The following is a 112,482-nucleotide window of genomic DNA, read 5'->3' as shown; positions in this document are numbered from 1 at the left end:
GCGGATGCCAGGGTTCCTCCTAGGCCGCGTCCGCGGCGTGCCAGGCGGAGAGAATCTCTTCCGTGTCAGCCACTTCCACCTGCATCGAGAGGCGCTGTGACAGCATGGCCAACACCGCATCGTGCCCGGCATCGGAAGAGGAGCAGACGGCATCCCGCGCCACCACCACGCGGTAGCCATAGTCCACCGCATCGAACAGGGTGGCGAGGATGCAGACATCCGTCTCCGCGCCCGACAGCACCAGCGTGTCCGCACCGAGATGGGCCAGCGTCGGCAGAAGAGTCGGGGAAGAAAAGGCGGAGTAGCGCGTCTTGTCGATGAGCCGCCCGGGCGGGGTGAACCGCCTCAGCTCCGGTACCAATTCCAGAAGCTCCGGCGCCAGCTCCTGCCGCGTCACCTCGCGCCACTTGCTGTAGAGATGGCGCCAGCTTCCGGGCAGCGCTTCCGGGGCATGAGGCGGGATGAAGCGGGAGAAGAGCGTGCGCTCGGGCGCCCGCGCCGCCAGTTCCACGATCCCCGGGAGGATTCGCGGCGCCCAGGGCGTCGGCCACGGCCCGCCGGGGGCGAACAGTTGCTGCATATCCACGCACAGGTGCACCGCGCGCGGACCGATGGCACGTCTCAGTCCCTGTCCCATTCATTCCTCCGGCGGCGGGCCGCTTTGGCCGGCCCTGCCCGTGGGTTGGTCCGCTCCGCGCTTGCCGATGCCGACGATGGCGGCTTCCCGGGTGGGGTAGGGTCCCGCGGCGGGCGTGCCGTCCGGGGCGACCGCCCACCAGCCCGGCATGACGCCGAGGCGGGCGGCGTCGGCCTCGGAAATGAGTCGCGGTTCGAGCGTCATGGCGCCTCCTCGCCGCCCGCAACCGGCGGGCGTGTCCGGCTCAACGGCCCGGCGCGGGGGCGGGTTCCGGCACCGGACGCCGCGACAGGTGGACAGCCCCGGTGCTGCTGTGCATTTTAGCCCCTCCCGGAGGGGGTGACGGCGGCGCCGCCGCCGTGGACCGGGTACGGAGAAGTTGCGTGGCGGAATTCAGCGGACGCAGGGCCGAAATCCTCGCGGTCATCGCAGAAGAGGCATCCATCGATCCGGCCATCGTCGACGCCGAGACCAGCGTCGCGGACCTCGGGATCGGGTCGCTCGATATGGTGGAGCTGATCTTCAAGATCGAGGAGCGCTTCGGTATCGAGGTGCCGTCCCAAGGTGTGCTCGAAAGCAATGACGTGAAGGTCTTCGCCTTGCTCGAAGCCGTCGAGCAGCTCATCGACGCAAGGGCCGCCAAGGTTTCCACGGCGCAGCCGGCCCGATGAGCCGCAGGGTCGCCATCACCGGCATCGGTGCCGTTTCCGCCCTCGGCCTCGGCATTCCCGCCCATCTCGCAGCCCTGCAGGAGGGGCGCGGCGGCATCGGCCCGCTCACGTTGGTGCCGCAGGAGCAGGTCAAGACGCGGGTGGTCGGGGAAGTCCCGGGCTATTCGGCCGAAGCGCACTTCACCCCGCGACAGATTTCCACCGTGGACCGTTCCGGCCAGTTCGCTCTTCTGGCGGCGGCGGAGGCGATGACCGAGGCGGCGGGCGCCACCGAGGGCGTATCGCCGCAGAAGGCCGGCGTCATCTTCGGCGCGGCGGTGGGCTGCCAGACGCTGGAAGAGGGCTATGTGCGCATCCTGCGGGATGGCACGCGCCCGCTGCCCTTCACGGTGCCGCGCGTCATGCCCTCGTCGGCGGCCAGCCAGATTTCCATGGCCTACCGCATCACCGGGCCAAGCTTCAGCACCGCCTCGGCCTGCTCCTCCGCCTCCCACGCCATTGGACTGGCGTTCCAGATGATCCGCGGCGGGATGCTGGACATGGCCGTCACCGGCGGTTGCGAGGCCCCGCTGACGCTGGGCATGGTGAAGAGCTGGGAGGCGCTGCGCGTGCTCGCTTCCGACACCTGCAGGCCCTTCTCCAAGGACCGCAGCGGGCTGGTGTTAGGCGAAGGCGCTGCCGTGCTGGTGCTGGAGGAGATGGAGCGGGCCAAGGCCCGCGGCGCCACCATCCTCGGCGAGGTGCTCGGCTTCGGCATGACGGCCGATGGCGCGGACCTGACCGCGCCGGACGCCTCGAGCACCGCCCGCGCCATTTCCTCGGCGCTGGACGATGCCGGGCTCGATGCGGGCGCGGTGGACTATGTTGCCGCCCACGGCACCGGAACGGTGCTGAACGACAAGACCGAGACGACCTCGCTGCGCACGGTGCTGGGCGATCGGCTGGCCAAGGTGCCGGTCTCCTCGCTCAAATCCATGACCGGCCACTGCTTCGGCGCCTCGGGGGCGCTGGGCGTGACGGCGGCGCTGCTCGGCATGCGCAACGGCTTCCTGCCGCCCACGCTGAATTTCCGCGAGCATGATCCCGAATGCGACGTGGATTGCGTGCCCAACGCGCCCCGGGCGGCCTCGGCGGAGGTCGCCCTGGTGAACGCCTTTGCCTTCGGCGGCCTGAACGCTGTGCTCGCGATCAGGGCCGCCTGAAGGGGTTTCAATCCACCGTCAGGCGGATCTCGCCGACGCCCTCGATGCCGCCTTCCAGCACGTCACCCTTGTGCACGGGGCCGACGCCCGCCGGGGTGCCGGCGAAGATGAGGTCGCCGGGGGCGAGGCGGAACAGGGTGGAGAGGGTGGCGATCATCTCCGGCACCTTCCAGATCATCTGGTTGAGGTTGCCTTCCTGCTTCATCCGGTCGTTGATCTTCAGGAAGATACGGCCGGCGCCGGGGTGCCCGGCGGTCGCCACCGGAAGGATCGCCGAGCAGGGGGCGGACTCCTCGAAGGCCTTGCCGGTTTCCCACGGGCGGCCGAGCTTCTTTGCCTCGCCCTGGAGGTCGCGCCGCGTCAGGTCGAGGCCGACGCCGTAGCCGAACACATGGTCGAGCGCCCGCTCCACCGGGATGTCCTCGCCGCCTTCCTTTAGCGCCACCACCAGTTCCACCTCGTGGTGCAGGTCCTTGGTGAGCTTGGGATAGGAGATGGTCGAGCCCGAGCGCACCAGCGTGTCCGGATTCTTCTGGAAGAAGAAGGGCGGCTCCTTGTTAGGGTCGTGGCCCATCTCCACCGCATGGTCGGCGAAGTTGCGGCCAACGCAATAAATGCGGTGCACCGGGAAGACCGCGTCGCTGCCGACGATGGGCAGATGCGGATGGGGCTGGGGCTGGAAGACGTAGCTGGCCATGGGGCGCTCCGGATGTTCGGCGTCCTGCATAGGGCGCCGCCGCCGAGGAGAAAAGGGCGAAACGTCGCAGCGCGGATGGGCGGGGCCGGGCCATGGCGCCAAAGCTATATTCAAACTAACATAGCGTGATTTCACGCGCGGGTGCCGGCCACTGCCGGGCGCCCTCCCGTTCCGCTCCGGGGATTACCATGCGACTGGGCCTCTTCTGCACCTATGAAAACCCCCGGCAGGACTATGCCTCCGCCTATGCGGAGCAGACCACGCTCGTACAGCGGGTGGAGAATCTCGGCTTCGAGGAAGCGTGGATCGCCGAGCATCATTTCAATCCGCAGGCGGCGAGCCCCTCCTGCCTCGCCATCCTTGCGTATCTCGCCGGCCAAACCACCCGCATCCGGCTCGGCACGGCGGCCGTGCTGCTGCCCCTGCACCATCCCGTGAGTGTGGCGGAGGCCGCGGCCACCGTGGACATCCTTTCCGCTGGCCGGCTCGAACTCGGCGTTGCCCGCGGCGGGCCATTTCCCTTGCATGAGCAGCATTTCGGCGTGGTCAGGGAGGAAAGCCGCGGCCGGATGCTGGAGGCGCTCGATCTCGTCGCCGCACTGCTGGAAGGCGGCTCCGTGTCCCGCGACGGGGTCTTCTTCAAGGTGAGCGATCTGGAACTGGTGCCGCGTCCGGTTCAGGCGCCCGTGCCCATCCACATCGCCTCGGCGACGGCCGAGACGGTCGCCCTCGCCGCCCGGCGCGGTTACGGTATCATGGCGGCACCGCCCTTTCCCCTCGCCGGCATCGCAGAGAGCGTCCGGCAGTATCGCGCCGCCGCTCCCGATGCGGGACGGTGCCTCACCCTGCTGCGCTTCCTCCACTTGGCCGACAGCCGGGAGCGGGCGCAGGACGAGGCGCGCGCCTTCCTCGCACCATTCGTCGAGCGCATGAAGGCGACCACGGAAAAGGTGCGTCCCGACTGGGCGCCGTGGTTCGATCTCGACCGGATGATCGTCGATTCGCTGATCGGCACCGAGGCGGACGTAGTGGAGCAGGTGGTGGGGCTGGACCGCGGGCTGGCGCCGCGTGCGCTTGTCCTGAAGCCGCTGGCGCCCGCCTTCGAGAAGCGCATGGCGGACCTGGAGGCGTTCGCAGCCCGAATCCGCCCGCAGGTCTCGGTCGCCTAAGCCCGGCGCGCTTCCACGATGGCGAGGGCCGCCGCGAAGGCGGCTTCGATGCCGAGGTCGGAGGTGTCGAGCAGCACGGCGTCGTCCGCCTTGAGGAGGGGCGCGCTGGAGCGGCCCGAATCGCGCTCGTCGCGCTTCAGGATGTCGGCCAGCACGGCCTCATAGGCGAGCGTCTCCCCCCGCCCGATCAATTCCCGAAACCGCCGGTCCGCCCGCACCTCCGGCCGCGCGGTGACGAACAGTTTGGCCGGCGCGTCCGGGCAGATGACCGTCCCGATGTCGCGCCCGTCCAGCACCGCCCCGCCCGCCTGTGCGGCGAAGCGGCGTTGCAGGTCCAGAAGAGCGGCGCGAACGCCCGGTCGGGCGGCGACGACGGATGCCGCCTCGCCCAACTCCGCGGTGCGCAGCGCGTCCGGGTCCAGCGCCGACACGTCGAGTTTGAGGGCGGCCTGCACCGATGCCTCTTCATCGCCGAGGCGGCCGTCGGCGAGGCAGCGCGCCCCGACCGCCCGGTAGAGCAGGCCGGTGTCGAGATGTGGCAGGCCGTAATGCGCGGCGAGCCGCCGGGCCAGCGTGCCCTTGCCGGATGCGGCCGGCCCGTCGATGGCGATGACCATGGCCGCCCCGTCAGTCGATGACGGCGCCGAGGCCGCGCATCATGGGCATGAAGGTGGGGAAGGAGGTGGCGATGAAGGCCACGTCGTCCACGCTCACCCCCTCGTCGCTGGCGAGGCCCAGCACCAGGAAGGACATGGCGATGCGGTGATCCATGTGGGTCTCCACCGGCCCGCCGCCCCTGACCATCGCGGCGCCGGTGACAAGGAGGTCGTCGCCCTTCACCTCATGGGCGATGCCGCAGGCGGCAAGGCCGGCCGCGACGGCGGCGAGGCGGTCGCTTTCCTTCACCCGCAGCTCGGACAGGCCGCGCATGGCCGTCGTGCCCTCGGCAAAGGCCGCGGCGACGGCGAGGACGGGATATTCGTCGATCATGGCCGGCGCCCGCTCGGGCGGCACCTCCACGCCCTTCAGGCGGGAATGGCGCACGCGCAGGTCCGCCACCCGCTCGCCGCCCTCGGTGCGCTCGGCGACGATCGTGATGTCGGCGCCCATCTCGAGGAGGGTGGTGATGAGGCCGGTGCGCAGCGGGTTCATCATCACATCTGTGAGGATGATGTCCGACCCGGGCACGATCAGCGCCGCCACCAGCGGGAAGGCAGCGGAGGAGGGATCGGCCGGCACGTCCACCGCTGCGGCGACGAGGTGGGGCCGGCCCTTGAGGGCGATGCGGCGGCCATGGGCGCCGTGGGGCTCGACCGAAATCTCCGCGCCGAAATGCTCCAGCATCCGCTCGGTATGGTCTCGGGTGGCCTCGCGCTCGATCACCACCGTCTCACCCTCGGCACCGAGGGCGGCGAGCAGCACGGCGGATTTCACCTGCGCGGAGGGGACCGGGGTCTCGTAGGTGATGGCTTTCGTCGCGCTGCTGCCCTTCAGGGTGAGCGGCAGGCGACCGCCCTCGGCCGAGGACACCACCTCGACGCCCATCTCGCCGAGCGGATCGAGCACGCGCTTCATGGGCCTGCGGCGCAGGCTGGCATCCCCGTCGAAGCCGGCAATGACGTGCTGGCCCGCCACCGCGCCCATCATCAGCCGCACGCCGGTGCCGGAATTGCCGAAATCCAGCGGGGCGGCGGGGGAGGCAAGGCCCCGGCCGCCGGTGCCCGTCACCTCCCAGGCGCCTTCGCCGGTGCGGGTGACGCAGGCGCCCAGGGCCGCGCAGGCCTTGGCAGTATTCAGCACGTCCTCGCCTTCGAGCAGGCCAGTGATGTGGGTGGTGCCCTCCGCGAACAGCCCGAAAATCAGCGCGCGGTGCGAGACGGACTTGTCGCCCGGCACCCGGACCCGGCCGGACAGAGCGGGAGAGCGGCGCCCGGTGGCGGGGTGGGCCTCGCCCGTGCCGTGGCCGTGAGCTTCGGGAGCGCTTGCGGTTGCGGGTTCGGGATGGGCCATTCCTGCCTCGCTCGGGCGGTCTGCCGCCGGCCTCGGCCGGGGCGATCGCCGCATGTTCTGTGCCGGCCGTCGTCTAGCACGCCGTCGCTTGCGGCGTCACGCTGTTGCGAGGCCATGATGATCTGCCCTTGACAGGGGGCGGGCGAAACGCCAATGGAGCACGCTCCTTATACAGCTCCGAGGAACTTTGCCGTGGCGAAGCCCGAACTCGGCACCAAGCGCATCTGTCCGGTTACGGGGCGCAAGTTTTACGACCTCAACAAGGACCCCATCGTGTCGCCGTTCACGGGGGAATCCTATCCGAGGTCTTATTTTGAACCCGCAGCCCGCGGCGCCAGCCGCGCCGAGCCGCGCGCAGCCGTTGCTGCCGAAGAGGCGGACGGCGAGGAGACCGAGGCCGAGGTCATCAGCCTCGAGGAAGCCGACGAGGAAGCTGCGGCCCCCTCCAAGGTGGCGGTCGGCGACGACGTGGATGTGGACGACGACATCGAGGCCGGTGACGACGACACGTTCCTCGAAGAAGACGAAGATGATGGGGACGACGTCTCCGATCTGATCGGTGAGGGCCTCGAAGACGACGAAGAGGCTTGATACCCGACGCGGCCTGTGCTTTAAGGCCGCTCTCGCTCGGCGGACGTGAGTCGCCGGGCACCCCGCCGCGGGACTTCCCGGCGCGCTAACTGGCTCTCCTGCCGAGGTTTTTCGACCTTGGTGTTCGAGCGGAAAGTGCGCAGCCCGCGGCCCGGTGGGGCCATAGCTCAGTTGGGAGAGCGCTTGAATGGCATTCAAGAGGTCGGCGGTTCGATTCCGCCTGGCTCCACCAAATTTCCACCCGGCATGAACCACAAAATCGATTTTGCCGGGTGATTCCACCCAGGTTGCCGGGTGCGGTTCACCACCAGAATCCGTTGGTTCAGGCGCGATTCGGTTCGAATCAGTCAGCAACGTCCGCGGCGTCGGCTCCGGGTCCCTGACGGACCACCAGGTCGTCCCCGCTTCCGCCGGCGCCCGGCAACCGCCAGCCACCTCCTCCCCCGAACGTCTCTTCCGATCATCCCCCCAGGGCGCGAAGCCATCTTCAGCGTTGCAATCGTGGTACCCGTCCCGGTTGTGGTGCTGCCGCCGTGCCGCCCTTACGCCGGTTGCGGCCCGATTGCCGGCCTGCCAGCCTGCCGGAAAGTTATCCCCACCTTCGCCGCCGACCGGTTCCGCCCGCCCAGCGCCATCGATCGAGGTTCCGCCCGTGTGGACGCCCCCCGCCGCCCCAGCCAACGAGGCCGAGCGCCTCAGCGTCCTTGCGACGTGTGGTCTCATGGATTCCGCGCCCGACGAGCGATTCGACCGTCTCACTCGGCTGGCGCGCCGGCTCTACGGGGCGGAGGTCGCCTTCCTCGGCTTCATCGACGCGACGCACCAGTGGCAGAAATCGCGCACGTCGGATCTCGTTCCGGAGAGCGTGCCCCGGCGCGAGACCATCTGCAACGTGATCGTGGAGAGCGGCGCGCCGCTGGTGATCGGTGACATGCGGAGCGATTCGCGCCTGGCCGGCCATCCCATCGTGCCGCAGCTGCCCCTGCGCTTCTATGCGGGGGCGCCGCTGGTGGTGGCGCCGGAGCTGGTCATCGGCTCGCTGTGCGTGATGGCGCGCGAGGCACGGGACCAGGCGGCGTTCGACATCGGCCCGCTGCTCGATCTGGCGGCGGTGGCGGCGGACGAGGTGGAATTGCTGCGCCTCAACCTCGACCTTGCGCGCCAGTCGCAGGTGGATTCGCTCACCGGCCTGCCCAACCGGCGCAGCTTCGATGAGGCGATGGAGCGCGCGGTGCGGCGGGCGCAGCGCATCGCCGGCCCGCTGTCGCTGCTGGTGATCGACATCGATCACTTCAAGGTGGTGAACGACCTGTGGGGCCATCAGGCGGGGGATGCGGTGCTGGCCGCCATCGGCGGCGTGCTGTCGCGGCTGCCCGGCCGGGCTCAGGATCTGGCCGCGCGCTACGGCGGCGAGGAGTTCGCGGTGGTTCTGCCGGATACCGACGAGGCCGGCTGCGACGGGGTGGCCGAGGCGCTGCGGGCGGCGCTCAGGGCGGAGAACATTCCCCATCCCTCCGGCGCCCGCCTCACGGCGAGCATCGGCGGTGCCACTGCGCGGGGCGATGGGCTGGCCGGCCTGTTCGCGGCGGCCGATGCCGCGCTCTATGCGGCGAAGGCCGGCGGCCGCGACCTCTACCGTCGCGGCGCCGCCCGCGGACTGGCGTGAACGCCCGTCGGCCTCAGTCGACCGCGGCTTCGGCGCCGAGGTTCTCGAACACCGCGTCGATCTTGCCCTTGAGCGTCTGCGCGTTGAACGGCTTGACGATGTAGTTGCTGACGCCGGCCTTCTTGGCGGCGATCACGTTCTCGGACTTGGCTTCCGCCGTCACCATGATGAACGGGATCTGGCCGAGCGCGCCGTCGGCGCGCACCTGCTTCAGCAGCTCGTAGCCGGTCATGGGCTCCATGTTCCAGTCAGAGATGACGAGGCCGTAGCTGCGCTCGCGCAGCTTGGCCAGCGCCTCCGTGCCATCGGCCGCCTCGTCCACGTCCTCGAAGCCGATCTGCTTCAACAGGTTTCGGATGATGCGCACCATGGTCTTGTAGTCGTCGACCACAAGGACGGGCATCCCAAGATCAACTCCCATGACACACTCCGGGAACGGGGACGATGAACACGCTCCATCCAGGATCGGCGAGCGCAACGATGAGAAATGTTCTGATGTTCCGGGCTTGTGCGAGGCTTGCATCAAGAAAAGACCCCGTCTTTCGCAATCAAGATCGACGATCTATAGGATGGTGCAAAGCATAGTGCGTTTCAGGAGGCCCACATGTCGGCTGCCCGGCGACCCTTCAGGATAGAGACCCCGAGTTCGGCCGGCGCCGCCGTCGACCTGTTCGCGGTGGACGGCCTCGACGACCAGCTCCACCGCATCTTCGGCGAGCTTGCCGGGGTGCGCGAGGAGATCGCGCGCTTCAAGGCCCGGGATCCTGCCGTCGATCGCGAGCGCGATCGCAATGTGCTGTGGGCCGGCATCGAGACCATTCAGGACGCGATCCAGCACACCAAGCACGAGATCGCGAGCCTGCATGCGGAGGGCGCGCGGGGCGAGAAGCTGCTGCGCGCCACCAGCGAGCTGGAGGCCGTGGTGACCGACACGGAGGAGGCCACCGAGGCCATCCTCACCTCGGCCGAGCGCGTCGACGCCCTGATGCTCCAGATGCACGCGCTGGTCACCGGCGATGCGGCGGACCTCGCGTCCGAGATCCAGAACGAGACCACGAAGATCTTCGAGGCTTGCAATTTTCAGGACATCACCGGCCAGCGCATCCGCAAGGTGGTGAAGCTGCTGCTCTTCATCGAGGAGCGGGTGGCGCGGATGACCGACATCTGGGGCGGCGCCGACGTGGTGGCCCAGGGCGCCCGCATCATCCCCCGCGAAGGCGACGAAGCCCTGCTCAATGGCCCGGCGCTGGCCGACGACGTGGGCGTGGTCTCCCAGGACGACATCGACAGCCTCTTCGCCTGAGGGGCGCGGCTTTATCCCCCTTCGGGTGCCGACATGGCCGGGCGTGTCCCGGCCATCCACGTCGGGCCGCCGGAGCATACGCGCGGGAGAACGGTCCCGCCCCCAGCACCCTCACCGCCCGGCTGGTCCGGGCGATCCACGGCTCCGCTTGCCCCGCTGCAACAGACAGACATCCCTCTCGCCGTACGGTGGATCGCCCGCTCAAGGCGGGCGATGACCGGGGAGAGAGCCAGCCGAGGCCCATGCGGCCGAACGGCCTCACTCTTCGCGCGCGGCCTCCGGCGGCGCCGGCGCCACCGGCGGGGCGGCGCAGAAGGCCTGCGAGGTGGCGGTCCACTCGCCCACTCCGGCGGCCACCAGATTCTTCATCACCCGGCAGACATAGCGATGCTGCCCCTGCGTATTGGCGGGGCCGGCGTTGTAGCGGGCGACCGCCATGGTCCAGCTGCCGTGCCGCTGGCGCAGCTCCTTGAGGAAGCGCGCGCCCTGCTCGACATTGAGGCGGGGATCGAAGATCTCCTCCAGGGTCCGGAATTCCTCCCGGTGCCAGTACCAGTTCACCTGCATGCAGCCGATGTCGATCAGCTTCACGCCGCGCGCGTTGGCGGCCCGGAACATCTCCAGGGCCGCGGGCAGCGAGGGGGGGAGATGATCCTTGCCCTCGATGTGCAGCATCAGCGGCTGGAGACCGCTGCCGGTGCCGCTCTCGGTGAGGGCGACGGCATAGAGAATCTGCAGCGGAATCTGGTACTTCGCCGCCGCGCGGGCCAGTTCGCGCTCGCAGATGCCTTGCGGCGCGGGTTTTCGCACGACCTCCCCGGACGGACCGGGCGCCGCCTTCAGGGCTGGCGCCGGTGGTGCGGGCGCAGCGAACGGGCGCGGGTCCGGCGGGGCCGGAAGGGGCGCGGACGCGCGGCGCTCGCCCCAGATGGGACGCGAGCGCGCGGCAGCGTCGTCGCCGCAGCGCGCCTCAACCGGCGCCAGCGCGAGGCTCGTCAGGATAAGAAGGCGCAGCGTCTTCATCCCATGTCCTGTCCTGCCGGCCGTTGCGACCCTGCCGGCCGGGATCGGCGCCGCCGCGGCTTCCGCCCTGCGGGTGGTCGGGGGTTTCCTGGCGGGGTGCGGCCTCCATCTCGGCTCGGCTGCGCACCGGCGCATCGAGCAGCGACAGGCCGGGACCGCCCACCTCCAGATCGACGTCCGGGAGACCGGCCGATGTGAGGAGGGCGGAGAGATGCTCCTTGTCATTCGCCAGAAGCTCTGCGGTTGCCGGATTGTCGGCCTTGAGCCGCACCGCGAGGCCGTGCGGCGTGAGGCGCATGTGAACCACCACCCGCCCCAGCGTTTCCGGCGAAAGCGCGATGTCGAGCACGCGAACCGGACCGGCCGGGGTGGGGCTGCCCGGAGCCTCGCTTGTCCCACCGGCGGCAATAACGGGCGTGGAGGGATCGATCTGCGCGACTTCCGCCGCTATGGCCCGGCCGACCTGAGCGAGGCTGGCGAAGGGCAGCGCGGGGGAGGCTTCCGCCTTGGCGGGGGGCTGGGGTTTCGGCGCCTGGGCGACGGGCGCCTCGGCGACGGCCGGGGCTGCGGCACGCTCCGGCGCGGCGTTGGCCGAGAAGGCGGCGTAGCGGGTCCGGGGCTCCGGGGCGTCGTCGGCGGCTGCGCGCTGCGGGGCGGGACGCTGGGGCGCGCGGATCTCGGGAAGGGCGCGGGGCGGCGACGGGGCGTCCGCTTCAAGCGGGCCTGTCGGTTCGCCCATGGCCGTATCGTGCTGCGGGCCGGTCGGCGTCACCGGCAGGGAGGGCGAGGCAGGCGGAGGGGAGAAGCGCACCGGCGCGAAATGAGTCTCCCGCCGCAGCACCGCGATCCGCATCGGCTCCGGCGCATCCGCGGGCTCGGTCTGGGGCCCGGCGGAGACGGGCATCGGGCGCGCACGCTCGCGCGGCGCCATATCCGCCCTCGGCATGTCCCCGGTTTGCGCCGCCGGCGGTGCGGCGACGAGGGGCACCGGCTGCGGCGGGGGAAACGTGTCGGCTCCGGGCAACTCGCAAACGGGTGCGTCGGAGTCCGGATCGGCCTCGGTGTCCGCCGCCGCGACGGGCTCCGCATCCGGCAGCGCCGGGGTGTCGCCGTCCGCGTTCTCGGGGTGACCATGTGCGCAATGCGCCAGCAGCCGGTCGAGGCTCGCCGCCGGGAGGCCGGGCACAGGTCCGGTGGCACGGGGCTCTGTTACAGGGGGCTCCGGCGTTTCGGGCAGGAGGGTGTCCGGGCGCGCCGCACCGCCCTGGCGCAGCGCCGGTGCGGCGCGGTCCATGAGGCTGAGCAGGTCACCGAAGGGGGGGCCGTCCTGCGCCAGCGGCTCGCGGCCGGCGCCCGGATCCGGGTTCAGCAAGAAGGCGGCGAGCGCGATGTCGGCGGTCTTCATCGCGGCGCATCCTTGAGCAGGGTGTCGATCTCGCCCAGCTTCGCCTGCGCCTTCGCGAGGGCCGCGGGAGGCTTCTCGTCACCTGCCGCACGCGACGGCTGGGCGCTGGCGACCATCGCAGCGGCGGGGGCCGGCGCGGCGGCCTGGGCCGGGGAGGGGGCTTCGTCGGCGCGCCGGATCATCTCGGCGGTGCGGCTCGCGGCCTCCAGCAGGGCCTGGTCCGAGGGGTCGAGGCGGGCGCGGTCGATGGCCTTCAGCGCCTCCTCCGCCGCCTTGTAGCGGTCCGGCGTCGCCGCCTGCGCGGCGCCGAGATAGACGCGGGCGCGCTCGGCATCGCGGCTCGCCGCCGGCGCGAGCGCCATGGCCCGCTCGGCCGCGGTGGTGGCGAGCGCGGTCTTGCCCTCCACGATGGCCGCGCGCGACACCATGAGGAACACCTCGCGCCGCGCCTCCTCGTCGAGGGGCGCCAGCAGGGCGTCGAGGCGCGCGAGGCCGTCCGGCGTCGCCAGCACGTTCATGCGGCTCAAGGCGGCGGCGAAGCGCTGGCGGAAGTTGCCGGCATAGGCGGAATGGCGGAAGCGGCTGAAATATTGGCCGGACAGCCGCTCGAATTGGTCGAGGTCGCCGGCCTGGGCGGCCACCAGAACAGCGCGGCGCAGCGCCGCCTCGTCCACCAGCGTGCCGGGCATCAGAAGGCGCGCCACCTCCAGCAGCCGGGCGGCCTTCGCGGGATCGGTGCGCACGGTGAGCGCGGCCTGGGCGAGGGCGATCTGCCCGCCGATGCCGTTGGGCAGTTTCCGCGCGTCGATCTCGCCGAGCTGGCGCAGAGCCGGCTCCTCGCGGCCTTCGAGATAAAGGAGGCTGCCGGTGAGCAGCTTCTCGTCGATGTTCGGCTTCGGCTCGCGCTGGATGATGGTGCGCAGCACCGCCGGATTGCCGCCGCCGAGGAAGTACATCACCAGCGCACGGGCGTTGGCCGGGTCCTGCCAGACGGAGGGATCGGCGGCGCCGAAGGCCGCATCCATCTCGGTGATCATGGCCCGCTGCTGGGCGATGCCCGCGGTGGAGCCGGCGGCGATGAGATCCTGCAGCCGCTGGAGGCGGCGCACCAAAGTGACGGGATAGATGTCGGTGCGTCCCGTCGGCGCGGCCTCGGCCGGCGCGCCGTGCGCGGCGGCATCCCCATGGGCGGGCGAGGGGGCGGCCGGCTGAGCGGGCGCGGGGACGGGAGGGGCGTCGTGGGTCGGCCCGGCCGCAGCATGGGCGGACGGTGCGGTCGGGGCGGTGGGCTCCGCTGGGGGTGTCGAAGGGTCGGCAGCCGCTGGCGGATTGACCTCCGTCGCTTCAGCGGGGGACGAGGCATCCGCAGCGACCATTCCGCTCGCGACGGCCGGAGCATTGGCCGGCGTGAGAGCAAGTGCCGACCCGGTGGCCGAAACAGCGGCCGGGAACGGAAAAGCAGCCGGCGCGATGGGTGCCGCCGGTTCCGGTGGCAGCGGACGGCGCGGCGGCAGAGGCATGGGCGCGGAGGTGGCGTAGGCAGAGGCCGCCGCTGCGGGGGCGGTCGGCCCGGGCGTCGCGACAGCCGGCGGAGGCGCGGGGACGGCCGCGGGCGGCGGCGTGGGTGCGGGCTTGGGCATCGCTGCGGGATTGGATGTGGCCGCAGGCTGGGGAACGGGCGCAGGGGCCGGCGCCGCCGCGGGCCTCGGCGCTGCGGAGGGCCTGGGTGTCGGCGCGGGCACAGGTTGGCCGGATGCGGCTGTTGCCGGTGCCGGATTGGCAAGAGGCGTCGCGCCCGCCGGTCGCCCAACGGGTCCGGGGGCCGGAGAGGCCACGGGCTTCGGCGGCGCCGCGGATTTCGCGGCGGCGGAGGCGTCCTGCCGGGTGTCGGCGGTGAGGGCGGATGCGGCTCCGGCCGTGGCCGGGGGCTTTTGAGCGAGGGCAGGCTTGGGTTGGGCGCCTGGGGCAGGAGCCGGCGTCGCGGGGGCGGCCGCCGCCGTCGGGGTGGGCTTGGGCGCGGATGTTCCGGCCGAGGGCGCTGGCTTCGCAGCGTTGGGCGCCACTGGCGGGGTCGTCCCGGAAGCGGCGACAGGAGCGCTGGCGGGCGCAGCGTTCGGGCTAGCGGCGCTCGGCGTCGTCGGGTTGGCGGTCGCAGCGCCCGCGTTTGCCGTCGCGGGTTTGGGCACGGCGGGTTTTGGCGCCGCAGGCTTGGGCGCCGCAGGCTTGGGCGTCGCAGGCTTGGGCGCCGCCGGCTTGGCCGAAGGGGCGCGCATGGGCGCAGCGGCCTCCTCGCGCAGGCCGTCCCACGGGTCCGCGTCGTCCTCGGCGCGGGCGGCGCCGGGCAGCAGCAGCGATCCGGCCAGAAGAAGGTGGAGAAGGCCCGGCCGGGTCATGAGGGCGCCTTCAGCAGGATCTCGATGCGCCGGTTCTGAGGCGCGTTGGGATCGGCGGTGTTCTTGAGGTTGCGGTCGGCGAGGCCCTCGATGGCGGTGACGCGCTTTTCGTCCAGCCCGCCGCGCACCAGCATGTAGAGCGCCATGTGCGCCCGCGCGCTGGAGAGCCGCCAGTTGTCGTAGGTGTCGGAGCGGAACGGCCGCGCATCGGTGTGGCCGCGAATGACGATCTCGCCCTGCCGCGCGCCGAGCTTCCTGGCGATCTCGCCCATGGCCCGCACGAAGCGGGCATCCGGCACCGCCGAGCCCACCGGGAACATGGTGAAGTCGAGATCGTCCGTGAGATCGACGATGAGGCCTTCCTTCGTCGCGCGAACGTCCACGCGCGGGGCCGCGCCGGCGGGCCCCACGGTGGCGGCGACCACCTGCTTCAGCTCGCCTTCCAGATCGCGCGCCGCCTTGCCGGCCGCTGCGGCCTGTGCGGCAGCCTGGTTGGCGGCGGCCTGCGCCTTGTCCGCCTCCGCCGGCTTCGCTGCGGCGGTGGTGGCATCGGGGCGGCCGGAGGGCTGGTCCACCTTGGAGGGCTTCGCCTGCGGGTTGCGCGCCTGCCGTCCGCTGGACATCTGCCAGTAGGTGGGATCGAACGGATCGCGGTTCACGTCGCCCGCCCCGGTGCCCGGAGAGCCGGTATCGCCGAGGGCGGCATCGGGCGTCCCGCCCGCGCGCGCCTCGGCATCGCCCGCGAGCTTGTTCAGCACCGCATAGGGATCGCGGAAGGCAGCGCGTTCCTTGTCGCCCTGCTGCCGGTCGTCACCCGCGCCGGTCTCCGGCCCCGTGGTGTTCTTCAGGCTGGACTGCTTGTCGCCGTCGGAAGAGGTGCCCTTGGCCTTGGTGTCCTCGGGGTCGTTCAGTCCGCGCACGTCGGTGATGCTGGAGGCGAGATCCACCGGATTGAAGTAATTGGCGATGGCTTTCCGCGTATCCTTGTCGGTGACGTTGATGAGCCACATGATGAGGAAGAAGGCCATCATCGCCGTCATGAAGTCGGCGTGCGCCACCTTCCAGGCGCTCGAATGGTGCTCATGCTCCTCGTCGTCGTGGCGCTTGACGATGATGAGTTCGCCATGGCCTTCCTTGCCGGACATGCCGTGCTCCCCCTCAATTGCCGTGGGCGGCGGCTACCGCCCAGCCGGAGAGCTGCGTCTCCAGCAGGCTGTCGTCGCAGGTGATCTTGAGGTCGCTCGCCGGCCCTTCCGCGAGGACGATGCCCGGGACGTCCGCGAGCCGCGCGGATAGCGCCGCCGCGAGGTCGCCCGAGCCGGTGATGGTAATGGACGGCCCAGCCGCCCCGCCGCGCAGCAGCTCCCGCACGCGCCGGGCCAGCTCGTCCAGCGCGCGGGCGCGGGCGGCGCCGCTCACGAAGGGGCGCAGCACGGCGGCGAGCGCTTCGCAGATGCGTCCCTCCACCGCGTCGAGGCCCGTGCCGATGAGGCCGGCGAGCCGTTCGCTTTCCTCGGCGCACCAGCGGACGCGGGCCTCTGCGATCTCCTCCTCGAGGCGCGCGGCGAAGGCGGCCTCGGCATCGGCGAGCTGCTGCTCGCAGGCGGCCAGCGCGATGGCCGCCTCCTCCAGCGCGAGGCGCCGGGCCTCCTCGGCCGCCGTGCGGATGGCCTCCGCTCCGGGCGGCTCATGCGGGCGCAGGGCGGGGGTCGGCGTGAGCCCCGGCACGGGCGGCACGGCGGTCACCGGAGCGGAGCCCCGGACCGCCCCCCGCGGCGCGACGCCGAAATGCGGCAGATGATGGAGAAGCGCGGTGGTGCTCATGCGCGGGCGTCCTGATGGAGCCACTGACGCAGGATCGCGGCGGCCTGCTCCTCATCGAACTCGACGATCTGCTCCAGCCGCTTCTGCGGCGAGCGGTTGATCCGGCTGGTGAGATCCTCGATGAGGCTCACGGCGCCCGGCGTCTCATCGCCGCCAGCGGCATCGCCCGGCACCACGGAGGGGCCGGCGACGGCGGCGAGCGGCGCGCCGCCCGCCAGCATGGCGGCCTCGATGGCGTCCGCATCCTCCACCTCGTCGCGCTCCGGCCGGGCAAGAATGGCGCGCACGGCGGGCCGGAGGCCGAACCAGATCACGAGCCCGGCGACGATGAGGATGGTGGCGGCGTTGATCATGGTGCCGGCCTGCCGCAGCAGCAGCTCGGACCACGGCAGCGGCGGCACCGGCTCCAGCCCCGCCCCGCCATTGGCGAAGGAGACGGCCGCGACCTTCAGCTTGTCGCCGCGCTCCTTGTCGAAACCGGCGGCGGAGGCGACGAGCTGCTCCACCTCGTAGAGCTGCTGCTCCACGGGAATGGCATCGGCCCCGCCCGCCGCGCCCACGAGGCGCTCCTTGCTCACCAGCACGGCGATGGAGAGGCCGCGCACCACGAAGGCTTCCCGCACGGTCTGCACGGTGCGGGTGGAGACCTCAAAATTGGTCAATTCCTCGCGGCGGGAGGAGTTCTCGTTGGAATCCGTGCCGCCGTCGCCCTGCTGCTGCTGGCCGGGGATGTTTTGCTGGACGGACGTGTTGGGCTGTTTGGTCTTGTTCTGGCTCTGGCCCAGCTCCTTCACCACCCGCACCGAGCGCTCCACCTTGGAGGCGGGATCGAACGTGGTCTCGGAGGTGGTGACGCGATCCGTATCGAGGCGGGCGGAGACCTGCACCTCGAAATTGCCGAGGCCGAGATAGGGCGCGAGCGTGCGGCGGACCTTCTCCTCGGTTTCGCGTCCCACCTGCTGCTGGAGCATGGATTTCTTGCCGGCGGCGGCGCTGGCGCCGTCCTCGCTGGAAGAGAGCACCGCGCCCTCGGTGCTGAGCACCGTCACCTGGTCCATCTTCAGGCCCGGAATGGCGGCGGCGACGAGATGGCGGATGGCCTGCGCGGTGGAGGAATCCTCCGCCGTCTCGGTGCGGATGACGACGGAGGCGGAGGCGGTCTGCTGGTCGCGGCGGAAAGATCCGCGCTCGGGCAGGACGATGTGGACGCGCGCCGCCTTGATGCCCTTCATGGTCTGGATGGTGCGGGCAAGCTCGCCTTCCAGCGCGCGCACCCGCGTCACCTCCTGCATGAAGGAGGTGAGGCCGAAGGCACGGACGTCGTTGAACAATTCGTAGCCGGTGTTGCCGCTCTGCGGCAGGCCCTTCACCGCCAGCAGCATCCGGGCGCGGGCGGTGTCGGAGTGGGAGACGAGGACGGTGGTGCCGTCCGAATTCACGTCGAAGGGGATGCCCGCATCTTTCAGCGCGCCGCCGATGCGGTTCACGTCCTCGCGGGTGAGGTTGGCATAGAGCGGCTCGCGCTCGGGCTGGCCGAGATACCAGGCGCCGAGCGCCACGGCGGCCACCGCCGTGAGGGCGATCAGCGCCAGCGCGATCAGGCGCCGGGCGCCGAGGTCGCGCAGATTGCGCCAGAGTTGCTCCAACTGCTCTTTGCCGATCATCGGCGGATCTCGTCTGATTGCGGCGCGCGGACGCGCACCTCAGGGACCGGGCACGCGCGGGGGACGGGACCCGTCGCGCTCATGTGCCTCGGGCGGCAATCTCGACGGTCAAACTTGCCTGAGCGTTGCTCTCTGCGCGGTCATCGCCCGGCTCGTCCGGGCGATCCACGGTGAGGCCGGGGAGGGGCTTCGGACATGGGACATGCGGTTGGGTGGATCCCCCGGACGAGCCGGGGGATGACAGCTCCGGGACGGGAGGGGAGAGGGCAAAAAAATGGCCACGCTCCGGGGGCGGAGGTGGCCGAGGGGGGCGTCGGGGGAACGCAGAAACTCAGGGCACGCCGGAACGCCGCCGGAGGGAGCGGCGCCCGCGCGCTAATCGCCGCGCCCGGAGGCGCGGCGGGGGACGCGATCAACGGAACAGGGTCATCACGTTCTGCGAAGAGCTGTTCGCGATGGACAGGGACTGCACCGCGAGCTGCTGCTGCGTCTGCAGGGCCTTCAGCTTGGTCGACTCCTCTTCCATGTTGGCATCCACGAGGGTGCCGATGGACGAGGTGTTGAGGTCGATCAGGCTCTGGGCGAAGGTCTGCTGCGAGTCGAGCCGGGTCGAGGTGGTGCCGAGCGTGGTGGCGCCGTTCTGCAGCTGCTGCATGGTGGCGTCCACGACCTTCACATAGGCCTGGATCTTCGCGAGGTCCGCGTCGGTGTTGCCGAGGCCGGACACGTCGAAGTCCGTGATGGACTCGGTGCCCGCCGTGGCGGTGCCGCCGATGACGTACTTGGTATCCATGAAGCCCTTGAGGCTGCCCGCGGTCGTGTCCACGGTCACGGTGGCGCCGCCGGTGACGTTCGCGGCCGTCGCCACGGCCGTGACGGCCTTGTCGAGGGTGGTGGACGTGCCGGTGGAGGTGCCCGTGGTGGAGGCGTCGTAGACCGTGAACGAGCCCGTATCGATGGAGGTGGACCCCACCGTCACGGTCGAGCCGGTGCGCGAGAAGGACGACAGCAGGTTCTTGGTGCCGTTGAAGCCCGAGGCGCTGGTGTCGACCGACAGCCAGTTGCTGCCGTTCATCACGGTGTTGTCGGCGGTGGTCTTGATTTCGCTGACGTAGGACGAGATTTCCGTCTGCAGCTTGGCCCGGTCGACGTTCGGCGACAGAGCGGCCGTCAGGTTGTTCTTGATCTTCGCCAGCGAGGCGACCACCGCGTTGACGCCGCTGGAGGCCGCGTCCACCGAGTTCTTGTCGAGGCTCATGGCATCCTTCACCGCGCCCAGCGCCCCGTTGTCGGAGGTCAGGGTGGTGGCGATGGACCAGTAGGCCGCGCCGTCGTTCGCGGAGTTGATCCGCTTGCCGGTGGAGACGTGGGCGTTGGTGGTGTCGAGGTTGGAGTTGATCGTCCGCAGGGTCTGCAGGGCGACCATCGCCGAGTTGTTGGTGATCAGGCTGGTCATGGGAATGTCCCTCTGTGACTGGAAATGAAGGGGGACATGCCGGGCTTGCACCGGCATGGCAGGGCGGCGTCATGCCTTTGGATGGCCGGACTTTGTGGAGATCCGGCGCCCGGGCCTTTCGGACCGGTCAACCTGCCATGGAAGAGACGTTAGACGCGCAAGCTTGCGCGAGGCTTGCGGGGGAGGAGGGGCGAGGGCGACGGCGGTGCCAGCCGCCATGCGCCGGCCCACGCCGCTGTCATGGCCGGGCTTGTCCCGGAAGTCGGCTGTTGCCGACTTCCGCCTTCGAGAACGGAACCCGCAAACATGCGGGTTCCGGCCATCTACGTGCTTCGATCGGGAATGGTCTTTTGGCTGTTGGCTCAAGTGCTTCGACGTGGATGCCCGGGACAAGCCCGGGCATGTCGAGGGTGAATGCGGTGGTGGCGCTCGATTGTTCAAACAGACTCTGAGGGAGTTCAGAAGAACGAGCGTATCAGGCCGCCCACGAGCAGGTTCCAGCCGTCGATGAGGATGAAGAACAGGATCTTGAACGGCAAGGAGATGACCGCCGGCGGCATCATCATCATGCCCATGGACATGACCAGCGTCGCCACGATCATGTCGATGATGAGGAAGGGCAGGACGATGAGAAATCCGATCTCGAAGCCGCGCCGCAGCTCCGAGATCATGAAGGCGGGGATGAGCACCCGCATGGGCACCTTCTCCTCGCCGGCCTTCGCTTGCCCGGCCCGCTCCGGCGCGGGGGCATTCGCCGCATCCTCCACCGGCTTGTCGCGGGAGGCGATGTCGGTGAACAGCTGCAGGTCCTTGCCGCGCACGTGGGTCAGCATGAAGTCGCGGAAGGGATCGGCGATGCGTTGCAGCGCCTCCTCCTCGCCGATGCGGTTCTCGGTGAGGGGCTTCACGCCGTCCTGCCAGGCGCGGTCGAAGGTCGGCCCCATCACGTAGAAGGTCATGAACAGGGAGAGCGACACCAGCACCAGATTGGCCGGCGTCGAGGGCAGGCCGAGGCCCGAGCGCAGGAAGGAGAAGGCGATGACGAAGCGGGTGAAGCTCGTCACCATGATGAGCAGCCCCGGCGCCACGGACAGCACCGTGAGCAGGGCCACCATCTGGATGAGCCGCCCCGCCGTGCTGCCGCCGCCCTCGGGCAGAAGCTGATCCAGCGAAGGCATCTGCGATGTCGCTTGCGCCAGAGCCGGGGTTGCGGAGAGGAGCAAGGTGGCCGCGAGGAGCGCGGACACCAGCGCCGGCAGATGTGCCGGCAAGCGTGCCGCCTTCACTGCACCACCAGCGTCGAGACGATCAGTTCGTCCACCTTGCCGTCGGAGCGGGCACGGGCCCGCTCGTTCAGGTCCTCGCGCAGATGCTGGAGCGCGCTCGGGCCTTCGAGCTGGCTCAGCGCCAGCGTGCGCATGTAGGCCATGATGTCCTCGCGCAGCTCGGCGGCGGTCACGTCCGGATTCACCAGCGCGCCGTTCTTGAACACGATGGCCGTCTCGACACGGATGAAGGTGGAGGAGGGGGCGGCGAGGTTCACCACCACCGGCTTCAGATCCTTCAGCACCAGGTCGCCGGAATGGCGCAGCGGTGGTGCCGGCTTCTTCTCCGGCTCGGCCGCCACTTTCTTCGTCACCGCCTGCTCCACCGTACCGGCGAGCTGGAGCCCGAGCCCCGCGCCGGCGGCGAGGGCCAGCAGCGTGACGATGAGGAGCGGCAGGAGAAGGCCGGGCTTCTTCTCCGGCGACGGGGCGCCGGCGCGGGCGGGAGCTGCGGTCGCCATCACGTCACCAGGGGGTCACGACGTCGTAGATGCGCTGGCCCCAGGCGGGCTGCTGCACGTCCGTGAGCCGGCCGCGTCCGCCGTAGGAGATGCGCGCCTCGGCGATCTTGTCGTAGGGGATGATGTTGGTGGCCGACACGTCCAGCGGGTTGACGATGCCGGCGATGGTCAGCTCGCGCACCTCGTAATTGACGAGGATTTCCTGCGAGCCGCGGATGACGAAATTGCCGTCGGGCAGGATCTCGGTCACCACCACGGCCACGGAGAGGCGCAGCTTCTCCGAGCGGTCGATATTGCCCTTGCCCTTGGTCTTGGTGTCGCCGTTGATGTCGAGATTGCCGGAGCCCGCGCCCGCGTTCGCCCCCTTGCCGAAGCCGGAGAGGTTGAGCGCGGCGTCGAAGCCGAGATTGCTCTTGGATTCCCGCGAGCGGTCGGTGGCGTTGTCGAACTGCGCCTTGTCGTCGATGGCGATGGCCACGCGGATCACGTCGCCCACCTTGGCGGCGCGCAGGTCGCGATACATGCTGGACGAGCGGTTGAGGTCCCAGGTGGAGCGGAAGGTGGTCTTCTGCGGCTGCTGGAAGGTCATGGGCAGCGGCTCGCGCTGGGCGGTGTCGAGGCCGTAGCCCACGGGCGTCAGCGTCGGGCCGGTGGCGAGGTTGTCGTAGGTGCTCTTGCAGCCGCCGAGGGCGAGGCAAGGAGCGGCGAGGCAGGCGAGGGCCGCGAGGGCGCCGCGAGGGGGGAGCAGGGCGCGCATCAGCCCGGCCGTCCGGCGGTGCGGGGGGCGTCGGGGCGGGCATCCTGCGCGCGGCGGGCCATGCCCACCATGGTGGAGGTGAGGCGCGCGGCGCGGGCCGGCTCGCTCTCGTTGAGGATGGCACTGGCGACGCGGGGCGAGAGCCGCGCCAGCACGGCGGCGGCCATGTCCTCGTTCATGGCCGCGAGCTGGGCGGCGGCGGCGTCCGGGCGCATCTGCGAGACGACCGCGATGAGGCTGTCGTCGGCCTTCTTCAGGAACGCCTCGCGGCGGGCCAGCCACTCCTGATATTCGGCGCGCTTGGCCTCGAGCTGGGCGAGGCGGGCCTCGATCTCCTTCTCCATGGCGGCGAGCGCGGCCTGCTGGCGGGTAAACCGGGCGTCGGCGGCGGCGTCGGCGATGTTGCGGCAGTAGAGGGCCGCATTCTCTCCGGCGGCGGCATCGGGGGCGGCGGCCGGCTCGGCGCGGGCGGGCGGCGGGGTCATCAAAGCGGTGCCGCAGACCACGGCGAGGGCCAAGGTGGCACCGGCGCCGCGACCGCTCCTGGATCTCGCCCGGGCCGCCCTGCGGCGCCGCGCGGTGACGAAGACGGCATGAAGCCGCGTGCAGGAGACGCGCCGGAGCGCGATCACGCCCACGAACAGCGAGCACGAGACCGCGGCGATCGCATAGACGAATGCGGCGTCCAGCAGGACCGTCGACACGGGCATTGGAACCTCCTCCTCTTCCCCGAGGGGCGCCGGCAAGGCGCCTTGGATGGTTCCGGTCTAGGCGGAGAGACTTGCGTGACGCTTGCGGGGGCTGTCTGCGCCCCCGCCGGTTCACTGGAACACGAGTTCCGCCTGCAGCGCGCCGGACGTCTTCACCGCCTGGAGGATGGAGATGATGTCCGAAGGCTTCAGCCCGAAGCGGTTGAGGCCGTTCACCAATTGCTGGAGGTTGGTGCCGCGGACGATGCCGATGGGCCCGCCGCTCTCGTCCGCCTGGATGTTGGTGCGCGGCACCACCACCGTCTCGCCGAAGGTGTAGGGCTCCGGCTGGGACACCTCGGGCGTCTCTGTCACCTGCACGGTGAGATTGCCCTGGGTGACCGCGAAGGTGGAGACCTGCACGTTGCGGCCGATGACCACCGTGCCGGTGCGCTGGTCCACCACCACCTTGGCCGGCGTGTCGGGCGTGATGCGCAATTCGCCGATCTCGGCGATGAAGCGGGCGGTGCCGGAATTGGGCGGGCGCTGCACCACCACGGTGCGCAGATCGCGCTCGCGCGCGAGGCGCTTGCCGTAGCGAGCGTGGGTGTAGGCGTTGATGACGTCGGCCATCAAGGCGGCGGTGCGGAAATCCGGATTGGTGAGGTCGATGAGGATTTCCGGCAGCTCGGAGAGCTGGCCGGGGATCTGCCGCTCCACCAAGGCACCGTTGGCGATGCGCCCGGCGGTGGGCACGCCCTGGCTCAGCGTCTCCGCCTGTCCGGTGATCTGGATGCCGGACACGATCTGGCCCTGCGCCACCGCATAGGTCACCCCGTCCGCGCCGTTGAGGGGGGTCACGAGCAGCGTGCCGCCCCGCAGGGACGTCGCATCGCCCAGCGACGCGATGGTCACGTCGATGCGCGTGCCGAGGCCGGCGAAGGCGGGCAGGTTCGCCGTCACCGCCACCGCCGCCACGTTCTTGGCGCGCAGCGACAGGCCCTGCACGTTGATGCCCATGCGGTCCAGCATGGATTGCATCGCCTGCTCGGTGAAGGGCGAGTTCCGCAGCGTGTCGCCCGTGCCCTGCAGGCCGATGATGAGGCCGTAGCCCACGAGCTGGTTGTCGCGCACGCCCTGGATGGAGGAAATGTCCTTGATGCGCGTCGTCGCCTGCGCGGCCGCGGGGCCGGCGAACGCGGGGAGGGCGGCGAGGAGCGCGGCGAACACCGCAAGCGCGCGGCGGATCATCGGGTCTTCACCCACACGGTGCCGTCGCCGGCCACCTCGCCGACGATGATCTGGCCGGAATCCATGTTCTTGAGCCGGATGGTCGCGCCCGCCGCGCCCGAATCCAGCGGCATGCCGTAGCCGGAGATGGCGAGACCGCCGTCCTTGAGCTGAATGCGGGTGGCGACGCCCTTGGTGACGAGGGTCACGTCGGCGAGCGCGTTGAGCGGCACCGGCTGGCCGGCGGCGATGACCCGCCGGGCCGACTTGCCCACCACGGCTGAGGCCTGCAGCGCGATGCCGCCGCGATCGAGAACGGCGTCGGACACCTCGTGCTGCGCCAGCATGCCGGCGGAAATGACATCGCCCGGATAGAGGGTGACGGCGGCGACCGGAATGCGGGCCGTGAGCGCAGGCTCCGCCGCCGGGCGCGCTGGCGCGGTGCGCTGGGGCTCCACGTCCTCGCGGCCGGCGGCGGCCTGCTGGGCCAAGGAAGAGATGCTCTGCGCCATGGCAGGGGCGGCACCGGCGCAGAGCACGGACATCGCGCCGGCGAGGAAGCCGGCGCGCATCCGTAAACTCCTACGCGCGCGGCGCCGCGCCGGATGGGTCATCACCGGATTCCCTTCGACACGACCCCGGCCATGTCGTCGGCGGCCTGGATGACCTTGGAGTTCATCTCATACGCCCGCTGGGCCTGGATGAGCTGGGTGATCTCCTTGATGGGGTCCACGTTCGAGCCTTCCAGATACCCCTGCACCACGGCGCCGAAGCCGGTGGTGCCGGCGACGCCCGTCACCGGCTGGCCGGAGGCGGAGGTCTCCCGATAGAGGTTGTCGCCAAGGGGCTCGAGGCCGGAATCGTTGGCGAAGGTGGCGAGGGTGAGCTGGCCCACCAGCGTCGGCGACGTCTGGTTGGCGATCTGCGCATAGACCTGCCCGCTCTCGTTGATGACGATGCTGCTGGCATCCTGCGGCAGGGTCAGCGCCGGGTTCAGCGCATAGCCGTCGGCGGTCACGAGCTGGCCGGTCGGACCCTTGTTGAAGGAGCCGGCGCGGGTATAGAGCGTGTCGCCGGACGGGCTGGTGATCTGGAACCAGCCGCGCCCGTTGAGCGCGAGGTCCAGCGGGTTGCCGGTCTGCGCCAGCGGGCCCTGAAGATGCAGGTTGCGGATGCCGATGGTGCGCACGCCGAGGCCGACGAGGGCGCCCTCCGGCACCGGCTCGGCGCCGTCCTGGTTGGGCACGCCCTGGGCGCGCTCGGCCTGATAGAGCAGGTCCGTGAACTCGGCGCGGGCGCGCTTGAAGCCGGTGGTGTTGATGTTCGCGATGTTGTTCGCGATCACCTCCACATTGGTCTGCTGCGCCGACATGCCGGTCGCGGCGATGGCCAAAGCTCTCATGTCACTCTCCTCAGATGGCCATCCGGCTGATTTCCTGATAGGCGGCGACCACCTTGTCGCGCACCGCGATGGCGGTCTGGAGCGTCTGCTCGGCCGACATCACCGCCTCCACCACCTGCTGCACCGACACCTTGCCGTGGATGCCGGAGATGGCGCTCACTTCGGCGGTCTTCACCTGGTCCACCGCGTCCGACGACATGCGGGCGAGCATGGTGGAGAAATCGGAGATGCTGCCCGCGCTCTGGGTGGCGCTCGCGGCCTCGGTGGCGCGGACGGCGGTGGTGGCGCTCGCGGCGGTGGTGCGGCTCAGGGCATTGAGGGAAACGGCGTCGATCATCACGGCGTCCTCAGAAGATCGATGGTCATGGCGACCATGGAGCGCGCCTGCTTGATCATCTGGAGGTTGGCCTGGTAGCTGCGGCCGGCCTCCCGAAGATCCGCCATCTCGGCGAGCGGATTGACGTTCGGCACCTTCACCCGTCCCTCGGCATCGGCGGCGGGGTTGCCGGGGTCGAACTCCACGGAAAAGGCGCTGCGATCGACGCTGGTGGCCTTCACCTTCACCCGCGAGGCGCCGAGGGTGCGGTCCGGCTCCTGGGCGAACTGAACCGTCTTGCGACGATAGGGATCGGCGCCCGGCGTGGTGCCGGTGGAGCGTGCGTTGGCGATGTTTTCGGCGACGACGCGCATGCGCTGCGTCTGCGCGGCGAGGCCGCTCGATGCGATGCCGGTGATGGTCTTGAAGGGATCGCCGATCATGATTTCACGCTCGCGAGGATCATGCGGTGGAAGGAGCGGACGATGGAGGTGTTGAGCGAATAGGCGCGGTTCACCTCGTCGGCCTTCAGCATCTCCTGCTCAAGGCTCACGCTGTTGCCACTGTGGGACGTGTCCCAGCCGTCTCGCGGGGCGACCTTGGCAGCGTCGATGCCGCCGGCGGCGACGTCCATGTGGCTCTGCGAGGTCCGGGCGACGGAAAGCCGCGTGCGGTCGAGGATGGCGCTGAACGGCTCGGCGTCCACCGCCTTGTAGCCCGGGGTGTTGGCGTTGGCGATGTTGCCGGCGATCGCCGTCTGCCGCACCGTCGCCCACTGGGCGTGCCGGGAGGCAAGATTGAACAGGAACAGGGGCTCCATGGCACATTCCCCGGATGAACCGCGATGGTCTCGCGCGCCTTCGGAAGGGGCGAGGGATGAGAAGTGCTAGCGCGCCAACCTTGCCCGAGGCTGGGTCGGCGGGGCTCTCCGCGTCGTGAAGCCGACTCCCTCCTTTGGGGTCATCGCCAGGCTTGTCCGGACGATGACGGTGCTCAGTGGGCGGACGCGTGGTGGCCGCCGGCGGCTGGCCCGGTCAACCGCCTATCGCTCACGCGCTCAGCCGCACGCCCTCCAGCGTCGCCGCGAGGTGGGCGAGGAGCCCATCCGCCTCCGGTTCGGCACAGTGGTAGAGAATGCTGTCCATCTCCACGCCCACGGTGCCCGCATCAAAGATGATGCGGAAGTAGAGCGAGCAGTCAGCGCAGCCGAGCTCCATGTCCATGGAGACGGTGGGGGCGACCCCCCAGTCGGCCTGGATCACCGCCTGCCCGCCGTAGCGCAGGGCCCCCGGCTTCAGCGAGCGCTCGGCGCAGGAGGCGACGATGTCGTCGATGATGTTGGTCTGCCCGGCGTGGATATAGGCCATGAGCAGGCCGGCATTGGTGAAGAACAGTTCGGTCATCACCTCGCGCAGCGCACCGGCCAGGGCTCGCTCGCAGGCGAGTTTCTCGCCCTTCGGACGGGTGGCGAGACGCTGGAGGCGAAGGAACTCATTTCGCGCCATGGCCGGGCCTCGCATAGATGTAGTGAAGTATTTTCGCCACCGGCCGGTAGAAATCCTGCGGAATCCACTGGTCCACCTCCACCGCCGCGAACAGGGCGCGGGCGAGCGGGCGGTCTTCGATCACCGGCACGCCGTGGCGCTCGGCGATCTCGCGGATCTTGAGGGCGATGAGGTCGACGCCCTTGGCCACCACCAGCGGCGCGCCGCCGGTCTGCCGGTCGTATTGCAGGGCGACGGCGAAATGGGTTGGGTTGGCGATGACCACGGTGGCCTTCGGCACGGCGTTCATCATGCGCTGGCGCGCCCGCTCCCGGGCCACGGCGCGGATGCGCGCCTTCACCATGGGGTCGCCTTCGGCCTGCTTGAACTCGTCCTTCACCTCCTGCTTGGTCATGCGCAGGTTGGTCTTCCAGCTCACCCGCGACCACACGATGTCGGCGGCCACCAGCCCGATGGTGACGACGCACACGGTGGCGACGAGCCGCATGGCGAGGGCGAGGAGCACGGCTGGCAGGCGCAGCGGATCGGTGAACATGGCGTTCACCACCTCGTGCTCCTGCGCATAGAGCACGAGGGCCGCGACGATGCCGATGGCGAAGAGCTTGAACAGCGCCTTGCCGAACTCGATGTGTCCCTGCGTGCCGAAGATGCGCTTGAAGCCGGCCGAGGGCGACACCCGCGACCATTGCGGCCGGATGCGCTCCGCCACCAGCGACGGCACGTTCTGGAAGCCGGAGGCGACGAGGCCGGCAAGCATCAGCACGATCACCATGGGCATGAGGAAGCGTCCCGCCCCCGCCAGCGCCCCCCACAGGATGGAGACCGCATCGTTGCCGGTGGAGATGGGAAAGCCCGCCGGGTCATCGATGAGGCGGGAGAGGTCGGCGGTGAGAAGGCGCACCGGCGACGCGACGAAGAAGGCGAGGATGGCGAGGATGCCGAGGAGCGAGGCGAACAGCGTCGCCTCCCGCGAGAAGGGCACGTTGCCCTTCTCCACGGCGTCGGAAATCTTCTTCTCGCTCGCCTCTTCTGTCTTGCTCTCCTTGTCCTGTTCCTCAGACATGGCGCCCCCGCGGCGGCGGGGTCAGATGGGCGCGCAAAAGGGCGCGGACCTCAGCGCACATAGGCGTCCTCCTCCGTGCCGGAGGAAATCTCGATCTCGCCGCGCCCGGCCATGTCGAGGGCGAGGTCGGTGACGGTGCGGCGCGCCTCCATCACGTCCTTGGCGGGGGCGGGCTCGCTGCCGGCCATCTCCTGCTCCACCATGCGGCGCACGCGGGCGCCGAGCGATTGCAGGATGATCTCGCGGAACTCGGGGTCGGTGCCCTTCAGCGCCAGCACCAGCTTGTCGGTGGGCACCTGGTCGAACAGCGCGGTGCGGGCGCGGGGCGTCAGCTTCACGATGTCGTCGAAGGTGAAGAGCAGGCCCTTCAGGATCTCGGCGGATTTCGGCCGCGTGTTGGCGAGGCTCGCGAGCACCGTCTCCATGGCGTCCCGGTCCATCTTGTTGATGATGTCCGCCATGCGCGCGTGCGGGTCGGCGCCGGCGTTGCGCGAGAAGTTCATCATGAAGTCCTCGTGGACCGTGCGCTCGATGACCTGCATGGTGGCGTCCACGATGGGCTTGAAGGTGAGCATGCGGCGCATGATGCCGTTGCGCTTCTCCTCGGGGATGAAGCTCAGCACCTTGGCGGCGCAGGCCGGCTTCACCTTGGAGAGCATCAGCGCGGCGGTCTGCGGGTGCTCCTTGGCCACATAGGTGGCGAGCACGTTCTCGTTGACGGTGGAGATGCGGTCCCAGATGGACTGGTTCGCCGCGCCCATGATGTCGTTCATGATGTCGGCGATCTGCTCGGGCGGCAGCACGCCCTGCAGCAGCCGCTCCACGTCGGCCACCGTGCCGACGAGGTTCGCCCCGCCGGCGAAATTGCTGGCGAAGTCCTCGACGAGGCTCTCGATCTGCGCGGTGGTGACGGGCTTCAGCGCCGCGATGGAGCGGGTGATGAGGCGGATTTCGTCCGCCTCGAAATGCTTCATCACGCGATTGGCCATGGGCGTGCCCATTGCCATCAGCAGCGCCGCCACGCGGTCGATGCCCTGGAGGGGACGCGGCTTCGCCGCGGTCGCAGCCGCCACGGCCGCCTCAGCCGGCGTCGGCGTCGTTGGGGCCGACGATCTCGGTGAGGGAGACGCCGAAGCGGGAGTTATCGTCCTCCACCACCATGACCTCGCCGCGGGCGATGACGCGGCCGTTCACCACCACGTCCACCGGCTCGCCCACCCGGTGGTCGAGGGGCACGACGGTGCCGCGATTGAGCTTCAGCAGGCTCGACACCGGCATGGAGGCGGAGCCGAGGACCACCTGCAGCAGCACCGGGATGCGCTTGACGGTCTCGAGGCCTCCGCCGGAGCCCAGCGTCTCGCCGGACTTGGCGAGCAGCGCCTCGTCGAGCGCGCTGGAGGGGGTCATGGTTTCGATGTCGGGAGAGGGCATGGCGTTGATCCGGATTGCAGGGGGCGATCAGCGATGGCTGAGTTCAGGCGCGCGCCGCGCGTCGATCTCGGCGATCAGCTCGTGAGCGGTGTCGATGCGGCCGGCGAGTTGCACCAGCACCTCGCGCCCGTCGCGGCCGAAGGTGTCGAGCGCGTCGCGGGCGCAGACGAGGGCGGCGGAGGCCTCCGCCAGCGCGCGCCCGTAATCGGCATTCAGCCGGTCCACCGCCTTGAGCCGGCGGTTGAGCAAGGCGACGGAGGCGGTGGTGACGACCAGCGCCGCAAGCAGGACGAGATCAGCGGGGAAGGATGTCATCGAGAAAGTCCTGATGCTGGTTGATCTGCTCGTCGAGGCGCACCACGTAGCCGCCGTCCGACTGGCCGAGGTGGCACCAGAACAGCGGCTGGGCGGCGCTCTCCAGCTTCACCCGGCTCGCCGGGGTGGCGGCGAGCTTGAGGATCTGGCCCACCTTGAGGGCGGCGATGTCGCCGAGAGTCACCTCGTGCTCGTCGAGCACGGCGCGCAGTTCCACCTCGGTGCGGTTCACCTCGTCGCGGATCTTCTGCGCCCATTTGGGGTCGCGCCCGCCGGTCTCCGCCTGGCTGGTGCTGGAGAGCGCGCGCCTCAGCGGGGTGAGGGCGGACTGCGGGATGGTCACGAACATCTCGCCGCCCCGGTTCAGCGCCTGGAGCAGGAATTTCGCGGTGACGGCCAGATTGTTGCGCCGGCCGATCACGGCGAAGTCCATGCGGGTTTCCTGCCGCTCGAACTGGAAGGTGGTGTCGCTGACGAGGGCGAAGGCGGCCTTCAGCGCCTTCGCCATCTGCTCGAACAGGAGCTGCGCCACCCGCCCCTCGATGTTCGAGAAGGAGCGCTCGTCCTCCACCGGCGGCTCGGAGCCGTCGGCGCCGAACAGCACCTCGATCATGGTGAAGATGAAGTCGCGGTCGAAGCCGACGATGAGCTGGCTGTCCCACGACGGCGCGTTGAAGATGCCGGCGATGGCCATGCCCTCATAGGCTTCGAGCACGTCGCCGATGCGCCCGCTCTCGACGCTGGAGAGCGAGTAATAGGCCTGCGAGGCGGCCACCTGCCTGAGACCGTCGGCGCAGAAGGTGGCCATGCGGTCGAACAGCACGTGCAGCATGGGCAGCCGGTCCAGCGAAAGGCCGGCGGCATCCAGCAGCATGTCGCGAATGTCGTGGTGCTTGGACGCGGATTTGGAGGCAGCCATGGCTCAGGCCGCCTGCTGCTGGACGGTGCCGTTGGCGGACGGCGCGGCCTGGATGGCCTCGCTCTCCACCTCGTCGATGGTGGGACGCTCGCCGGCGGAGATGGTCTTGCGGCCGTGCTCCAGCGCGATGGGCGGCAGCGCGCCGTTCATGAAGGCGATGAGCGCCTGCTTGGTGATGATGAAGGGCTGGCACTGCTTCTCGCGGGTGCTCTTCACCTTGGCGGCGAGCGGCGAGATGATGGCGTAGGACGAATAGATGCCGACGAAGGTGCCGATGAGCGCCGAGCCGATGTAGTGGCCGAGGATTTCCGGCGACTGGTCGATGGCGCCCATGGCCTTCACGATGCCGAGCACGGCCGCGCAGATGCCGAGCGCCGGCAGCGCCTCGGCCACGGTGCCAAGGGCGCCGGCGGCCTTGGTCTTGTGCTTCTTGATGGTGGAGATCTCCTGCTCCATCAGCGCCTCGATCTCGTGCGACTTGGCGTTGCCGATGAGGATGAGGCGGGCGTAGTCGCAGATGTACTGCGTCAGTTCCTTGTCCTTGAGCAGGCTCGGGAAATGGCCGAACAGCGCGGAGCTCGCGGGATCGTCGATGTGGGCCTCGATCTCGTTGCGCGGCTTCTGCCGCATGTCGCGCATCAGCGCGTAGAGGAGGCTGAGGAGGGCGAGGAAATCCTTGCGCTTCGGCCCGGTGCCCATCGCCGCCTGCATGATGCCGGAGCCCGTGTCCTTGATGACGGAGAACGGGTTGGCGATGATGAAGGTGGAGAAGGCGATGCCGCCGATGATGAGATATTCAAACGGCTGCCACACCACTTCCGGGTGCCCGCCCATGGCCATGAAGCCACCGAAGGTAGCAGCCAACCCCAAGATGATTCCGATGATGACGGCCACGGCTTCCCCCGTTCTGTCCGGTGTCCGGTGGTAGGGGGCGAGGATTGTGCGAGGCTGTGCTCCGTCGAGCTTTGCAATAGGGCCGTTTTCACTCCATAATCACCGCCAAAATGGAGCGGATTCTTCTGCCATCCATGGGTTGTGCATGCTACACAACTCGCGTCTTGGCTCGCAGGCCTTTCTGGTTGCACGTTCGGCCGTTGCGAAGCCTTCGATATCCCGTGCCAAGCCCTGACCGGCACGGGGTGGCCGGACCGGGAGGTGTCAGAGATGACGTCTTCCGGTCCGCGCTGGGCTGATGCGGAAAATCCCCACATTTCGAGACCCTTGAGCCCGCAAGGCTCACGCAAGGCCGTTGCGGCGGAATGAGCCGGCCGCCGGCGTCCCGCTGCGCGCGCCCCTGCTCCCTGCGGATGCCCATATGGACAGCACGCTCCTCACCTACCGCCTGCTGACGCGCGACATGACGCGCTCCTTGTCCACCAAGGCGGCCGAGAAGCCGGTGGCGCTGGAATCGGCCTACTACCTCAAGCATATCGGCAAGGTCGCGGGCATCGACGATTTCCTGAAGGATACCCGGCTCTTCACCTATGCCATGAAGGCGTTCGGCCTTGAGGACATGGCCTATGCCAAGGGCTACATGCGCAAGGTGCTGAAGGAAGGCGTGAGCGATCCCAAGAGCTTCGCCAACAAGCTCAATGATGATCGCTTCAAGGCCTTCGCCAAGGTCTTCGACTTCAAGACCCTCGGCGCCGCCGCGACCCAGTCGGCCGACGCCGGGCAGAAGGTGGTGGACCGCTACGTGCGCCAGGCGCTGGAGGCGGACCAGGGCGCCAGCAACGAGGGCGTGCAGCTCGCGCTCTATTTCCAGCGGCAGGCGCCCACCGTGAAATCCGTCTACGGCCTGCTGGCCGATCCCGCTTTGTGGAAGGTGGTGAAGACCATCTACGACTTCCCCGACGCCATGGCGGCCGCGCCCATCGAGAAGCAGGCCAAGGCTGTCAAGGCGCAGTTCAACGTGGCCGATCTCAAGGAGCCGGCGAAGCTCGACAGCCTGCTGCGCCGCTTCAGCGCCAAGTGGGACGTGGCGCAGGGCACGGCTGCGGCGCCGGTGCTGGATCTCTTCCCGGTGCGCGCGTCCGGCGCGGCCTCCTTCTCCATCCTCAATCTGAAATACGGGGGCTGAGATGGCCTCGGGTCTCTATGTCTCGCTCTCGGCGCAGCTCGCCGCCGACAAGCGCCTCACCACCATTGCCAACAACGTGGCCAACCTCAACACAGCCGGCTACCGGGCGGAAGAGGTGCGGTTCGAGGAGATGGTCTCCAAGGCCGGAGGCCGGGACGTCTCCTTCACCTCGACGGGGGAAACCTACACCTCGCGCAAATCGGGGCCGATCAACCCCACCGGCAATCCGCTGGACATCGCGGTGGAGGGCAAGGGCTGGTTCGCGGTGCGCGACGGCGCGACCACCGCCTATACCCGCGACGGGCGCATGAGCATGAGCCCGGAGGGCGAATTGCGCACCCTCTCCGGCCGGCCGATCCTCGATGCGTCCGGGGCGCCGGTGGTCATCGATCCCACCGGCGGCACGGTGCGCATCGGCACCGACGGGTCCATCTCCCAGAACCGCCGGCCCATCGGCCGCATCGGCCTCTTCCTCATTCCGGACGATGCCAAACTCACCCGCCGCGACGGCGCGCTGGTGGTGCCGGACAAGCCCGCCGCGCTGGTGCAGAACTACAACCGCAACGTGGTGCGCCAGGGCTTCGTGGAAGGCGCGAACGTGGATGCCGTCACCGAGATGACGCGCCTGATCGCCCTGCAGCGCGCCTTCGAGATGGCCGCCTCCGCCGTATCGCAGACCGAGGATGCGACCTCCCAGACCATCCGCGAGCTTGGGCCCGGATGACCGCGCCTCCGGTCAACGCCCTCCAGCGCCTGCGCCAGGCCGTGGAAAGCGGCCTTGAGGACCATCCCCTCGTCCGCGTGGGCGGCATCGTGCGGGAGGTGGCGCCGACCCATCTGCGGGTCTGCGGCCTCTCCAGCTTTGTCACGCTGGGCGAGCGTGTGGGGTTCGAGCAGGCCTCCGGCACCAGCATCGGCGAGGTGGTGCGCATCGATCCAGCGGGCGCGGTGGTGAAGCCGTTCGACGAGCGGGTGGCGGTGGGCATCGGCACGCCGGCCTTCCGCATCGGCCCCCTTGCGTTGAGCCCTGACCGCTCCTGGAAGGGCCGCGTCATCGACGCTCTCGGCCGCCCGCTGGACCGCGCGGAACCCCTCGCCCACGGCCCGCGCCGCATGCCGCTGGATGCCGAGCCGCCCCCCGCCATGGCGCGCGGGCGGGTGCATCGGCCCCTCGTCACCGGGGTGAAGGCGGTGGATATCTTCACGCCGCTGTGCGAGGGCCAGCGCATCGGCATCTTCGCCGGCTCGGGCGTGGGCAAGTCCACGCTGCTCTCTATGTTCGCGCGTTCCGCCGGCTTCGACACGGTGGTGGTGGCGCTGGTGGGCGAGCGCGGGCGCGAGGTGCGCGAGTTCCTCGAAGGCCCGCTCGCCGCCAGCCGCGACCGTGCGGTGGTCATCGTCTCCACCTCCGACCAGAGCCCCATGATGCGCCGCCTCGCCCCCCAGGCGGCGCTGGCGGTGGCGGAGTATTTCCGCGATGCGGGCGAGAGCGTGCTGCTCATCGTCGATTCCGTCACACGCTACGCCCATGCCGCGCGCGACGTGGCGCTGGCGGCGGGCGAACCGGCGGTGGCGCGGGGCTATGCGCCGAGCGTTTTCTCCACGCTGCCGAAGCTCCTGGAGCGGGCCGGGCCGGGACTGGACGGGGAGGGGGCCATCACCGGCATCTTCTCGGTGCTGGTGGATGGCGACGACCACAACGATCCCGTCGCCGACGCCATCCGCGGCACGCTGGACGGGCACATCGTGCTGGACCGCGCCATCGCCGATCAGGGGCGCTTTCCGGCCATCAACCTGCTCGGCTCCATCTCGCGCCTCGCCGGCGAAGTGTGGAGCGAGCCGGAGCGCGATCTGGTGCGGCGGCTCAAGGCCATGATCGCCCGCTTCGAGGACACCCGCGACCTGCGCCTGATGGGCGGCTACCAGCCCGGCGCCGACGGCGAGCTGGACCAGGCGGTGGCCATCGTGCCGCGCATCTACGATGCCCTGCGTCAGGACCCCGGCGACCCGCCCAGCCTCGCCGCCTTCTCCGACCTCGCCGCCGCGCTGAAGGCCTGAGCCGAGGTCGCCCATCGGCGCCGCGTCCAAAATCCCTTGCTGGTGTCATGGCCGGGCGTGTCCCGGCCATTCACGTGGACCGGCGTTGATGCCTTTCAATCCTTCAGGTCGACCTTGGCTGAAGGGGCATCGCGCCCGGTGCCACTGACTCCAGCCCCGCGCAAGCCATCGGCCCTCTGATGCGGCGGTGACACTGGCGCTGGCTCCGTCTTCCGGCGCCCCGCACGCCCCATATCCAGACCGCGACGAGGACGAAGCCATGAGCCTTTACGGAATGCTGCGCACCAGCGTGTCGGGCATGACCGCGCAATCCAACCTGCTCGGCACGGTCTCCGACAACATCGCCAATGCCGGCACCGCGGGCTACAAGCGCGCCGACACCCAATTCTCCTCGCTGCTGCTGGAGACCGGCGGCACGGAATATCAGTCCGGCTCGGTCAATACGGATGTGCGCTACGCCATCAGCCCGCAGGGCGCGCTGAACTACACCTCCTCCTCCACCGATCTCGCGGTGCAGGGCTCGGGCTTCTTTCTCGTCAACGATCCCTCCGGCCAGACGCAGCTGACCCGCGCCGGCTCCTTCCAGGTGGATGCCAGCACCGGCAACCTCGTAAACAGCGCCGGCCTGACCCTGATGGGCTACGATGTCTCCAAGGGCGATCCCAGCGTGGTGCTGAACGGCACGGCCGGCCTCGTGCCCATCAATCTGCAGAACACCAAGCTGGCGGCGACGCCCTCGACCGAGGGCACCTTCGCGGCCAATCTGCCGTCCAATGCGGCGGTCGCAACCGCCCCCACCGCCGGCGCCAACGTGGCGGGGGCGAGCTTCACCGAGAAGTCCTCGCTCGTCGCCTACGACAATCTCGGCAATGCGGTGACGCTCGACCTCTACATGACCAAGACGGCGGCGAACCCGGATACGTGGCAGCTCGCGGTCTATGACCAGGCGGGCGCCCCGGCCACCGGGACGTTCCCCTATGCGTCCGGTCCGCTCGCCACCCAGACCCTGACCTTCGACGCCAACGGCAAGCTCGCCTCGGGCAACAGCATCTCGCTGGCCGTACCGAACGGGGCGACGCTGACGCTCGACCTCGCGGGCATGTCCCAGCTGGCGGCGCCCTACACGCCCTTCACCGCCAGCGTGAACGGCAATGCGCCGAGCCCCATCTCCGACTTCTCCATCGCAAAGGACGGCACCGTCTACGCCACCGATGCGAACGGGCGGAAATCGGCGATCTACCGCATCCCGCTGGCCACCGTCGCGAGCCCGGACCGGCTCGAGCCGCTGACCGGCAACGCCTACACCACCACGCTGGAGTCCGGCGCCATCCAGGTCGGCTTTCCCAACGAGGGCGGGGTCGGCACGCTGCTGTCCGGCGCCACCGAGCAGTCCAACGTGGACATGGCCTCCGAACTCACCCGCATGATCGTGGCGCAGCGCGACTACACCGCCAATTCCAAGGTGTTCCAGACCGGCACCGAGCTGCTCGACGTGCTTATGAACCTGAAGCGCTGACCTGACGGCGCAGCCGCACGCACGGGGGCATCATGAGCCTTTCCCTCGCCTTCAACACGGCGCAGTCCTCGCTTGCCGCCAACGCGGCGAAGATCGCCTTGTCCAGCCGCAACGTGGCGGGGGCGGGCGAGGCCTCGGCCTCGCGCAAGATCGCCGTCACCACCACGGCGGCGGACGGCTCGGTGCGGGTGGTCTCCATCACCCGCGCCACGGGCAGCGCCCTGTTCGACCGGATGCTCGGCGCCACCTCCGACAGCGCCGCCCAGCAGGCCCTCGCCGATGGCCTCGGCCGGCTCGCCCAGACGGTGGGCGACCCGCAGGATCCCACCTCCCCCGTCGCCCGCCTCGGTACGCTGAAGGATGCGCTGGCCCGCGCCGCCGACACGCCGGACGACATGACCCTCGCCCAGGCGGCGGTGACCTCCGCGCAGGATCTCGCCGCCTCCCTCAACACCGCGACAAACACCGTGCAGCAGGTGCGCACGGACGCGGATGCGGCGATCGCCCATTCGGTCGCCAACGTCAACGACCTGCTCCACCAGTTCGAGGCGGAGAACAGCGCCATCGTGAAGGGCTCCGCCGCCGGCGCCGACATGACGGACGCGCTGGACCGGCGGGATTCCATTCTCGCGAAGCTCTCCGAGGAGATCGGCATCTCCACGGTGACGCGGGCCAGCAACGACATCGTCATCTACACCGAGGGCGGCGCCACCCTGTTCGAGACCACCGCCCGGGCGGTGAGCTTCGCGCCCTCCCATACGCTCGACGCGGCGACGGACGGCGGCAGCGTGTTCGTGGACGGCGTGTCGGTGACGGGGCGCGACGCGACCATGCCCGTGCGCACCGGCCGCATCGCCGGCCTCACCCAATTGCGCGATACGGCCGCCAGCACCTACCAGACGCAGCTGGACGAACTGGCGCGCGGGTTGGTCGATGCCTTCGCGGAGACCAATGGCGCCGGCACCCTCCGCGCCGGCCTGTTCGTGCCCGCTTCGGGCAGCGCCACCGTGCCCGGCGGCCTGACGCCCGGCCTTGCGGGAACGCTGACGGTGAACGCGGCCGTGGACGTGGCGCAGAGCGGAGACATCCGCCTGTTGCGCGACGGCGGCATGAACGGCCCGGCCTTCGCCTCCAACACCACGGGCGCGGCGAGCTTCGCCGGGCGGCTAAAGGCGCTCTCCGCCGCGCTCGACGCTCCGCGCAGCTATGACGGCGCGGCGCAGCTTTCCGACAACCAGAGCCTTGTCTCCTTCGGCACCGCATCGGCGAGCTGGCTGCAAGGCGCACGCAAGGCGGCCGACACGCGGCTCGATTCGCAGAAGACCGTGCTGTCGCAGGCCTCCAACGCGCTCTCGGCCGCCACCGGCGTGAACCTCGACGACGAATACGCCAGCCAGCTCGAACTGGAGCGCGGATATCAGGCCACCTCCAAGCTCATGGGCGTGGTGAACCAGCTCTACGACAGCCTCTTCCAGATGATCGGCTAAGCCATGCGCAGCACCTACATCTCCACCCTCGCCTGGACCTCGCCGTCCCGCGCGGCGCTGCCGAAGCTGCAGTCGGACATCTCCAGGGCGACCACCGAGATCGCCACCGGACGGCAGGCGGACGTGGGCCTCACCCTGGGCGTCGCCACCGGCGAGAGCGTGGCGCTGCATCTGGCGCGCGGCGCGATCCTGTCGCAGAAGCAGGGCAATGCGCTGGCCTCGAGCCTGCTCGGCCACAGCCAGGTGGCGCTCTCCCAGATCTCGGACGATGCCAACCAATTCCTGAAGGACATCCTCGCCGGGCAGGCGGGCAATTCATCCGGCGCCATCCTCGCGGATCAGGCGAAGTCGGCGCTCGATGCCTTCACCGCGCACCTCAATGCCACCGACGGGCAGCGCTATCTGTTCGCCGGCATCAACAGCGCCGCGCCGCCCATGGCGGACTATGCCACCGGCCCCAAGGCGGCGGTGGATGCGGCCTTCGCCGGCGCCTTCGGCCTTGATCCTGCAAACCCGCAGGCAGACCCGAAGGTGGGGGACATCTCCGCCGCCGACATGGGCAATTTCCTCGACGGCGCCTTCGCCGACCTGTTCGCCGATCCCGCGTGGGGCGCCGACTGGTCCAGCGCGTCGGATGAGGCGCTGACCAGCCAGATTTCCGACACCGCGCGCGTGCCCGTCAGCACCACCGCCAACACGACAGCCATGCGCAACCTTGCCATGGCATTCACCATGGTGTCGGAGCTGGGCACGGCGAACCTCTCCGAGGCCACCCGCAAGGTGGTGCTGGACAAGGCAGCGACCGTCGCCGGTTCCGCCGTGAGCGGAGTGGTCTCGCTGTCCGCGCAGCTCGGGGTGTCCAAGTCCCGCGTGGATGCGGCGGACGAGGCTCTCGCCAAGGTGTCCGATCTCGTCGACCGGAGGATCAACGTCCTCGAAGGGGTCGATCCCGCCGAGGCGAAGACCCGCCTCGATACCCTGACGACCCAGCTGCAGATGTCCTACGCGACCACGTCGAAGGTGATGCAGCTGAGCATCCTGAACTACATCTGAATGAGGGTGCGTGATGTACCGATTTTCCTACGCGGAAATACTTGACGAGTCCGCGACGCTCAACCGCGAGCGTGAACGCCTCGCCCTCGACCAGGCGGTGGATCTGCTCGCCCTCGCGGCCAAGGCCGAGCCCGGCTCGTCCGAGGTGCTGGCAGCGGTCGCCTATCTGCAGAAGCTCTGGGGCTTCTTCATCAGCGATCTCGCCGACGCCAACAACGAGCTGCCGCGCGAGCTGCGCGGGACGCTCGCCTCCCTCGGCCTGTGGGTGATCCAGGAATGCGACCGCCTGATCTCCGGCACCGGCGGCGACATTCCCATGCTCATCGACGTCAATACTGCGATCCGGGATGGCCTGAAATGACGAAGTCCATGCACATCTCCCTCAAGGCCGGCGAGAAGCTGTTCCTCAACGGCGCGGTGTTCCAGGTTGACCGCAAGGTGACGCTGGAACTGCTCAACGACGCGACCTTCCTGCTGGAGAGCCACGTGATGCAGCCGGAGGAGACCACCACGCCGCTGCGCCAGCTCTATTTCGTGGCCCAGTCGCTGCTGGTGGACCCGGCCAATGCCGATGCCGCCCGCCGCCTGTTCTTTCGCCAGCTGGCCGCGCTGATGACCACCTTTTCCAATCCCGCGCTCCTCCTGAACCTGGACGAGGTGGGGCGTTTCGTCGGGGAGGGCCGGGCGTACGAGGCGCTGAAGGCGCTGCGGGGCATGTTCCCGCAGGAGGAGGAGATCCTCCGCTTCGCCGTGCCGCCGAAGGCCGCCTGAAGGCCGCCTGCGGGCCCGCTGCGCAAGGAAGGCCTCGCGCAATCCTCGCGGGCGAGAAGGGGCTGGCGAGAAGGAGACAGCAGCATGACCCAGGTCCAGAGCGTCGCGCCGGCGGCCGCCGCCGCCGCAACCAGCAAGACGGCCTCGGCCGGCAAGGCGAACAGCATCGACTACAACGCCTTCCTCCAGCTCCTGGTGGCGCAGCTGCAGAACCAGGACCCGACCCAGCCCATGGATTCCACCGCCTACATGTCCCAGCTCGCCTCCTTCTCGCAGGTGGAGCAGCAGGTGGCGAGCAATTCCAAGCTCGAGTCCCTGCTTGCCGCCAGCGCGTTGCAGACCGCGAACCTAGCGCTGGGCCACACCGTGACCTCCGCCGACGGCAGCATCAGCGGCAAGGTCTCCTCCGTGGAGATCACCAGCGACGGCCCGCTGGCGCAGCTCTCCAACGGCAAGAGCCTGCTCATCGGCCCCGGCGTCACGGTGAGCTGAAGATGAACGAGGCGGATGCGCTCGGCATCGTCCATTCGGCCATCTGGACCATTCTCGTCGCCGCCGGCCCGGCGGTGGGCGCGGCCATGCTCATCGGCATCCTCGTCGCCCTGTTCCAGGCGCTGACGCAGATCCAGGAAGTGACGCTCACCTTCGTACCGAAGATCGTCGCGGTGCTGGTGGTGGCGGCCATCACGGGCTCCTTCATGGGCGCCCAGATCATGGCCTTCACCGAGGAAATCTACGGCCGCATCGCCAGCGGCTTCTGAGCCGATCCATCCGGGGGGGCCTGATCCATGTCGGACATCACGGTGCGCGAGGCCGCGCAGGGCTCGCGCCGCGACATCGGCTTCGCCATGGGCATGGTGGCGATCCTCGCCATCCTGTTCCTGCCCATTCCGCCGGCGCTCATCGACATCGGCCTCGCGCTCTCCATCGCGCTCTCGGTGCTGATCCTGATGGTGGCGCTGTGGATCGACAAGCCGCTGGAATTCTCCGCCTTTCCCACCGTCCTCCTCATCGCGACGCTGCTGCGCCTCGGCCTCGGGGTGGCGACGACGCGCCTCATCCTGGCCCACGGCTCGGACGGGGTGAGCGCGGCGGGGCACATCATCCACGGCTTCTCGCAGCTCGTCATGAGCGGCGATTTCGTCATCGGCATCGTGGTGTTCCTCATCCTGGTGACGGTGAACTTCCTCGTCATCACCAAGGGCGCGACCCGCATCGCGGAAGTGGGCGCGCGCTTCACGCTCGATGCCATCCCCGGCAAGCAGATGGCCATCGACGCCGATCTCAATGCCGGCCTCATCGACGACAAGGAGGCGCAGCGCCGCCGCGCCGAGCTGGAGGAAGAGAGCGCCTTCTTCGGCTCCATGGACGGCGCCTCCAAATTCGTGCGCGGCGAGGCGGTGGCGAGCCTCATCACCATCGCGGTGAACATCTTCGGCGGCATCATCATCGGCGTCACGCGGCACAAGATGCCCATCGGCGACGCCGCCGACATCTTCACCCGCCTGTCCGTGGGCGATGGCCTCGTCTCGCAGATCCCGGCCCTCATCGTCTCCCTCTCCGCCGGCCTCCTCGTCTCCAAGGGCGGCACGCGGGGGCGGGCGGAAAAGGCGGTGCTGGGCCAGCTCGGCGCCTATCCCCGCGCGCTGTTCGTGGCCGCGGGCCTCCTCTTCGCCCTCGCGCTGGTGCCCGGCCTGCCGTTCCTGCCCTTCGCCCTCATCGGTGGCATGATGGCTTTCGTCGGCTGGTCGGTGCCGCGCCAGCTCGCCAAGAAGAAGGCGGAGGCCGACGCGCGCGACGCGGAGGCGAAGCAGCTGGCGGACCGCGAGGCGCGGGAGTCGGTCAAGGAGCAGCTGAAGACCGCCGAGATCGAGGTGTGCGTCGGCAAGCAGCTGGCGACGCAGGTGCTGCGCACCCCCTCCGAGCTGGGCAACCGCCTCGGCAAGATGCGGCGCAAGTTCGCCTTGCGCTACGGCTTCGTGGTGCCGGAAATCCGCATGACGGAGAGCCTCGCCGCGCCCGCCAAGGGCTACCAGATCAAGATGCACGGCACGGTGCTGGCGGCGCAGGAGATGCGCATCGGCGAACTGCTCGTCGTGGTGGGCGACGGGCCGCCGCCGGACGTGCCCGGCGACGAAGCGCGCGAGCCCGCCTTCGGCATGAAGGCCATGTGGATTCCGGAGGCCTACGCCACCGAGGTGAAGCGCGAGGGCTTCGCGCCGGTGGACAACCTCACGGTCATCCTCACCCACCTCTCCGAGGCCATCGCCAACAACCTGCCGCAACTTCTTTCCTACAAGAACATGCGGGCGCTGATCGACCGGCTCGATCCCGAATACAAGCGCCTCGTGGAAGACATCTGCCCGGCGCAGATTTCCTATTCCGGCCTTCAGGCGGTGCTGAAGCTTTTGCTGGCGGAGCGCGTCTCCATCCGCAACCTGCATCTCATCCTTGAGGCGGTGGCGGAGATCGTGCCGCACGCCCGTCGCTCCGAGCAGGTGGCGGAGCATGTGCGCATGCGCATGGCGCAGCAGATCTGCGGCGATCTCGCCGAGGGCGGGGTGCTGAACGTGCTGCGCCTCGGCAGCCGCTGGGATCTCGCCTTCCACCAGAGCCTCAAGCGCGACGCCAAGGGCGAGGTGATCGAGTTCGACATCGACCCGCGCCTCGTGGAGCAGTTCGGCACCGAGGCGGCCACCGCCGTGCGCGAGCGCATGAAGGCGGGGGCGCCCTTCGTGCTCGTCACCGCACCGGACGCGCGGCCCTATGTGCGGATGATCGTGGAGCGCATGTTCCCCTCGCTGCCCGTGCTCTCCCATGTGGAGATCGCGCGCGGGGTGGAGATCAAGGCGCTGGGCGCCATCTCTTGACCGGGGGCATCATCAGCCTCCTCGCCCGCGAGGCGGTGCTCGCCGCCTTCCTCGTCTTCTGCCGGGTGGGCGGCGCGCTGATGCTGATGCCCGGCATCGGTGGCCGGCATATTCCCATGCGCGTCAAGGTGTTCCTGGCGCTGGCCCTGTCCTTCGCCTTCCTGCCGCTGGTGCTGGACCAGGTGGCGCCGCAGGTACGCGCGGCGGGGAATGGGGATTTCATCTTCATGATCGCCGGCGAGCTTCTCACCGGCCTCCTCATCGGTCTTCTGGCGCGGCTCTATGTGACGGGGCTGCAGTTCGCCACCAGCTTCATCGCCCAGGCGGTGGGCGTCTCGCCCATGCCCGGCGTGTCGGTGGAGGAGGACGAGCAATTGCCGATCCTCGCCACCCTCATCGTCTTCGCCGCCACCGCCCTCATCTTCGTCGCGGACCTGCATCTGGAGCTGGTGAAGGGCCTCGTGGACAGCTTCGCCCGCGTGCCGCCGGGCAATCTCCTCGCCGTGCGGCCGGCTCTGGTCGATCTCGTGGACCAGATGTCGGCGGTGTTCCTGGTGGCGGTGCGGCTCTGCGGGCCGTTCATCCTCTATTCGGTGATGGTGAATTTCGCGGTGGGGCTCATCAACAAATTCACACCGCAGATCCCGGTCTATTTCATCGCGACGCCCTTCGTCACGGCGGGCGGGCTGCTTCTGCTCTATGTCAGCGTGGAGCCGCTGCTCTCGGCCTTCCTCGTCGCCTTCTCGCAATGGCTGAAGGCGGGCTGAGCGTGGAGAAGGAGCGCCACAGGAAGGCCGAGCGCCTCGTCGCCGTCCAGTGCCAGCTGAAACGCGCCGCCGAGGCGCGCCATGCGGAGGCGGTGCGGGAAGGCGCCCGGCTCGATGGCGAGACCGCGGACCTTCTCGCTGCCCTCGATGACGGGCATTTCGCGCCGCTGATGCTGGAGAACGTGGCGCGCCGGCTGGAGCGCGTCGCGCTTGCCCGCCAGCAGGCCCACGCCGAGGAGGCCGCCGCCGCCGCGCGCGTATTGGCGGAGAGCCTGACCCTGAAGCGCGCCGAACGCCATGCGGAGGCCACGGCTCGCCTCGCCCGCGCCGAGGCCGAGCGCGCGGCAACCGATGAGATCGCCGAGGCAAGCCTCATCTCCGGCGGGCGTGCAAGCCTCGCATAAGCATGGCGGGTCAGGGTGACGGCCGAACGTTTCTCGATGGAAGCCGCGCCATGGGCATCTCCCCGCAGACCGACCTCGTCTTCGACGTGATGCAGGCCGCCGATGCCGCCCGCGCACGGCAGGTGATGGGCAAGCTGCAGGCGCTCCGGCCGGCGCCGGACGGCGCCTTTCGCACCGAGCTGGATACGGTGGCCGAGGCGAAGGCTACCGCGCGCACTGAAAAGCTGGCCGCGCGCGGAGACAAGGATGCGGCGGCCGCCGCGGCGGCGTTGATCCCGCCCGGCGTGGCCTTTTCCGGCGCCAGCCTCACCGGGCTGAAGAATGCCCATGCCCTCGGGCCGCACCATGCGGGCGGGGCCGCAGGCGCCGCGCCGCTGGCTGGAACCCCAGGGGCGGCCTCGCTCCAGAAGTTCGAGGCCATGGTGCTCTCCCAGTTCCTCGACACCATGATGCCCGCCAAGGGCGCCACCTCGAAATCCTCCATGTTCGGCTCCGGCACCGCCGGCGAGACCTGGAAATCGCTGCTGACGCAGAAGGTGGGCGAAGAGGCGGCCCGCGCCGGCGGCATCGGCCTTGCCGCGCGCCTCGGCTCGTCCTCGGCCGTCTTCGCGCGGGCGAAGGGAGGCGCGGCATGACCTTCGATCTCGACGCGCCCGTCCGGCCCCCGGCGGTGACCGCCCTCATCAGCGCGCTCGACCGGCTGGAAGAGACCATCGATGTGGAGAATGCGGCGTTCGAGGAACGTGGCGCGCTCGATCTGGTGGAGATCAACCGGCGCAAGAGCCGCGCGCTGCTGGAACTCAGCCGCGTCGCCCGCGGCCTGCCGGACCGGCTCGACGCGGCAACCGCCGGGCGGCTGGCGCGGCTGAAGGCGAAGCTCGACCGCAACCAGTATGTCATCGCGCTGCGCATCGCCGCCGCGCGCGAGGTGGGCGCCATCCTCGATCGGGCGCTCGCCGAGGCGGAATCGGACGGCACCTACTCCGCGCACGCCGCGCGAACGGGGGCGGGGGCATGATCCGCTTCGTCATCATCGGCGTGTGGGCGTGCCTCGTGGGGCTCGGCTCCAGCTATGCCGCCGCCTGGTATGCGGCGGGCGCCCCGCGCAAGAGCGAGGAGCCCTATCTCGCCGGCGTCGAATATCGCCGCCTGCCGGCCGTCACCGTGCCGATGATCGTGGATGGCAAGCTCCAGGGCTATGTGCTGGCGAAGCTGGTCATCACCGCCGACGCGGCCGAACTGCGCAAGCTGCCCATGGAGCCCACCGTGTTCGCGGTGAATGCCGCCTTCAGCGAGATCTATGTGAACGGGCGCATCGAGAGCGGCAAGATCACCAAGTACAATCTTCCCGAGATGCTCGGCCGCATCAAGACGAGCACGAATACCTATCTCAAGGGCGAGGTCATCCGCGAGGTGCTCGTGGATTCCCTCAACTATATCGACAAGACGGACATGCGCTCCGGCGTCGGCGTCAATGTCGCAAGCGCGTCCGGCGAGAAGCCGGCCGGCAAGTCCGGCGGCCACGGCGAGGGCGATGCCAAGCCGGCCAAGGGCGGGCACTGAGCATGCCCGCCTTCACCCCTCGCGCCCCGCGCCCCTTCCTTCACATCAGCCGCGGCCCCGCCGCATCGCCCCGGAGCCAGGATCATGGATGATCTCTTGCGCGAGTTCCTGACCGAGACCAGCGAGAGCCTCGACGTCGCCGACGTCGAGCTTGTGAAGTTCGAGCAGGACCCCAACAACGCGCAGATTCTCAACAATATTTTCCGCCTGGTGCATACCATCAAGGGCACCTGCGGCTTCATCGGCCTGCCACGCCTCGCAGCCCTCGCCCATGCGGCCGAGACGCTGATGGACCGCTTCCGCGAGGGCCGTCCCGTGACCACCGATGCGGTGGGGCTGGTGCTCTCCACCATCGACCGCATCAAGCTGCTGCTCCAGCATGTGGAGGAGAGCGAGGGGGCCGAGCCCGAGGGCGAGGACCGCGACCTCATCTCGCTGCTCGAAGCCATGGCGGAGGACACGGCCGTCGCCGCCCCGCCTCCGCCTCCGCCCGCGCCCGCCGCCCCGCCGGAACGGGTGCTCCTGCCCGGCGAGCTGCCGCTGGACGAGCTGGATCGCATCTTCCGCGAGACCAAGGTGGACCCGGTGACGCCGCTGCCGGCCGCGCCGCCGGCCGCCGCGCCGGTCGCGCAGAAGCCCGCGCCGAAGGCCGAGGCCGAGGCCGCTCATGCCGGCGAGGCCCATGGCGTCGCCGCCCAGTCCATCCGCGTCAGCGTGGGGGTGCTGGAGCAGCTGATGACCATGGTTTCCGAGCTGGTGCTGACCCGCAACCAGCTGATGGAAATCGCCCGCCGCCACGACGAGCCGGAATACAAGGTTTCCCTGCAGCGCCTCTCCAACGTGACCGGCGAATTGCAGGAAGCGGTCATGCGCACGCGCATGCAGCCCATCGGCAATGCCTGGCAGAAGCTGCCGCGCATCGTGCGCGACCTCGCCCAGGAGCTGGGCAAGCAGATCGAGCTGGAGCAGGTGGGCGCCGAAACCGAGCTGGACCGGCAGGTGCTGGACCAGATCAAGGACCCGCTCACCCACATGGTGCGCAACTCCGCCGACCACGGCCTGGAGATGCCCGAGCAGCGCCGCGCCGCGGGCAAGCCCGAGCGCGGCCTCATCCGCCTCTCCGCCTATCACGAGGGCGGGCACGTCATCGTCGAGATCTCCGACGATGGCCGCGGCCTCGACATCGCGCGCATCAAGCAGAAGGCGCTGGAGAACGGCCTCGCCACCGAGGCGGAGCTGGCCAAGATGCCGGACGCGCAGGTGTTCCGCTTCATCTTCCACGCCGGCTTCTCCACCGCGCAGAAGGTGACGAGCGTGTCCGGCCGCGGCGTCGGCATGGATGTGGTGCGCTCGAACCTTGAATCCATCGGCGGCACGGTGGACGTCCGCTCGCGGCCGGGCGAGGGCTCCACCTTCGTCATCAAGATCCCGCTGACGCTGGCCATCGTGCCGGCCCTCATCGTGCGCGCCGCCGGCGAGCGCTTCGCCCTGCCGCAGAGCGCGGTGGAGGAGCTGGTGCGGGTGCAGGCGGGCTCGGACCACGAGATCACCTGGCTCAACAACTCGCCGGTGCTCGGCCTGCGCGATCGCCTCCTGCCCATCGTCAGCCTCGGCGGCCTGCTCGGCCTCGCGCCGGAGAGCGATGGCCGCGAGGAAGCCCTGTGGGAGCGCGCGCTCATCGTGGTGATGAAGGTGGGCCACCAGACCTTCGGGGTGGTGGTGGAGGCGGTCTCCCATACCGAGGAGATCGTTGTGAAGCCCATGGCCTCGGCGCTGCGCCAGCTGCCCATGGTCTCCGGCAGCACCATCCTTGGTGACGGGCGGGTCATCATGATCCTCGATCCGTCCGGCCTCGCCCAGCATGCGGCGGCGCGCGGCGGTGCCGCCGAGGACGTCAGCCGGCACGGCGCCGGCCGCCAGGCGCGCGCCGGCCAGAAGCGCTCGTCGCTGCTGCTGTTCCGCGCCGGCTCGCGCGATCTCAAGGCGGTGCCGCTCGGCCTCGTCACCCGCATCGAGGAGCTGGACGTGGCGCGCATCGAGCGCGTCAACGGCTACCCGGTGCTGCAGTATCGCGGCGCGCTGATCCCCGTGCTCTACGCCAACGAGGAGGTGCAGCGCGTGGCCGCGGGCACCCAGCCCATGCTGGTGTTCGCCGATGGCGGGCGCGTCATGGGCCTGGTGGTGGACGAGATCGTCGACATCGTGGAGGCCGAGCTCGACATGGAGCTGTCGCCCTCCAACATGCCGGAGGTGCTCGGCGCGGCGGTGCTGTCGGGGCAGGCGACGGAAATCCTCGATGTCGCCTTCTACGTCCAGGTGGCGTTCGGCGAGCGCTTCCGCCATCTGGTGCGCCCGGCCGAGCGGCCGCGGCTGCTGCTGGTGGACGAGAGCCCGTTCCACCGCGACCTTCTGGCGCCCATGCTCAACGGCAACGGCTACGAGGTCACCGCCTGCGCCTCCGCCGGCGAGGCGCTGGCGCGGCTCGGCGAGGAAGCCGGCTTCGATGCCATCGTCAGCGACGTGGACCTGCCGGACATGGACGGCTTCGCCCTCGCCGCCGCCGTGCGCGGCGACCCGCGCATCCGGGCGGTGCCGATCATCGCCCTCGCCACCGCGCAGGACCGGGACTCCCTCGAGCGGGGCCGCGCCGTGGGTTTCACCGACTGCGTTGCCAAGTTCGATCGCCCCGGCCTCATCGCCGCGCTGAAGGAATTCGCCAGCCGACAGGGAATTGCCGCATGAACGCCCATTCGCCCCTCATCCAGGACGCGGCGGAGGCCGCGACGCACGATGTCGTCCAGTACGTCACCGTGCGCATCGGGCCGCAGCTGTTCGGCCTGCCCATCGCGCTCGTCCACGAGGTGTTCGTGCCCGAGGCCATCACCCGCGTGCCGCTGGCCCCGGGCGAGATCGCCGGCGTGCTGAACCTGCGCGGCCGCATCGTCACCATGGTGGCCATGCGCCGCCTGTTGTCCCTGCCCGACGCGGAGGGCGCGCCCATGGCGGTGGGCATCGAGCACCACGGCGAGGCCTTCGGCCTCATCATCGACGACGTGGGCGAGGTGCTCTCCCTCGATGCCGCCCGCCGCGAAGCCAACCCGGCCAACCTTGACCCGCGCTGGGCGCAGGTGGCCGCCGGCGTCCATCGCCTCTCCGGCGATCTGATGCTGATCCTCAACGTGGACCTGGTGCTGGAGCGGGCCGGCTCGGCCGTCGCGCGCCAGGATGCCGGCAAACGCGCGGAGCTTTGAATGAAGACCTGTCTCGTGGTGGACGACTCCAGCGTCGTCCGCAAGGTTGCCCGCGGCATCCTCGAAGATCTCGGCTTCTGCGTGGAGGAGGCGGCAGACGGCGCCCCGGCGCTTGAGATGTGCGCCCGGGCCATGCCCGACGCCATCCTGCTCGACTGGTCCATGCCAGTGACGGACGGCCTCGCCGTGCTGGAGCAGTTGCGCTCCACCGAGGCCGGGCGCGGGCCGAAGGTGATCTTCTGCACCGCCAAGAACGACATGGAGCATATCGCCCGTGCCGTCTCGCTGGGCGCGGACGAATACATCATGAAGCCGTTCGATTCCGAAATCCTGCGTGAGAAGCTCGAGGCCGTCGGCCTCCTGGACAGGGTGGACTGATGCCGCAATCCCTTTCCCCCCCGGAGGCGCCGACGCTCGGCTCGGCCATCCGCGTGATGGTGGTGGACGACAGCGTGTTCGTGCGCGGCATCGTCGCGCGCTGGCTGTCGGAAGATCCCGCCTTCGAGCTCGTGGGCACCTATTCCAACGGCAAGGCGGCGCTGGGCGACCTCGAGCGGGTTCAGCCCGACGTGGTCATCCTCGACCTCGAGATGCCGGAGATGGATGGCCTCACCGCCCTGCCGCTGATCCTCAAGCAGCGGCGCAACACCACCGTCATCGTCGCCTCGGCCCTCTCCCGCCGGGGCGCGGAGGTCAGCCTCAAGGCGCTCACCCTGGGCGCCGCCGACTATCTGCCGAAGCCAGACGCCACCAAGGGCACCTTTGCCACCGACGACTTCAAGCGCGAGCTGATGGAGAAGGTGCGCAGCCTCGGCCTGAAGGTGCTGCGCCAGTCCGGCCGCGCCCCCATCGCGTCGCCGCCGACCGCCCAGCCGCAGGCGACGGCGGTGCCGAGCCAGCCAAGGGGACCCATCAGGTTGCGACCCTATTCCGCGTCCGACGTCTCGCTCATCGCCGTGGGCAGTTCCACCGGCGGCCCGCAGGCGCTCACCCGCCTGTTCGCCGTGCTCGGGCCGTATATCGAGCGCATCCCGGTGGTCATCACCCAGCACATGCCGCCGACCTTCACCGCCCTCCTCGCCGAGCACGTCACCCGTGCCGCGGGCCGGCAGGCGGCGGAGGGGCAGGAGGGCGAGGCGCTGCGGGCCGGGCGCATCTACATCGCCCCCGGCGGCAAGCACATGCTGCTGGAGCGCGACGGGCCGCGCACTCTCATCCGCCTGTCCGACGGGCCGGCGGTGAATTTCTGCAAGCCGGCGGTGGACCCCATGTTCGACGCCGTGGCGCAGATCTACCGCCGCAACGCGCTCGCGCTGGTGCTCACCGGCATGGGCAGCGACGGCGCCCGCGGCGCGGGCACCATCGCCGATGCCGGCGGCAGCGTCATCGTGCAGGACGAGGAGACGAGCGTGGTGTGGGGCATGCCCGGCGCCACCGCCAGCGCGGGGAACGCCAGCGAGGTGCTCCCCCTCCAGGCCATCGGGCCGAAGGTCATCGCCATGCTTGCGAGGAGGCGCGGATGATCCGCCCCGCGGACTACGACTTCTTCGCCCGGTTCCTGAGAGAAAGATCAGGACTGATCCTCACCGACGACAAGCACTACCTGCTCGAAAGCCGCCTCATCCCGCTCCTCAACCGCTACGCCGTGCCCGACTTCGCGCGGCTGGCGGAGATCCTGAAGAGCAACGAGGCGCCCATCATCGCCGAGGCGGTGGTGGAAGCGATGACCACGAACGAATCCCTGTTCTTCCGGGACAAGGTACCGTTCGAGGACATGGCGCGCTCGCTGCTGCCGGCGCTGTGCGGGTCGCGGCTGAAGACGCACACGCTGCGCATCTGGTGCGCCGCCGCCTCGACGGGGCAGGAGCCCTATTCCATCGCCATGCTGCTGGCGGAACGCCCCGAGCTGACCGGCGGCCGGCGGGTGCAGATCCTCGGCACGGACATTTCCAGCGAGGTGCTGGAGCGGGCCCGCGCCGGCCGCTACAACCAGTTCGAGGTGCAGCGCGGCCTCTCGGTGCAGCAGCTGCTCAAGTATTTCGTGAAGTCGGGCGACTGGTGGGAGGTCATCCCGCAGCTGAAGTCGGTGGTCGAGTATCGCAAGTTCAACCTGCTCGACCCGTTCACCGGGCTCGGCACGTTCGATCTCATCATGTGCCGCAACGTGCTGATCTATTTCGACGTGCCCACCAAGGCCGACATCCTGCTGCGCATGTCGCGCCAGCTCGCGCCCGACGGTTTCCTCCAGCTCGGCGGGGCGGAGACGGCCATCGGCATCTGCGATGCCTTCCGGCCCCTGCCGGACCATCGCGGCACCTACGTCCACTCCCGCGCGCCGGCGACCATCGTGGCCGCGCGACGGTAGCGGGGAAGAGGCTCCGCCGCCCGGAGCTTGCGAAGGGCGGCGGCGGATCATTCCGGATCGGAAGCGAATCCGGAGCAAGACGGGCCGAAAAATCCAGAGCCGGCGCCGCGGATCGCGCATCCGCCGCCGGCTTTGGCGTTCCGGGCGGAAATGATTGCGGGGTCATTCCGATCTGGCAATCAAATCGCTTCCAAACCCGTTCCTCTTCAGATTGCCCGCTCCCCGCCATCGTCATAGGGGTTTTGCGTCGCCCAGCGCGGAAATAAATCGTTAAGACATCGATGCCGGCGACACGAACCTTCTAGGACATGATGGAGGGAATCATGTACGTCGTCGTTGATGAGCGGGCCTCTGTTGCCGAAAGCTACGTTTCTGCCTTCTCGCGCGAGGGTTTTTCTTCGCAGGGCTTCACCGGCAGCGAGTTTCGTGACTGGATCGAGACCACGTCCGACCAGGACCTCGGCGCGGTGGAAAGCTTCCTGATCGGGGAATCCGACGCGCGCATCACCTATCCCGACCTCATCCGCTCCCACAGCCAGGCGCCCATCATCGCGCTGGAGGACGTGAAGTCCCTCACCCAGACGCTGGAACTCTTCACCGCCGGCATCGACGACGTGGTGCGCAAGCCCGTCCATGTGCGCGAGATCGTGGCGCGCGCCGATGCGGTGTGGCGGCGGGTGCGCTCGGGAGACATCCAGATGCCGGCCGACGAGCGCCTGCGCGTGTTCTTCGACGGGCGCGACCCGGAAGTGGACGGCGCGCCGCTCGCCCTGCCGCGCCGCGAGCGGCACATCCTCGAATATCTGGTGAAGAACTCGAAGCGGCGGGTCACCAAGACCCAGATCTTCAACACCATCTACGGCATCTTCAACGAGGACGTGGACGAGAGCGTGGTCGAGGGCCACATGAGCAAGCTGCGCAAGAAGCTGCGCCTGAAGCTCGGCCGCGACGTGATCGATGCCCGCCGCTATCTCGGCTACCAGTACGTGGGCTGAAGGCCGCAAGTCGGCCGCAGGATCGCAAGCCCCAATCCAGCTTCGATGACTATGACGGGACGGATCTTTGTCTTTCAAATTCAAGACAAGTTCAAAAGCCCGGAGAAGGGAGACAGATAATGCGTCTGACCGTCAAGACCTCACTGATCGGCCTCTACCTCGTCCTGGTCGCCCTGGCGGCCGGACAGGGGGTTCTGGCCCTGAGCAAACTCGCGCACCTCAACGAAAACGTTACGGAAATCAACACGAATTGGCTCCCCAGCGTCCGCGCCGTGGGCGAAGTCAAGTATACGATGACCCGTGTCCGCGTCGCCGCCATGCGCACGCTTCTGGTGTCGGATCCGAAGGAAAGTGCCGCGCTTCAGGCCCGCATGACGCGCCTCCTCGCCGAGAACGGCAAGGCGATGACGGCCTATGAAAAGCTCATTTCCACCCCCGAGGAGCGCAATTCCTGGAATTCGGTGATGGTGCATTGGGCCGATTACACGCAGGCCCAGACCGAGTTCCTCGGCAAGCACCAGTCGGGCATGACGGACGAGGCCATCGATCTGGCGAACAAGAGCGTCGCCCTGTTCGATTCGGTCACCGCCGGGCTCGACAAGAACGTCGAACTCAATGATCGGTATGCCGACGAAGCCGCGACCGCTTCCGTCGCAGACTACAGCCAGGCGCATTTCGTGCTGCTCGTGTCCATCGGCATCCAAATCGTGCTCGGCCTCGGCGCCATCGCCTTCATCGTCATCGGCATCACCCGCCCGCTCAACCGCGTCACCGACGCCATGGGCAAGATCGCCGGCGGCGCCCTCGACACCGAGGTGCCGAACCGCGAGACCAAGAACGAGATCGGCGACATCGCCCGCACCCTCGAAGTCTTCCGCGACGGCCTCGCCGACAATGAGCGGCTGCGCGTCGAGCAGAAGCGCAAGGAAGAGGAGATGGCGCAGCAGCTCGTCGCCGAGCGCACCACCATCGCCAACTCGTTCCAGAGCCGCATGGGGGCCCTCGCCGAGCGCTTCTCCGGCTCGTCCGGCGAGGTGGCGGACGCTGCCCGCAATCTCTCCGCCACGGCCGAGGAGACCTCCCGCCAGGCCCAGTCGGTGACGCTCGCCGCCGAGGGTGCCTCGGACAACGTGCAGACGGTGGCCGCCTCGGCGGAGGAGCTGTCCGCCTCCATCCGCGAGATGAGCGACCAGGTGTCGAACTCCGCCGTCATCGCCCGCTCCGCGGCCGAGGAGGCCGAGCGCACCAACGAGAACATCCGCCAGCTCTCCGAGGCGGCCCAGTCCATCGGGCAGGTGCTGAACCTCATCAAGGAGATCGCCGAGCAGACCAACCTCCTCGCCCTCAACGCCACCATCGAGGCGGCGCGGGCGGGCGACGCGGGCCGCGGCTTCGCGGTGGTTGCCTCCGAGGTGAAGGAACTCGCCGCCCAGACGGCGAAGGCCACCGATGAGATCTCCATGAAGATCGGCGAGATCCAGCACGCGACCTCGGCCACGGTGACCTCCATCCAGAGCATCGTGACGACCATCAACAACGTGCGCGACCTCACCGCCATCATCGCCGGCGCGGTGGAGGAGCAGCGGGCCGCCACCAGCGAGATCGCTGCCAACACGCACCGCGCGGCGCAGGGCGCCACCCAGGTGACCAACAACATGTCGGGCGTCGGCCAGGCCGCCGGCATGACCGGCTCCGCCGCGACCCAGCTCATGAGCCTCTCCTCGGCGCTCTCCGAGCAGTCGCAGGATCTTCAGCGGGAGGTGACGAGCTTCGTCTCCACCCTGCGCGCCGCCTGATCCGCGGCGCACCAACAGAAAGGGCCGGTGTCGCGAGACACCGGCCCTTTTCGTTTGCGGCCGATCCGCGTGACGAAAGCGGGGGTCAGTCGAGCTTGATGCCGAAGCGGTCGGCCTGGCGCTGCACGAAGGCCTCCATGCGGGCGCGGCCCTGGTCGGTCAGCACCACCAGGATGCGCCGACGGTCGCGGCCGTCGGGCACGCGCTTCACGAGGCCGGCCTCTTCCAGATCATCGATGCGGCGCAGCGCCGTGGTGGTGGGCGCGCCGGAGGCGATGCACAGGCTGGTGACGGAGATGGGCCGGGCGCTCGCTTCGGCCACGGCGAGGTCGAGCATCATCTCCCACGCCGGATCGGAGAACAGGCCGGTCTGGAAGATGGCGTCGCGGTCGGCGCGGGCGGCGACGAGGGCCTTCATGTAATTGGGCCGGGCAATGGTGCCGGGGGGATCGTCCTCCCCGTTCACGCTCAGGGCCTCGTCCTCCACCAGCGCCAGCGCGCGGTGGATGGCATGGGCGACCTCTTCCGCGGCGAGCGGCTTCTGCAGGAAGTCCACCGCCTGAAGCCGCAGCGCGCCCACGGCGCGATCGAGGGAGGCATGGCCGGTGATGACGATGGCGGCCATGGGATGCTTGCGCCGCCGCACCGAGAGCTTCTGCAAAAGCTCGATGCCGTCGATGCGCGGCATCTGCAGGTCGGTCACGATCACCTTCAGGGGATCGTTGCGCTGCACGAGGTCCAGCGCCTCCACCGCCGTGGTGGCGGTGAGCGAGGCGATGCCGAGCATGGAGAGGCCGTCGTGCAGCTCTTCGAGCACGTCGGCGTCGTCATCGACGAGAAGCACCTGCGGCTCGACCGTCACCGCCACGACCGGTGCATCCTTGGAGCTGTCATTGCGCATTCTTGGTTACGGTGTCCTTGGGCACATCGTCCTTTGGCACAGTGTTCTTTGGCACAGCGTCCGGTGTCGACCATTCCTTGAACATCGCGAGAAGCTGGGCAAGGCCGAGTTTACGCGAAATCAGGAAACCCTGCACGAGATCGACCCCCATCGCCTTGACGCGCGACAAATCCTCTTCCGTTTCAATGCCTTCGGCGACCACTTTCAGGCCCAGCCGCTGGCCGAGCCGGATGAGCGCCTCGAGGATGCTGCGCGATTTTTCCGTGTTTCGCGACTGGATGATGAGCGCGCGATCGACCTTCAGCTCGGTGATGGGCAGCCGGGCCAGCTGGAGCAGGCCGCTCTGGCGCTGCCCCACGTCGTCGAGGGCCACGCCGAAGCCGGCCATGCGCACCTGCGCCAGCGCCATCAGCGCATCGCTGGAGGAATCATAGATCGCATCCTCGGTCAGTTCCAGGATGACGTCCGCCGGCGACAGGCCGGCCCCGGTGACGGTGCGGGCGAGGAGGGCAGGGGCCTGGGGCTCGGTCAGAAGCTCCAGGGGCATGTTGATGCTCACCGGTCCGCGAAGGCCGGCCGCCCGCCAGGCCGCCGCGCCGCGCGCCGCGCTTTCGACCACATGGAGGGTGAGCTGCCGCAGCAGCCCGGGCACCGCGCCGACCGCCTGGATCACCGTCGGCGGGGAGATGCGGCCGAGGCCCGGCCACGCGTCGCCCAGCAGCGCCTCGGCGCCCGCGAAGGTGTGTCCATCGGGGCGGCACTTGGGCTGGAACATCACCGGCACTGTCCCCGCCGCGATCGCGGCCTCGACTTCGGCGATCACGCGCGGTCCCGAGGGCACGCCGACGGAGGTCCCGCGCCCGCCGGCCTCGGTGGCGTCGGAGTCGATGAGGGCCAGAAGCTCCTCGGGATCGAAAGGCTTGCGCAGGGTGCCGAGGATGCGGATGTTGCTCATCCGCCCGGCCTCGGCGGCGGCCTCGATCACATCTGCGTCACTCCCGCTGATGAGCACCACCTGGGGGCTCAGCGCGCAGCGGCAGAGGGTGCGCAGCACGTCCACCCCGTCGGCTCCCGGCATATTCAGGTCGAGCAGGAGAACATCCGTCTGGCAGAGGAGCCGGGGCGTCAAATCTTGAGCATTGGAGGTATGATCGACCAGATGGCCAGAAAGCGTAAGGTATTCCGCTAGGTCTTCGCGAAAGGCCTGGTCATCATCAAGAATAAGGATGCGCCGAAGCTTGCTGCGCCCCGGGGTCGGATCGGCCGGTGCGCCAGCCTGCGGCATTGAATACACCTCACTCTGACAGGTGTCAGTCTCGCAAGAGTGGCAAAACGCCAATCTATTGGGTCATATTTCACCCAGGTTGTCATCTTTCAAGTCGGCAACTGATCCGGATTTCACTTCAAATTGGAATGAGTTCGCCTTGACGAAGAGGAAGCACGGGCGTGGAGTGCGGCGCAGCACGGGGGTTCCACCCTTTGGTACCGTCGGAATGGAATGGATCGACGACAGATGAATCACGTCCTCATCGTCGACGACGAGCCTGAATACCTTGACGAGCTGATCGAGGCGCTGGCCTTCCGCGGGCTGTCCACCTGCTCGGTCGCGCGCGGTGCCGAGGCCCTCGACGTGCTCGCGCGCGATTCCGATGTCCGCGTCGTTCTCACCGACATGCGGATGCCGGACATGGACGGCGTTGCGCTGGTGGAGGCGGTCAAGGGGCGCTTTCCGAGCCGCAATCTCCACTTCCTGATGATGACCGGCCACGCCGCCGAGGCCGACATTGAGCGCGCGCGCCAGAAGGGCGTGCTGCGCTGCTTCCCGAAGCCGCTGGCCTTCGATGCCCTGTGCGAGGCGCTGGTCGAGCTTGGAGGTGCCGCCGATGCCCGCGCCTGATCCCCTTTCAAGGCCGGACGGCCAGGGCTTCAATCGCGTCACGCTGATGCTCGCAGGGCTGGTCTTCCTCGTCGGCGTCATTCCCCTGGTGGCGGCGCTGGTGCTGTTCCAGCTCCACAGCCATGCGGAAATGGAAAAGGCGGAGATCTCCGCCCATCGCATGGCGACCCTGCTCATGCGCAGCTTCGAGCAGGCGGTCGAGCCCATCGACGCCCTCTTGCAGAATTTCGCCAGCAACCACGACAGCACCGCCGCGCCCTACCAGATCTACGAGCAGCTCAAGGATTTCAACGTCCCGGCCTCGGTGGTCCAGCTGGCCGTAACCGACAGGAACGGCGTCATGGTGGCGACCTCTCTCGCGCCGCCGGGGCCGGAGAAGGTGGACCTTTCCGACCGCGAGCACATCCGGGTCCACATGGGCAAGGATCCGGCGACGGCACAGCTTTTTATCAGCAAGCCCGTGCTCGGCCGGGTTTCCAAGAAATACACCATCCAGCTGACCCGCCCATTGACCGACGCCCAGGGCGCGTTCGCCGGCGTGGTGGTGGCCTCCTACGCCATCAGCGACTTCATCGACTTCTACAAGCAGCTCCGCGTCGAGGACGGCGAGCTGATCGCCCTCATGGGCACCGACGGCATCGCCCGCGCCCGCGCCACCAACAAGACCAGCTTCGGCGACGACGTTTCCAAGTCTCCGGCCTTCCTCGCCGCCATGCAGCGGGGCGGCGACGTCTATCGCCAGGCGAGCACCTTGGACGGCGTGGAGCGGGTCGGATACACCGTGCGCTCGGGCAAGTACCCCTTCCTCGTCTCAGTGGCCTATTCCACGGATTTCGTGCGCGGCCAGACGGCGGACTTCAAGGCGGCCATCTGGAGCACGGCGGCCGGCCTCTCCCTCGCGCTGCTGGTGGTGGCGGCGGTCGGCGGCAGCTACCTCAATCTGCAGAAGAGGCTGGAGGCGCAGGAGGTTCAGGCGCTCGCCCGCCAGCGCGAGGCCAAGGTCCTCGACGCCATCAGCCGGGTGCCCGGCGTTTCGGTGATGCACGTCACGCCCGACGGCGCCACCGAGATCGGATCCCCGCCCCACGGCGGGCTCGGCTGCCTCATGCGCACCTATCTGGACAGCCGGCGCTTCCGCACCCTCGTCGCGGACCTGAGCGAGCCGCGCCACATCAACGAGCACCTCTCCGATGGCGAGACCGACGTCGAGGCGGAGATCGTCGTGGCGCCCCTCCAGGGCATGGACCGGGGCGGCTCCGGCGGGCAGGAGGTGGTGGTCGTCGCCGTGGACCAGACCCAGCGGCGGATGGAGGAGAACAAGCTCTACCAGATGTCCAAGCTCGCCTCGCTGGGCGAGGTGGCGACCGGGCTCGCCCACGAGATCAACCAGCCGCTCGGCGTCATCCGCCTCGCCGCTTCCAACGCCCTCACCGGCATGAAGATGGGGCTGCCGCCGGAGCATCTGGTCTCCAAGCTCGACCGCATCGTGCAGCAGACCGTGCGCATGAGCCGGATCATCGACCACATGCGCATCTTCGGCCGCAAGAGCGACGAGCACCTCCAGCCCTCCGGCCCGCTCGATGCGGTGGAGGGCGCGCTCCAGGTGGTGGGCGCGCACCTGCGGCTCGACAACATCGAGGTCGAGACCGTCCGGGGGGCGGACATCCCCAAGGTGCTGTGCCGGCAGGACCAGCTGGAGCAGGTCATCATCAACCTGATCCAGAACGCCCGCGACGCCATCGTCGAGCGCCGCGCCCGCACCGGCGAGGACTTCCCCGGCCTGATCCGCCTGTCCGTCGGCTGCGAGCCGGGCAAGGCCGGCCGCGTGCTCCGCATCCGCGTGGCGGACAATGGCGGCGGCATCTCCGAGGACGTGATGGAGCGCATCTTCCAGCCCTTCTTCACCACCAAGCCGCCCGGCAAGGGCACGGGGCTCGGCCTCTCGGTCAGCTTCGGCATCATCCGCGACCACGGCGGCACGCTCTCCGTCGAGAACGGGGACGGCGGCGCGGTCTTCACCATCGAATTGCCGGCGCTCGAAGAGGCAGAGGCGGCACAGGCCGTCTGAGGCGGCTTGCGGCACTCCCTGAAGCGCCTTTCGCGCCGCCGCAAAGGCGAGCGGGCGGCCGTGCATTCCGTACCGCAGGCGGCGCCGCGTGCGGGATCGGCTGGCCCTACGCGGCTTTGCCGCGCGCTGCGCTGCACCATCGAAATCGGCATAATTAATCAGTATCACCTCTTTTATTGATTTTTGCCGATCACCGAAGCGGCAGGAATCTGCGCGATTTCCCAGCATTCAGCCCATATCGACGGCATTGTGCAGAAATCTGACGTGGCGCATTGACGGCCGAATTAATCAGTGTACTCCTATTAATGGAGTCCGCCGCAGGCGGGCGTCGCTGGAGCAAACGCTGGAGCACGCGCCGTCGGATCGCGCTGCGATCGGGCTTGTCGTCTCCAGGGGAAGAAGGGAGACAGGAATGGCTCAGGAGCCCCTCGCCACCAAGGGCAACTACCTTCACATCTACGACTTCACCATCAATCCTGGCGTGGAGGAGGAGTTCATCCGCGAGTTCGAGGATTTCGACTATTCGGATGGAAACCCCATGCACAAGTCGTGGGCGCAGGTGAAAGACGGCGTTCTGCTGCGCGATGAAGAGAATCCGCTGCGTTTCTACTTGATCGCCGAGTGGAAGGACATCGAGGAGCACGCCAAGATCCGCAAGATCCTGGCCGAGGAGATCAAGCCCTCGTTCATCCGCCACATCGTCGGCGGCAAGTTCGTGCCGCGCTACGCCAAGGTGGTGTCCTCCACGCCCGACGAAATCCTCGCCAAGGCAGCCGGCTAACAACTTCCGCCGGCTGAAAGCTTCCGCCGGCTGAGGCTTTCCGGCCGCCGACATCTGCGGGCGTTTTGCCGCCCGCTCTCCGGCGATGGCTTCGTGCCTTCGCCGTTCCATGCGTGTGAAGAAAAACAAAACCTCCAGAGTGCGCAAATGGAACTCTACGGTTTCTTTAGGTCGTCCGCCTCCTACAGGGTGCGCATCGCGCTCGCCTTCAAGGGGCTCACCGCGACGCCGCGCCCGATCAGCCTGCCGAAGATGGAGCACAGGGCCGACGCCTTCGTGCGCCTCAATCCGCAGGGGCTGGTGCCGGCCCTGGTGGACGGCAGCCTGGTGCTCACCCAGTCGCTCGCCATTATGGAGTATCTGGAGGAGACGCAGCCCGAGCCGGCGCTGCTGCCGAAGGACCCCATCGAGCGGGCCTATGTGCGCGCCTTCAGCCAGGCCATCTGCTGCGACATCCATCCGCTGAACAACGTGCGGGTGCTCAAGCATCTCGATCGCCTCGGCCATGACGAGGCCGCGCGCAACGCCTGGTACGCCCACTGGATCGCCGAGGGCTTCCGCAGCCTCGAGGCGATGCTGGCGGACCGTGGCCTCAGCGGCCGGTTCGTGCTGGGCGATGCGCCCGGCATGGCGGACATCTGCCTCGTGCCGCAGGTGTTCAACGCCCAGCGCTTCAATTGCGACGTGACGCCTTATCCGCTGGTGATGGGCATCTACGAGAATTGCATGGCCCTCGACTGCTTCGAGGCCACGCACCCTAAGTATCAGGCAGACGCTGCCTAGATTAGAATAGTTCTTTTTCAAGTTACAAAGTCATACGCCACTCACGCCCCCCTGCCCCGGGAGTAGAGGCATGAAAGCCCTATTGTCGTTCTCGCGCTCCATCGATGCGCTCAATGTCTTCGTCGGCCGGGTGGCCTGCTGGGCCATTTTCGTGGCCATCCTCGTTTCGGCCGCTAATGCGGTGGTCCGCAAGATGTTCGGCGTGTCGTCCAACGCCTGGCTTGAACTGCAATGGTATCTGTTCGGCGCGGTCTTCATGCTCTGCGCGCCGTGGACGCTCCAGCTCAACGAGCACATCCGCATCGACATCGTGGCCTCGCGCCTCAGCCGGCGCGTGACCAACATCATCGAGGTCGCCTGCATCGTCCTGTTCCTGATGGTGTTCTCCGCGCTCATGGTGTGGCTCTCGGTGCCGTTCGTGTTCGACTCGCTGAAGTCGGGCGAGACGTCCACCAATGCGGGCGGGCTCATCCTGTGGCCAGCCAAGGCACTGATCCTCCTCGGCTTCGTGCTGCTGCTGCTGCAAGGCGTCAGCGAACTCATCAAGCGCATCGCCATCATGCGCGGCGACCTCGCCGAGGCGGCGGGCGCCGACCTGCACGAGGCCGAGGCGGAACGCATCCTCCATGAACTCGCGAAGGTGGACCCCCGCATCTCGGAAGGCGGCATGCGGCCATGACCGTGGCAACGACATCCACCTTCACTTTCGCTCGCCGCGCCTGAGGCCGCTCCGATGATAGAGTTCATCGCCCACAACCTCGCCCCCATCATGTTCGCGACCCTCGTCGTGTTCATGCTGCTGGGCTATCCCGTCGCCTTCGCGCTGGCCGCCAACGGGTTGCTGTTCTTCTTCATCGCCGTGGAGCTTTCGCCCTACGCGCCGGACGCGATTACCCTGTCCTGGCCGCTCCTCCAGGCGCTGCCGGAGCGGGTGTTCGGTACCATGGCCAACGAGGTGCTGCTCGCCATCCCCTTTTTCACCTTCATGGGGCTGGTGCTGGAGCGCTCCGGCATGGCGGAAGACCTGCTGGAGACCATCGGCCAGTTGTTCGGCACCGTGCGCGGGGGCCTCGCCTATGCGGTGATCTTCGTCGGCGCGCTGCTGGCCGCGACGACGGGCGTGGTGGCGGCCTCGGTCATCTCCATGGGCCTCATCTCGCTGCCCATCATGCTACGCTACGGCTACGACCGGCGCCTCGCCGCCGGCGTCATCGCCGCCTCCGGCACGCTGGCGCAGATCATCCCGCCCTCCCTCGTGCTGATCGTGATGGCGGACCAGCTCGGCCGCTCGGTGGGCGACATGTACGAGGGCGCCTTCCTGCCCGGGCTCATCCTCTCCGGCCTCTACGCGCTGTTCGTGTTTGCGGTGACCATCGTCTCGCCGAAGTCGGCGCCCGGCCTGCCGCGCGAGGCGCTCACCTGCTGCGAGCCGTCGGGCGCGCGCGGCGTGTGGCAGCTCGGCGTGCTGGTCGCTTATTCCGCCGCCGTCGCCACCCTGCTGATGCGGGAAACCGGCATCAAGGCGGGGGCGGACTATGCGATCCTCGCCATCTGCATGGCGGTGGTGGTGGCCCTCGTCTGCGCCCTGCTGAACCGCTTCCTCGGCGCGCGGCGGCTCGTCCTTTCCGCCGTGCTCACGGCGGCGTTCGGCGCGGCCTATGTGCTGCTGCGCGAGAGCGGGCATCCGACGGTCGGGCTCGTGGCGGACATCATCGCCGCGGGTGCGCTCTATGCCTTCATCGCCGGTGGCGTGGAGCGCTTCACCGGCCTGCCTCTGGTCTCGCGCATGGCCGAGCGCGTCACCTTCGTGATGGTGCCGCCGCTGCTGCTCATCTTCCTCGTGCTCGGCACCATCTTCCTCGGCGTCGCGACGCCCACGGAAGGCGGCGCCATGGGTGCGGTGGGCGCCATGGTGCTCGCGGCGCTGAAGCGCCGGCTGGAGAAGAACCCGGCGCGCTTCTCCCTCTCCATCCTGACCCAGGCGACGCAGACGACGGCCAAGCTCTCCGCCTTCGCCATCTTCATCGTGGTCGGTGCGCGGGTGTTCTCGCTTACCTTCTACGGCATCAACGGCCACCTGTGGGTGGAGCACCTGCTCACCAGCCTGCCTGGCGGGCAGATGGGCTTCCTGCTGTTCATCAACGCGCTGATCTTCGTCCTCGCCTTCTTCCTCGATTTCTTCGAGCTGGCCTTCATCGTGGTGCCGCTGCTGGCGCCGGCGGCGGACAAGCTGGGCATCGACCTCATCTGGCTCGGCGTGATGCTGGGGGTGAACATGCAGACCTCCTTCATGCACCCACCGTTCGGCTTCGCGCTCTTCTATTTGCGCTCGGTGGCGCCGAAGACGGCCTATCTCGACCGCCTCACCGGCAAGCGCATGGAGCCCGTCACCTCGGCGCAGATCTATTGGGGCGCCATTCCCTTCGTGGTGATCCAGCTGGTGATGGTGAGCATCATCGCCGTCTTCCCCGGCCTCGTGACGCACTACAAGTCGTCGGCCCCCGCCTCCGATCCCGCCGCCGCCCAGCGCCAGCTCGACAGCCTCGATGCCCCCGCGAGCGGCCTCGGCCTGCCCGCCATGCCCGGCCTCGACGATCTGCCGAAGCCCGGCGCCGGGCTCTGACCCCCGTTTGCCGACAGACGCCGACCAGTCAAAAACAAGGGGAATGAAAATGAAGAGACGGACTTTCCTGACGAACATCGCCGCCGGCTCGGCCGCCACCCTCGTGGCCGCCCCGGCCATCGCCCAGAGCCAGCCGACGGTGAAGTGGCGCATGGCCACGAGCTGGCCGAAGAGCCTCGACACCATCTACGGCTCGGCGGTGGCCATGTGCCAGCGCATCGGCGAGCTGACCGAGGGCAAGTTCGAGGTGATGCCCTTCGCCGGCGGCGAGATCGTCGGCGCGACGCAGGTGTTCGACGCCACCAAGAACAAGACGGTGGAATGCTCCCACACCCTCACCGCCTTCTTCACCGGCAAGAACCCGGCCTATGCCTTCGACGGCGGCATCGCCTTCGGCACCAACGCCCGCCAGCAGAATGCCTGGTATTACTACGGCGGCGGCAAGGCGCTGATCCAGGAGCTGTTCGGGAAGGAGAACATGGTCTCCTTCCCCTGTGGCAATACCGGCGTGCAGATGGGCGGCTGGTATCGCAAGGAGATCAAGGGGCTCGAGGACCTGCAGGGACTGAAGATGCGCATCGCCGGCCTTGGCGGGCGCATCCTGAGCAAGCTCGGCGTGGTGCCGCAGCAGATCGCGCCCGGCGACATCTATCCCTCGCTGGAGCGCGGCACCATCGACGCGGCCGAGTGGATCGGCCCCTATGACGACGAGAAGCTCGGCTTCAACAAGGTGGCGAAGTATTACTACACGCCCGGCTGGTGGGAGGGCAGCGCCCAGATCACCACGCTGACCAACAAGGAGGCCTGGGACGCGCTGCCGCCCGCCTTCAAGGCCGCCTTCGAGACCGCCGCCACCGAGCAGAATCTGATGATGCTCGCGAACTACGACACCAAGAACCCGGAGGCGCTGCGCCGCCTGCTCGCCGCCGGCGTCGAGCTGCGTGCCTTCCCGCAGCCGGTGATGGAGGCCGTCTACAAGGCGACGCTGGAGACCTTCGCGGAAGTCGCTGCCTCCAACCCGGATTTCAAGAAGATCTACGAGCCGTGGAAGACCTTCCTGAACGAATCCAATTCCTGGATGCGCGTCGCCGACTATCGTCTCGACAGCTTCCGCTTCTCTGCCCCCAAATGGCCGTGAGCGGACCCGCCGCGCTATGAACAAAGCGGGGCGGCGGCCTCTGCCGCCCCACCAGTGCCAGGAGAGAGGGACGCCATGTCCGTGGACCATGAGACCCATCCCGCCGTCAGCGGCGAAGGCATCGGCGCCCGCGTCCGCCGCAAGGAGGATGCGCGCCACCTGATGGGCCGCGGCCGGTTCGCCGGCGATATCCGCATGCCCGGCATGAGCGACGTGGCGTTCCTGCGCAGCCCGGTGGCCCACGCGCGCATCCTTTCGGTGACCAAGCCGCAGGGGCATGAGGGCGCGGTGTTCACCTCGGCGGATTGCGCTGATGTCGCCGACATCATCACCCGCTCCACCATCCCCGGCTACAAGCTCTCCGCCCATCCCCCGCTGGCGCGGGAGAAGGTGCGCTTCGTCGGCGACATCGTCGCCATGGCCTATGCGCCCACCCGCGCCGAGGCGGAGGACCTCTGCGAGGCGACCCTCTTCGACTATGAGGAACTGCCCGCCATCGTCGATTGCGACAGCGGCCGCGCCCCCGGCGCCGCCCTGCTGCACGAGGCGTGGGGCGACAATCTCTTCCTGGAAACCAGCTTCGATTCCGGCGGCATCGAGGAGGTCGCCCGCACCGCCGCGGTGAAGGTGGAGAAGCGCTTCCGCACCGGCCGCCAGTGCATGCACCCCATGGAGGGCAAGGGGCTGGTGGCGTGGTGGGATTTCCAGGGTGACACCTTGGTGGTGAACACCTCCACCCAGGTGCCGCACATGATCCGCGCCGGCCTCGCCGAGACCTTGGGCCTGCCGGAAGCCCAGATCCGCATCGCCCCGCCCGACGTGGGCGGCGGCTTCGGCTACAAATGCCTGCTCCAGCCCGAGGAAGTGTTGGTGGCGTGGCTGGCGATGACGCTCAAGCGCCCCTTCCGCTGGATCGAGGACCGGCGCGAGCACCTCACCGCCGGCGCCAATGCCCGGGAGCATGAATATGTCATCACCGCCTATGCGGACGCGCGCGGCAAGCTGCTTGCCCTCGACGCGGAAGTGGCGGTGAACGTTGGCGCCTATTCTGTCTGGCCCTTCACTGCGTGCCTCGAGGCGGCGCAGGCCGGCGGCAATCTGCCGGGGCCGTACATCTGGCCCCACTATCGCTGCAAGACTTATTCGGTGGCCACCAACAAGCCGCCCTTCGCGCCCTATCGCGGCGTGGCGCGGCCCGGCGTGTGCTTCGCCATGGAGCTGACCATCGATGCGGTGGCCGCCGCCGTCGGCCGCGAGGCGGTGGACGTGCGGGCGGAAAACCTCGTGCCCGCCTCGGCCATGCCCTACCTGAACATCACCAAGAAATTCTACGACAGCGGCGATTATCCCGCCTCGCTCGCCACCGCCCGCGAGATGATCGGCTTCGAGGCCATCCGCGCCCGGCAGAAGATGGGAGAACAGGACGGCCGGGTCATCGGCGTCGGCTTCTCCACCTACACCGAGCAGTCGGCCCACGGCACCAAGGTGTTCGCCTCGTGGGGCACGCCGCTGGTGCCCGGCTATGAGCAGGCCACCATCCGCCTCAATCCGGACGGAAGCGCCGATGTGAAGGCCGGCATCCACACCATCGGTCAGGGTCTCGAGACGACGCTGGCGCAGGTGGCGAGCGAAATCCTCACGCTGCCCATCGCGCAGATCCGCGTGACGCTGGGCGACACCGCCACCACGCCCTTTTCCACCGGCGCCTATGCCTCGCGCGGCATCGTCATGGCCGGGGGGGCGGTCTCCAAGGCGGCGCAGAAGCTGGCGGAAAAGGTGAAGGCGCTCGCCGCCCACCTCATGCAGTGCTCGGCCGAGCAGGTGCGGTTCGAGGGCGGTGCCATCCACGGGCCGACCGGCTCCGTGACCTTCGCCGAAATCGGTCGCGCCTGGTATCGCACCCCCGAGGTGCTGCCGGACGGCGTGGACACCGGCGGCCTCGAAGTGACCGAGGGCTACAAGCCCGACGTGGACACTGGCCTCTTCTCCTACGCCACCCACGCCGCCCTCGTGGCCGTGGACGTGAAGACCGGCGCCACCGAAATCCTCGACTATGTGGTGGTGGAGGATTGCGGGCGCATGGTGAACCCCATGATCGTCGAAGGTCAGGCCTATGGCGGCGTCGCCCAGGGCATCGGCACGGCGCTGTTCGAGGAAAGCACCTACGATTCCGAGGGCCAGCCCCTCGCCTCCACCCTCGTGGACTATCTCCTGCCAGGACCGACCGAACTGCCCAAGGTGCGCATCGCCCACACCGAGACGCTTTCGCCCTTTTCCGCCCATGGCATCAAGGGCGTGGGGGAGGGCGGCGCCATCGCCCCGGCCGGCGCCATCGTGAATGCCATCAACGATGCGCTGAAGGATCTCGGCGCCACCCTGTGCGAGATTCCCGCAACGCCGGAGCGCGTGCTCGCGGCCCTCGCAGAGGCGCGGCGCACGAGCAACGGACGGAGCGCCGCATGAAGCCCGCCGCCTTCGACCTCACCCTTGCGACCTCCCTCGATCAGGCACTCTCGGTGCTGGCAGGGGAGGGGGCAAAGCCCGTGTCCGGCGGCTGCTCGCTGGGGCCGATGCTGAACCTGCGCCTCGCCCGCCCCGCCGCTCTGGTGGACCTGCGGCGCGTCGGCGAGCTGCGCACGCTGGAAGGCAGCGCGACCCATCTCGACATCGGCGCCGGCTGGACCCATGCGGAGATCGAGGACGGCGTGGTGCCGGACGTGACCGGCGGGCTCATGCGCCGCGTCGCCCATGGCATCGCCTATCGCGCGGTGCGCAACCGCGGGACGCTGGGGGGAAGCATCGCCCACGCGGACCCGGCCGCCGACTGGATCAGCACCATGACCGTGCTGGACGCGACCCTCCTCATCCGCGGCCGCGCCGGCACGCGAGCCTGCGCCATGGCCGACTTCATGCTGGCGGCCTACACCACCACGCTGGCGGCGGACGAGATCATCACCGCCGTGCGCGTGCCGGTGCTCTCCGCCGAGGCGAAGACGGGCTACCACAAGGTGTGCCGCAAGACCGGCGAGTTCGCCCAGGCCATCGGCGCCGTGGCGGTGGATGCCGGACGCGGCCTTGCCCGCGTGGTGGCGGGCGCCGTGGAGGCGCCGCCGCTGGTTCTGGCCACGGCCGGTGAGCGGCTGAAGGCCGGTGACAGCGCGGGGGCCCGCGCCGCCGCTCAGGACGAAATCGAGGCCGCGCTGGCGGGCCATCCGGAGGCGTTCCGCGCGCTCCATCAGGTGGCCGTGGACCGCGCCTTCAGCGATGCGGGGCTCGCATGAACGCCATCACCCTTACCGTCAACGGCCAGCGCCTCTCCCGACAGGTGGAGCCGCGCACGCATCTCGCCGATTTCCTGCGCGAGGAGCTGAATCTCACCGGCACGCACCTCGGCTGCGAGCAGGGCGTGTGCGGCGCCTGCACCGTGCTCATCGACGGCAAGCCGCAGCGCTCCTGCATCGCCTCGGCCGCCGCCTGCGACGGGGCGGACATCCGCACCATCGAGGGGTTCGATGGCGATGCGCTCATGGGCGAGCTGCGCGAGGCCTTCTCCGTACATCACGCGCTCCAGTGCGGCTTCTGCACGCCGGGCATGCTCATCTCTTCCCGCGACATCGTGAGCCGTCTCGGGGAGACATCCGAACGCACGGTGCGCGAGGAGCTGAGCGGCAATCTCTGCCGCTGCACCGGCTATGTGGGCATCGTGAACGCCGTCTGCGCCGTCTCTGCCGGCAAGGCGCCAGCGGCGCAGGCGGAGGCGGTCGGCATCGCTGCGGCGACGGCTCCCGCGCCCGTGGCGGCGGCCGCGCCCAAGGCCGCACCGGCCCCCGCCGCGTCCATCGGAGCGGGCGGCAGCGAGATCCGCCAGAGCCTGACCGTGGACGCCCCGCCCGACGCCGTGTGGCCGGCGCTGAAGGACATCCACCTCATCGCCCGCTGCCTGCCCGGCGCCGAGGTGAGCACCTTCGACGGGGAGAAACTGGAGGGCCGCATGGTCGTCACCTTCGGTCCCATCAAGGCGGCCTTCGGCGGTGATGCGACGGTGACCTTTGACGATGCCGCCCGCACCGGCCTCGTCAACGGCTCCGGCCGGGACGGGGGCTCAGGCTCGAGAGCCCATGGTGAGATCACCTTCGCCCTGAAGCCGGCCGGCGCGGGCAGCGCCATCGACCTTGCCCTGCGCTACCGCATCTCCGGTCCCCTCGCCCAGTTTTCACGGGGCGCGCTTGTGCAGAATCTGGTCTCGCACCTGACAGGGGTGTTCGCCACCAATCTCGCCGCCGCCCTGAAGGGCGAGGCGCCGGCCGCTGCGACGGGTCTTTCGGCAGCCGGCATTTTCAAAGTGGTGCTGAAAGCGTGGTTTGAACGGGTGAAAACCTGGGTGGAACGCCGCCCGAACTGATGTCGAACGTTTGAAGGCCGGGTGGCTTGTCGCCCGAAAATAGAAAGTATACTGATTAAATTCGCCGGAAACGGTGGGAGGACGCGATGGGCTTCAGGAAGGTGGCGGAACTCGACGCGCTGCGCGACGGCGGCGTCACCGGCGTCGAGGTGGACGGCGTTCCTATCGCCTTATTTCGCATGGGAAATGAGGTTCACGCCACCCACGGCATCTGCACCCACGCGCTGGCCTTCCTGAAGGACGGCTACGTGGAGGACGGCACCATCGAGTGCCCGCTCCACCAAGGCGTCTTCGACATCCGCACCGGCCGCGCCCTGTGCGCCCCCCTGACCCAGGACCTCGCCACCTATGCCGCCAAGGTGGAGGGCGGCGCGGTGTTCGTGGACCTCGAAACCGCCGGCGAGGGCGCTACTGATCCCGGACTGGCAGAGGCGGCCCAAGTCACTGAAAAAACAGGCATGGAGCCCCCTCCGCTGGTGATTGCCGGCGCCGGGCAGGCGGCTGCCGCGGCCATCCGCGCGGCGCGGGCCGCCGGCTTTTCCGCTCCCATCCACCTCGTCGGTGCCGAGCCGCATCTGCCCTATGAGCGGCCTCCGCTCTCCAAGGAGGCGCTGGGCGACGCCTTCGACCCGGTGTCCGCCTGTCGCCTCCCGCCCGCCGACGTGGCGGCCCTGGGCGTGACCTTTCATGCCGGTGTGCGCGTCACCGCCATCGATGCGCAAGCGCGGATCGCAACCCTTTCGGATAGCACACAAATTCCCTACGGCGCCCTGCTCATCGCCACCGGCGGAACGGCCCGGCGGCTCGGCGTCCCCGGCGATGACCTGCCCGGCGTCCATCATCTCAGAACCCTTGAGGATGCCCGCTCCATCGCCGCCTCCCTCTCCTCCGCCCGCACCGTTGCCGTGGTGGGCGGCGGCTTCATCGGGCTGGAGCTGGCCTCCGCCGCACGGACGCGCGGCCTGAAGGTGGTGCTGCTGGAGCGCGAGGGCGAATTGATGTCCCGCCTCCTGCCGCCGGCCCTGGGCGCGGCCTTCCGCCGGCTGGCGCAGGCCCATGGCGTCGAGGTCCGGCGCGATGTGGCGGTCGAGGCCATCAGCGCGCGCGACAGCGCTCTGGCGCTCGCGACCACAGCTGGCGAGATCGTTGCCGACACCGTTCTGGTGGGCGTCGGCCTCGTGCCCGAGACGGACCTCGCTGCCATGGCCGGCTGCGAGGTTGCGGGCGGCATCGCGGTCGATGCTGCCGGCCGCACCACCATTGACGGCATCTGGGCCGCCGGCGACTGCGCGCTCCATCATGCGCCGCTCAACGGGCGGCGCGGTCGGCTCGAAAGCTGGCAGAATGCCGAGGAGCAGGGCGCCGCCGCCGGACGCAGCATTGCCGGCGACGATCGCCCCCGCACCGAGAAGGCGCCGTGGTTCTGGACCGACCAGTTCGGTCTCAACATCCAGATGCTGGGCGTGCCCAGCACCGGCGACGACGTGGCCTTGAGTGGCACCGACGGGGCGGCCGGCGCCGTCTATCGCACCCTCGCGGACGGGCGGGTCACCGCCGTGATCGCCTTGTCCGATGCCGCCGCCATCCGCACCGCCCGCGCGGAATTGGCCTCCGACGCCCCCTTCGACCTTGCCGCCCACGGCGCGCGTCTCCTTGCGCCGGGCGATTTCGAACCACCGCCGATCGATCCTGAGGAGGACGACATGAGCGCGAGCCCCGACGCCCAGTTCGCCAGGAAATACGTGTGGCCCGACGAAGGCCTCTCCATCATTCCCGACTGGGTCTACACGGACGAGACCGTCTACCAGCGCGAGGTGGAGCGCATCTTCCACGGGCGCACTTGGAATTTCGTCGCGCTGGAATGCGAGATCGAGAATCCCGGCGACTTCATCCGCTCCAATGTCGGCCCCACGCCCGTGGTGGTCGCCCGCGCGGAGGATGGGACGATCCACGTATTCGAGAACCGCTGCGCCCATCGCGCGGCCGAGTTCTGCCGCGATTTGTCCGGCAATGCCAAGGAGTTCGTCTGCCCCTATCACCAGTGGTCCTATGACCTGAAGGGCAATCTCGTGGGCGTCCCGTTCCGCCGCGGGGTGGACGGCAAGGGTGGGATGCCGAAGGACTTCAAGCCGGCGGACCACGGTCTCAAGCAGCTCAACGTCACCACCCATCGCGGTGTCGTCTTCGCCTCTTATGTCGAAGACATGGAGAGCTTCCCCGACTATCTCGGCCCCGAGGTGCTGCGCGAGTTCGAGGCGACGTTCGACGGCCGCAAGCCCAAGCTGCTCGGCCATTACCGCCACAGCCTGCCGGGCAACTGGAAGCTCTATCACGAGAATCTCAAGGACCCCTATCACGCGACCCTGCTGCACACCTTCCTGGTCACGTTCGGCCTGCTGGTCGCGGGCAACAAGTCGTTGATGCTGGCGGATCCCTCGGGCCGGCACGGGGTGATGGCCTCGGCCAAGTCGGACGCCATCGTGTCCGAAGACAAGAAGAAGGAAATGCGCGCCTACAAGGAGGGCATGACCCTCGAGGAGCCGCGCTTCATGGACTTCATCGACGAGTTTGACAGCCCGTGGTCCGTCACCATGGCCACCATCTGGCCGAACCTCATCGTGCAGCGGGAGATGAACACGCTGGGCATCCGCCACATCGTGCCCACCGGCCCGAACGAATTCATCATGAAATGGACCATGTTCGGCTTCGAGGGCGACGACGAGGAGATGACCCGCCATCGCCTGCGGCAGGGCAACCTCATGGGCCCGGCGGGTTTTCTCGGGCTGGAGGACAACGAGGCCATCAAGTTCGTGCAGGACGGCATGCTGGGTGTGCCCGGCGGCGAGCATCTGGTGAAGCTTGATCCCGGCACCGAGGCGGGCACCGCCGACACCCTCATTTCGGAAGCGGCCATCCGCGCCATGTACCGCCACTGGCGCGACGCCATGGGCATCGCCTGAGGAGGTGCGAACATGCTGAACCCTTCAAGCGCAACCGCGCCCTCCCGTGACGATCTGATCGATGCCCTGCTGCTGAAGGCGGAGGTGGAGGCCTTCAACGAGGCCTATGCCTCGGCCCTCGACCAGCAGCGCCTCGCGGATTGGGCCGAAATGTTCACCGTCAACGGTTTCTACAACATCATCTCGCGCGAGAACTACGACCGGAAGCTCCCCGTGGGCCTCATCTATTGCGAGAACCGCGGCATGATCCGCGACCGCGCCTTCGCGCTGGAGAAGACCGCCATGTTCGCGCCGCGCTATCTGCGGCACATGGTGGGCAACCTGAAGGTCGCCGAGGCGGCGGACGGCAGCATCGACGCCACCGCGAACTATGTGGTGTTCCAGGTGCTGTTCGACCGGCCGGATGCGACCATCCACCAGGTGGGCCGCTACGTCGACCGCTTCGTGCGGGAGGAGGGCGGGCTCAAGCTCGCTTCGCGCGTCTGCATCTACGACAGCCTGCTCATCGACAACGCGCTCTGCATTCCGGTGTGAGCATGCACGGCATCGGGACAGAAAGCGAAGTCGTGCGCCTTGCAGCGGCGCATTCTGCGGGTAAGCGGCGGGTGAAGGAGACGGTCGAGGCGGCGCTCGCACGCGCTGAGGCGGCGCAGGCGGGGTTTAACTGCTTCGCCGTCCTCGACGGCGCGGGGGCCCGTGCCGCCGCGGCGGACATGGATGCCCGCCTCGCGGCTGGAGACACGCCGGGGCCGCTCGCCGGCGTTCCGGTCGCGGTGAAGGACATTCTGGACTGTGCCGGCCTGCCCACGCGCTGGGGCTCTCTGTTGTTCGCGGATGCCGCGCCTGCGGCGTCGGATATCGCGGCCGTGGCCCGGCTGAGGGCGGCGGGGGCCATCATCCTCGGCAAGACGACGACCACGGAATTTGCCCATTCTCCGCTGGGCTCTTCGCCGCTCAGCGGGTTGACGCTCAATCCCTTCGCACCGGACCTTACCTGCGGCGGCTCCTCTTCCGGCGCCGGGACGAGCGTCGCGCTCGGGGTGACGCCGGTGACGCTTGCCACCGATGCCGGCTGCTCCAGCCGCCTGCCCGCCGCCGCCACGGGGACCTATGGTTTCAAGCCCACCCTCGGCCTCGTGCCCCACGAGCGGGTGCCGGATGCCTTCGGTAGCTTCATCCATCTCGGCCTGATCGCCCGCAGCGTGGCCGACATCGCGGCGACCCTGCCCATAGTCGCCGGGCCGTCTCCGGCTGACCCCTGGAGCCTGCGGGCGCCGCCGCTTGCGCCGGCCGCAGGCGAATTTGCGGGCGCCCGTGTGCTCCTGTGGATGCGCGCCGGCAATTCCCGCGTGTCCCGCGAGGTCGAGGCGGCGACGCGGATGGCCGCGCGCACGCTGGAGCGGCTCGGTGCGGAGGTGGTGGAAGAGGACTACGCCCTTGCCGCCCCCGATCCCATCTGGAGCACGCTGCAGCAGACCAACTGGGCGCTGCGTTTCGCCTCGACCTCCGCAGAGGATTTCGCGCGGCTGTCGCCGGCGCTGCGGGCCGGGATCGAGGCGGCGCGGGGCTTCAGTGCGCTCGATCTGATGCGGGCGCAGGCGGCCCGGGCCCAGGTGTTCCGGGGCGTGCAGGCGAAGTTCGGGCAATACGACTTCATCCTCACCCCCTGCCTTTCCGCCCCGCTGGTGGCGGCGGACTTCGACCTCTCCGGTCCCCTGGTGATCGATGGCGAGGCCGTGGGCCCACTCCGGGCGGAATGGACGTCGGCCCTGTCCCTGTTCGACCTGTCCGGCCACCCCGCGCTCGCGGTTCCGGTGGGCCTTTCGGAGAATGGTGGCCCGCTCGCCGTGCAGCTGGTGGGAAAATGGAACGGCGACATGGCCTTGCTTGCGGCGGCAGCAGGCCTTGCCAGCGAGATGCCCGCTCCCGTCTGTCCGGGCGCGGCCTCGCTCTTCTGAGATATCCCGCGGCCGGCGACCGGCCGCGGGATTGCGCCTATTTTCCCGATGCGACCTGCGCCGAAAGCGCGGTGTCGATCAGAGTGTTGGTGAAATAATCCGGAGCGGCCTGGCCGGCCGGGACGAGGCCGCCATCGGCGAGCACGTCGAGCGCCTGCCGCCAGTCGGCCTCCGCCATGATGCCCATGGGCTTGTCCTTGGTGGCGGGTGTGGCGACGAAGCCCTTCAGCACGTCGATCTGCTGGCGCAGGATCGCCGGATTGAGCTTGGCGTTGGGCCGCGCCTCGATGATGGCGGCCACGGCCTCGTCCTCGTGCCCGTTCATGATGTAGGTCCACATGCCGGCGACGATGCTCGAGAAGCGACGCAGGGCGTCGGCCTTGGCCGTCGTGCTCTTCTCGGTGGCGAACAGGCCGAAGCTCGGAAAGTTCAGGCCGTAGGTCGTGAAGTTTATGGTGTTGGACGGGCGCTGCGCGTTCACCACCGGCAGGATGAAGGGCACGGTGGAAAAGACGCCGTCCGAGCGTCCGGCCATGTAGGTGCCGCCCTTCGCGGACGCATCCACCGCCACCAATTCCACGTCCGATCGCTTCAGGCCGCCGGCGGCGAGGAAGCGATCGATGAAGGGGGCTTCGAGCGATCCCGCGGTGAACGCGAGCTTCTTGCCCTTCAGATCAGCCGGGCCGGTGATGCCGCTGTCCTTCGGAACGAGGAGGCCGATGTCGTTCTGGCGCACAAAGCCGGCAATGGCCTTCACCGGCAGGCCCTTGGCGCGGGCAATAGCCATGGGTGCCAGCGCGGCATGGCCCACGTCGTACTCGCCATTGCCGACGATCTGCACGGTGGATACGGAGCCGTTCCCGTCGACCAGCTCCACATCGAGCCCATTGGCGGCGAACACCCCCTTCTTCGCGGCGAGGTGGAAGGGCGCATGGACGCCCCAGGGCGTCCAGTCCAGCCGAACGCGGATCACATCCGCGGCGTGTGCCGGTAAGATAGTCAGCATACAGCCTAGAATTGATGCAAGGAGGGCCGGGGCAGACAATCCAAACATGGGGTTCAATCCTTTTCTGGTTTCGCTTCCAGTGCTCCTGGCTCGCTCGAAAGTCCGTATCAGCGGGTGATACAATGCGGTATACTGCACGAAACGTGCCCTTGGCGGGAAGGCTCTTGGGGCCGGCATCTGGCAGGGGGCACTGGCGCTTGCCCGGGCGGCGCTGGTTGTGCTCCCATCCGTTGCGGCCAAGGCAAGATACTGGCTCGTGCCGTCGCGCCGTCGCTCGAGGAAGATGGAAGGTGAGGCCTTGAAGGGGAAGGACATGCCGGCTTCCGGCGCTTTGGACGCAACCGCCGCCCACGGCCGGGATGCGGGACGCCGGCGGAAGGGGGCGCAGCAGACCGCACAGCCCCCCGAGCATGAGCCGGCAAGTGCGGAGATGCCGGCGGCTTCATCGGTTCGTGCGGATGCCGTGCCCCGGGAGATGCCTTCCGCGCCCGACACTTCCTCACCGACCATGCCGCTCTGGGAGCGGCCCGGCTATCTCGTCCGCCGGCTCCACCAGATCCACTCCGCCATCTTCCTGGAGGAGTGCAAGGCCTTCAACATCACGCCCGTGCAATATGGGCTGATGACCACATTGCTCCAGCATTCCGGCAGCGACCAGCGCACCATCGGCGTCGAGGTGGGCATCGATCGGACCAACGTGGCGGACGTGCTGGAACGGCTGTCCGAGCGCGGTCTTGTCCGCCGTGAGCGGTCGGAGACGGACCGGCGTGCCATGAATGCGTTCCTCACCGAGCAGGGCCGCGCGCTGGTGGGTGAGATGTATGCCGCCATGGTCCGCGCCCAGCAGCGCCTGCTGGAGCCGCTCGATCCGGAGTATCGCTCCGCCTTCCTCGCCATGCTGACCCAGCTCGTGGAAGGCAACAACCATTACAGCCGCGCCGAGCTGAAGGCGGATTTCAAGGTCCGCCGCCGTCGCGGCCAGGACGAGCGCGGTCAGGACGAGGCGTGAGCGGAAGGGCGGGCCGCACCGCCTCCGCGCCCCAGCCGTCGATGCCCCGCGTCATCAGGCGGGTGATGAAATCGGCGGTCCGGGCCGTGTCGAAATCGGCGTCCCCGAAGGTGAGGAACATGGCCTCCGTTCCGGTGGCAACGATGATGGAGGCGATGAGCTTGAGGTCGCGCACGGGCAGCGTTGCGCCGGGCATGACGCGGATGATGTCCCCTTCGAGGTCGTTCAGAATCCCCCGCATATCCGCCATGGAATAGAGGCGGGCGCGTATGTGGTGCTGGTTGAGCTCGCTGAAGCGAGCCGCGCCCTCAACCGACTGCAACATTTCAAGAAAAGCGCGGTAACTGAGCCGCAGCATGTCTTCGATCGTTTCCGCCTGCGCGCGGGCCTCGCGGGTGCAGTCGCGCACCCGGCCGAGCAGGCGGGCCACCAGCACGTCGAACACCGCCTCCCGCGTACGATAGTAATTGTAGAAGCTGCCCGCCGAGACCCCGCTCGCCTCGACGATGTCGCGGATGGTCGCGCCGTCCAGCCCCACCGTGGCGAAGATGGTCCATGCTGCCGCCTCGATGCGCGCCATGTTGGCGGCACGGGTGATCTCCCGCCGCGCGGAGGGGCTGTAGCGCGTCGGCGCCGTGGGTTTGTCGGATGGGGCGGGTCTCTTCGCCATCGGCTCTCCCTGCCGCCCCGGGTGCCGCTCAGGCCTTCCGTCGTCCAATCAGGACGTCGGCGACGAAGCGGGCGAAGCGGCCATAGGGCGGTCCCAGCCATTCCAGCACATTCACCGGCCCGGCGACATGCACCGCGCGCGCATGGCTGAGCCGCAGGAAGCCGTCGTGGCCGTGATAGGCGCCCATGCCGCTCGGTCCGATCCCGCCGAAGGGCAGTCCCTCCTGCGCCACGTGAAGCAGCGTGCCGTTCACCGTTACACCGCCCGATGTGGCGCCATCGAGCACCTTTTCGCGCATGGCGCGGTCGTGGGTGAAGCAATAGAGCGCCAGCGGTCGCTCCCGCGCGGCGACGAACGCCAGGGCGTCGTCGAGGCTCCGGTACGGCACGATGGGCAGCACCGGCCCGAAGATTTCCTCCCGCAGCAGCACGCTGTCCGGCAGGGCATCGAGCACGATGGTGGGCGGAAAGCGCCCGGCCTCCCCCTCGATCCCGTGGACGAAGGTGCGTGCCCCGCCCACCCGCGCCTCCTCGACCGCCGCGGCAAGCCGCTGGAAGTGCCGCCGGTCGATGACGGCAGTGTAGTCGGCATTGTCGGTGATGGCCGGCCAGGCGCGTTCGACCTCTGCGAGGATGGCCTCGGCAAGGTCTTTGGCCTTGTCGCGGGGGACGAGCACATAGTCCGGTGCCACGCACGTCTGTCCCGCGTTCAGGAACTTGCCGAGCGCGATGCTGCGCGCGGCGGCGGCAACGGCATAATCAGGGCAGACGATGGCCGGGGACTTGCCGCCCAGCTCCAGCGTCACGGGCGTGAGGTTATCTGCCGCTGCGGCCAGCACCTTCCGGGCGACACCGCCGGAGCCGGTGAAGAGGATATGGTCGAACGGCAAAGCGCAGAAGGCCGCCGCGATCTCCGGCCCCCCGGTGACGACCGCGACGCGATCGGCGGGAAAGGCCTCCCCCACAAGGCGCGCCAGCAATGCGGAGAAGCTGGGCGTCAGCTCGGACGGCTTCAGCAGCGCCCGGTTGCCGGCGGCGAGCGCATCCACGAGCGGCGCGAGCGTGAGGAGCAGGGGATAGTTCCAGGGCGACAGGATGCCGACGACGCCCAGCGGCTCATGCCGGACATAGGCGCGGGACGGCAGGAACTGCCACCCCACCGGCCGCCGCTCCGGCCGCATCCAGCGCGCGAGGTGGCGCCGGGCGTGACGGATGGCATTGAGCGACGGCACCGCTTCCAGCAGCTCCGTCTCGGCGATTGCCCGACCGCCGAAATCCTGGGAGATGGCGCCGGCGATGGCGGGAAGATGGGTGCGGACCATCGTTTCGAGGGTCGTCAGATCCTGTCGCCGGACCCCGGCCGAGGGGGCGGGCTGGTGCCGCGCGGCGTGTCGCTGGGCCGCAAAGATCCGGGCGAGGTCTGGCTCTTCCGCCCTCGATTGCCCGGCCGCCTCGGCTGCCCCGCTCACGTTGCACGCCTCCGGCTGGTCCCGCAAACCCGCCCGGATCAAGGGCGCGCGATCGATAGCCTCTCAAAACTTGAGATTCTTGTCAAATTTCGCAGGTATCTTTTTCCGCAGCCCTCGGGGCGGGTTGGTCGGCATTTGACAGGTCATGCGGCGGACGTAACTATATGGTTAGATAATCCATGCCGATCCCCTTCCGCGAGGCCGGGGCGGCCCCGGTCCGGCCATCCGCCAAGGTGGCTGGACGGACGCAATAAACAAGGCCCGCCAAGACGTGGGCCGGATGGAGCGGGAGGACAGGATGGCCCTCGGTAAGAAAATAGGTGCGTGGTCTCTGGCTATTGCCGGAGCATTGCTGTGCAGCACGCTCTCCGCTGCCGCGGCGGACAAGGTGACGTTGCTTCTGAACTGGTACAATTACGGCGAGCATGCGCCCTTCTATCTCGGCATCGAGAAAGGATACTTCCCCGCAGAGGGTATCGAGCTGTCCGTGGAGGAGGGGCGCGGCTCCGGTGCGACCGTTCAGGCGGTGGCGGCGGGTTCCGCGACGTTCGGCTATGCGGATTTCGGCACCATGGTCAAGGCGGCAGTCAAGGGCGCGCCCATCAAGGCCGTGGGCATCATGCTGCAGAAAAGCCCCATGGCGGTGCAAGGTTTCGCGGACAAAAACATCCGCACACCCAAGGATATGATCGGCAAGACCGTTGTCTATACGCCGGGCGACAGCTTTTCCCAGCTGTGGCCGGCCCTTCTGAAGGTCAACGGCATCCAGGACAACCAGGTGAAGGTCATCACCGGTGATGCCGCCACCAAGCGCAACGCGGTGATTTCCGGCCAGGCTGACTTCCTCCTCGGCAACATCAACGACCAGAAGCCGCTGATCGAGGAAGCCACCGGAAAGCCTGTCTATGCCATGCTTTTCGCCGATTTCGGCGTCAACACGGTGAACGGCTCCGTCATCGTGCGGCCGGACCTTCTGGAGAAGAATCCGGATCTCGCCAAGCGTTTCCTGCGGGCGCTCCAGAAGTCCATCGCCGAGGCCAAGTCGAATCCCGAAGCCGCGGTTGACGCCATGCTGAAAGTGAACCCCAAGGCCGGTAAACGCGAGACGCTGCTCGCCAGCTGGACTGTTACCCTCCCGCTCCTCCACACGGCGCTCACCGAGAAGAAGCCGCCCCTGTGGACGGATCCCAAGGATATTTCCGGGACCTTGGATATTCTCACCAAATACTCGGGCGTGGACCTCGATCCCGCCCAGGGCGCGAAGTTCTACACCAACGATTTCCTCCCGAATTGACAGCGATATCGGTGCTGTCAGGCCCCCTTTCACCAGGGGTATCGGTGCCGTTCGGGAGACAGTCAGTCGAATGATGCCGAGGCCCCCGCCGCGCGCGGGGGCCAAGCCGTCGCCGGTCCGGACGAACCGCACGCGCAAAACCACCTAACTGGATAGTTACAAAAGGAGCCTCCATGGTCGCCGGCACCGCCCGCCTCTATGCCATCATCGGCGATCCCGTCGGCCATGTGCGCACGCCGCTCGTGTTCAATGCCTATTTCGCCGAGCACGGCATCGATGCCGTCTGCGTGCCCATCCACATTCGCCCCGACGAACTCGAAACCGCGATGGCGGGGCTCAAGGCCATCGCCAATCTGGATGGCTTCATCGTCACGGCGCCGCACAAGGCGCGGGTGGCGGGCATTGTAGACCGGCTGGTGGGGGATGGGGATAAAGTGGGTGCGGTGAACACCGTGCGGCGGGAGGCCGATGGCACCTTCACCGGCACCATGCTGGATGGCCACGGCTTCGTCGCCGGCCTCGCCAAGGCGGGGTGGGGGCCGCAGGGCAAATCCGTCTACATCGCCGGCGCCGGCGGGGCGGCGAGCGCCATTGCCTTCGCGCTGGCGGGGGCGGGCATGGCGCGCCTCACGCTCTTCGATCGCACGCCGGCCATCGGGCAGGGGCTGCTTGCGCGGGTGAAGGCGGCCTACCCGCAGATCGACGTCGCCTTCGGCACGCGCGACCCCTCCGGCCATGATCTCGCGGTGAATGCGACGCCGCTGGGCCTTGAGCCGGACGATCCCTTCTCCTTCGACGTGGAGAAGGCGGACCCTTCCACCCTCGTCGCCGAGGTGCTGATGAAGCCGGAGACGACAGCCCTCCTCCACGCCGCCGCCGCGCGCGGCTGCGCCATCCACCAGGGCAAGCACATGCTGGATGGCCAGCGCGACCTGATGATGGCCTATTTTGGCCTCGCGCCACAGGCGAAGCCATGAGCCCGCAAGACGCCGCCCGCCTCGCCGGCCTGCTCCACGCCGCGCGGCAGGAGGCCCGCCTCGTCGATCTGCCCGCCGGCGCTCGCCAGCCCGCGACGCCGGAGGAGGCCTATCAGGTGCAGGCCGAGATCGTCCGCCTCTCCGGGGAAGCCATCCTTGGTTGGAAGGTGACGGCGCTGAAGGCGGAGGACCGCGCGGCCTATGGCGGCACGCGGCCCGTCGCCGGCCCGCTGCTCTCCGGCTGGGTGTTTCCCTCGCCCGCGGAGGTGCCGCTCTCCCGCTTCATCGCGCCGCTGCTGGAATGCGAGTTCGCCTTCCTGCTCGGCCGGGACCTGCCCCCGCGCGAAACGCCCTACACGCTGGAGGAGATCGCCGACGCGGTGGCCGCGCTCATCCCCGCCTTCGAGATCGCCGATGGCCGCGTGCGCTCGGATGCCCCCGGCGCCCTGCGCCTTGCCGACAGCATGGGCAATGGCGCCTTCATCCCCAGCCCGCCGGTGGCCGACTGGCGCGCCCTCGACCGCGCCGGCCCCGTTACGCTCATCATCGACGGCAGGACCATCGAGACCGGCAGCGGCGCCCGCATCCTCGGCGACCCCCTCAAGGCCGTCCAGCACCTCGCCAACGCCCAGCCCAAGTGCGCCCCCTTGTGCGCGCCGCTGCTGGCCGGGCAGATCGTGACGACCGGCACGGCGACGACGCCGGTGCGGCTGGAGCGGGCAGGGCGGGTGGAGGCGGATTTCGGGCCGGTGGGGGTGGTGGAACTGCTGATCGCATAGGACCGGCCCGAAAGGAGCGACCGCCAACGGTGCAGTTGCAGCTTGAGCTTACGCAATGCTACCGATGGGGAAGCGGACGGCCGCCGTGGGGGCAAAAGCAGTCCGCGCTGAACGAGGGGGATAGCGTGATCGCGTCGATCCGGGGGCTTTTCGTGTGCGCGGTCGCGACCGCTCTTGTCGCCGCCTTTGGCGCGGGGGCGGCGGCGCAATCCATCGATTTCAGCCGCCCCTATTATGAGGGCCGCTGGGCCTGGCAGGGCAACGCCAGGACGCGGGAAAACAACCAGAACACCAGCCGCCTCCAGTTCAACGCCACGGCGGATCGGGCGGTCTATTGCTATGACACCCGTTGCTACAATGTGAAGCCCACCACCACGGCGAACGGCGGCATCGCCTTCCCGGGGACGGGCAAGAACGGCTTCAAGTTCGATCCCGCAAGTTCCGAGGCGCAGCTGACGGGCGGCTATTGGTACGCCTTCCCCTCCAATGGCGCGCCGGACGCCACCATCGTCTTCCGTCTGAAGCCCGGCGGCCCCGCCCCGGCGGCGCCCACCATCGACTTCAGCCGCCCCTATTACGAAGGCCGCTGGGTCTGGCAGGGCAACGCCAAGCAGAAGGAAAACAACCAGAACACCAGCCGTTTCCAGTTCAACACCACCGGCGAGCGCGGGGTCTATTGCTATGATGCCAAGTGCTACGCCGTGAAGCTCACCCCCGCGGCAAACGGCAGCTTCACCTTCCCGGGCCTCGGCAAGAACGGCTTCAGGTTCGCCTCCTTCAACTCCGAGAGGCAGCTCAACGGCAGCTACTGGTACACCTTCCCCTCCAGCAAGACGCCGGACGCGACGGTGGTGCTCAATCTGAAGCCGTGAGGGGTGCGGGGGCGGGTGACCCCCTCAAGGCCGCCCAGCCCCTGTGCGCGCCCCTGCGCGCCGGACAGATCGTGACGACCGGCACCGCGACGACGCCGGTGCGGCTGGAGTGGGCGCGGCGGGTGGAGGCGGATTTTGGGGGGATGGGGCGGGTGGAACTGCTGGTGCAGTAAGCCTCGCCACGACGGGTGATGCTCCTCGGCCCAGTTACAGCTTACGCGAACGCGATGGTGCCAATAGGGAAGTGAGCTGTCATCCGTTTCCAAGCCGCTTGGTAATTTCGTCAATGTGGTCTCGAACGGCATTGGTTAGCCCTTCGGTGATTTTCGAAATTATGTCATTCGCGTCCCCGTCCCAGTCTAAATTGAACCATCTACGACTAATCTCGCGCCCCTCAGAATCAAACGAATCCCAATCAGTCATCGGATGCTGGGTTAGAAACTCGAAAATATAACATTTATTTAAACTCGGAGCGCAAGTTACAACTAGTTGAATCTGTTGGAGAGATTTATATAGAGGTGTCATTGTTATTTTCATTTGTACTCTAGACATTTTGCAATTCAATGACAGTGTGAAGCGCTCCGTCCATTCTGGATCGACGACTGATAATAGGCCATATGTCGCTTGTTCAAGAAGCGATTGGCGACGTTTCTTGCGTTCGATTTCGGCAACTACTAGCCGATCAGGCCTGGGCTCTCTGGAGAGAACTCGGACAATAAAATCACGCGAAATATCCTCTTGAAATGTTGAATGTTCGATGGCCTTTAAATCAAACCAGTCGCAAAATTCGCTCTCATTAAACGCCTCAATGATCCCGTCAAATATTTGCGCGACCAAATGGTCCGCTTGCGCACGGTCCCCTACTCGCTCTTCAGCAGCGACGAGGAGGTCCTTGGTGGTTGGCTGTTCGGCGGGGCGATTCACGTCGAGCGGATCGACTTGGATGGGAGGGCTCAGCAGCTCGGCGCCCGCGGGTGCAAAAGTCGATTGAAACTCTTCGCGAAAGTGAGCCAATTTACTGGCATCATCGACAAGAATTTCACGACCCGTACCTTGAGTGATGAAAAATGGAGTTTGTTCATCATTTGACATGAAATTGTCTCTAATTATATTGGATATATCTGTATAAAATATAGCCCCACTTTTCTTGCGAAGACTTGCTTCGATAAAAGTACGAGTGAAGTCGCTTAATTTTTCGCCTGCGATTGAGGTCTGAGAATATAACGAGGAAGAAAACTGTACAAAATTTTTAAGCCCGTCCTTAGTTATTTGAAATGGGGGTTTATCGCTTTTTATAAGGGGTATGCCTGCGAAGCAGGCATCAATTATAGAGATTAGCGTTCCGGGTTTGGCTACTCTAAATAAGTCGAGAAGTTCACTATATCTAAAGCCGGTTTCGTTGGGTCGGCTCAAATCAAATGTTGTTCCGCAAAAATACAAATCAGTTCCCACGCCGGCGCCGTGACCCGAAAAGTAAAAAAGGACATCGTCGAAAATTGCGTCGGTTGGCAATGCGTCACGAACCCGTGCCCGCATGCTGTCTGCCTCAAGGTTGACGTATTCATAGACTTTTTCAAATCGTTCTGTGGCTTCCAGTAGCGACTTCATCGCTGCGACGTCTTCAATGCAGCAAGGCAAGTCGTGTTCTAGTGTATAGGCCGCATTTCCAATTAGGATCGCGATTGAGGTCACTAAAGTCTCCAAGAATCCCCGAGTCGCCGGCTGCTTCCAGCATAAGCCAGCGCCAAGCCGGGGTCCACTCGACTTCTCCCCCTCAAAACCGCCCCTCCCGCCCCTCCTGAAACGCCGTGATCCCCTCCTGCCGGCCCCGGTCGCTCATGCAGATCACGTGCAGTTCGTTCTCGTGGCGGATGCCGGCCTCCAGCGGCATGGAGAGGGCGGCGCGGGTGGCGGCTTTGACGGCCTGGGTGGCGAGGGGGCTGAAGGTGGCGATGCGCTGGGCCAGCGCCGTGGCGTGGGCGTCGAGGGCGTCGTCTTCCACCACCTCCTCCACGAGGCCGATGGCGAGGGCGCGGGCCGCATCGATGGTGTCGCCGGAGAGCAGCAGGCGCATGGCCTGCCCGTAGCCCACGAGGCGCGGCAGCATCTGGGAGGCGCCGCCGCCGCCCACCCAGCCGCGCGTCACCTCCGGCGCGCCGAATTTCGCGGACGTGCCGGCGATGCGGATGTCCGCCCCGAGCGCGATCTCCAGCCCCCCGCCCAGCACCCAGCCGCGCAGCGCGGCGATGACGGGCTTCCTCATGTCGCGCACCACGGCGGCATATTCGATGCGGTTGCGGAAGGCCCAGAGGTCGGTGATCTCGCCGAGGGCGTTCATGTCCGAGCCGGCGGAAAACGCCTTCTCCCCGCCGCCGGTCAGCAGCACAACGCGCACCGCATCGTCCGCATCCAGCGCCGCGCAGGCCGCCGCGAGGTCGCGGGCCATGGCGGGTGTGATGGCATTGTGCTTGCGCGGTCGGTCGATGACGAGGCGCGCCACCGCCCCCTCGCGCGTCACGCGGATGGCGCCGTCTGTGTCGCTCATGCTCCCTCTCCCTCGCGTGCGCGGGCGGAGCGGCGCTCCACCTCCTCGAAGATGGCGGAGACATCGCGGTCCGTGCCGCCATGGGCCATCATGTCCGTGAACAGGCCGGCGAGGGTGTCGAGCAAAGTGAGGCTGAGCCCCATTTCTCCCGCCAGCGCCTGCGCCGTCTTCAGATCCTTCAATTGATACTGCGCCGGGGAGCCGGGCACGAAATCCCGCGCCGCCATGCGCGCGCCGTGGAGGTTCAGCACCTTGGAATCGCCGAAGCCGCCCATCAGCGCCGTGCGCAGGTTCTTAAGGTCCGCCCCGCCCTTCGCGGCGAAGGCGAAGGCCTCCGCGACGCCGGCCATGGCCGCGCCGACGATGATCTGGTTGGCGAGCTTGGCGAGCTGCCCCGTCCCCACCGGCCCGATGCGCGTTGCCCGCCCCATGGGGGCGAAGAGGGGCGCGAGGTCCGCGATGGTGGCTTCATCGCCCCCCGCGAGGATGGCGAGGGTGCCCTCCCGCGCCCCCACCTCGCCGCCGGAGACGGGCGCATCCACGTATCGGATGTTTCGCGCGGCGGCCGCTTCCGCCTGCGCCCGGCAGGTCTCGACGGGGATGGAGCTCATCACCACCAGCGCCGCGCCGGGCTTGAGCGCATCCAGGGCGACACCGGAGAACAACACCTCGTCGATCACCGCGCCGGTGGAGAGCATCACCACCGCAGCCTCCGCCCCCGCAAGCGCCTCTTCCGGCGTCTCGGCGAGGGTGGCGCCGTGCGCGAGGAGCGGCTCGGCCTTCGCCCGGCTGCGGTTCCAGGCGGCGACGTTGAAGCCGGCCTCCGCCAGCCGCCGCGCCATGTGGCCGCCCATGATGCCGGTGCCGAGAAAGGCGATCCGCGCCCCCGGTGCGATCTCCGCCATGGTGTCCTCCCGAGGGTTTTTAAGCGGTCTTCGCTCAGGCGCCGCGCGGGCTTGAGCGCCTTAAGCGGTCTTCGCCGCCTTCTTCACCGCCGCGAGCTGCTTGAATTCTTCCGACTTCTTGTAGAACGCATCCAGCGGATAGCAGCCGGAGACGATACCGTTGCGCGGGGCCGAGGTGCAGTCGGAGAAGGTGCGGCACACCTTCTTCTTCTGGAACGGCCGGCCGTTGAGCACGTCCAGCGGCAGGTCGGGATAGGAGAGCACCATGCGGCCGAGGCCGACGAGGTCCGTCCAGCCCTGCCGCACCACCGCCTGCGCCACGTTCGGCAAAAACTCCTGCAGATAGGTGTAGCCGGAGCCGATCAGCGTGAAGTCCGGGAAGCGCTCTTTCAGGGCGCGCACCACCTCCAGATGGCGCATCACGCCCAGCAGCGGGTCTTCGGGCGGCTGGTAGCCGTCGGAGGGCGGATAGCTCGCCGGACGCGTGACGTGGGGATTGTAATAGGGGCTGCCGAGGGTGACGTTGACGAGGTGGATGTCGAGCGCCCGCAGCACCTCGAACACCTCGAAGGTCTCATTGAGGTCATAGGCGGTGGGGTCGCCCGCATCGGTGCCGAAGCCGTAGACGTAGGGCAGGGCGCCCGCCGCGTTCTCCGGCACGCCGGGGCCGAGGATGCCCGGCACGCTCGCCGCAGGGTCCGGCCGGTAGGCGATGAGATCGATGGCCGAGAGGCGCACGCCGAACTTCAGCCCCGGGCAGGCGGCGCGGATGCCGCTCGCGAGCTCCCGCAGGAAGCGGGTGCGGTTCTCCAGCGATCCGCCGAACGCGCCGGGCCGGCTGCGGGCGGAGAGGAATTCGTGGCCGAGATAGCCGTGGCAGTGCTTCAGATCCACGAAATCGAAGCCGCAGGCCTGCGCGCGCTTCGCGGCAATGATGTAATCGTCGATCAGCCGCCAGATGTCGTCGTCGGACATCACCGGATAGTCTTCGGGAATGCCGAACTTCCGGTCGAGCACCGGGTGGCGGTAGAGGATCAGCTGCTCGAACTTGCGATTGTCGTTCGGCTTGCAGAAGCGGCCCGAGTGGGTGAGCTGGAGGCCGATGACGAGGTCGTCGTCGTTGCCGGTGGCCTCCCTGTGGGCCGCGATGACCGTCTCGCGCAGGCCGGCGATGGCGGATTGGGTCGCCTCGGTCATCACCAGCTGGAGCGGGTTGGCGCGCCCGTCATGGCGCACCGCCACCGCCTCGCCGCCATAGATGAGCTTCGCCCCGCTCTCGCCGAAGCGCCGCCAGCGGCGGATGGTGTTCTCGGTGGGCGCGCCCTCCCGCGTGCCGTCCCAGCCCTCCATGGGATGGATGGCGAAGCGGTTGCCGATTTTCATCCCGTCCACGGTCAAAGGAGCGCCGAGCGGCTGGTCGGGGCCGTGGGCCACGATGTCGTCGCAGGGCATGTCCGCGCCCAGCTCGGCGAGATGCGCCCGGAAGCCGGCGACGCCGTGGAACGAGGTGATCTTCGGGAAATCCCCATACTTCATGGAGGGCCTCCTTGAGGGCGCGATCTGGGGCGCGTCTCGGGCGTTTCTCTCGGTGTGTCTTGGCGCGGGCCTTGCGGCGGGCGTTCTTCCTTATGTAACTGGTTAGTTAATATGGGTGAGGCGGGGCTGTCAATGTGGATGGGCGAGGCGGGCCGCTGCACGGATTCGCTGGCGTGCGCCGCCCCCATCGCCGGCCGCGGGTCATTGCCGGGATGCCGGGCGAATCCTGTGCTGGGCCAGCACCGCCGGGATGCGGGGGCAGGAGAGGGTCGCGCCCGTGCGGCGCCGCGCCCAGACGAGCCATGGTCCGTCCGGGCGGGGGAGGGCGGATGCGCGCAGTCGGGCTGGCGCCAGGCTTTCAGGCGAAAACGTCGCTCACATAAGTGGCGACGCGGGTGAAGGCGGCTTCCGCACCGCGGGCGGCGCGCGCGTCCTCGTCGGCCGAAAGGGGCACGGCATCGAGCGCGGCGACGAAGGTCTTCCAGTGCAGGCCCCGCCCCTCGGGCGCGGCGGCCAGATGCCGGGCGCCGAATCCCTCATCGAGGCCGAGCGCTGCGGCGGCCTTCAGCAGGAAGGCGGCACCGAGGTTCGAGCCTTCCGCCACATAGAGCCAGCCGAGCGCTTCGGGCAGCGGCGCGTCGATCGACAGGGCGGGGCGCGCGAGGGGCGCCGGAGCGGAAAGGCCGAGGTCGGCGAGGTCGGCGGCGATATCCGCGAGCCGGCGACGGCCGGGAAGGTCGGGCAGCAGCGCGCCGAGGGCCGGGCTGTCGTAGAGCGCGGCAATGTCGCGATGGAACAGATACTGCACCGTGAGGAACCGGCCGTAGCGCTGCCGGCTCTCGAACGGTCGCCCCGCCATGATCGCCGCATCGAGCCGGCCGTGGGCGGCGCTGGTGAGGGCCTTCAGGGCTTGCGCGCGGGTTTCGGGGCGGGCCGCGGGGCGATCAAGTTCGGCGGTGGTCATGGGAGCCTCAATATTTGAACTATTCTCGATCAAAACAAATGATCCGACAGAACAGATACGTTCTTGATCTATCTAAGCGGGCACGTGGCTTCCCGCAAGACGCTGCGGCATCCCCTGCGAAAGCGATGAAAAGTCATCGCTGCCTGCGCCCGATCGCGAAAACAGTGCATCCGGCATCATTACATCAATTGGACGCCGCCGCCAGCTTTGCCCGTCATCGGCCCGACGACAGTGCCGGAAGCTTTGCTGGAAATATTCCAATCAAAACTCGGAACGTTCCGGGCGCGGGGGCGATGGGCAAGGACGGGGCCGGCTGCGCGCGGTCGAGTTCACCGCCGCGTTGATGTAGGCTCCCCGCGCAGGCCGGCGCGTCGTCCGGCCCGAGGAGGAACGATCATGCGTCCGTTCACCAGTGCCGTCCGTCGCCCCGCCTGGACCAAGCTCCCCCTTCTCGCAGCTCCGATTCTCGCCGGCGCCATCGTCGGCGCGCCGGCCTTCGCCCAGACCCCCGCTCCTGCGGCCGCGCCCGCCGCGACGGTGGTGAAGGCCGACATCATCAACAACGAAGGCAAGACCATCGGCTCCGCCACCGCCACGGGCACCGAGCGCGTCACCATCGTGCGGCTCGCGCTGACGCCCGGCGCGCTGCCGGCCGGCTGGCATGGCATCCACTTCCATCAGGTGGCCAACTGCTCCGATACCGCCAAGTTCCTGGATTCCAAGGGTCACGTGAACCATCACGACAAGGCCCACGGCCTCCTCAACCCCAATGGCCCGGACCAGGGCGACCTGCCCAACATCTACGCCAACGCCGACGGCTCGGTGAATGCCGAGGTGTCGAGCACCACCGGCCTCACCGACAAGGACGGCCTCGGCCAGTCGGGCGGCTTCGCGCTGGTGATCCACGCCAGCCCGGACGACTTCATCACCCAGCCCATCGGCGGCGCCGGTGCCCGCATCGCCTGCGCGGCGTTCAAGCAGTAAGGGGTGGGGTGCTCCGATAGATCGACTGACACCATCGTCATGCCCGGCCTCGTGCCGGGCATCCACGTCAAGCCGATAGCGCGACATTCCGAAAAGCTATTCCCGGCCGCGCCACGTGGATGGCCGGGACAGGCCCGGCCATGACGGTCGGACAAAAGGCTGCCAGCCATTTAAACATCATTCTGATGTAAAACTAAAGAATACCCCGTTCCCTTCCGATAATTGATTGAACCACTCGATTTTGTGGTGATACTCCGCGCCCGAATTGCCCCATCCCGCGCGGAGCCCTTTTGATGCGCCTCAGCTTCTCCTTCGCCGCCCTCGCGGCGGCCCTGTTCTCCCTCTCCCCCGCCGTCGCGGCGGACCCGAAGCCCTTGCGCATCGGCGTGCTCAACGATCAGTCCGGCATCTATGCCGACATGGCCGGCCCCGGATCTGTGATCGCGGCGAAGATGGCGGTGGAGGATTTCGGCGGCAGCGTGCTTGGCCGGCCCATCGAGATCATCGCCGGCGACCACCAGAACAAGCCGGACGTGGGCTCCGCCATCGTCACCCGCTGGATCGACGAGGACGGGGTGGACGTGATCGCCGACATCCCCACCTCCTCCGTCCTGCTGGCGGTGCAGGAGATCGGCCGCACCAAGAACAAGCTGGTGCTCGCCTCCACCGGCGGTTCGTCCGATTTCACCGGCAAGGCCTGCGCGCCCACCGGCATCCACTGGACCTACGACACCTATGCGCTGGCCGCCGGCACCGGCGCGTCGCTGGCCAAAGACGGGCCATGGTTCTTCATCACCGCCGACTATGCCTTCGGCACGGCGCTGGAGCGCGACACGGCCAAGGCGGTGGAACAGGGCGGCGGCAAGGTAGTGGGCAGCGTGAAGCACCCGCAGGGCACGGCGGACTTCTCCTCCTTCCTGCTGCAGGGGCAGGGCTCGGGCGCCAAGCTCATCGCCTTCGCCAACGCCGGCAGCGACACGGTGAACGCCATCAAGCAGGCCAACGAGTTCGGCATTCCCCAGTCGGGCATCAAGCTCGCCGGGCTCTACCTGCACATCACCGACATCCACGCCATCGGCCTTCCGACGGCACAGGGGCTCATCCTCACCCAGGGCTTCTACTGGGATCTGAACGACGAGACCCGCGCCTGGTCCAAGCGCTTCTATGAGAAGCACAAGGCCATGCCCACCATGGGCCAGGCCGGCACCTATTCGGCCATCCTGCATTATCTGAAGGCGGTGAAGGCCGCCGGTACCACCGACACCGCCACCGTCGCCACGCAGATGAAGGCGACGCCGGTGGACGACTTCTTCTCCCACGGCGGGCGCATCCGCGAGGACGGCCGCATGGTCCATGATCTCTACCTGCTGCAGGTGAAGACGCCGGCCGAGCAGAAGTATCCGTGGGACTATCTCAAGCTCATCCGCACCATTCCCGGCGACGAGGCGTTCCGGCCCCTCGCCGAAGGCGGTTGCCCGCTGGTGCACCAGCACGCGGCGAACTGAGGCTGCGCCGGTCAGGGCGCTCCGACCGCTCGCCGCCGCTCAGCCGCGGCGGGCGGTCTTCGGGTTGCCCCGGCGCTCAACCGCGCCGGGGGAGGGGCCCCCCGCTCGCAAGATAGACGCCGATGGTGGCGGCGAAGATGCCCAGCCAGTCGGTGCCGGAGGGAACCTCGCCGAGGATGGGGATGGCCATGAGCGCGGCCATCACCGGCACGCAGGCGCCGAAGGCCGCCCCCGCCGAGGCGCCAAGCAGCGCCACCGAGCGGGCGAACAGGAACAGCGAGATCACGGTGGCGAAGACGCCCTGATAGACCGCTTGGAAGACCACATCGCGCAGCGGCGCATCGAACGCCGTGAAGCCGTGCAGCACGCCGTAGAGCGGCAGATAGAGCACCGCCGAGCCCACCGACACCACCGCCACCGCATGGAGCGCGCCGAGCCCGCTCTTGCGCAGCGCCACCGCGTAGCAGGCCCACATGAAGGCGCCGGCCATGCACAGAAGGTGGCCGATGCCCGAGCCGAGCCCGGTGGCCACCGCTCCCACTCCGGCAATCAGCGCCACGCTCGCCAGAATCAGCGCATAGCCCACCTTCCGCTGGATGCTGAACCGCTCGCGCAATGCCACGGCCGAGATCAGCGCCACGAACAGGGGCATGACGCCGGGAATGAGCACCCCCGCCTCCCCGGCCGGCGTGGTGCGCAGGCCGAAGCCGGCCACCACCGCATAGGGCGCGCCGGCCCCCGCGATCATCACCAGAAGCTGCCAGGGCTTCGCCTTGTCGAGCCCCAGCCCGTGGCGCAGCAGCACCGGCAGCAGCACGAGGCCGGCGGTGGCGTAGCGCAGCATGGTGACATCGAACACGCCGAGGGAGGAGGTGACGCCCAGCCGGGTGATGGACATCCACCCCGCCCAGATGGTGACGCTCGCCAGCCCGAACAGCGCCCCCGCCACGTAGCGGGCGGTGGGGATGGTCGCGCCCGCCGCCTGCGGGCCCGTCGTGTGGGAAGGAGCCGTGTGCGTACTCATGCGGTGTAGGTCGTCATGCCGCGGATGTGCTCATGCCTGTCCGGATTCGAGCACAGGCTACCCCGCACAATCCACGCGGCCTAATGAGAGTTTGATCTGCGATCCATGAGGCCCGCTGATGGATCGCCGAAGCCTCACGCCGGCGCAGCCACCCGCCAGCCGGCCACCGCGGCCAGCTCCGCCTCCGGCTCTTCCGAGACCACCGCGCGCCGGCCCAGAAAGACGCTGCCGGCCTCGCCATCCAGCGACAGCCAGTCCCCCTCCGCCAGCGTCTCAGCCCCGATGCGGGCGCGGCGGGCGGCGGGATCGATGACCAGCGCGGCGCAGCCGACCACGCAGGCCCGGCCGAGCTGGCGCGCCACCACGGCGGCATGGGCGGTGCGCCCGCCGACGCTGGTGAGGATGCCGGCGGCCAGCGCCAGCGCGGCGATGTCGTCGGTCGCCACGTCCGGCCGCAGCAGCACCACCGGATCGCCCGCCGCAGCGAGGCGGCGCACACCCTCCTCGTCGAAAGCCACCCGGCCGCTCACCGTGCCGGGCGAGGCGGCAACGCCGTGCGCCACCGGCGCGGCCTCGCCGGAAAAGCGGGTGGCCGCGACAGCGGAGAGGTCCACCCCCTCCAGCAGCGCCAACCCCTCGGCCGGGGTGATGGCGCCTTCGGCCACCATGTCCACCGCGATCCTCAGCGCGGCGCGCGGGGTGCGCTTGGCGGCGCGGGTCTGGAGAAAATAGAGGCGGCCTTCCTCGAAGGTGAATTCCACGTCCTGCACGTCGCGATAGTGCCGCTCCAGCGCCGCGACGCCCTCGGCCAGTGCGGAGGCGACATCGGGCAGCACCGCGCCGAGGCGGTCGAGCCCCACCGGCTGGCGCCGGCCGGAGACGACGTCCTCCCCCTGCGCATCGAACAGCAGATCGGCATAGAGGCCCGGCGCCCCGCTCGCCGGATTGCGCGAGAAGGCGACGCCCGAGCCCGAGCGCACGCCGGCATTGCCGAACACCATGGCCTGCACCGTCACCGCCGTGCCGGCCAGATGCTCCAGATGGTTCAGCCGGCGATATTCGACGGCTTTCGGGGCGGCCCAGGAGCGGAACACCGCCTCCACCGCCTCGGCGAGCTGGTCGCGCGGGTCGGCGGGCACGGTCGCGCCGTAGCCGTCGCGGGCGAGGTCGAGATAGCGCGCGGCGAGGCGCTCCAGCGCCTCCGGGTCCAGCCCCTGCTCGTCGCCCGCCTGCTCGGCGGCGATGAGATCGCGCTGCACCTGCTCGAACGGCGCGCGGGGCAGGCCCGCCACCACCTCGCACCAGCCCTCGATGAAGCGGCGGTGGCAATCGAAGGCGAGGCGCGGGTTGCCGTGGAGGCGCATGAGACCGCGTGCGGTCTCGGCGGTCATGCCCACGTCCAGCACGGTCTCCAGCATGCCGGGCATGGACTTTTCCGCGCCGGAGCGCACCGAGACGAGGAGCGGGCGGCGGCGGTCGCCGAAGCGCCGGCCGGTGGCCGCTTCAAGAAAGCCGAGGCCGTCATCCAGCAGGCGCCGCACCTCGCCCGCGCGGCGTTCGCCGCAGAGGGACGTGGAGAGCACGAAGGCCGGCGGCACGTCGAGCCCCAGCGCGTTCATGCGCCAGAGCTGGGCGGCCTTGGAGCCGAAATCACGGGCGGTGAGGGGCGTGGGCGTGCCGCCGGGGCCGATGAAGGCGATGGGGTCGGCATGCCTGGTTTCGTGCGTCACGGGGCCATCTCCTCCAGCACCGAGGCGCGCAGCGCGAGGGCGGCGCGGGCCAGTTCGTCGGTGGCGCCCTCGATGGCGCGGGCGAGTTCCAGGGTGGCGACCAGCGCCCCGGCGTCGATGGGGTCGCTTCCGCCCGGTGACAGCGTCGCTTCCTGCACCCTGCGATGGGCGGCATCCGCGCGGCGCTCGCCCTCGGTCACGGCGTCGATGGCTTCCAGCGTGTCGGTCACGTCCTCGCGCCGGCCGGCCGAGCCCTCGCTGGCGGCGGCCACCGCGCGCACGAGATCGGAGCAGCAGACCACCGCGCCGGCGGCGAGATCGCGCAGGGGCGGGGCGGCGAGGCCCGGCTTCAGCCGCGCGGCGCTGGCGAGGAAGGCGGCCTCCTCGAAGGCATCCACCGCCTGCTCGGCGGCATCCGCCACGGGCAGGAAGCGGCCGCCCTGCCCGAACGGGCCGCTTGCCCGCTCGCGGGCACCGACGATCTGCCGGTCGGCCTTCTCCTCCAGGCGCTTGGCGCGGCTGCGAAGCGCGGCGCGGGTGGCATCGGAGAGGTCCGCAGGGCCATCGAGGACTCCGGCCACATCGCCGGCCAGCATGCGGGCGATGCCGAGCTGGCGCAGCACCACGGCCAGCATCTCCTCCTCCACCGAGCCGAAGCTGCGCGCGAGTTCCGCCCGCACCTCGTCGCGGATGAGCCGGGCTGAGCGGCCGGCGGCCAGCCCCTCGCTGGCGAGGCGCAGCACCTCGGCAAGGAAGCGCGCCGCCCCCTCGCGCCCCAGCACCCGGTCGAGCCGCGCGCCATAGGGCACCCGCCCCTCGGCGCTGCGGCGCACGGCGTCGAACACCAGTTCCGGGCCGCCCATCTCCAGGAAGCCGCGATGGCCGATGGCGCCGCGCGCCGCCGACCGCAGCAAGGCGATGGCGGTGGGCTTGTCCACGAAGGTCTGGAGCGCCTTGCGCGCCTTGTTCCAGTCGATGAGGAAGACAATGTTGCGGCCCACGGCGGCGAGGAAACGGTCCAACGCCTCGGTGTCCTTCGCCGTGAAGCGCCCGGTGACGAGGTGGAAGGCCGCGCCGCCCGCGATGCCCGCCGCCGTGCGCTCGGCGAGCGGCGTCCACTCGGCCCCGGCATCCGAGAACAAAGAGATGAAGAATTTTGCGCGGGAGCGGTGGACGTCCGTGTAGGTGACGGTTGCCGCAAGCCCCTCCACGGCGATGAGGATGACATGGGCGTCGGTGGTGCCGATGTCGTTCTGGATCACCAGGCGCGCGCCGCTGCGGCTCGCCGTGGTGTCGAGGCCGGGATGGCCGAAGATCAGCCCGCGCGTCTCGCTGAGCCCGGCCATGAAGGCGGCGATGCGCGGCTTGTCCGCCTCCGCGATGCCCAGCGTCCGCGCGCCGGCCACCGTCTCGGCGGAAAGGGCGGCGGAGAGCCGGTTCAGCGCCTTGTGAAGGTCCATGACGAGGAGATGCGCGCTGTCCGCACCGCCGCGCCGGGCGCTGGTGAGGCGCACGAGGTCGGCCTCGGAGAGAATGTCGTCCGTGCCCGCAGCGAATGCCGCGCGCAAGGCGGCAAGACGCGCGGCGAAGGTGTCCGCGCCCGCGTCGCCCGCAGCCGCCAGCGGATCGGCCATGGCGGCGATGTCGTCGAGGATCGCCTGCGTGAGGCGGCCGGCGCCGCTGACCTGATACGCGCCGCCGTCCAGCAGCCGGGCGCTGGCGACCACCGCATCGAGCCCGTCGCCCGAAAGGCCCGCCGCCCGTGCTTCCGCCTCCAGCGGACGAACGGGCGCTGCGGGGGAACGGGCGCGGGCGGCGGCGTCCTGCAAAGCGGTCATGCGCAGCTTGGCGCGGTCATTGGCGGCGAGCGCGCGCTCCAGCCGCGCGGGGAGCAGCAACCCGCCCTCGCCGAGCGCCTCGACGATCAGGGTCTTCTCCATGCCTCTGCCTCCTCACCCGCAACGCACAGCACGCCCGTGCGCCGTCCATGGGGCGGCACCGGGTGTCGAAAGGCTGTGTGGGACTTTCGGCGAGGCTCAGATACGACGGATTTCTGACAGTGGGACGACGGTGGCGGCGGGCGCTCCTCAGGTCCGGTAGCCCTCCTCGGCCAGCACCTGCCGCACCACGGGGCGGGCGCGCAGGCGCTGGTAATGGGCCTTCACCTTGGGGGGCAGGGGGATGCCGATGCGATCCGCCCAGAACTCGTTGTAGAACAGCGCCGCGTCGGCGATGGAGAAGCGATCGCCCACGGCGAAGCCCTCGGCCGGCAGACGGCGCTCCACGACGTCGAACCCCTGCGTCACGATCTCCCGTCCGTGGGATGTCACGTCGTCTTTCAGACGTCCTGAATCCTCCGGCGCGACATAGCGCTCGGCCACGAATACGCGGGTGAAGCCCTCGCCATGGAGCTGGCCGATGGCGAAATTCATCAGCTCCTCGGCCTGCGCCGCCAGTGCCGGATCCTCCGGCAGGAGCTTGCCGCGCGGATAGGTGCGGGCGAGCCAGAGCGCGATGGACCTGAAGTCGCACAAGGGTTCGCCGCCATCCGGCACCAGGGTCGGGATGGTGCCGCGCGGGTTGATCTTGAGATAGTCGGGACGCAGATGGTCGCCGGCGGGGATGTTGATGATCCACGCCTCGAACGGCAGTTCCAGCGTCTCGAGCAGGATGTGGATGCCCGTGGAGCACGACCCGGGCGTCATGTAGAATTTCATGGCCATAGGGGCGGCCAAGCAAGAAGCGTGACAGGCCGTCGCCCGTCCGCCCCCCTTAAGGTTTTGTCCCTGCCGCCGGGTGACCAGCTTTCGGAACCGCGTCGGCGGCGTCCTCCGTCTCCGGCGCCGGCTGGCGGAGCAGCGCGAGAATGACGAGCGCGGAAATCGCCGTGACAGCGATGAGCACGATGCTCAGGTGCTGAAAGGCGACGGCATAGCTCTCGCGGAGCTGTGATGCCGTCAGGCCCGGCAGGAGTTCGGATGCCCCGTGGACATCGCCCATCGCCAGCCGCTGCGCGGCCGCGCCTGCGGCCCCCTCGCCCGGCGGGACCAAGACGGAGAGCCGGGCTTTGGTGAGCCCCGCCAGGATGGCGTTGACGATGGCCAATGCGATGCCTTCTCCCGCCACCCGTGTGGTGCTGAAGATGCCGGTCGCCATGCCGGCACGCTCCCTTGGCACCACGCTGACGGACAGCCCATCCATGAGCCCCCAGGGAAAGCCGGTTCCAATGCCGATGAGCAGCATGGGGAGGATCACGGCCATGCCGTTGGCGCCGGGATCGACACGACCGAGCCAGAACAGCCCGAGCGCGGCCAGAAGCAGACCCGCGCCGGACAGGACGCCCGCCGACACCCCTCGCACGAGATGGGAGGCCACCAGCGGCACGATCAGCATCGGTACGGACAGGGCGATGAGCAGCACGCCCGCATCGAACGCGGAAAGTCCGCCAACGCCGATGAAGCGCAGGGGCAGCAGGACCAGAAGGACCACGTAGCAATAGCAGGTGGCGATGGGCAGAACCTGCACGCCAACAAAGCGGGGATACCGAAAAAGGGAGAGATCCAGCATCGGCCGCGCCGCTCTCGTCTCCACACGAATGAACGCGGCGAGCATGACCGCTGCCCCGAGCAGCGCCGACAGGACGATCGGGTGGCCCCAGCCCATCTCCGGCGCTTCGATGACGCCGTAAGTGAACAGCGTCAGTGTTGCCGTGAAGGTCACAGCCCCCGGCCAGTCGAGGCCAACGGCGTCAGGGTCCCGGCTCTCGCGCATCGTCCGGGCTGTCAGAAGCACGGAGAGCGCGCCGATCAGCGTGCCCGACAGGAAGATGGCCCGCCAGCCGGAGAGCCCGATCAGAAAGCCCGCCAGAAGCGGTCCGAAGGCCAGCCCTACACCGAAGGTCGTGCCGAGGAAGCTGAACGCCCGCGTCCGCGCGTGCCCCTCGAACTCCTGCGCCAGCGCCGCCGTTCCGCCGGCGAGCGCGGCGGCCGCGGCAAAGCCCTGTCCGCCGCGAAGCAGGTCGAGAACGAGGATGGACGGCGCGAGGCTCAAACCGAGGGAGAGCACCGCGAACGCGACGATGCCCGTCATGAACAGGCGCCGGCGGCCGAACTGGTCGGCGAGGGCGCCCGCCGCCATGAGGGAACTGCCGAACGTCAGCATGAAGGCGTTGGTGATCCAGTTGAGCGCCGTCGGGCTCCCGCCGAGATCGCCGCCGATCGCCGGGGTGGCCACCGCCCCGCCGGAAAAGCTTAAGGGGAGAACGAGCGCGGCCAGACAGACCGCCAGCAGGATCGACGTCTTGCCGGTGGCGGGGGCGAACGTGGCGGACATGCGGGGCTTTCCGTCTCGTGGACAGGCGCGGCGCAGACGCATCCAGCCGCCAAGGCGGTCTATCGCGGAGTGATGGAGCGATAAATGGATCCAGTGTCCGTTGATTACGGAATAAAATTCTTCAATATGCCCGCATGGAAAGCTTCAGCGGCATCGTGGCGTTCGTGCAGGCGGCGGAGCATCAGAGCTTCGTCGCGGCCGCTCGGGTGCTCGGCATATCCGCCTCCGCCGTCGGCAAGAGCATCGCCAAGCTGGAAGACAGTGTGGGCGCGCGGCTGTTCCATCGCACCACACGGCGCATTTCGCTGACGGAGGAAGGCGCGGCCTTCCACGAGCGCTGCCGCCGCATTCTCGATGACCTGCGCGACGCCGAGGCGATGCTCTCGGCTGCGACGCGCGCACCCCGCGGCCGGCTCCGCGTGGGCGTGCCGACCATCGGCTACCGCTTCCTCCTGCCGGTCATCCCGGAGTTCCGGCGGCGCTATCCCGACATCGAACTGGACATCGACTTCAACGATCGCCTCGTCGATGTGGTGGAGGAAGGACTGGATGCGGTGATCCGCAGCGGTCCGCTGACCGATTCCAGCCTGATGTCGCGTCGCCTCGGCCCGTTCCGCTTCGTGCTGTGCGCATCTCCCGCCTATCTCGAGCGAAACGGCATCCCGCAATCGCCTCCCGATCTGGAAAGGCACGATTGCCTTCGCTTCCGCTTCCCGACTTCGGGCAAGCTGCAGACGTGGCACCTCGTGAACGCGGACGGGGTCGATCCCTTCCGTCGCCCCTCGCCGCTGACCTGCAACAACATGGAGGCCCTGCGCGGGGCGGCGATTGCGGGCCTGGGGATCGCCTATATGCCGGAATTTCTGGCGCGCGATGCGGTGGCGGACGGCCTGCTTCGAACCGTTCTCGGCGAGCATCTCGCCGATCCCGGGCAATTCAGCATTCTGTGGCCGTCCAACCGCCTGGTGTCGCCGCGCCTGCGCGTCTTCATCGATTACATGGCGGAGCGTCTGTTCAGGGACATGGAACCGGACGTGCCGCGATAGCCGCGCGCGCCGGCTCCATCCCTCCGGGGCGCCCCCCTACTTCTCCACGAACGCCTTCTCGATCACGTAATGCCCGGGCTCCGACATGCTGCCCTCGGCGAAGCCCTGCGCGTCGAGCAGGCCGCGGATGTCGGCGATCATGGCGGGGCTGCCGCACAGCATCACCCGGTCGTGCGCCTTGTCGAGGGGCGGCAGGCCGATGTCGGTGAAGAACTTGCCGGACGTCATCAGGTCCGTGAGCCGGCCCTGGTTGCGGAAGGGCTCGCGCGTCACGGTGGGATAATAGATGAGCCGCTCGCGCACCTCCTCACCGAGGAAGGGGTCTTCGGGCAGTTCCTTCGTCAGATAGTCGGAATAGGCCAGCTCGGCCACCGTGCGGCAGCCGTGGGCCAGCACCACCTTGTCGAAGCGGGCATAGGTGTCGGGATCGCGGATGATGCTGAGGAAGGGCGCGAGCCCCGTGCCAGTGCCGAGCAGGTAGAGCGTGCGGCCGGGCAGCAGATTGTCGTGGATGAGGGTGCCCGTGGGCTTCTTCCCCACCAGGATGCGGTCACCCACCTTCAAATGCTGGAGGCGCGACGTAAGAGGGCCGTTCTGGACCTTGATGGAGAAGAATTCCAGCTCCTCGTCATAGTTCGGCGAGACGATGGAATAGGCGCGCACCAGCGGGCGGCCCTCCACCTCCAGCCCGATCATGGTGAACTGGCCGTTGATGAAGCGCAGCGCCGGGCTGCGGGTGGTGCGGAAGCTGAAGAGCGTGTCGGTCCAGTGATGGACGCTGAGCACTTCCTGCGTCTCGAAATTGCTCATGGACGATCCGATGGCTTGGCCGCGCGTCCGCCTTGAGGCGCGCACGAGGGCGCGCCCGCGCGGCACGGGGCGAATTGACGATGGACGCGTCCAGACATATAACTAACTAGTGAGTTAAGCAAGACGGAGCCCCGCGCCGCAACGGCCGGCGGTCCCGCGGCACGGGTGGAATGGCAGGGAGGTTCGGCATGGCGATGCGCGTTCTGAGCGCGGAGGAAGCCGCGCGGCTGGTGGAGAGTGGCGACACCATCCTCATCGGCGGCTCGGGCGGCGGCCATGCGGTGCCGGACACGCTGATCGCCGCTGTGGCCGAGCGCTTCCTGAAGGAAGGCGCGCCGCGCGCCCTCACCACCGTGCATCCTGTGGGCCTTGGCGACCGCAAGACGCGGGGCGTCGGCCACCTCGCCCATGACGGCCTCCTGAAGCGCGTCGTCTGCGGCACGCTGGTGGATTCACCGCCGGTGGAGAAGATGGCGCTGGAGGACCGCGTCGAGGCCTATACCCTGCCGCAGGGCGCGCTCTCCCAGCTCACCCGTGAGATGGCCTCGGGCCGCCCCGGCCTCGTGACCCATGTGGGCCTCAACACCTTCATCGACCCGCGCCTGGGCGGCGGCCGCCAGAGCCCTTCGGCCACGGAAGATCTGGTGGAGGTGGTGCAACTCGCCGGGCGGGAATGGCTCTTCTACAAGCCCTTCGTGCCCAACATCGCCTTCCTGCGCGGCACCACGGCGGACGAGGACGGCAACATCTCCATGGAGCAGGAGGCCATCTTCGGCGAGATGATCTCCATGGCGCAGGCGACCAAGCGCGCCGGCGGCACCGTCATCGTGCAGGTCAAGCGCCTCGCCCGGCGCGGGACGCTGAACCCGAAGATGGTGAAGATCCCCGGCATCCTTGTGGACGTGGTGGTGGTCGATCCTGACCAGATGCAGACCTATGTCTCGGACTACAACCCCGCTTATGCGGGCGAGCTGAAGATCCCGCTTTCCGCCATCGCGCCCTTGCCATTCGATCCGCGCAAGGTCATCGCCCGGCGCGCGGCGCTGGAGCTGTATGAAGGCGCGGTGTGCAATCTCGGCTCCGGCATCTCCACCGGCATCGCCACTGTGGCGGCGGAGGAAGGGTGCCTCGATGCCATCACGCTGACCAACGAGCAGGGCCTCATCGGCGGCGCGCCGGCGAGCGGCAACGAGGTGGGCGCCAGCCGCAACTTCCACGCCATGATCGACCAGCCCTACCAGTTCGATTTCTACGACGGCGGCGGGCTCGACATCGCCTTCCTCTCCTTCGCCGAGGTGGATGCGGAGGGCTCGGTGAACGTCTCGCGCTTCTCCGACCGCATCATCGGCCCCGGCGGCTTCATCAACATTTCGCAGAACGCCAAGAAGGTGGTCTTCTCCGGCACCTTCACCTCGGGCGGGCTCGACATGGCCTGGCCGGACGGCAGGACGCTGATCCGCAGGGAGGGCCGGGACCGCAAGTTCGTCGAACGCCTGCAGCAGCTCACCTACAGCGGTGCCTATGCCGCCGGCATCGGGCAGGAGGCGCTATACGTCACCGAGCGCGCGGTATTCCGGCGCGGCGCCGCGGGCCGGCTGGAGCTGATCGAGATCGCCCCCGGCATCGACATGGAGCGCGACGTGCTCGCGCACATGGATTTCCGCCCGGACATCGCGCCGGATCTCAAACCCATGGATGCCGCCCTGTTCCATCCGCAATCGATCGGACTTGAACAGCGGCTCGCCGTGTCGCAACGTTCGCCGCGCGGGCCCGGCGCAAGACTCAGCGCTTGAGCGGGCGCGCGTTCGTCACGTTTCCTGTCCCGTTGCCAGTTCCGGACCCTGCGATGCCCGCATCCCCTCCCGCCCGCAAGGCGGCCCGCGCTTCCACCGCCGCCCCGCAGCGCGAGGCGGCGACGCGGGATGCGGACAAGACGCGGCTGAACATCCTGGAAGCGGCCGAGGCGGAATTCGCCGCCAAGGGCCTCGCCGGGGCGCGGGTGGACGTGGTGGCCGAGGAGGCCGGCGCCAACAAGCGCATGATCTATTATTATTTCGGCAGCAAGGAGGACCTCTATCTGGCGGTCCTCGAGCGCGTCTACACCGACATGCGCGTCGCCGAAGCCGAGCTGGCGCTTGAGGCGCTGGCGCCGCTGGCGGCCATCACCTGCCTTGCCGAATTCAAGTTCGACTATCCCGCCCAGCACCCCCACCTCATCCCGCTGCTCAACAGCGAGAATTTGCTCGGCGGCGAATATCTGCGCCGCTCCCTGCGCCTGCGCGAGATGCAGATTTCCCTCATCGCGCGGCTGGAGGCCATCCTCGCGCGCGGCGCGGCCGACGGCACGCTGCGCGAGGGCATCGATCCGCTGCACCTCTACCTCACCATCTCGGCCATCAGCTATTTCTACTTCTCCAACAACCCCACCCTCTCCACCGCCTTCGGCCGCGACCTCGCCACGGCGGACGAGCGCGCCGCGCGGCGCCGGCATGTGGTGGATGTGGTGACCCGCTATATCGAGCGGGTGTGAGCGTCCGCCCCGGTCCCTGCCCTCCGGCGCCCTGCGGTGCTACAGGTGAAGCGGGGACGTAACCGGGGGACACCATGAGCAGGACCGTATCGCTGCGCTCGGACGGGCTGTCGGCGGAGATTTCGTCGCTGGGCGCCGAGCTGCGGGCGCTCGCCGATGCCGAGGGCCGCGCCTTGCTGTGGCACGGCGATCCGGCCTTCTGGGCCGGCCGCGCGCCGCTGCTGTTCCCCATCGTCGGCGAGCTGCCGGACCTCACCCTCGTGCATGAGGGCCAGGGCCACCCCATGCGCCGGCACGGCTTCGCCCGATTCTCCGAATTCGAGGTGGTGGGGGAGGCGCCGGACCGGGCCACCTTCCGCCTTCTGCCGAGCGACGCCACGCGCGCGGAATACCCGTTCGATTTCGCGCTGGAGGTCACCTTCGCGCTGGAAGGCGCGACGCTCGCCATGGAGGCGGTGGTGACCAATCCCGGCCCCCGCGTGCTGCCGGCAAGCTTCGGCTACCACCCGGCCTTTCTCTGGCCGCTGCCCTATGGCGGCACCCGCGCCGAGCACCGGGTGATCTTCGAGCATCCCGAGCCCGCTCCCATCCACCGCCCGGTCGACGGCCTGCTCTCCCGCGCCAGCGAGCCGAGCCCCGCCGCCGACGGCGTGCTCAAGCCGGACGATGCCATGTTCGAGCGCGACGCGCTGATCTTCCTCGGCCTCAACTCGCACCGGCTGCAGTATGGCGTGCCGGGCCGGCCGGGGCTGGACATCACCTTTCCCGGCATGCCGGACCTCGGCATCTGGACCAAGCCCGGTGCGCCCTATCTCTGCATCGAACCGTGGTCCGGCTATGCGACGCCGGAAGGCGATACCCGCCCGTTCGTGGAGAAGCCCGGCCTTCTCCACATCCCTGCGGGAGAGCAGCGCCGCTTTGTGATGAATGTCACGCGCGTCCCCGAGATTACCGCCTGAGCCGGCCTAACCGCCTTTGATCGTGTGCGGTTTCGGCCTGCGCGCGGCACGGCGTGCGGCGTCATCCCCCGCCGGTTGGGGGCCTCCTGCGTCATGCCCCTTGATGGAAGCCGCAGGGTTTGCTTCCATCAGGGCATGACCACCGGCCTGATCGAGATCCGCAGGGCCAAGCCCGCCGACGCCAAGGCGATCGCGGCGGTCCATGACGACGCCTGGCGTACCGCCTATCGCGGCATCATCCCCGGCATCGAGCTGGAGCGCATGGTGGAGCGGCGCGGCCCGCGCTGGTGGGATGCCGCCATCCGCCGTGGCAGCCGCCTCTCCGTGCTGCTGGTGGGCGAGGATATCGCCGGCTACGTCAATTACGGCGGCAACCGCGCCAAGGCGCTGCCCTATGGCGGCGAGATCTACGAAATCTACCTCCATCCGCAATACCAGGGCCTCGGCTTCGGCCAGCGGCTGTTCGCGGCGGCGCGGCGCGATCTCGCCATCGCCCGGCTCGGTGGTCTCGTGGTGTGGGCGCTGGCGGAAAACGAAGGCGCCGTGGGCTTCTATCAGGCGTTGGGGGGGCAACCGGTCGCATCCTCGACCGAGCAGTTCGGCTCGAAAACGCTGGACAAGACCGCCTTCGCTTGGCAGCGGTAGCGCCCGGACAGGCAAAAGCCCGTCCGGTCCGCAATGCCCGCAAAGCCTTGTGCCGTGCGGGTTCGACTTTGGTCGGAGCGGATCTTCAGTCCCGCAGCCAGTGGCAAGAGCGAGCATCCCATGCGCATCGACGCGATCCCGATCGGCAAGAACCCGCCCCACGACGTGAACGTGCTGATCGAAGTCCCGATCGGCGGGGAGCCGATCAAGTACGAGATGGACAAGGCCGCGGGCACCCTCTTCGTGGATCGCTTCCTTTATACCGCCATGCGGTATCCCGGAAACTACGGCTTCATCCCGCACACCCTCTCCGGCGACGGCGACCCCTGCGACGTGCTGGTGGCCAACACCCGCGCCATCGTGGCCGGCGCGATCATCTCGGTGCGCCCCGTCGGCGTGCTGCTGATGGAAGACGAGGCGGGCATGGATGAGAAGATCATCGCCGTGCCCTCCTCCAAGCTCACCAAGCGCTACGACAAGGTGCAGAACTACAACGACCTGCCCGAGATCACCCTCAAGCAGATCGAGCACTTCTTCGAGCACTACAAGGATCTGGAGCCCAACAAATGGGTGAAGATCGTCGGCTGGCGCGATGCCGCCGAGGCGCAGAAGCTGATCCTCGAAGGCATCGAGCGCGCCAAGGCCGAAGGCAAGGAAGGCTGAGGTCTTCCGTCTCCCTTTAGGCCGTTTACCTGTCGCCCTCCGGCTTGACCGGAGGGCCCATCCTTCCGTTCAAGCGGATGTCCGCACGCAGGGACGAGCGGCGTCATGGGTCCTCCGATCAAGTCGGAGGACGACGGCGGTCAGGGGCGCAGCTCCCCGGACAAGCGACGGCGAAAGCCGGAGCGCTGATCCGGGGTCCAGCGCAAAAGGTCCCGCGCAGCGGGTCAAAGCCTGAGAGCGGCGGGATCACGAAGCGCCTTCGGCGGTCCCTTGCGCTTGGCCCCGGCTCGCATTCCGCTTTCGCTGCATGCGTCCGGGGCGCGAGGCGCCTCACGCCGGCGCTTTCGCCTCCAGAATCAGTTTGCGGATTTCCGGCAGGCAGGAACCGCAATTGGTGCCCGCCTTGAGCCGCGCCCCCACAGCGGCCGCATCGGCGGCGCCGTCCCGGATGGCGGCGGTGATGGCATCCTTCGGCACACCAAAGCAGGCGCACACCAGAGGCCCGCACTCCGCCCCCGCCCCGGCGCGGCGGCCGGAGAGGACGAGGCGGCGGTCGGCGGCCGAGACCTCGGAGGCGAGCAGCCCCTTCAGCGCATCCCAGGCAACGCGCTTCCCGGCGGCACCGATGAACAGAGCGAAGTCCAGCCGCCCGTCCGCATCGAAGGCGGCGGCGCGGTAGAGGCCAGAGGGCGTGTCGCTCAGCTCGGCGACGTCGGCGGGGCCTTCCGCCTTCACCCATTGCGCCCAGTCCTCAGGGGCCATGCGGCCGGCGATGCGCCAGCCGAAGCCGCCCTCCAGCGCCGCGCGCGCCGACCACACGCCCTCCGGCAGCGCCATGTGGCGGCGCGCCAGCACGAAGCCCTCGAACGGCGCGGCATAGGGCGCGAGCGCGACCGGCGTCGCCTTCGCGTCCGGCTGGCCGGAGACGGGATCGGTCACCGCGTGCACCAGCGCGCCCACGCGACCATCCGACGAATTGGCGTGGCTCCAGTGGATGGGCGCGAACAGCGTGCCCTGCCGCTGGCCGGCATCCACCACCACTTCCAGCACGGCGCGGCCGTGGGCGCTGGCCACCTCGGCCAGCATCCCCGTCTTGAGCCCCAGCGGCGCGGCATCGTCCGGATGCACCGCCACGAACGGTGCCGGGATGTGCGCGCCGAGGCGGGGCGCGAGTCCGGTGCGGGTCATGGTGTGCCACTGGTCGCGGATGCGGCCGGTGTTCAGCAGGAAGGGGAAGGGGGCCTCTCCGGCCGCCGCCGCGACGGGACGCGGCGCCACGAATCTTGCGCGCCGGTCGGGGGTGAAGTAGCCGCCCTCCGCGAACAGGCGCGCGGTGCCCTCCGGCCGGCTTGCGGGGACGGGCCATTGCACCGGCGCGATGTCCTCATAGGCCGCTTCGGTGAGGCCGGCGAAGGCGGAGATGTCGAAATCCCGCGAGCCGCCATTCTCGAAGCCGGAGAGGGCGGCGTGCTCGCGGAAGATGTCCGCCGGCCCGCGCCACTGGAAGGCATCGCCGAAGCCGAGGCGCTCGGCCACGCCCTTCAGCGCCCACCAGTCCGGCATCACCTCGCCGGGGCGGGGCAGGAAGGGGCGCTGGCGGGAGATGCGGCGCTCGGAATTGGTGACGGTGCCGTCCTTCTCGCCCCAGGCGGCGGCGGGCAGCATCACGTGCGGATTTGAGTGGGCGGTGTCGTTGGCCCCCACATTCTCGGAGAGGACGAACAGCTCCAGCCCTTCCAGCGCCGTGCGAACCGCGTCCGCCTCGGGCAGGCTGACGGCGGGGTTGGTGCCCATCACCCACAGGGCCTTGATCTCGCCCCGGCCGATGGCGGCGAACATGTCCACCGCCTTCAGGCCCTCGTGCTCCGCCATGTGCGGCGCGCCCCAGAAACGGCGCACGCGGTCCACCTCGGCGGGGGAAAAGCCCATGTGGGCGGCGAGCTGGTTGGCGAGCCCGCCCACCTCGCGCCCGCCCATGGCATTGGGCTGGCCGGTGAGGGAGAAGGGCCCCATGCCCTCGCGCCCGATGCGGCCGGTGGCGAAATGGCAGTTGAGGATGGCATTCACCTTGTCGGTGCCCACCGCCGACTGGTTCACCCCCTGCGAATAGCAGGTGACGGTGCGCCGGGTTTCGGTGAAGAGCGCGAAGAAGCGCTCCACATCTTCCACCGCCAGCCCGCAGGCGCGGGCCGTGGTTTCGGCATCCGGCGCCACGGCGCGGGCGGCCTCCAGCGCCTCGGCAAAGCCTATGGTGTGGGCCTCCACATAGGCGGCATCGAAGGCCGGGCTCTGCGCCAGATGCACGAGCAGGCCGGAGAAGAGCAGCGCGTCGGTGCCGTGGGCGAGCGGCAGGAACAGGTCCGCCTCGGCGCCCGTGTCCGTGCGGCGCGGATCGATGACGACGAGCTTCGTGCCGCGCGCCTTGCGCGCCTGTTCCATGCGGCGGAACAGGACAGGATGGCACCACGCCGTGTTGGAGCCGGTTAGGACGATGAGGTCCGCCCCGTCCAGATCCTCATAGCTGCCGGGCACGGTATCCGAGCCGAAGCCGCGCTTGTGGCCGGCGACGGAGGAGGACATGCACAGGCGGGAATTTGTGTCCACGTTCGCCGTGCCGAGGAAGCCCTTGGCCAGCTTGTTGGCGGCGTAATAATCCTCGGTCAGCAACTGGCCGGAGAGATAGAAGGCCACCGCCTGCGGCCCATGCCGGTCGATGATGTCCCGCATGTCTCCGGCGATGCGGTCCAGCGCGTCGTCCCAGCTCGCCCGCGCCAGCACCCCGTCCGCCCCGCGTACCATGGGATGGAGGAGGCGGGTGCCGAGCCCCAGCGTCTCGCCCAGCGCCGCGCCCTTGGAGCACAGACGGCCGAGATTGGCGGGGTGGTCGGTATCGCCCTCGATGAGCGCGCCGCCCAGACCGTCCGGCGTCGCCTTCACGCCGCAGCCGACGCCGCAATAGGGGCAGGTGGTCTTCACCGAAGGGGGCGAGGTGAGGGGGGCGTTCATGCCGGTCCTGCCTGAGGCTTGGCCATCATTTCTAGCTCAGTACACGTCGGCCTGATAGCGCCCGGCGGTCCTGAGATCGGCGACGAATTTCGTCGCCGCCTCAGCCGAAAGCCCGCCATGGGTGGCGGCGACATCGGCCACCGCCTTCTCCACGTCCTTGGCCATACGCTTGGCATCGCCGCAGACGTAGAAGTGCGCACCGTCCTTCAGCCAGCCCCACAGCTCGGCGCCGGCCTCGCGGATGCGGTCCTGCACGTAGACCTTGCGGTCCCCGTCGCGGGACCAGGCGGTGTCGAGGCGGGTGAGGCAGCCGGCGGCCTGGAGGCCGGAAAGCTCGTCCTCATAGAAGAAATCCGTCTCGCGCCGCTGGTGGCCGAAGAACAGCCAGTTGCGCCCCGGCGCCTTCGTCGCCAGCCGCTCGTGGAGGAAGGACCGGAAGGGGGCGATGCCCGTGCCGGGGCCGACCATGATGACGTCCTTCGCCAGATCCTGCGGCAGCGCGAAGCCGTGCGCCTTCTGGATATAGGCCTTCATGCGCGTGCCCGGCGCGAGGCGGTCGCCGAGGAAGGTGGAGGCGACGCCCAGCCGGGTCCGGCCTTCCAGATCATAGCGCACCGCATCCACGGTCAGCGTGAGCCGGCCGGGGGTGGCGACGGGGCTGGAAGAGATGGAATAGAGGCGCGGCTGCAGCGGCTCCAGGCACTCGATGAGGGCTTCCGGATCGGGCCTGATGCCGGGGAATTTCTGGAGCGCCGCCAGCACGTCGAGGGTGGCGGCATCGCCATCCGGGTCCTCGCCATTGGCGAGCGCGCGGGCCTTCGCCTTGCGCTCCCCGCCGACGAGATAGGAGATGAGGGTGAAGAGCGCGTCGGGCGCCGATTTCAGGCACACCTCGCGGGCCAGCACCTCGCTGAGCGTATGGCCGGCGATGGGAAAATCGGCCGGCGCGTGGAGCGCCTCCAGCACGGCTTCGACGAGGCCGGGATCGTTCACCGGGAAGACGCCGAAGCTGTCGCCGGCCGCATAGTCGATGCCGGAGCCGGCGAGGTCGAACTCCACATGCCACGTCTCCTTCTCCGAGCCCGCCTTGTTGAGGCGGGTGCGGGAGAGGAAGGTGACTTCGCCGGGATTTTCTCGGGTGCCGGTGGCGGTGGCTGCGGGGGCGAGCGCGGGGGCGGGGGCCTCGGCAACCGGCGCGGCTTCGGCGGAAGCGGAGGTTTCCGCCGCCAGCTGCTTCAGCATCCGCAGCGTCTCCTTGCCGCCGGGCGCGCAGAGATTGAGCTTCGCTTCCGCGCCGCTCGCCAGGGCCTTGGCGTAGGTCTCGCAGACATAGCCGCACTGGCCGCAATCCTGCTGCGCCATGGCCGCCATCATGCGCCGGGGCAGGGCCTTGCCCTCGGCCAGCGCCATGCGCTCGGCGAGCGGCATGGACGGGTCGTGCCAGGGTGCACCGTCATCCTCTTCGGCCGGGGCAGGGGTGGAAATGTCCGGCAGCAGCGCCGCCGCGTCGCCCGCCGAAAGGGCCATGGGCGCGTGACCGGCATCCGTGGAGAGGATGGCGGCGAAGAAGCCGTTCAGCCACGCCCGCTGCTCCGCCGAGAAGGGCGCGCTGTCGGGCAGGACCGGGACGATGGGGGGACGGGACTGGAGGCTCATGGGCGTGTCTCGAATGGAGTGTGCGCGGCCGGATCGCCTGCGCTCATGCCGCCTCCGCCAGCGCCTTCAGCGCGTCGGGGTCGAGGCGGCGGGTGAAATCGGCGAAGCTTTCGCCCGCGGCACGGTGGGCCTGCCAGCTCTTGAGCAGGCGTTCCACCACGGCCGGGGCGTCGTCCGCCGGCACATATTGGTAAAGCTCGCGGGCGATGGCGGCCGCGCTGCCGAAGCCTCCGCCGACGAGGATGTGATAGCCGTCCACCGTGTCCCCGTCGTCATTGACGGGCACCCGCGCCCCGATCAGCCCGATATCGCCGATATAGTGCTGGGCGCAGGAATTGTGGCAGCCGGTGACATGGATGTTCACCGGTCCGTCGAGGGCGACCCGCTCTTCACAATGGGCGAGGATCGCCCGCGCGGTGCCCTTGGTATCGGCCGCCGCGAAGCGGCAGCCCTTCGCCCCGGTGCAGGCGACGATGCCCGCCTGGAGCGGCGTTGCCTTGGTGGTGAGGCCGAGGGCTTCCACCGCGTCCGTGACCGCCGCCACTTCCGCATCGGCGACGCCGGAGATGAGTAGGTTCTGCCAGACAGTGAGGCGGATATCGCCATCGCCGAAGCGCGCCGAGATGTCGGCGAGGCCGCGCATCTGCGCCGCGCTCATGCGGCCCACGGGGGTGCCGACGCCCACATAGTTCAGCCCCGCCTGCTTCTGCGGATGGACGCCCAGATGGGCGAGCCGGTCCGGCTCCGCGCGCGGTTTCACCGCCTCGGCGGGAAGGCGGGTGAAGGGGCGGCCGAGCTTGGCCTCCACCAGCTTCAGGAAGCCGTCGAAGCCCATGGAATCGAGCACGTATTTCAGCCGCGCCTTCTTGCGGTCGGTGCGGTCGCCGGTGTCGATGAAGGCGCGCACGATGGCCGCCGCCACCTCCACCGCCTCGTCGGGCCGCACCACGATGCCGGTATCGCGGGCGAAATCCTTGTGGCCGGTGATGCCGCCCAGCACGAGGCGCAGCCAGACGCCTCCCGCGATGCCGAAGCCGTCCATCACCTCCACCGCCTGGAAGCCGATGTCGTTGGTGTCCTCCAGCGCGCCGACGGTGCCGGCGCCGTCGAAGGCCACGTTGAACTTGCGCGGCAGGCCGTACATGTCGCGGCTGTTCAGGATGTAATGGTGCCAGGCGTTCGCCAGCGGCCGGGTGTCGATGAGTTCTTGGCGGTCGATGCCGGCGGTGGGGGTGCCGGTGACATTGCGGATGTTGTCGGCGCCCGAGCCCTTGGCCGTGAGGCCGAGGGAGACCAGCCCCTCCAGCACGGCGATGCCGTCGGTGGGAGGGATCTCGCGGATCTGGAGATTGGCGCGGGTGGTGATGTCGGTGTAGCCGCCGCCGTGGCGCGCCGCGATGTCCGCGACGCCCCGGAACTGCCAGTGGGTGAGGATGCCGCCGGGAATGCGCATGCGGCACATGAAGCTGTCCTGCGCCGGGGCGACATAGAACAGGCCGTGATACTTCCAGCGCAGGATGTCCGGGCCCTTCGGAAAGGTGCCCTCGCGGGCGGCGGCGCGCATGCGGTCGTAGGCGTCGAGGCCCAGTTCCTCGCGCTTCGCCTTCTCCTCGGGCGTGAGCTTCCGGCCCTCGGCCTCGGTGCGGGCCATGGCGCGATGGCTCGCGGCATCCGGGCCGGTCATCTCGGCGACCGGCGCGGCGGAGGGCGCGGGCGCGCTCCGGACAATCTGCACCGCCTTGGCGCCGGAGACGAAGCCTTCCAGATAGCGCTTCTGGTCGAGGGTGAAATCGGCGCCCATGGGGTTTCCGTCCTTCTTCTTGTCAGGCTGCGGCGGCTACCGCATCGCGGCCGAACGCAAGCTCGGTGCGCATGGCGGCGATGGGGGTGCGGCGGGTGATGAGGTCGAGATAGAAGAGGCCGTCCGCCGTGTCGCCGAACAGCACGGCCCCGGCGAGCACGCCGTCCTTCACGATGAGCCGGCGGTAGACGCCGAGGCCGCGATCGGTGAGCACGATGTCTTCGGTGCCCGCGCCGCCGGTGACGTCGCCGGCGGAGAAGACGGGCACGCCCGACACCTTGAGATTGGTGGAGACCACCGAGCCCTCATAGCGCGCATCCTCCCCCGCGAGGCGGCGGGCGAGCACGCCGGCCTGCTCATAGGCCGGGGCGACAAGGCCGTAGGTCATGCCGCGATGCTCGGCGCATTCACCGATGGCGAAGATGTCGGGATCGGACGAGGCGAGAGTGTCGTCCACCACGATGCCGCGCTTCACCTCCAATCCCGCGGCGCGGGCGAGGTCCGCATTGGGGGTGACGCCGCAGGCCACCACGAGAATGTCTGCGGGGAGGACGCGGCCATCCTTGAGGCGCAGGCCGGTGACATGGCTTTCGCCTTCGATGGCCTCGCTGGCGGCGCCGAGCAGCACCTCGATGCCCTTGGCCTCCACCGCGCGCTTCAGGAACGCGCCGGCGGCGGCGTCGAGCTGGCGTTCCATCAGCCGGTCCATGAGGTGGACGAGGCGGGTCTCGACGCCCGCGCCGGCGAGCCCGGCGGCGGCCTCGATGCCGAGGAGCCCGCCGCCGATGACCACGGCGCGGGTTCCGGGAACAGCGGCAGCGGCGAGCAGGGCTTCCACGTCCTTCAGATCGCGGAAGGTGTGGACGCCGGGCAGCGCCATGCCCGGCAGGGGCAGGCGGATGGGGTGGGAGCCGGTGGCGAGCACCAGCTTGCCGAAGGGCAGGCGGCGGCCATCGGCCAGCACCACTTCGCGCGCGGAGCGGTCGAGCGCGGCGGCGGGGGTGCCGTATTGCAGGGTCACGCCCCGCGCGCGCCACCAGGTGGCGGGCTTCATCTCCGCCTCGGCGGCGGCCATGTGGCCGGCGAGCACCTCGGAGAGCAGCACGCGATTGTAGGCGAGGCAGGGCTCCGCCCCGATCACCGCCACGGCATGGCGGCCGAGCGCGCGGGAGGTCAGCTCCTCGCAGAGCTTCGCGGCGGCCATGCCGTTGCCGATGACGAGAAGGGGCTCGCTCACGCCTGCCTCCTCACTCGGCCGGAACCGGCGCCTCGGCGGCGGCGGCGATCATCACGGAAGAGAGGATCGCATAGGCCTTTGCCCAGGCTTCCTCCGTCTCCGGGGTGAAGTCAGGGCCAAGACCGCGCTCCAGCGTCCAGATCAGCGCGGCGCCGACGGGGGCGTAATGCTCATCCTTCACGCCGTAGCCCACATGCTTGCGGGCAAGGCTCTCGGCGGCCGGGACGATCTTCGACAAATCGCTGAGGCCGGCGACGACGAGGCCGAGCGTCGCCATGAGCTTGGCGCCCTGGAGGCTCATGTCGCCCTTGAACAGGGGCTTCACCTCGGGCGCGATCTCGAACAGCCGGCCGTAGAAGACGGTGGCGGCCGTGTCGGCGATGGGCACCACCTTGCGGAACGAGTCCTGGATCAATTCGATCTGGTGCGGGGTCAGGCTCATGGCGAAACTCCTGGATGAAGGGCGCACGGACCCGCGCGCCGGTTCGGCGCGTGGTGTCGGCGGTCTGCGGCCGGCGCGGGCCAGGCCCGCGCTTCTGCGGTCTGCTAGGCGGCCTCGACGAAGCGGTGGCGCTCGTGGAGGAATTTCAGCACCGCCTCGCGGGCCTTGAGGTAGGTGGGGTTGGTCACCAGCTCGAGGCGTTTGCGCGGGCGGGGCAGCTTCACCTCCAGCACCTCGCCCACATAGGCGGAGGGGCCGTTGGTCATCATCACGATGCGGTCGGAGAGCAGCACCGCCTCGTCCACGTCGTGGGTGATCATCAGGATGGTGTTGCCCAGCGTGGCATGGATCTGCATCACGCTGTCCTGCAGGTGGGCGCGGGTGAGCGCGTCCAGCGCACCGAACGGCTCGTCGAGCAGCAGCACCTTCGGCTCCATGGCCAGCGCCCGGGCGATGCCGACGCGCTGCTTCATGCC

The 112,482-nt window shown here is 68.8% G+C and carries 107 protein-coding genes and 1 tRNA gene (1 of these 108 only partly in view); 56 read left to right on the top strand and 52 right to left on the bottom strand.

Annotation, left to right across the window (positions count from 1 at the left end; all coding sequences use genetic code 11):
* Positions 1 to 19: 19 nt before the first annotated feature.
* Positions 20 to 637, bottom strand: coding sequence for a cysteine hydrolase family protein (locus ACT535_RS19420; RefSeq protein WP_476365677.1), 618 nt, complete (start codon positions 635 to 637; stop codon positions 20 to 22).
* Entirely contained in the window at positions 638 to 841 is a 204-nt protein-coding gene (locus ACT535_RS19415; RefSeq protein ID WP_476365676.1) for a hypothetical protein, read from the bottom strand.
* Positions 842 to 1,020: 179 nt separating this feature from the next.
* Between ACT535_RS19415 and ACT535_RS19410 the strand changes: the two genes are divergently transcribed.
* Both ACT535_RS19410 and ACT535_RS19405 read left to right on the top strand, forming a co-directional pair.
* Positions 1,021 to 1,308, top strand: a complete 288-nt coding sequence (locus ACT535_RS19410) for a phosphopantetheine-binding protein (protein WP_210254318.1) — start codon at positions 1,021 to 1,023, stop codon at positions 1,306 to 1,308.
* Positions 1,305 to 2,510: a beta-ketoacyl-[acyl-carrier-protein] synthase family protein gene (locus tag ACT535_RS19405; RefSeq protein ID WP_168457398.1), complete on the top strand. Its 1,206-nt coding sequence runs from the start codon at positions 1,305 to 1,307 to the stop codon at positions 2,508 to 2,510. Before ACT535_RS19410 ends, ACT535_RS19405 begins: the two co-directional genes overlap by 4 nt.
* 7 nt (positions 2,511 to 2,517) lie before the next feature.
* On the opposite strand, the gene ACT535_RS19400 is transcribed toward ACT535_RS19405, so the two are convergent.
* Positions 2,518 to 3,207: a fumarylacetoacetate hydrolase family protein gene (locus tag ACT535_RS19400; RefSeq protein WP_168457399.1), complete on the bottom strand. Its 690-nt coding sequence runs from the start codon at positions 3,205 to 3,207 to the stop codon at positions 2,518 to 2,520.
* A 188-nt stretch (positions 3,208 to 3,395) separates the two neighbouring features.
* Here ACT535_RS19400 and ACT535_RS19395 point away from each other — a divergent pair, with 188 nt between their 5' ends.
* A complete protein-coding gene (locus ACT535_RS19395; RefSeq protein ID WP_476365675.1) occupies positions 3,396 to 4,376 on the top strand; it encodes an LLM class flavin-dependent oxidoreductase in 981 nt (326 codons plus the stop codon).
* Here the strand turns inward: ACT535_RS19395 and cmk are convergent.
* Both cmk and aroA read right to left on the bottom strand, forming a co-directional pair.
* Entirely contained in the window at positions 4,373 to 4,993 is a 621-nt protein-coding gene (gene cmk, locus ACT535_RS19390; RefSeq protein ID WP_476365674.1) for a (d)CMP kinase, read from the bottom strand. The two genes, ACT535_RS19395 and cmk, sit on opposite strands and share 4 nt — an antisense overlap.
* Before the next feature lie 10 nt (positions 4,994 to 5,003).
* Entirely contained in the window at positions 5,004 to 6,386 is a 1,383-nt protein-coding gene (aroA, locus tag ACT535_RS19385) for a 3-phosphoshikimate 1-carboxyvinyltransferase (protein ID WP_476365673.1), read from the bottom strand.
* A 192-nt stretch (positions 6,387 to 6,578) separates the two neighbouring features.
* Between aroA and ACT535_RS19380 the strand changes: the two genes are divergently transcribed.
* The 3 genes from ACT535_RS19380 (at position 6,579) to ACT535_RS19370 (ending at position 8,643) form a co-directional block, all read left to right on the top strand.
* Positions 6,579 to 6,977 carry a TIGR02300 family protein gene (locus ACT535_RS19380; protein ID WP_476365672.1) on the top strand — a complete coding sequence of 133 codons (399 nt, stop codon included), beginning with the start codon at positions 6,579 to 6,581 and terminating at the stop codon, positions 6,975 to 6,977.
* A 156-nt stretch (positions 6,978 to 7,133) separates the two neighbouring features.
* Positions 7,134 to 7,209 (top strand) — tRNA-Ala (locus ACT535_RS19375).
* A 489-nt stretch (positions 7,210 to 7,698) separates the two neighbouring features.
* The gene (locus ACT535_RS19370) at positions 7,699 to 8,643 is read left to right on the top strand and encodes a GGDEF domain-containing protein (protein ID WP_476365671.1); all 945 of its coding nucleotides are present in this window, start codon (positions 7,699 to 7,701) and stop codon (positions 8,641 to 8,643) included.
* Positions 8,644 to 8,656: 13 nt separating this feature from the next.
* Here the strand turns inward: ACT535_RS19370 and ACT535_RS19365 are convergent, their stop codons facing one another.
* Complete coding sequence (locus tag ACT535_RS19365; RefSeq protein ID WP_168457404.1) at positions 8,657 to 9,064, bottom strand: response regulator; 408 nt, start codon at positions 9,062 to 9,064, stop codon at positions 8,657 to 8,659.
* A 183-nt stretch (positions 9,065 to 9,247) separates the two neighbouring features.
* On the opposite strand from ACT535_RS19365, the gene ACT535_RS19360 reads away from it, so the two are divergent.
* Entirely contained in the window at positions 9,248 to 9,946 is a 699-nt protein-coding gene (locus tag ACT535_RS19360) for a protein phosphatase CheZ (protein WP_168457405.1), read from the top strand.
* Between the two features lie 258 nt (positions 9,947 to 10,204).
* Here the strand turns inward: ACT535_RS19360 and ACT535_RS19355 are convergent, their stop codons facing one another.
* The 24 genes from ACT535_RS19355 to motA all read right to left on the bottom strand — a co-directional run bounded on the left by ACT535_RS19355 (position 10,205) and on the right by motA (position 32,018).
* Complete coding sequence (locus ACT535_RS19355; RefSeq protein ID WP_476365670.1) at positions 10,205 to 10,969, bottom strand: lytic transglycosylase domain-containing protein; 765 nt, start codon at positions 10,967 to 10,969, stop codon at positions 10,205 to 10,207.
* The gene (locus tag ACT535_RS19350; RefSeq protein ID WP_476365669.1) at positions 10,917 to 12,374 is read right to left on the bottom strand and encodes a flagellar hook-length control protein FliK; all 1,458 of its coding nucleotides are present in this window, start codon (positions 12,372 to 12,374) and stop codon (positions 10,917 to 10,919) included. The genes ACT535_RS19355 and ACT535_RS19350 overlap by 53 nt, the downstream gene beginning before the upstream one ends.
* A complete protein-coding gene (locus ACT535_RS19345; protein WP_476365668.1) occupies positions 12,371 to 13,750 on the bottom strand; it encodes a chemotaxis protein MotC in 1,380 nt (459 codons plus the stop codon). Before ACT535_RS19345 ends, ACT535_RS19350 begins: the two co-directional genes overlap by 4 nt.
* 1,013 nt (positions 13,751 to 14,763) lie before the next feature.
* Positions 14,764 to 15,912, bottom strand: a complete 1,149-nt coding sequence (locus ACT535_RS19340) for a flagellar motor protein MotB (RefSeq protein WP_476365667.1) — start codon at positions 15,910 to 15,912, stop codon at positions 14,764 to 14,766.
* A gap of 13 nt (positions 15,913 to 15,925) precedes the next feature.
* Complete coding sequence (locus tag ACT535_RS19335) at positions 15,926 to 16,591, bottom strand: hypothetical protein (RefSeq protein ID WP_476365666.1); 666 nt, start codon at positions 16,589 to 16,591, stop codon at positions 15,926 to 15,928.
* A complete protein-coding gene (gene fliF / locus ACT535_RS19330; protein ID WP_476365665.1) occupies positions 16,588 to 18,255 on the bottom strand; it encodes a flagellar basal-body MS-ring/collar protein FliF in 1,668 nt (555 codons plus the stop codon). The genes ACT535_RS19335 and fliF overlap by 4 nt, the downstream gene beginning before the upstream one ends.
* A gap of 412 nt (positions 18,256 to 18,667) precedes the next feature.
* Positions 18,668 to 19,711, bottom strand: coding sequence for a flagellin N-terminal helical domain-containing protein (locus ACT535_RS19325; RefSeq protein WP_168457412.1), 1,044 nt, complete (start codon positions 19,709 to 19,711; stop codon positions 18,668 to 18,670).
* Positions 19,712 to 20,169: 458 nt separating this feature from the next.
* Positions 20,170 to 20,889 (bottom strand): flagellar type III secretion system pore protein FliP, encoded by a 720-nt coding sequence (gene fliP, locus ACT535_RS19320; protein WP_168457413.1) that lies wholly within the window; start codon positions 20,887 to 20,889, stop codon positions 20,170 to 20,172.
* A gap of 104 nt (positions 20,890 to 20,993) precedes the next feature.
* On the bottom strand, positions 20,994 to 21,497 hold the full coding sequence (locus ACT535_RS19315; protein ID WP_168457414.1) for a flagellar basal body-associated FliL family protein: 504 nt from the start codon (positions 21,495 to 21,497) through the stop codon (positions 20,994 to 20,996).
* A gap of 4 nt (positions 21,498 to 21,501) precedes the next feature.
* The gene (locus ACT535_RS19310; RefSeq protein WP_476365664.1) at positions 21,502 to 22,254 is read right to left on the bottom strand and encodes a flagellar basal body L-ring protein FlgH; all 753 of its coding nucleotides are present in this window, start codon (positions 22,252 to 22,254) and stop codon (positions 21,502 to 21,504) included.
* Positions 22,254 to 22,964, bottom strand: coding sequence for a MotE family protein (locus ACT535_RS19305; protein ID WP_476365663.1), 711 nt, complete (start codon positions 22,962 to 22,964; stop codon positions 22,254 to 22,256). Before ACT535_RS19305 ends, ACT535_RS19310 begins: the two co-directional genes overlap by 1 nt.
* Positions 22,965 to 23,075: 111 nt before the next feature.
* Positions 23,076 to 24,194, bottom strand: coding sequence for a flagellar basal body P-ring protein FlgI (gene flgI / locus ACT535_RS19300; protein ID WP_476365662.1), 1,119 nt, complete (start codon positions 24,192 to 24,194; stop codon positions 23,076 to 23,078).
* Positions 24,191 to 24,745 carry a flagellar basal body P-ring formation chaperone FlgA gene (gene flgA / locus ACT535_RS19295; protein ID WP_476365661.1) on the bottom strand — a complete coding sequence of 185 codons (555 nt, stop codon included), beginning with the start codon at positions 24,743 to 24,745 and terminating at the stop codon, positions 24,191 to 24,193. Before flgA ends, flgI begins: the two co-directional genes overlap by 4 nt.
* Positions 24,746 to 24,786: 41 nt before the next feature.
* A complete protein-coding gene (gene flgG / locus ACT535_RS19290; protein WP_029556023.1) occupies positions 24,787 to 25,575 on the bottom strand; it encodes a flagellar basal-body rod protein FlgG in 789 nt (262 codons plus the stop codon).
* Positions 25,576 to 25,585: 10 nt separating this feature from the next.
* Positions 25,586 to 25,912 carry a flagellar hook-basal body complex protein FliE gene (fliE, locus tag ACT535_RS19285; RefSeq protein ID WP_476365660.1) on the bottom strand — a complete coding sequence of 109 codons (327 nt, stop codon included), beginning with the start codon at positions 25,910 to 25,912 and terminating at the stop codon, positions 25,586 to 25,588.
* On the bottom strand, positions 25,912 to 26,334 hold the full coding sequence (flgC, locus tag ACT535_RS19280; RefSeq protein ID WP_476365659.1) for a flagellar basal body rod protein FlgC: 423 nt from the start codon (positions 26,332 to 26,334) through the stop codon (positions 25,912 to 25,914). Before flgC ends, fliE begins: the two co-directional genes overlap by 1 nt.
* Positions 26,331 to 26,711 carry a flagellar basal body rod protein FlgB gene (gene flgB, locus ACT535_RS19275; RefSeq protein WP_168457421.1) on the bottom strand — a complete coding sequence of 127 codons (381 nt, stop codon included), beginning with the start codon at positions 26,709 to 26,711 and terminating at the stop codon, positions 26,331 to 26,333. The genes flgC and flgB overlap by 4 nt, the downstream gene beginning before the upstream one ends.
* A 229-nt stretch (positions 26,712 to 26,940) precedes the next feature.
* Entirely contained in the window at positions 26,941 to 27,396 is a 456-nt protein-coding gene (locus ACT535_RS19270) for a hypothetical protein (protein WP_168457422.1), read from the bottom strand.
* Positions 27,383 to 28,459 carry a flagellar biosynthesis protein FlhB gene (gene flhB / locus ACT535_RS19265; RefSeq protein ID WP_168457423.1) on the bottom strand — a complete coding sequence of 359 codons (1,077 nt, stop codon included), beginning with the start codon at positions 28,457 to 28,459 and terminating at the stop codon, positions 27,383 to 27,385. Before flhB ends, ACT535_RS19270 begins: the two co-directional genes overlap by 14 nt.
* Positions 28,460 to 28,509: 50 nt before the next feature.
* On the bottom strand, positions 28,510 to 29,532 hold the full coding sequence (locus tag ACT535_RS19260; RefSeq protein WP_476365658.1) for a flagellar motor switch protein FliG: 1,023 nt from the start codon (positions 29,530 to 29,532) through the stop codon (positions 28,510 to 28,512).
* A 7-nt stretch (positions 29,533 to 29,539) separates the two neighbouring features.
* The gene (fliN, locus tag ACT535_RS19255; RefSeq protein ID WP_476365657.1) at positions 29,540 to 29,890 is read right to left on the bottom strand and encodes a flagellar motor switch protein FliN; all 351 of its coding nucleotides are present in this window, start codon (positions 29,888 to 29,890) and stop codon (positions 29,540 to 29,542) included.
* 27 nt (positions 29,891 to 29,917) lie between these two features.
* Positions 29,918 to 30,205 carry a hypothetical protein gene (locus ACT535_RS19250; protein WP_168457425.1) on the bottom strand — a complete coding sequence of 96 codons (288 nt, stop codon included), beginning with the start codon at positions 30,203 to 30,205 and terminating at the stop codon, positions 29,918 to 29,920.
* On the bottom strand, positions 30,186 to 31,124 hold the full coding sequence (locus ACT535_RS19245) for a FliM/FliN family flagellar motor switch protein (RefSeq protein WP_168457426.1): 939 nt from the start codon (positions 31,122 to 31,124) through the stop codon (positions 30,186 to 30,188). Before ACT535_RS19245 ends, ACT535_RS19250 begins: the two co-directional genes overlap by 20 nt.
* Before the next feature lie 3 nt (positions 31,125 to 31,127).
* Positions 31,128 to 32,018, bottom strand: coding sequence for a flagellar motor stator protein MotA (gene motA, locus ACT535_RS19240; protein ID WP_168457427.1), 891 nt, complete (start codon positions 32,016 to 32,018; stop codon positions 31,128 to 31,130).
* 421 nt (positions 32,019 to 32,439) lie between these two features.
* On the opposite strand from motA, the gene ACT535_RS19235 reads away from it, so the two are divergent.
* From ACT535_RS19235 to ACT535_RS19125, 23 genes are all read left to right on the top strand, one after another.
* Positions 32,440 to 33,204: a DUF1217 domain-containing protein gene (locus ACT535_RS19235; RefSeq protein ID WP_476365656.1), complete on the top strand. Its 765-nt coding sequence runs from the start codon at positions 32,440 to 32,442 to the stop codon at positions 33,202 to 33,204.
* A gap of 1 nt (position 33,205) precedes the next feature.
* Entirely contained in the window at positions 33,206 to 33,928 is a 723-nt protein-coding gene (gene flgF / locus ACT535_RS19230; RefSeq protein WP_168457429.1) for a flagellar basal-body rod protein FlgF, read from the top strand.
* Positions 33,925 to 35,262, top strand: a complete 1,338-nt coding sequence (gene fliI / locus ACT535_RS19225; RefSeq protein ID WP_476365655.1) for a flagellar protein export ATPase FliI — start codon at positions 33,925 to 33,927, stop codon at positions 35,260 to 35,262. The genes flgF and fliI overlap by 4 nt, the downstream gene beginning before the upstream one ends.
* 259 nt (positions 35,263 to 35,521) lie before the next feature.
* Positions 35,522 to 36,778 (top strand): flagellar hook protein FlgE, encoded by a 1,257-nt coding sequence (locus tag ACT535_RS19220; protein WP_476365654.1) that lies wholly within the window; start codon positions 35,522 to 35,524, stop codon positions 36,776 to 36,778.
* 32 nt (positions 36,779 to 36,810) lie between these two features.
* Entirely contained in the window at positions 36,811 to 38,265 is a 1,455-nt protein-coding gene (gene flgK, locus ACT535_RS19215) for a flagellar hook-associated protein FlgK (RefSeq protein WP_476365653.1), read from the top strand.
* A gap of 3 nt (positions 38,266 to 38,268) precedes the next feature.
* Positions 38,269 to 39,318, top strand: coding sequence for a flagellar hook-associated family protein (locus ACT535_RS19210; protein WP_476365652.1), 1,050 nt, complete (start codon positions 38,269 to 38,271; stop codon positions 39,316 to 39,318).
* 13 nt (positions 39,319 to 39,331) lie between these two features.
* Positions 39,332 to 39,679: a flagellar biosynthesis regulator FlaF gene (flaF, locus tag ACT535_RS19205; RefSeq protein ID WP_168457434.1), complete on the top strand. Its 348-nt coding sequence runs from the start codon at positions 39,332 to 39,334 to the stop codon at positions 39,677 to 39,679.
* The gene (flbT, locus tag ACT535_RS19200; RefSeq protein ID WP_210254322.1) at positions 39,676 to 40,089 is read left to right on the top strand and encodes a flagellar biosynthesis repressor FlbT; all 414 of its coding nucleotides are present in this window, start codon (positions 39,676 to 39,678) and stop codon (positions 40,087 to 40,089) included. The genes flaF and flbT overlap by 4 nt, the downstream gene beginning before the upstream one ends.
* Positions 40,090 to 40,173: 84 nt before the next feature.
* Positions 40,174 to 40,581, top strand: a complete 408-nt coding sequence (gene flgD, locus ACT535_RS19195; RefSeq protein WP_476365651.1) for a flagellar hook assembly protein FlgD — start codon at positions 40,174 to 40,176, stop codon at positions 40,579 to 40,581.
* Between the two features lie 2 nt (positions 40,582 to 40,583).
* Positions 40,584 to 40,850 carry a flagellar biosynthesis protein FliQ gene (gene fliQ / locus ACT535_RS19190; protein ID WP_168457436.1) on the top strand — a complete coding sequence of 89 codons (267 nt, stop codon included), beginning with the start codon at positions 40,584 to 40,586 and terminating at the stop codon, positions 40,848 to 40,850.
* A 27-nt stretch (positions 40,851 to 40,877) separates the two neighbouring features.
* The gene (flhA, locus tag ACT535_RS19185; protein WP_168457437.1) at positions 40,878 to 42,959 is read left to right on the top strand and encodes a flagellar biosynthesis protein FlhA; all 2,082 of its coding nucleotides are present in this window, start codon (positions 40,878 to 40,880) and stop codon (positions 42,957 to 42,959) included.
* Positions 42,956 to 43,726 (top strand): flagellar biosynthetic protein FliR, encoded by a 771-nt coding sequence (gene fliR, locus ACT535_RS19180; RefSeq protein ID WP_476365650.1) that lies wholly within the window; start codon positions 42,956 to 42,958, stop codon positions 43,724 to 43,726. The genes flhA and fliR overlap by 4 nt, the downstream gene beginning before the upstream one ends.
* 2 nt (positions 43,727 to 43,728) lie before the next feature.
* Positions 43,729 to 44,130, top strand: coding sequence for a hypothetical protein (locus tag ACT535_RS19175; protein ID WP_476365649.1), 402 nt, complete (start codon positions 43,729 to 43,731; stop codon positions 44,128 to 44,130).
* A 50-nt stretch (positions 44,131 to 44,180) separates the two neighbouring features.
* A complete protein-coding gene (locus tag ACT535_RS19170) occupies positions 44,181 to 44,765 on the top strand; it encodes a rod-binding protein (protein WP_476365648.1) in 585 nt (194 codons plus the stop codon).
* A complete protein-coding gene (locus ACT535_RS19165; protein ID WP_168457441.1) occupies positions 44,762 to 45,148 on the top strand; it encodes a hypothetical protein in 387 nt (128 codons plus the stop codon). Before ACT535_RS19170 ends, ACT535_RS19165 begins: the two co-directional genes overlap by 4 nt.
* Positions 45,145 to 45,693, top strand: a complete 549-nt coding sequence (locus ACT535_RS19160) for a hypothetical protein (protein WP_168457442.1) — start codon at positions 45,145 to 45,147, stop codon at positions 45,691 to 45,693. The genes ACT535_RS19165 and ACT535_RS19160 overlap by 4 nt, the downstream gene beginning before the upstream one ends.
* Positions 45,694 to 45,777: 84 nt before the next feature.
* Positions 45,778 to 48,435 (top strand): hybrid sensor histidine kinase/response regulator, encoded by a 2,658-nt coding sequence (locus ACT535_RS19155; RefSeq protein ID WP_476365647.1) that lies wholly within the window; start codon positions 45,778 to 45,780, stop codon positions 48,433 to 48,435.
* Positions 48,432 to 48,944 (top strand): chemotaxis protein CheW, encoded by a 513-nt coding sequence (locus ACT535_RS19150; RefSeq protein ID WP_168457444.1) that lies wholly within the window; start codon positions 48,432 to 48,434, stop codon positions 48,942 to 48,944. The genes ACT535_RS19155 and ACT535_RS19150 overlap by 4 nt, the downstream gene beginning before the upstream one ends.
* On the top strand, positions 48,945 to 49,322 hold the full coding sequence (locus ACT535_RS19145) for a response regulator (RefSeq protein WP_168457445.1): 378 nt from the start codon (positions 48,945 to 48,947) through the stop codon (positions 49,320 to 49,322).
* Positions 49,322 to 50,467: a protein-glutamate methylesterase/protein-glutamine glutaminase gene (locus ACT535_RS19140; protein WP_210254323.1), complete on the top strand. Its 1,146-nt coding sequence runs from the start codon at positions 49,322 to 49,324 to the stop codon at positions 50,465 to 50,467. The genes ACT535_RS19145 and ACT535_RS19140 overlap by 1 nt, the downstream gene beginning before the upstream one ends.
* Entirely contained in the window at positions 50,464 to 51,309 is an 846-nt protein-coding gene (locus tag ACT535_RS19135; RefSeq protein WP_168457446.1) for a CheR family methyltransferase, read from the top strand. The genes ACT535_RS19140 and ACT535_RS19135 overlap by 4 nt, the downstream gene beginning before the upstream one ends.
* Before the next feature lie 323 nt (positions 51,310 to 51,632).
* On the top strand, positions 51,633 to 52,304 hold the full coding sequence (locus tag ACT535_RS19130) for a response regulator transcription factor (protein WP_168457447.1): 672 nt from the start codon (positions 51,633 to 51,635) through the stop codon (positions 52,302 to 52,304).
* A 119-nt stretch (positions 52,305 to 52,423) separates the two neighbouring features.
* Positions 52,424 to 54,100, top strand: a complete 1,677-nt coding sequence (locus ACT535_RS19125) for a methyl-accepting chemotaxis protein (protein ID WP_476365646.1) — start codon at positions 52,424 to 52,426, stop codon at positions 54,098 to 54,100.
* Between the two features lie 85 nt (positions 54,101 to 54,185).
* On the opposite strand, the gene ACT535_RS19120 is transcribed toward ACT535_RS19125, so the two are convergent.
* Both ACT535_RS19120 and ACT535_RS19115 read right to left on the bottom strand, forming a co-directional pair.
* The gene (locus ACT535_RS19120) at positions 54,186 to 55,001 is read right to left on the bottom strand and encodes a response regulator (RefSeq protein ID WP_476365645.1); all 816 of its coding nucleotides are present in this window, start codon (positions 54,999 to 55,001) and stop codon (positions 54,186 to 54,188) included.
* Positions 54,991 to 56,286, bottom strand: a complete 1,296-nt coding sequence (locus ACT535_RS19115) for an EAL domain-containing protein (RefSeq protein WP_476365644.1) — start codon at positions 56,284 to 56,286, stop codon at positions 54,991 to 54,993. The genes ACT535_RS19120 and ACT535_RS19115 overlap by 11 nt, the downstream gene beginning before the upstream one ends.
* 228 nt (positions 56,287 to 56,514) lie before the next feature.
* Here ACT535_RS19115 and ACT535_RS19110 point away from each other — a divergent pair, with 228 nt between their 5' ends.
* The 13 genes from ACT535_RS19110 (at position 56,515) to ACT535_RS19050 (ending at position 73,611) form a co-directional block, all read left to right on the top strand.
* Positions 56,515 to 56,898: a response regulator gene (locus ACT535_RS19110; protein ID WP_476365643.1), complete on the top strand. Its 384-nt coding sequence runs from the start codon at positions 56,515 to 56,517 to the stop codon at positions 56,896 to 56,898.
* Entirely contained in the window at positions 56,885 to 58,966 is a 2,082-nt protein-coding gene (locus ACT535_RS19105; protein ID WP_476365642.1) for an ATP-binding protein, read from the top strand. Before ACT535_RS19110 ends, ACT535_RS19105 begins: the two co-directional genes overlap by 14 nt.
* Positions 58,967 to 59,378: 412 nt before the next feature.
* A complete protein-coding gene (locus ACT535_RS19100) occupies positions 59,379 to 59,747 on the top strand; it encodes a hypothetical protein (protein ID WP_024276908.1) in 369 nt (122 codons plus the stop codon).
* A 147-nt stretch (positions 59,748 to 59,894) separates the two neighbouring features.
* Positions 59,895 to 60,530 (top strand): maleylacetoacetate isomerase, encoded by a 636-nt coding sequence (gene maiA, locus ACT535_RS19095; protein ID WP_476365641.1) that lies wholly within the window; start codon positions 59,895 to 59,897, stop codon positions 60,528 to 60,530.
* Positions 60,531 to 60,600: 70 nt separating this feature from the next.
* Positions 60,601 to 61,209 (top strand): TRAP transporter small permease subunit, encoded by a 609-nt coding sequence (locus tag ACT535_RS19090; RefSeq protein WP_168457455.1) that lies wholly within the window; start codon positions 60,601 to 60,603, stop codon positions 61,207 to 61,209.
* Between the two features lie 54 nt (positions 61,210 to 61,263).
* Positions 61,264 to 63,153, top strand: a complete 1,890-nt coding sequence (locus ACT535_RS19085; protein WP_476365640.1) for a TRAP transporter large permease — start codon at positions 61,264 to 61,266, stop codon at positions 63,151 to 63,153.
* A gap of 49 nt (positions 63,154 to 63,202) precedes the next feature.
* Positions 63,203 to 64,291, top strand: coding sequence for a TRAP transporter substrate-binding protein (locus ACT535_RS19080; RefSeq protein WP_168457457.1), 1,089 nt, complete (start codon positions 63,203 to 63,205; stop codon positions 64,289 to 64,291).
* Between the two features lie 75 nt (positions 64,292 to 64,366).
* On the top strand, positions 64,367 to 66,754 hold the full coding sequence (locus ACT535_RS19075) for a xanthine dehydrogenase family protein molybdopterin-binding subunit (protein ID WP_476365639.1): 2,388 nt from the start codon (positions 64,367 to 64,369) through the stop codon (positions 66,752 to 66,754).
* Complete coding sequence (locus ACT535_RS19070) at positions 66,751 to 67,572, top strand: FAD binding domain-containing protein (RefSeq protein ID WP_476365638.1); 822 nt, start codon at positions 66,751 to 66,753, stop codon at positions 67,570 to 67,572. Before ACT535_RS19075 ends, ACT535_RS19070 begins: the two co-directional genes overlap by 4 nt.
* Complete coding sequence (locus ACT535_RS19065) at positions 67,569 to 68,693, top strand: 2Fe-2S iron-sulfur cluster-binding protein (RefSeq protein WP_476365637.1); 1,125 nt, start codon at positions 67,569 to 67,571, stop codon at positions 68,691 to 68,693. The genes ACT535_RS19070 and ACT535_RS19065 overlap by 4 nt, the downstream gene beginning before the upstream one ends.
* Before the next feature lie 86 nt (positions 68,694 to 68,779).
* On the top strand, positions 68,780 to 71,653 hold the full coding sequence (locus ACT535_RS19060; protein WP_476365636.1) for an FAD-dependent oxidoreductase: 2,874 nt from the start codon (positions 68,780 to 68,782) through the stop codon (positions 71,651 to 71,653).
* Between the two features lie 12 nt (positions 71,654 to 71,665).
* Complete coding sequence (locus ACT535_RS19055) at positions 71,666 to 72,187, top strand: aromatic-ring-hydroxylating dioxygenase subunit beta (RefSeq protein WP_476365635.1); 522 nt, start codon at positions 71,666 to 71,668, stop codon at positions 72,185 to 72,187.
* 71 nt (positions 72,188 to 72,258) lie between these two features.
* A complete protein-coding gene (locus ACT535_RS19050; RefSeq protein WP_476365634.1) occupies positions 72,259 to 73,611 on the top strand; it encodes an amidase in 1,353 nt (450 codons plus the stop codon).
* A 37-nt stretch (positions 73,612 to 73,648) separates the two neighbouring features.
* On the opposite strand, the gene ACT535_RS19045 is transcribed toward ACT535_RS19050, so the two are convergent.
* Positions 73,649 to 74,584: an ABC transporter substrate-binding protein gene (locus ACT535_RS19045; protein ID WP_476365633.1), complete on the bottom strand. Its 936-nt coding sequence runs from the start codon at positions 74,582 to 74,584 to the stop codon at positions 73,649 to 73,651.
* A 508-nt stretch (positions 74,585 to 75,092) separates the two neighbouring features.
* Here ACT535_RS19045 and ACT535_RS19040 point away from each other — a divergent pair.
* Positions 75,093 to 75,626, top strand: coding sequence for a MarR family transcriptional regulator (locus ACT535_RS19040; RefSeq protein ID WP_210254325.1), 534 nt, complete (start codon positions 75,093 to 75,095; stop codon positions 75,624 to 75,626).
* Here the strand turns inward: ACT535_RS19040 and ACT535_RS19035 are convergent.
* Positions 75,574 to 76,296, bottom strand: coding sequence for a TetR/AcrR family transcriptional regulator (locus ACT535_RS19035; protein WP_476365632.1), 723 nt, complete (start codon positions 76,294 to 76,296; stop codon positions 75,574 to 75,576). The two genes, ACT535_RS19040 and ACT535_RS19035, sit on opposite strands and share 53 nt — an antisense overlap.
* A gap of 28 nt (positions 76,297 to 76,324) precedes the next feature.
* A complete protein-coding gene (locus tag ACT535_RS19030) occupies positions 76,325 to 77,764 on the bottom strand; it encodes a coniferyl aldehyde dehydrogenase (RefSeq protein ID WP_476365631.1) in 1,440 nt (479 codons plus the stop codon).
* Positions 77,765 to 78,062: 298 nt separating this feature from the next.
* On the opposite strand from ACT535_RS19030, the gene ACT535_RS19025 reads away from it, so the two are divergent.
* From ACT535_RS19025 to ACT535_RS19010, 4 genes are all read left to right on the top strand, one after another.
* Positions 78,063 to 79,058, top strand: a complete 996-nt coding sequence (locus tag ACT535_RS19025; protein WP_476365630.1) for an ABC transporter substrate-binding protein — start codon at positions 78,063 to 78,065, stop codon at positions 79,056 to 79,058.
* A 173-nt stretch (positions 79,059 to 79,231) separates the two neighbouring features.
* Positions 79,232 to 80,035: a shikimate dehydrogenase family protein gene (locus ACT535_RS19020; RefSeq protein ID WP_476365629.1), complete on the top strand. Its 804-nt coding sequence runs from the start codon at positions 79,232 to 79,234 to the stop codon at positions 80,033 to 80,035.
* On the top strand, positions 80,032 to 80,814 hold the full coding sequence (locus tag ACT535_RS19015) for a 2-keto-4-pentenoate hydratase (RefSeq protein WP_476365628.1): 783 nt from the start codon (positions 80,032 to 80,034) through the stop codon (positions 80,812 to 80,814). Before ACT535_RS19020 ends, ACT535_RS19015 begins: the two co-directional genes overlap by 4 nt.
* 125 nt (positions 80,815 to 80,939) lie before the next feature.
* Positions 80,940 to 81,686 carry a hypothetical protein gene (locus ACT535_RS19010; protein ID WP_476365627.1) on the top strand — a complete coding sequence of 249 codons (747 nt, stop codon included), beginning with the start codon at positions 80,940 to 80,942 and terminating at the stop codon, positions 81,684 to 81,686.
* Between the two features lie 252 nt (positions 81,687 to 81,938).
* Here the strand turns inward: ACT535_RS19010 and ACT535_RS19005 are convergent, their stop codons facing one another.
* The 5 genes from ACT535_RS19005 to ACT535_RS18985 all read right to left on the bottom strand — a co-directional run bounded on the left by ACT535_RS19005 (position 81,939) and on the right by ACT535_RS18985 (position 87,636).
* Positions 81,939 to 83,378 (bottom strand): caspase family protein, encoded by a 1,440-nt coding sequence (locus ACT535_RS19005; RefSeq protein ID WP_476365626.1) that lies wholly within the window; start codon positions 83,376 to 83,378, stop codon positions 81,939 to 81,941.
* 82 nt (positions 83,379 to 83,460) lie between these two features.
* A complete protein-coding gene (locus ACT535_RS19000) occupies positions 83,461 to 84,231 on the bottom strand; it encodes an enoyl-CoA hydratase/isomerase family protein (protein WP_476365625.1) in 771 nt (256 codons plus the stop codon).
* Positions 84,228 to 85,136 carry an NAD(P)-dependent oxidoreductase gene (locus ACT535_RS18995; protein ID WP_476365624.1) on the bottom strand — a complete coding sequence of 303 codons (909 nt, stop codon included), beginning with the start codon at positions 85,134 to 85,136 and terminating at the stop codon, positions 84,228 to 84,230. The genes ACT535_RS19000 and ACT535_RS18995 overlap by 4 nt, the downstream gene beginning before the upstream one ends.
* Before the next feature lie 60 nt (positions 85,137 to 85,196).
* Entirely contained in the window at positions 85,197 to 86,672 is a 1,476-nt protein-coding gene (locus tag ACT535_RS18990; RefSeq protein WP_476365623.1) for an oxidoreductase, read from the bottom strand.
* A gap of 358 nt (positions 86,673 to 87,030) precedes the next feature.
* Positions 87,031 to 87,636, bottom strand: a complete 606-nt coding sequence (locus ACT535_RS18985; RefSeq protein ID WP_476365622.1) for a biliverdin-producing heme oxygenase — start codon at positions 87,634 to 87,636, stop codon at positions 87,031 to 87,033.
* 396 nt (positions 87,637 to 88,032) lie between these two features.
* Here ACT535_RS18985 and ACT535_RS18980 point away from each other — a divergent pair, with 396 nt between their 5' ends.
* Together ACT535_RS18980 and ACT535_RS18975 are read left to right on the top strand one after the other, a co-directional pair.
* Positions 88,033 to 88,620, top strand: coding sequence for a superoxide dismutase family protein (locus ACT535_RS18980; RefSeq protein WP_476365621.1), 588 nt, complete (start codon positions 88,033 to 88,035; stop codon positions 88,618 to 88,620).
* A gap of 293 nt (positions 88,621 to 88,913) precedes the next feature.
* Complete coding sequence (locus ACT535_RS18975; protein ID WP_476365620.1) at positions 88,914 to 90,125, top strand: ABC transporter substrate-binding protein; 1,212 nt, start codon at positions 88,914 to 88,916, stop codon at positions 90,123 to 90,125.
* A 76-nt stretch (positions 90,126 to 90,201) separates the two neighbouring features.
* Here the strand turns inward: ACT535_RS18975 and ACT535_RS18970 are convergent, their stop codons facing one another.
* From ACT535_RS18970 to ACT535_RS18950, 5 genes are all read right to left on the bottom strand, one after another.
* On the bottom strand, positions 90,202 to 91,149 hold the full coding sequence (locus ACT535_RS18970; RefSeq protein WP_476365619.1) for a DMT family transporter: 948 nt from the start codon (positions 91,147 to 91,149) through the stop codon (positions 90,202 to 90,204).
* A gap of 134 nt (positions 91,150 to 91,283) precedes the next feature.
* A complete protein-coding gene (locus ACT535_RS18965) occupies positions 91,284 to 92,879 on the bottom strand; it encodes a PEP/pyruvate-binding domain-containing protein (protein ID WP_476365618.1) in 1,596 nt (531 codons plus the stop codon).
* Complete coding sequence (locus ACT535_RS18960; RefSeq protein WP_476365617.1) at positions 92,876 to 94,819, bottom strand: hypothetical protein; 1,944 nt, start codon at positions 94,817 to 94,819, stop codon at positions 92,876 to 92,878. Before ACT535_RS18960 ends, ACT535_RS18965 begins: the two co-directional genes overlap by 4 nt.
* Before the next feature lie 147 nt (positions 94,820 to 94,966).
* The gene (locus ACT535_RS18955) at positions 94,967 to 95,596 is read right to left on the bottom strand and encodes a glutathione S-transferase family protein (protein WP_394066712.1); all 630 of its coding nucleotides are present in this window, start codon (positions 95,594 to 95,596) and stop codon (positions 94,967 to 94,969) included.
* 55 nt (positions 95,597 to 95,651) lie between these two features.
* The gene (locus tag ACT535_RS18950) at positions 95,652 to 97,211 is read right to left on the bottom strand and encodes an MFS transporter (RefSeq protein WP_476365616.1); all 1,560 of its coding nucleotides are present in this window, start codon (positions 97,209 to 97,211) and stop codon (positions 95,652 to 95,654) included.
* 134 nt (positions 97,212 to 97,345) lie between these two features.
* Between ACT535_RS18950 and ACT535_RS18945 the strand changes: the two genes are divergently transcribed.
* Complete coding sequence (locus ACT535_RS18945; protein ID WP_476365615.1) at positions 97,346 to 98,257, top strand: LysR family transcriptional regulator; 912 nt, start codon at positions 97,346 to 97,348, stop codon at positions 98,255 to 98,257.
* 36 nt (positions 98,258 to 98,293) lie between these two features.
* On the opposite strand, the gene ACT535_RS18940 is transcribed toward ACT535_RS18945, so the two are convergent.
* On the bottom strand, positions 98,294 to 99,067 hold the full coding sequence (locus ACT535_RS18940) for a ferredoxin--NADP reductase (RefSeq protein WP_168457481.1): 774 nt from the start codon (positions 99,065 to 99,067) through the stop codon (positions 98,294 to 98,296).
* 188 nt (positions 99,068 to 99,255) lie between these two features.
* Here ACT535_RS18940 and ACT535_RS18935 point away from each other — a divergent pair, with 188 nt between their 5' ends.
* The 5 genes from ACT535_RS18935 (at position 99,256) to ppa (ending at position 103,864) form a co-directional block, all read left to right on the top strand.
* Positions 99,256 to 100,860, top strand: a complete 1,605-nt coding sequence (locus ACT535_RS18935) for an acyl CoA:acetate/3-ketoacid CoA transferase (protein WP_476365614.1) — start codon at positions 99,256 to 99,258, stop codon at positions 100,858 to 100,860.
* Positions 100,861 to 100,913: 53 nt separating this feature from the next.
* Positions 100,914 to 101,597 carry a TetR/AcrR family transcriptional regulator gene (locus tag ACT535_RS18930; RefSeq protein WP_476365613.1) on the top strand — a complete coding sequence of 228 codons (684 nt, stop codon included), beginning with the start codon at positions 100,914 to 100,916 and terminating at the stop codon, positions 101,595 to 101,597.
* 74 nt (positions 101,598 to 101,671) lie between these two features.
* Positions 101,672 to 102,556, top strand: a complete 885-nt coding sequence (locus ACT535_RS18925; RefSeq protein WP_476365612.1) for an aldose 1-epimerase family protein — start codon at positions 101,672 to 101,674, stop codon at positions 102,554 to 102,556.
* Positions 102,557 to 102,691: 135 nt separating this feature from the next.
* On the top strand, positions 102,692 to 103,201 hold the full coding sequence (locus ACT535_RS18920) for a GNAT family N-acetyltransferase (protein WP_168457484.1): 510 nt from the start codon (positions 102,692 to 102,694) through the stop codon (positions 103,199 to 103,201).
* A 120-nt stretch (positions 103,202 to 103,321) separates the two neighbouring features.
* The gene (gene ppa, locus ACT535_RS18915; RefSeq protein WP_168457485.1) at positions 103,322 to 103,864 is read left to right on the top strand and encodes an inorganic diphosphatase; all 543 of its coding nucleotides are present in this window, start codon (positions 103,322 to 103,324) and stop codon (positions 103,862 to 103,864) included.
* Positions 103,865 to 104,194: 330 nt separating this feature from the next.
* On the opposite strand, the gene ACT535_RS18910 is transcribed toward ppa, so the two are convergent.
* The 6 genes from ACT535_RS18910 to ACT535_RS18885 all read right to left on the bottom strand — a co-directional run.
* On the bottom strand, positions 104,195 to 106,870 hold the full coding sequence (locus ACT535_RS18910) for a molybdopterin-dependent oxidoreductase (RefSeq protein ID WP_476365611.1): 2,676 nt from the start codon (positions 106,868 to 106,870) through the stop codon (positions 104,195 to 104,197).
* A gap of 36 nt (positions 106,871 to 106,906) precedes the next feature.
* A complete protein-coding gene (locus ACT535_RS18905) occupies positions 106,907 to 108,526 on the bottom strand; it encodes a sulfite reductase subunit alpha (RefSeq protein ID WP_476365610.1) in 1,620 nt (539 codons plus the stop codon).
* Between the two features lie 43 nt (positions 108,527 to 108,569).
* The gene (locus ACT535_RS18900; RefSeq protein ID WP_476365609.1) at positions 108,570 to 110,327 is read right to left on the bottom strand and encodes a NirA family protein; all 1,758 of its coding nucleotides are present in this window, start codon (positions 110,325 to 110,327) and stop codon (positions 108,570 to 108,572) included.
* Positions 110,328 to 110,349: 22 nt separating this feature from the next.
* Positions 110,350 to 111,564 (bottom strand): NAD(P)/FAD-dependent oxidoreductase, encoded by a 1,215-nt coding sequence (locus ACT535_RS18895; protein WP_476365608.1) that lies wholly within the window; start codon positions 111,562 to 111,564, stop codon positions 110,350 to 110,352.
* 10 nt (positions 111,565 to 111,574) lie between these two features.
* Positions 111,575 to 112,000, bottom strand: a complete 426-nt coding sequence (locus ACT535_RS18890) for a globin family protein (RefSeq protein ID WP_168457712.1) — start codon at positions 111,998 to 112,000, stop codon at positions 111,575 to 111,577.
* 110 nt (positions 112,001 to 112,110) lie between these two features.
* Positions 112,111 to 112,482 carry the 3' portion of an ABC transporter ATP-binding protein gene (locus tag ACT535_RS18885; protein WP_476365607.1) on the bottom strand. It continues 423 nt past the right edge of the window, so only the last 372 of its 795 coding nucleotides appear in the window; the start codon falls outside the window, past its right edge; the stop codon is at positions 112,111 to 112,113.

It is taken from the genome of Xanthobacter sp. DMC12, from assembly GCF_056314105.1.
Note: the sequence above shows the minus strand (reverse complement) of the source record. Positions and strands in the feature narration are given on the sequence as shown.

Coding starts and splice junctions, on each gene's coding strand:
- ACT535_RS19340 (WP_476365667.1), bottom strand. CDS start 15,912: ATGTCCGGCAAGGAAGGCCATGGCGAACTCATCATCGTCAAGCGCCAC.
- ACT535_RS19400 (WP_168457399.1), bottom strand. CDS start 3,207: ATGGCCAGCTACGTCTTCCAGCCCCAGCCCCATCCGCATCTGCCCATC.
- flgF (WP_168457429.1), top strand. CDS start 33,206: ATGGCCTCGGGTCTCTATGTCTCGCTCTCGGCGCAGCTCGCCGCCGAC.
- maiA (WP_476365641.1), top strand. CDS start 59,895: ATGGAACTCTACGGTTTCTTTAGGTCGTCCGCCTCCTACAGGGTGCGC.
- ACT535_RS18945 (WP_476365615.1), top strand. CDS start 97,346: ATGGAAAGCTTCAGCGGCATCGTGGCGTTCGTGCAGGCGGCGGAGCAT.
- flhA (WP_168457437.1), top strand. CDS start 40,878: ATGTCGGACATCACGGTGCGCGAGGCCGCGCAGGGCTCGCGCCGCGAC.
- ACT535_RS19160 (WP_168457442.1), top strand. CDS start 45,145: ATGATCCGCTTCGTCATCATCGGCGTGTGGGCGTGCCTCGTGGGGCTC.
- ACT535_RS19325 (WP_168457412.1), bottom strand. CDS start 19,711: ATGACCAGCCTGATCACCAACAACTCGGCGATGGTCGCCCTGCAGACC.
- ACT535_RS19090 (WP_168457455.1), top strand. CDS start 60,601: ATGAAAGCCCTATTGTCGTTCTCGCGCTCCATCGATGCGCTCAATGTC.
- flaF (WP_168457434.1), top strand. CDS start 39,332: ATGTACCGATTTTCCTACGCGGAAATACTTGACGAGTCCGCGACGCTC.
- ACT535_RS19350 (WP_476365669.1), bottom strand. CDS start 12,374: ATGAAGACCGCCGACATCGCGCTCGCCGCCTTCTTGCTGAACCCGGAT.
- ACT535_RS19165 (WP_168457441.1), top strand. CDS start 44,762: ATGACCTTCGATCTCGACGCGCCCGTCCGGCCCCCGGCGGTGACCGCC.
- ACT535_RS19420 (WP_476365677.1), bottom strand. CDS start 637: ATGGGACAGGGACTGAGACGTGCCATCGGTCCGCGCGCGGTGCACCTG.
- flgB (WP_168457421.1), bottom strand. CDS start 26,711: ATGGAGCCCCTGTTCCTGTTCAATCTTGCCTCCCGGCACGCCCAGTGG.
- ACT535_RS19055 (WP_476365635.1), top strand. CDS start 71,666: ATGCTGAACCCTTCAAGCGCAACCGCGCCCTCCCGTGACGATCTGATC.
- ACT535_RS19250 (WP_168457425.1), bottom strand. CDS start 30,205: ATGACATCCTTCCCCGCTGATCTCGTCCTGCTTGCGGCGCTGGTCGTC.
- ACT535_RS18925 (WP_476365612.1), top strand. CDS start 101,672: ATGAGCAGGACCGTATCGCTGCGCTCGGACGGGCTGTCGGCGGAGATT.
- cmk (WP_476365674.1), bottom strand. CDS start 4,993: ATGGTCATCGCCATCGACGGGCCGGCCGCATCCGGCAAGGGCACGCTG.
- ACT535_RS19335 (WP_476365666.1), bottom strand. CDS start 16,591: ATGAGCACCACCGCGCTTCTCCATCATCTGCCGCATTTCGGCGTCGCG.
- ACT535_RS19110 (WP_476365643.1), top strand. CDS start 56,515: ATGAATCACGTCCTCATCGTCGACGACGAGCCTGAATACCTTGACGAG.
- ACT535_RS19135 (WP_168457446.1), top strand. CDS start 50,464: ATGATCCGCCCCGCGGACTACGACTTCTTCGCCCGGTTCCTGAGAGAA.
- ACT535_RS19310 (WP_476365664.1), bottom strand. CDS start 22,254: ATGCGCGCCCTGCTCCCCCCTCGCGGCGCCCTCGCGGCCCTCGCCTGC.
- fliP (WP_168457413.1), bottom strand. CDS start 20,889: ATGCCTTCGCTGGATCAGCTTCTGCCCGAGGGCGGCGGCAGCACGGCG.
- ACT535_RS19405 (WP_168457398.1), top strand. CDS start 1,305: ATGAGCCGCAGGGTCGCCATCACCGGCATCGGTGCCGTTTCCGCCCTC.
- ACT535_RS19140 (WP_210254323.1), top strand. CDS start 49,322: ATGCCGCAATCCCTTTCCCCCCCGGAGGCGCCGACGCTCGGCTCGGCC.
- ACT535_RS19020 (WP_476365629.1), top strand. CDS start 79,232: ATGGTCGCCGGCACCGCCCGCCTCTATGCCATCATCGGCGATCCCGTC.
- fliI (WP_476365655.1), top strand. CDS start 33,925: ATGACCGCGCCTCCGGTCAACGCCCTCCAGCGCCTGCGCCAGGCCGTG.
- ACT535_RS19220 (WP_476365654.1), top strand. CDS start 35,522: ATGAGCCTTTACGGAATGCTGCGCACCAGCGTGTCGGGCATGACCGCG.
- ACT535_RS19145 (WP_168457445.1), top strand. CDS start 48,945: ATGAAGACCTGTCTCGTGGTGGACGACTCCAGCGTCGTCCGCAAGGTT.
- ACT535_RS18955 (WP_394066712.1), bottom strand. CDS start 95,596: ATGAAATTCTACATGACGCCCGGGTCGTGCTCCACGGGCATCCACATC.
- ACT535_RS19125 (WP_476365646.1), top strand. CDS start 52,424: ATGCGTCTGACCGTCAAGACCTCACTGATCGGCCTCTACCTCGTCCTG.
- ACT535_RS19120 (WP_476365645.1), bottom strand. CDS start 55,001: ATGCGCAATGACAGCTCCAAGGATGCACCGGTCGTGGCGGTGACGGTC.
- ACT535_RS19415 (WP_476365676.1), bottom strand. CDS start 841: ATGACGCTCGAACCGCGACTCATTTCCGAGGCCGACGCCGCCCGCCTC.
- ACT535_RS18905 (WP_476365610.1), bottom strand. CDS start 108,526: ATGAGCCTCCAGTCCCGTCCCCCCATCGTCCCGGTCCTGCCCGACAGC.
- ACT535_RS19060 (WP_476365636.1), top strand. CDS start 68,780: ATGGGCTTCAGGAAGGTGGCGGAACTCGACGCGCTGCGCGACGGCGGC.
- ACT535_RS18970 (WP_476365619.1), bottom strand. CDS start 91,149: ATGAGTACGCACACGGCTCCTTCCCACACGACGGGCCCGCAGGCGGCG.
- ACT535_RS19025 (WP_476365630.1), top strand. CDS start 78,063: ATGGCCCTCGGTAAGAAAATAGGTGCGTGGTCTCTGGCTATTGCCGGA.
- ACT535_RS19015 (WP_476365628.1), top strand. CDS start 80,032: ATGAGCCCGCAAGACGCCGCCCGCCTCGCCGGCCTGCTCCACGCCGCG.
- flgK (WP_476365653.1), top strand. CDS start 36,811: ATGAGCCTTTCCCTCGCCTTCAACACGGCGCAGTCCTCGCTTGCCGCC.
- ACT535_RS19040 (WP_210254325.1), top strand. CDS start 75,093: ATGCCTTCCGCGCCCGACACTTCCTCACCGACCATGCCGCTCTGGGAG.
- flgD (WP_476365651.1), top strand. CDS start 40,174: ATGACCCAGGTCCAGAGCGTCGCGCCGGCGGCCGCCGCCGCCGCAACC.
- ACT535_RS19035 (WP_476365632.1), bottom strand. CDS start 76,296: ATGGCGAAGAGACCCGCCCCATCCGACAAACCCACGGCGCCGACGCGC.
- flgI (WP_476365662.1), bottom strand. CDS start 24,194: ATGATCCGCCGCGCGCTTGCGGTGTTCGCCGCGCTCCTCGCCGCCCTC.
- ACT535_RS19360 (WP_168457405.1), top strand. CDS start 9,248: ATGTCGGCTGCCCGGCGACCCTTCAGGATAGAGACCCCGAGTTCGGCC.
- ACT535_RS19000 (WP_476365625.1), bottom strand. CDS start 84,231: ATGAGCGACACAGACGGCGCCATCCGCGTGACGCGCGAGGGGGCGGTG.
- flbT (WP_210254322.1), top strand. CDS start 39,676: ATGACGAAGTCCATGCACATCTCCCTCAAGGCCGGCGAGAAGCTGTTC.
- flgC (WP_476365659.1), bottom strand. CDS start 26,334: ATGATCGGCGATCCCTTCAAGACCATCACCGGCATCGCATCGAGCGGC.
- ACT535_RS19085 (WP_476365640.1), top strand. CDS start 61,264: ATGATAGAGTTCATCGCCCACAACCTCGCCCCCATCATGTTCGCGACC.
- ACT535_RS19245 (WP_168457426.1), bottom strand. CDS start 31,124: ATGGCTGCCTCCAAATCCGCGTCCAAGCACCACGACATTCGCGACATG.
- fliE (WP_476365660.1), bottom strand. CDS start 25,912: ATGATCGACGCCGTTTCCCTCAATGCCCTGAGCCGCACCACCGCCGCG.
- ACT535_RS19130 (WP_168457447.1), top strand. CDS start 51,633: ATGTACGTCGTCGTTGATGAGCGGGCCTCTGTTGCCGAAAGCTACGTT.
- flhB (WP_168457423.1), bottom strand. CDS start 28,459: ATGTCTGAGGAACAGGACAAGGAGAGCAAGACAGAAGAGGCGAGCGAG.
- ACT535_RS18975 (WP_476365620.1), top strand. CDS start 88,914: ATGCGCCTCAGCTTCTCCTTCGCCGCCCTCGCGGCGGCCCTGTTCTCC.
- ACT535_RS19155 (WP_476365647.1), top strand. CDS start 45,778: ATGGATGATCTCTTGCGCGAGTTCCTGACCGAGACCAGCGAGAGCCTC.
- ACT535_RS19075 (WP_476365639.1), top strand. CDS start 64,367: ATGTCCGTGGACCATGAGACCCATCCCGCCGTCAGCGGCGAAGGCATC.
- ACT535_RS19305 (WP_476365663.1), bottom strand. CDS start 22,964: ATGCCCGTGTCGACGGTCCTGCTGGACGCCGCATTCGTCTATGCGATC.
- ACT535_RS19065 (WP_476365637.1), top strand. CDS start 67,569: ATGAACGCCATCACCCTTACCGTCAACGGCCAGCGCCTCTCCCGACAG.
- ACT535_RS18940 (WP_168457481.1), bottom strand. CDS start 99,067: ATGAGCAATTTCGAGACGCAGGAAGTGCTCAGCGTCCATCACTGGACC.
- ACT535_RS18920 (WP_168457484.1), top strand. CDS start 102,692: ATGACCACCGGCCTGATCGAGATCCGCAGGGCCAAGCCCGCCGACGCC.
- ACT535_RS19105 (WP_476365642.1), top strand. CDS start 56,885: ATGCCCGCGCCTGATCCCCTTTCAAGGCCGGACGGCCAGGGCTTCAAT.
- ACT535_RS19370 (WP_476365671.1), top strand. CDS start 7,699: ATGGATTCCGCGCCCGACGAGCGATTCGACCGTCTCACTCGGCTGGCG.
- ACT535_RS19150 (WP_168457444.1), top strand. CDS start 48,432: ATGAACGCCCATTCGCCCCTCATCCAGGACGCGGCGGAGGCCGCGACG.
- ACT535_RS18900 (WP_476365609.1), bottom strand. CDS start 110,327: ATGGGCGCCGATTTCACCCTCGACCAGAAGCGCTATCTGGAAGGCTTC.
- flgA (WP_476365661.1), bottom strand. CDS start 24,745: ATGCGCGCCGGCTTCCTCGCCGGCGCGATGTCCGTGCTCTGCGCCGGT.
- ACT535_RS18990 (WP_476365623.1), bottom strand. CDS start 86,672: ATGAAGTATGGGGATTTCCCGAAGATCACCTCGTTCCACGGCGTCGCC.
- ACT535_RS19355 (WP_476365670.1), bottom strand. CDS start 10,969: ATGAAGACGCTGCGCCTTCTTATCCTGACGAGCCTCGCGCTGGCGCCG.
- ACT535_RS19315 (WP_168457414.1), bottom strand. CDS start 21,497: ATGGCGACCGCAGCTCCCGCCCGCGCCGGCGCCCCGTCGCCGGAGAAG.
- ACT535_RS19210 (WP_476365652.1), top strand. CDS start 38,269: ATGCGCAGCACCTACATCTCCACCCTCGCCTGGACCTCGCCGTCCCGC.
- fliQ (WP_168457436.1), top strand. CDS start 40,584: ATGAACGAGGCGGATGCGCTCGGCATCGTCCATTCGGCCATCTGGACC.
- ACT535_RS19080 (WP_168457457.1), top strand. CDS start 63,203: ATGAAGAGACGGACTTTCCTGACGAACATCGCCGCCGGCTCGGCCGCC.
- ACT535_RS18980 (WP_476365621.1), top strand. CDS start 88,033: ATGCGTCCGTTCACCAGTGCCGTCCGTCGCCCCGCCTGGACCAAGCTC.
- ppa (WP_168457485.1), top strand. CDS start 103,322: ATGCGCATCGACGCGATCCCGATCGGCAAGAACCCGCCCCACGACGTG.
- ACT535_RS19365 (WP_168457404.1), bottom strand. CDS start 9,064: ATGGGAGTTGATCTTGGGATGCCCGTCCTTGTGGTCGACGACTACAAG.
- ACT535_RS18995 (WP_476365624.1), bottom strand. CDS start 85,136: ATGGCGGAGATCGCACCGGGGGCGCGGATCGCCTTTCTCGGCACCGGC.
- ACT535_RS19345 (WP_476365668.1), bottom strand. CDS start 13,750: ATGGTCGCTGCGGATGCCTCGTCCCCCGCTGAAGCGACGGAGGTCAAT.
- aroA (WP_476365673.1), bottom strand. CDS start 6,386: ATGGCCCATCCCGAACCCGCAACCGCAAGCGCTCCCGAAGCTCACGGC.
- ACT535_RS19070 (WP_476365638.1), top strand. CDS start 66,751: ATGAAGCCCGCCGCCTTCGACCTCACCCTTGCGACCTCCCTCGATCAG.
- ACT535_RS18935 (WP_476365614.1), top strand. CDS start 99,256: ATGGCGATGCGCGTTCTGAGCGCGGAGGAAGCCGCGCGGCTGGTGGAG.
- ACT535_RS18910 (WP_476365611.1), bottom strand. CDS start 106,870: ATGAACGCCCCCCTCACCTCGCCCCCTTCGGTGAAGACCACCTGCCCC.
- ACT535_RS18930 (WP_476365613.1), top strand. CDS start 100,914: ATGCCCGCATCCCCTCCCGCCCGCAAGGCGGCCCGCGCTTCCACCGCC.
- ACT535_RS19395 (WP_476365675.1), top strand. CDS start 3,396: ATGCGACTGGGCCTCTTCTGCACCTATGAAAACCCCCGGCAGGACTAT.
- ACT535_RS19235 (WP_476365656.1), top strand. CDS start 32,440: ATGGACAGCACGCTCCTCACCTACCGCCTGCTGACGCGCGACATGACG.
- ACT535_RS18985 (WP_476365622.1), bottom strand. CDS start 87,636: ATGACCACCGCCGAACTTGATCGCCCCGCGGCCCGCCCCGAAACCCGC.
- ACT535_RS19100 (WP_024276908.1), top strand. CDS start 59,379: ATGGCTCAGGAGCCCCTCGCCACCAAGGGCAACTACCTTCACATCTAC.
- flgG (WP_029556023.1), bottom strand. CDS start 25,575: ATGAGAGCTTTGGCCATCGCCGCGACCGGCATGTCGGCGCAGCAGACC.
- ACT535_RS18960 (WP_476365617.1), bottom strand. CDS start 94,819: ATGGAGAAGACCCTGATCGTCGAGGCGCTCGGCGAGGGCGGGTTGCTG.
- ACT535_RS19115 (WP_476365644.1), bottom strand. CDS start 56,286: ATGCCGCAGGCTGGCGCACCGGCCGATCCGACCCCGGGGCGCAGCAAG.
- ACT535_RS19170 (WP_476365648.1), top strand. CDS start 44,181: ATGGGCATCTCCCCGCAGACCGACCTCGTCTTCGACGTGATGCAGGCC.
- ACT535_RS18950 (WP_476365616.1), bottom strand. CDS start 97,211: ATGTCCGCCACGTTCGCCCCCGCCACCGGCAAGACGTCGATCCTGCTG.
- fliF (WP_476365665.1), bottom strand. CDS start 18,255: ATGATCGGCAAAGAGCAGTTGGAGCAACTCTGGCGCAATCTGCGCGAC.
- ACT535_RS19270 (WP_168457422.1), bottom strand. CDS start 27,396: ATGGCGCGAAATGAGTTCCTTCGCCTCCAGCGTCTCGCCACCCGTCCG.
- fliN (WP_476365657.1), bottom strand. CDS start 29,890: ATGCCCTCTCCCGACATCGAAACCATGACCCCCTCCAGCGCGCTCGAC.